At 71.0% G+C, this 115,343-nt stretch carries 100 protein-coding genes (1 of these 100 running past the window's edge); 57 read left to right on the top strand and 43 right to left on the bottom strand.

Translation table 11 applies throughout. The features are described from left to right. From DT019_RS16465 to DT019_RS39590, 7 genes are all read left to right on the top strand, one after another. Positions 1–55, top strand: partial view of a PRC-barrel domain-containing protein gene (locus tag DT019_RS16465; RefSeq protein WP_114037541.1) — the end only. The gene continues 296 nt to the left of window position 1, outside the view; 55 of the gene's 351 nt are visible here — the last part of the coding sequence; the start codon falls outside the window, past its left edge; it ends in the stop codon at positions 53–55. 174 nt (positions 56–229) lie between these two features. Beyond that, the gene (locus tag DT019_RS16460; protein ID WP_114037540.1) at positions 230–700 is read left to right on the top strand and encodes a Dps family protein; all 471 of its coding nucleotides are present in this window, start codon (positions 230–232) and stop codon (positions 698–700) included. A 155-nt stretch (positions 701–855) separates the two neighbouring features. Further along, the gene (locus DT019_RS16455; RefSeq protein ID WP_114037539.1) at positions 856–1,473 is read left to right on the top strand and encodes a 2Fe-2S iron-sulfur cluster-binding protein; all 618 of its coding nucleotides are present in this window, start codon (positions 856–858) and stop codon (positions 1,471–1,473) included. Next, the gene (locus tag DT019_RS16450; protein ID WP_114037538.1) at positions 1,470–2,456 is read left to right on the top strand and encodes an FAD binding domain-containing protein; all 987 of its coding nucleotides are present in this window, start codon (positions 1,470–1,472) and stop codon (positions 2,454–2,456) included. Before DT019_RS16455 ends, DT019_RS16450 begins: the two co-directional genes overlap by 4 nt. Positions 2,457–2,508: 52 nt before the next feature. Next, positions 2,509–4,617, top strand: a complete 2,109-nt coding sequence (locus DT019_RS16445; protein WP_114037537.1) for a xanthine dehydrogenase family protein molybdopterin-binding subunit — start codon at positions 2,509–2,511, stop codon at positions 4,615–4,617. 175 nt (positions 4,618–4,792) lie between these two features. Then, the gene (locus DT019_RS16440) at positions 4,793–6,025 is read left to right on the top strand and encodes an alpha/beta hydrolase family protein (protein ID WP_114037536.1); all 1,233 of its coding nucleotides are present in this window, start codon (positions 4,793–4,795) and stop codon (positions 6,023–6,025) included. 77 nt (positions 6,026–6,102) lie between these two features. Then, on the top strand, positions 6,103–6,243 hold the full coding sequence (locus DT019_RS39590; protein WP_189389636.1) for a hypothetical protein: 141 nt from the start codon (positions 6,103–6,105) through the stop codon (positions 6,241–6,243). 34 nt (positions 6,244–6,277) lie between these two features. Here the strand turns inward: DT019_RS39590 and DT019_RS16435 are convergent, their stop codons facing one another. Next, on the bottom strand, positions 6,278–6,451 hold the full coding sequence (locus tag DT019_RS16435; protein ID WP_114037535.1) for a CsbD family protein: 174 nt from the start codon (positions 6,449–6,451) through the stop codon (positions 6,278–6,280). 106 nt (positions 6,452–6,557) lie between these two features. Continuing rightward, positions 6,558–6,929 carry a winged helix-turn-helix transcriptional regulator gene (locus DT019_RS16430; RefSeq protein ID WP_114037534.1) on the bottom strand — a complete coding sequence of 124 codons (372 nt, stop codon included), beginning with the start codon at positions 6,927–6,929 and terminating at the stop codon, positions 6,558–6,560. An 83-nt stretch (positions 6,930–7,012) separates the two neighbouring features. Between DT019_RS16430 and DT019_RS16425 the strand changes: the two genes are divergently transcribed. Next, complete coding sequence (locus DT019_RS16425; RefSeq protein WP_114037533.1) at positions 7,013–7,918, top strand: NAD(P)-dependent oxidoreductase; 906 nt, start codon at positions 7,013–7,015, stop codon at positions 7,916–7,918. 126 nt (positions 7,919–8,044) lie between these two features. Here the strand turns inward: DT019_RS16425 and DT019_RS16420 are convergent, their stop codons facing one another. Continuing rightward, entirely contained in the window at positions 8,045–8,281 is a 237-nt protein-coding gene (locus DT019_RS16420) for a DUF5133 domain-containing protein (protein ID WP_114037532.1), read from the bottom strand. Between the two features lie 290 nt (positions 8,282–8,571). Here DT019_RS16420 and DT019_RS16415 point away from each other — a divergent pair, with 290 nt between their 5' ends. From DT019_RS16415 to DT019_RS16380, 8 genes are all read left to right on the top strand, one after another. Next, a complete protein-coding gene (locus DT019_RS16415; RefSeq protein ID WP_114037531.1) occupies positions 8,572–9,792 on the top strand; it encodes a PP2C family protein-serine/threonine phosphatase in 1,221 nt (406 codons plus the stop codon). Positions 9,793–9,942: 150 nt separating this feature from the next. Next, complete coding sequence (locus DT019_RS16410; RefSeq protein WP_147267318.1) at positions 9,943–10,188, top strand: hypothetical protein; 246 nt, start codon at positions 9,943–9,945, stop codon at positions 10,186–10,188. 143 nt (positions 10,189–10,331) lie between these two features. After that, complete coding sequence (locus DT019_RS16405; protein WP_114037529.1) at positions 10,332–11,132, top strand: MerR family transcriptional regulator; 801 nt, start codon at positions 10,332–10,334, stop codon at positions 11,130–11,132. Beyond that, positions 11,129–12,343 (top strand): glycosyltransferase, encoded by a 1,215-nt coding sequence (locus DT019_RS16400; RefSeq protein ID WP_114037528.1) that lies wholly within the window; start codon positions 11,129–11,131, stop codon positions 12,341–12,343. Before DT019_RS16405 ends, DT019_RS16400 begins: the two co-directional genes overlap by 4 nt. A gap of 133 nt (positions 12,344–12,476) precedes the next feature. Beyond that, the gene (locus DT019_RS16395) at positions 12,477–13,556 is read left to right on the top strand and encodes a DUF5954 family protein (protein ID WP_114037527.1); all 1,080 of its coding nucleotides are present in this window, start codon (positions 12,477–12,479) and stop codon (positions 13,554–13,556) included. Positions 13,557–13,658: 102 nt separating this feature from the next. After that, the gene (locus DT019_RS16390; protein WP_114037526.1) at positions 13,659–16,103 is read left to right on the top strand and encodes a penicillin acylase family protein; all 2,445 of its coding nucleotides are present in this window, start codon (positions 13,659–13,661) and stop codon (positions 16,101–16,103) included. Between the two features lie 121 nt (positions 16,104–16,224). Then, positions 16,225–17,307, top strand: a complete 1,083-nt coding sequence (locus tag DT019_RS16385; RefSeq protein ID WP_114037525.1) for an alpha/beta hydrolase — start codon at positions 16,225–16,227, stop codon at positions 17,305–17,307. 265 nt (positions 17,308–17,572) lie between these two features. Further along, positions 17,573–18,640 carry a BTAD domain-containing putative transcriptional regulator gene (locus DT019_RS16380; protein ID WP_114037524.1) on the top strand — a complete coding sequence of 356 codons (1,068 nt, stop codon included), beginning with the start codon at positions 17,573–17,575 and terminating at the stop codon, positions 18,638–18,640. Positions 18,641–18,908: 268 nt separating this feature from the next. Here DT019_RS16380 and DT019_RS16375 read toward each other — a convergent pair whose 3' ends face one another. Beyond that, entirely contained in the window at positions 18,909–19,235 is a 327-nt protein-coding gene (locus tag DT019_RS16375) for a hypothetical protein (RefSeq protein ID WP_114037523.1), read from the bottom strand. Between the two features lie 53 nt (positions 19,236–19,288). Between DT019_RS16375 and DT019_RS16370 the strand changes: the two genes are divergently transcribed. Beyond that, entirely contained in the window at positions 19,289–19,738 is a 450-nt protein-coding gene (locus tag DT019_RS16370; protein WP_223279582.1) for a GNAT family N-acetyltransferase, read from the top strand. 392 nt (positions 19,739–20,130) lie between these two features. Here DT019_RS16370 and DT019_RS16360 read toward each other — a convergent pair whose 3' ends face one another. Beyond that, entirely contained in the window at positions 20,131–21,000 is an 870-nt protein-coding gene (locus DT019_RS16360) for an MBL fold metallo-hydrolase (protein WP_114037521.1), read from the bottom strand. Positions 21,001–21,132: 132 nt separating this feature from the next. On the opposite strand from DT019_RS16360, the gene DT019_RS16355 reads away from it, so the two are divergent. The 4 genes from DT019_RS16355 (at position 21,133) to DT019_RS16340 (ending at position 24,542) form a co-directional block, all read left to right on the top strand. Continuing rightward, complete coding sequence (locus DT019_RS16355) at positions 21,133–21,606, top strand: MarR family winged helix-turn-helix transcriptional regulator (protein ID WP_189389633.1); 474 nt, start codon at positions 21,133–21,135, stop codon at positions 21,604–21,606. 152 nt (positions 21,607–21,758) lie between these two features. Continuing rightward, a complete protein-coding gene (locus tag DT019_RS16350) occupies positions 21,759–22,031 on the top strand; it encodes an SCO0607 family lipoprotein (RefSeq protein WP_114037613.1) in 273 nt (90 codons plus the stop codon). A 298-nt stretch (positions 22,032–22,329) separates the two neighbouring features. Beyond that, entirely contained in the window at positions 22,330–23,889 is a 1,560-nt protein-coding gene (gene proP / locus DT019_RS16345) for a glycine betaine/L-proline transporter ProP (protein WP_114037612.1), read from the top strand. Between the two features lie 125 nt (positions 23,890–24,014). Beyond that, positions 24,015–24,542 (top strand): hypothetical protein, encoded by a 528-nt coding sequence (locus DT019_RS16340; protein WP_114037519.1) that lies wholly within the window; start codon positions 24,015–24,017, stop codon positions 24,540–24,542. A 10-nt stretch (positions 24,543–24,552) separates the two neighbouring features. Here the strand turns inward: DT019_RS16340 and DT019_RS16335 are convergent, their stop codons facing one another. The 3 genes from DT019_RS16335 to DT019_RS16325 form a co-directional block, all read right to left on the bottom strand. Further along, on the bottom strand, positions 24,553–24,867 hold the full coding sequence (locus DT019_RS16335; RefSeq protein WP_147267317.1) for a hypothetical protein: 315 nt from the start codon (positions 24,865–24,867) through the stop codon (positions 24,553–24,555). Between the two features lie 178 nt (positions 24,868–25,045). Beyond that, on the bottom strand, positions 25,046–26,314 hold the full coding sequence (locus DT019_RS16330) for a geranylgeranyl reductase family protein (protein WP_223279599.1): 1,269 nt from the start codon (positions 26,312–26,314) through the stop codon (positions 25,046–25,048). A 207-nt stretch (positions 26,315–26,521) separates the two neighbouring features. Beyond that, entirely contained in the window at positions 26,522–27,250 is a 729-nt protein-coding gene (locus DT019_RS16325) for an SDR family NAD(P)-dependent oxidoreductase (RefSeq protein WP_114037517.1), read from the bottom strand. Between the two features lie 696 nt (positions 27,251–27,946). Here DT019_RS16325 and DT019_RS16315 point away from each other — a divergent pair. Further along, on the top strand, positions 27,947–28,150 hold the full coding sequence (locus DT019_RS16315; protein ID WP_114037516.1) for a cold-shock protein: 204 nt from the start codon (positions 27,947–27,949) through the stop codon (positions 28,148–28,150). 189 nt (positions 28,151–28,339) lie between these two features. Here the strand turns inward: DT019_RS16315 and DT019_RS16310 are convergent, their stop codons facing one another. The 3 genes from DT019_RS16310 to DT019_RS16300 all read right to left on the bottom strand — a co-directional run bounded on the left by DT019_RS16310 (position 28,340) and on the right by DT019_RS16300 (position 30,369). Beyond that, positions 28,340–28,501: a DUF5670 family protein gene (locus DT019_RS16310; RefSeq protein WP_114037515.1), complete on the bottom strand. Its 162-nt coding sequence runs from the start codon at positions 28,499–28,501 to the stop codon at positions 28,340–28,342. A gap of 288 nt (positions 28,502–28,789) precedes the next feature. After that, positions 28,790–29,572 (bottom strand): PRC and DUF2382 domain-containing protein, encoded by a 783-nt coding sequence (locus DT019_RS16305; RefSeq protein WP_114037514.1) that lies wholly within the window; start codon positions 29,570–29,572, stop codon positions 28,790–28,792. Positions 29,573–29,994: 422 nt separating this feature from the next. Continuing rightward, positions 29,995–30,369: a hypothetical protein gene (locus tag DT019_RS16300; protein WP_114037513.1), complete on the bottom strand. Its 375-nt coding sequence runs from the start codon at positions 30,367–30,369 to the stop codon at positions 29,995–29,997. Between the two features lie 520 nt (positions 30,370–30,889). On the opposite strand from DT019_RS16300, the gene DT019_RS16295 reads away from it, so the two are divergent. Beyond that, on the top strand, positions 30,890–31,777 hold the full coding sequence (locus DT019_RS16295; protein WP_114037512.1) for an SDR family oxidoreductase: 888 nt from the start codon (positions 30,890–30,892) through the stop codon (positions 31,775–31,777). A gap of 135 nt (positions 31,778–31,912) precedes the next feature. Beyond that, entirely contained in the window at positions 31,913–33,118 is a 1,206-nt protein-coding gene (locus DT019_RS16290; RefSeq protein WP_189389631.1) for an FUSC family protein, read from the top strand. A gap of 21 nt (positions 33,119–33,139) precedes the next feature. On the opposite strand, the gene DT019_RS16285 is transcribed toward DT019_RS16290, so the two are convergent. From DT019_RS16285 to DT019_RS16265, 5 genes are all read right to left on the bottom strand, one after another. Then, a complete protein-coding gene (locus DT019_RS16285; RefSeq protein WP_317617767.1) occupies positions 33,140–34,150 on the bottom strand; it encodes a Ku protein in 1,011 nt (336 codons plus the stop codon). A 246-nt stretch (positions 34,151–34,396) separates the two neighbouring features. Further along, the gene (locus tag DT019_RS16280) at positions 34,397–34,582 is read right to left on the bottom strand and encodes a DUF6381 family protein (RefSeq protein WP_114037510.1); all 186 of its coding nucleotides are present in this window, start codon (positions 34,580–34,582) and stop codon (positions 34,397–34,399) included. A 148-nt stretch (positions 34,583–34,730) separates the two neighbouring features. Continuing rightward, entirely contained in the window at positions 34,731–35,537 is an 807-nt protein-coding gene (locus tag DT019_RS16275) for a SigB/SigF/SigG family RNA polymerase sigma factor (protein ID WP_114037509.1), read from the bottom strand. Positions 35,538–35,823: 286 nt separating this feature from the next. Then, positions 35,824–38,712: an AAA family ATPase gene (locus DT019_RS16270; protein WP_114037508.1), complete on the bottom strand. Its 2,889-nt coding sequence runs from the start codon at positions 38,710–38,712 to the stop codon at positions 35,824–35,826. Between the two features lie 221 nt (positions 38,713–38,933). After that, positions 38,934–41,105, bottom strand: coding sequence for a M4 family metallopeptidase (locus DT019_RS16265; protein WP_114037507.1), 2,172 nt, complete (start codon positions 41,103–41,105; stop codon positions 38,934–38,936). A gap of 454 nt (positions 41,106–41,559) precedes the next feature. On the opposite strand from DT019_RS16265, the gene DT019_RS16260 reads away from it, so the two are divergent. The 8 genes from DT019_RS16260 (at position 41,560) to DT019_RS16230 (ending at position 48,959) form a co-directional block, all read left to right on the top strand. Further along, positions 41,560–42,672, top strand: coding sequence for an ABC transporter substrate-binding protein (locus DT019_RS16260; RefSeq protein WP_114037506.1), 1,113 nt, complete (start codon positions 41,560–41,562; stop codon positions 42,670–42,672). Between the two features lie 128 nt (positions 42,673–42,800). Beyond that, complete coding sequence (locus DT019_RS16255; RefSeq protein ID WP_114037505.1) at positions 42,801–44,333, top strand: ArnT family glycosyltransferase; 1,533 nt, start codon at positions 42,801–42,803, stop codon at positions 44,331–44,333. 232 nt (positions 44,334–44,565) lie between these two features. Continuing rightward, positions 44,566–45,510: a DUF3626 domain-containing protein gene (locus DT019_RS16250; protein ID WP_114037504.1), complete on the top strand. Its 945-nt coding sequence runs from the start codon at positions 44,566–44,568 to the stop codon at positions 45,508–45,510. 66 nt (positions 45,511–45,576) lie between these two features. Then, the gene (locus DT019_RS16245; RefSeq protein WP_114037503.1) at positions 45,577–45,900 is read left to right on the top strand and encodes a hypothetical protein; all 324 of its coding nucleotides are present in this window, start codon (positions 45,577–45,579) and stop codon (positions 45,898–45,900) included. 330 nt (positions 45,901–46,230) lie between these two features. Then, positions 46,231–46,692: a MarR family winged helix-turn-helix transcriptional regulator gene (locus DT019_RS16240; protein WP_189389629.1), complete on the top strand. Its 462-nt coding sequence runs from the start codon at positions 46,231–46,233 to the stop codon at positions 46,690–46,692. A gap of 12 nt (positions 46,693–46,704) precedes the next feature. Continuing rightward, positions 46,705–47,127, top strand: a complete 423-nt coding sequence (locus DT019_RS39585; protein WP_189389626.1) for an SRPBCC family protein — start codon at positions 46,705–46,707, stop codon at positions 47,125–47,127. Next, positions 47,124–47,876: a DNA alkylation repair protein gene (locus DT019_RS39580; protein WP_189389624.1), complete on the top strand. Its 753-nt coding sequence runs from the start codon at positions 47,124–47,126 to the stop codon at positions 47,874–47,876. Before DT019_RS39585 ends, DT019_RS39580 begins: the two co-directional genes overlap by 4 nt. 210 nt (positions 47,877–48,086) lie before the next feature. Further along, the gene (locus DT019_RS16230; RefSeq protein ID WP_114037501.1) at positions 48,087–48,959 is read left to right on the top strand and encodes an ANTAR domain-containing protein; all 873 of its coding nucleotides are present in this window, start codon (positions 48,087–48,089) and stop codon (positions 48,957–48,959) included. A gap of 79 nt (positions 48,960–49,038) precedes the next feature. On the opposite strand, the gene DT019_RS16225 is transcribed toward DT019_RS16230, so the two are convergent. Further along, positions 49,039–49,998: a sensor histidine kinase gene (locus tag DT019_RS16225; protein ID WP_114037500.1), complete on the bottom strand. Its 960-nt coding sequence runs from the start codon at positions 49,996–49,998 to the stop codon at positions 49,039–49,041. Continuing rightward, on the bottom strand, positions 49,995–50,864 hold the full coding sequence (locus DT019_RS16220; RefSeq protein ID WP_223279581.1) for an MEDS domain-containing protein: 870 nt from the start codon (positions 50,862–50,864) through the stop codon (positions 49,995–49,997). Before DT019_RS16220 ends, DT019_RS16225 begins: the two co-directional genes overlap by 4 nt. 256 nt (positions 50,865–51,120) lie before the next feature. On the opposite strand from DT019_RS16220, the gene DT019_RS16215 reads away from it, so the two are divergent. From DT019_RS16215 to DT019_RS16190, 6 genes are all read left to right on the top strand, one after another. Continuing rightward, on the top strand, positions 51,121–55,695 hold the full coding sequence (locus DT019_RS16215; protein WP_114037498.1) for a HAMP domain-containing protein: 4,575 nt from the start codon (positions 51,121–51,123) through the stop codon (positions 55,693–55,695). Positions 55,696–55,740: 45 nt separating this feature from the next. Next, positions 55,741–58,224, top strand: coding sequence for a SpoIIE family protein phosphatase (locus DT019_RS16210; RefSeq protein ID WP_114037497.1), 2,484 nt, complete (start codon positions 55,741–55,743; stop codon positions 58,222–58,224). Positions 58,225–58,661: 437 nt separating this feature from the next. Further along, a complete protein-coding gene (locus DT019_RS16205; protein WP_223279596.1) occupies positions 58,662–60,155 on the top strand; it encodes an SDR family oxidoreductase in 1,494 nt (497 codons plus the stop codon). Between the two features lie 138 nt (positions 60,156–60,293). Beyond that, complete coding sequence (locus DT019_RS16200) at positions 60,294–60,704, top strand: ATP-binding protein (protein WP_114037495.1); 411 nt, start codon at positions 60,294–60,296, stop codon at positions 60,702–60,704. 191 nt (positions 60,705–60,895) lie between these two features. Beyond that, complete coding sequence (locus tag DT019_RS16195; RefSeq protein WP_223279595.1) at positions 60,896–61,747, top strand: SigB/SigF/SigG family RNA polymerase sigma factor; 852 nt, start codon at positions 60,896–60,898, stop codon at positions 61,745–61,747. A 139-nt stretch (positions 61,748–61,886) separates the two neighbouring features. After that, the gene (locus tag DT019_RS16190; RefSeq protein ID WP_147267316.1) at positions 61,887–62,279 is read left to right on the top strand and encodes an SsgA family sporulation/cell division regulator; all 393 of its coding nucleotides are present in this window, start codon (positions 61,887–61,889) and stop codon (positions 62,277–62,279) included. 83 nt (positions 62,280–62,362) lie between these two features. On the opposite strand, the gene DT019_RS16185 is transcribed toward DT019_RS16190, so the two are convergent. Beyond that, a complete protein-coding gene (locus DT019_RS16185; protein WP_114037493.1) occupies positions 62,363–63,268 on the bottom strand; it encodes an antibiotic ABC transporter ATP-binding protein in 906 nt (301 codons plus the stop codon). A 123-nt stretch (positions 63,269–63,391) separates the two neighbouring features. Between DT019_RS16185 and DT019_RS16180 the strand changes: the two genes are divergently transcribed. Beyond that, on the top strand, positions 63,392–64,243 hold the full coding sequence (locus tag DT019_RS16180) for an NAD-dependent epimerase/dehydratase family protein (RefSeq protein ID WP_114037492.1): 852 nt from the start codon (positions 63,392–63,394) through the stop codon (positions 64,241–64,243). Positions 64,244–64,247: 4 nt separating this feature from the next. Here DT019_RS16180 and DT019_RS16175 read toward each other — a convergent pair whose 3' ends face one another. Further along, the gene (locus DT019_RS16175) at positions 64,248–65,195 is read right to left on the bottom strand and encodes an NAD-dependent epimerase/dehydratase family protein (protein WP_189389621.1); all 948 of its coding nucleotides are present in this window, start codon (positions 65,193–65,195) and stop codon (positions 64,248–64,250) included. 32 nt (positions 65,196–65,227) lie between these two features. Here DT019_RS16175 and DT019_RS16170 point away from each other — a divergent pair, with 32 nt between their 5' ends. Next, positions 65,228–69,442 (top strand): caspase family protein, encoded by a 4,215-nt coding sequence (locus DT019_RS16170; protein WP_189389619.1) that lies wholly within the window; start codon positions 65,228–65,230, stop codon positions 69,440–69,442. On the opposite strand, the gene DT019_RS16165 is transcribed toward DT019_RS16170, so the two are convergent. The 3 genes from DT019_RS16165 to DT019_RS16155 form a co-directional block, all read right to left on the bottom strand. Next, entirely contained in the window at positions 69,418–70,911 is a 1,494-nt protein-coding gene (locus DT019_RS16165; RefSeq protein WP_114037489.1) for a trehalose-6-phosphate synthase, read from the bottom strand. The genes DT019_RS16170 and DT019_RS16165 overlap by 25 nt on opposite strands. Beyond that, positions 70,908–71,636, bottom strand: coding sequence for an SIS domain-containing protein (locus DT019_RS16160; protein WP_189389617.1), 729 nt, complete (start codon positions 71,634–71,636; stop codon positions 70,908–70,910). Before DT019_RS16160 ends, DT019_RS16165 begins: the two co-directional genes overlap by 4 nt. A gap of 137 nt (positions 71,637–71,773) precedes the next feature. Then, positions 71,774–72,841: a glucokinase gene (locus tag DT019_RS16155; RefSeq protein WP_189389615.1), complete on the bottom strand. Its 1,068-nt coding sequence runs from the start codon at positions 72,839–72,841 to the stop codon at positions 71,774–71,776. Positions 72,842–73,187: 346 nt separating this feature from the next. On the opposite strand from DT019_RS16155, the gene DT019_RS16150 reads away from it, so the two are divergent. Beyond that, entirely contained in the window at positions 73,188–74,045 is an 858-nt protein-coding gene (locus DT019_RS16150) for a TIGR03560 family F420-dependent LLM class oxidoreductase (RefSeq protein ID WP_114037486.1), read from the top strand. 93 nt (positions 74,046–74,138) lie between these two features. Here the strand turns inward: DT019_RS16150 and DT019_RS16145 are convergent, their stop codons facing one another. Then, complete coding sequence (locus DT019_RS16145) at positions 74,139–74,996, bottom strand: helix-turn-helix domain-containing protein (protein ID WP_114037485.1); 858 nt, start codon at positions 74,994–74,996, stop codon at positions 74,139–74,141. Positions 74,997–75,135: 139 nt separating this feature from the next. On the opposite strand from DT019_RS16145, the gene DT019_RS16140 reads away from it, so the two are divergent. From DT019_RS16140 to DT019_RS16090, 11 genes are all read left to right on the top strand, one after another. After that, entirely contained in the window at positions 75,136–75,915 is a 780-nt protein-coding gene (locus DT019_RS16140) for an NAD(P)H-dependent oxidoreductase (RefSeq protein ID WP_114037484.1), read from the top strand. Positions 75,916–76,586: 671 nt separating this feature from the next. After that, positions 76,587–77,600 (top strand): hypothetical protein, encoded by a 1,014-nt coding sequence (locus DT019_RS16135; RefSeq protein ID WP_114037483.1) that lies wholly within the window; start codon positions 76,587–76,589, stop codon positions 77,598–77,600. Between the two features lie 47 nt (positions 77,601–77,647). After that, entirely contained in the window at positions 77,648–78,550 is a 903-nt protein-coding gene (locus DT019_RS16130; RefSeq protein ID WP_114037482.1) for a fumarylacetoacetate hydrolase family protein, read from the top strand. A 1-nt stretch (position 78,551) separates the two neighbouring features. Beyond that, positions 78,552–80,255 carry a non-ribosomal peptide synthetase gene (locus tag DT019_RS16125; protein WP_114037481.1) on the top strand — a complete coding sequence of 568 codons (1,704 nt, stop codon included), beginning with the start codon at positions 78,552–78,554 and terminating at the stop codon, positions 80,253–80,255. Between the two features lie 4 nt (positions 80,256–80,259). Beyond that, positions 80,260–82,035: an asparagine synthase (glutamine-hydrolyzing) gene (gene asnB / locus DT019_RS16120; RefSeq protein ID WP_114037480.1), complete on the top strand. Its 1,776-nt coding sequence runs from the start codon at positions 80,260–80,262 to the stop codon at positions 82,033–82,035. Then, entirely contained in the window at positions 82,032–83,453 is a 1,422-nt protein-coding gene (locus DT019_RS16115) for an AMP-binding protein (protein ID WP_114037479.1), read from the top strand. The genes asnB and DT019_RS16115 overlap by 4 nt, the downstream gene beginning before the upstream one ends. Continuing rightward, positions 83,450–83,683 (top strand): acyl carrier protein, encoded by a 234-nt coding sequence (locus tag DT019_RS16110; protein ID WP_114037478.1) that lies wholly within the window; start codon positions 83,450–83,452, stop codon positions 83,681–83,683. The genes DT019_RS16115 and DT019_RS16110 overlap by 4 nt, the downstream gene beginning before the upstream one ends. Then, on the top strand, positions 83,670–84,902 hold the full coding sequence (locus DT019_RS16105) for a cytochrome P450 (RefSeq protein WP_114037477.1): 1,233 nt from the start codon (positions 83,670–83,672) through the stop codon (positions 84,900–84,902). The genes DT019_RS16110 and DT019_RS16105 overlap by 14 nt, the downstream gene beginning before the upstream one ends. After that, positions 84,899–85,633: a thioesterase II family protein gene (locus tag DT019_RS16100; RefSeq protein ID WP_189389613.1), complete on the top strand. Its 735-nt coding sequence runs from the start codon at positions 84,899–84,901 to the stop codon at positions 85,631–85,633. Before DT019_RS16105 ends, DT019_RS16100 begins: the two co-directional genes overlap by 4 nt. Further along, positions 85,630–86,922 (top strand): APC family permease, encoded by a 1,293-nt coding sequence (locus tag DT019_RS16095; RefSeq protein ID WP_114037475.1) that lies wholly within the window; start codon positions 85,630–85,632, stop codon positions 86,920–86,922. The genes DT019_RS16100 and DT019_RS16095 overlap by 4 nt, the downstream gene beginning before the upstream one ends. A gap of 66 nt (positions 86,923–86,988) precedes the next feature. Beyond that, on the top strand, positions 86,989–87,675 hold the full coding sequence (locus DT019_RS16090) for a thioesterase II family protein (protein WP_114037474.1): 687 nt from the start codon (positions 86,989–86,991) through the stop codon (positions 87,673–87,675). Between the two features lie 95 nt (positions 87,676–87,770). On the opposite strand, the gene DT019_RS16085 is transcribed toward DT019_RS16090, so the two are convergent. After that, on the bottom strand, positions 87,771–89,060 hold the full coding sequence (locus DT019_RS16085) for an MFS transporter (RefSeq protein ID WP_223279580.1): 1,290 nt from the start codon (positions 89,058–89,060) through the stop codon (positions 87,771–87,773). Beyond that, positions 89,057–89,923 (bottom strand): RimK family alpha-L-glutamate ligase, encoded by an 867-nt coding sequence (locus tag DT019_RS16080; protein ID WP_189389611.1) that lies wholly within the window; start codon positions 89,921–89,923, stop codon positions 89,057–89,059. Before DT019_RS16080 ends, DT019_RS16085 begins: the two co-directional genes overlap by 4 nt. Positions 89,924–90,337: 414 nt before the next feature. On the opposite strand from DT019_RS16080, the gene DT019_RS16075 reads away from it, so the two are divergent. After that, the gene (locus tag DT019_RS16075) at positions 90,338–91,552 is read left to right on the top strand and encodes a phosphodiester glycosidase family protein (RefSeq protein WP_114037472.1); all 1,215 of its coding nucleotides are present in this window, start codon (positions 90,338–90,340) and stop codon (positions 91,550–91,552) included. 36 nt (positions 91,553–91,588) lie between these two features. Here DT019_RS16075 and DT019_RS16070 read toward each other — a convergent pair whose 3' ends face one another. The 3 genes from DT019_RS16070 to DT019_RS16055 all read right to left on the bottom strand — a co-directional run bounded on the left by DT019_RS16070 (position 91,589) and on the right by DT019_RS16055 (position 95,315). Next, positions 91,589–93,283, bottom strand: a complete 1,695-nt coding sequence (locus DT019_RS16070; RefSeq protein WP_189389609.1) for a PQQ-binding-like beta-propeller repeat protein — start codon at positions 93,281–93,283, stop codon at positions 91,589–91,591. 69 nt (positions 93,284–93,352) lie between these two features. Beyond that, positions 93,353–94,108 carry a hypothetical protein gene (locus DT019_RS39150; protein WP_189389607.1) on the bottom strand — a complete coding sequence of 252 codons (756 nt, stop codon included), beginning with the start codon at positions 94,106–94,108 and terminating at the stop codon, positions 93,353–93,355. Between the two features lie 589 nt (positions 94,109–94,697). After that, positions 94,698–95,315, bottom strand: a complete 618-nt coding sequence (locus DT019_RS16055; RefSeq protein ID WP_114037469.1) for a polysaccharide deacetylase — start codon at positions 95,313–95,315, stop codon at positions 94,698–94,700. Between the two features lie 451 nt (positions 95,316–95,766). Between DT019_RS16055 and DT019_RS16050 the strand changes: the two genes are divergently transcribed. Then, on the top strand, positions 95,767–96,498 hold the full coding sequence (locus DT019_RS16050; protein WP_114037468.1) for a S1 family peptidase: 732 nt from the start codon (positions 95,767–95,769) through the stop codon (positions 96,496–96,498). A gap of 80 nt (positions 96,499–96,578) precedes the next feature. Here DT019_RS16050 and DT019_RS16045 read toward each other — a convergent pair whose 3' ends face one another. Genes DT019_RS16045 through DT019_RS16035 form a run of 3 tightly spaced genes read right to left on the bottom strand, consistent with a single transcriptional unit; the run spans position 96,579 to position 101,702 of the window. After that, the gene (locus DT019_RS16045; RefSeq protein WP_114037467.1) at positions 96,579–99,332 is read right to left on the bottom strand and encodes an alkaline phosphatase family protein; all 2,754 of its coding nucleotides are present in this window, start codon (positions 99,330–99,332) and stop codon (positions 96,579–96,581) included. 4 nt (positions 99,333–99,336) lie between these two features. Further along, entirely contained in the window at positions 99,337–100,695 is a 1,359-nt protein-coding gene (locus DT019_RS16040; protein ID WP_114037466.1) for an ABC transporter permease, read from the bottom strand. Further along, the gene (locus DT019_RS16035) at positions 100,692–101,702 is read right to left on the bottom strand and encodes an ABC transporter ATP-binding protein (protein WP_114037465.1); all 1,011 of its coding nucleotides are present in this window, start codon (positions 101,700–101,702) and stop codon (positions 100,692–100,694) included. The genes DT019_RS16040 and DT019_RS16035 overlap by 4 nt, the downstream gene beginning before the upstream one ends. Positions 101,703–102,050: 348 nt before the next feature. Between DT019_RS16035 and DT019_RS16030 the strand changes: the two genes are divergently transcribed. Beyond that, the gene (locus DT019_RS16030) at positions 102,051–103,277 is read left to right on the top strand and encodes an FAD-dependent oxidoreductase (RefSeq protein WP_114037464.1); all 1,227 of its coding nucleotides are present in this window, start codon (positions 102,051–102,053) and stop codon (positions 103,275–103,277) included. Between the two features lie 152 nt (positions 103,278–103,429). Next, positions 103,430–104,386, top strand: coding sequence for a DMT family transporter (locus DT019_RS16025; RefSeq protein WP_223279579.1), 957 nt, complete (start codon positions 103,430–103,432; stop codon positions 104,384–104,386). Between the two features lie 21 nt (positions 104,387–104,407). Here DT019_RS16025 and DT019_RS16020 read toward each other — a convergent pair whose 3' ends face one another. The 4 genes from DT019_RS16020 to DT019_RS16005 all read right to left on the bottom strand — a co-directional run bounded on the left by DT019_RS16020 (position 104,408) and on the right by DT019_RS16005 (position 108,224). Then, complete coding sequence (locus DT019_RS16020) at positions 104,408–106,213, bottom strand: B12-binding domain-containing radical SAM protein (RefSeq protein ID WP_114037463.1); 1,806 nt, start codon at positions 106,211–106,213, stop codon at positions 104,408–104,410. A gap of 321 nt (positions 106,214–106,534) precedes the next feature. Further along, on the bottom strand, positions 106,535–107,320 hold the full coding sequence (locus tag DT019_RS16015; RefSeq protein WP_114037462.1) for a class I SAM-dependent methyltransferase: 786 nt from the start codon (positions 107,318–107,320) through the stop codon (positions 106,535–106,537). Between the two features lie 141 nt (positions 107,321–107,461). Further along, the gene (locus tag DT019_RS16010; protein ID WP_114037461.1) at positions 107,462–107,698 is read right to left on the bottom strand and encodes a hypothetical protein; all 237 of its coding nucleotides are present in this window, start codon (positions 107,696–107,698) and stop codon (positions 107,462–107,464) included. A 106-nt stretch (positions 107,699–107,804) separates the two neighbouring features. After that, on the bottom strand, positions 107,805–108,224 hold the full coding sequence (locus tag DT019_RS16005) for an STAS domain-containing protein (protein ID WP_189389605.1): 420 nt from the start codon (positions 108,222–108,224) through the stop codon (positions 107,805–107,807). Positions 108,225–108,355: 131 nt separating this feature from the next. Between DT019_RS16005 and DT019_RS16000 the strand changes: the two genes are divergently transcribed. Further along, positions 108,356–108,664 (top strand): helix-turn-helix transcriptional regulator, encoded by a 309-nt coding sequence (locus tag DT019_RS16000; protein WP_114037459.1) that lies wholly within the window; start codon positions 108,356–108,358, stop codon positions 108,662–108,664. 72 nt (positions 108,665–108,736) lie between these two features. Here the strand turns inward: DT019_RS16000 and DT019_RS40235 are convergent, their stop codons facing one another. The 7 genes from DT019_RS40235 to DT019_RS15965 all read right to left on the bottom strand — a co-directional run bounded on the left by DT019_RS40235 (position 108,737) and on the right by DT019_RS15965 (position 114,973). Further along, on the bottom strand, positions 108,737–108,976 hold the full coding sequence (locus DT019_RS40235; protein ID WP_223279577.1) for a chaplin: 240 nt from the start codon (positions 108,974–108,976) through the stop codon (positions 108,737–108,739). Positions 108,977–109,149: 173 nt separating this feature from the next. Beyond that, a complete protein-coding gene (locus DT019_RS15990) occupies positions 109,150–110,253 on the bottom strand; it encodes a glutamate--cysteine ligase (RefSeq protein WP_114037605.1) in 1,104 nt (367 codons plus the stop codon). Between the two features lie 237 nt (positions 110,254–110,490). Next, positions 110,491–110,712: a hypothetical protein gene (locus tag DT019_RS15985; protein ID WP_114037457.1), complete on the bottom strand. Its 222-nt coding sequence runs from the start codon at positions 110,710–110,712 to the stop codon at positions 110,491–110,493. A 118-nt stretch (positions 110,713–110,830) separates the two neighbouring features. After that, a complete protein-coding gene (locus DT019_RS15980) occupies positions 110,831–112,375 on the bottom strand; it encodes an FAD-dependent oxidoreductase (RefSeq protein WP_114037456.1) in 1,545 nt (514 codons plus the stop codon). 240 nt (positions 112,376–112,615) lie between these two features. Beyond that, the gene (locus DT019_RS15975) at positions 112,616–112,801 is read right to left on the bottom strand and encodes a hypothetical protein (protein WP_114037455.1); all 186 of its coding nucleotides are present in this window, start codon (positions 112,799–112,801) and stop codon (positions 112,616–112,618) included. A gap of 137 nt (positions 112,802–112,938) precedes the next feature. Further along, complete coding sequence (locus tag DT019_RS15970; RefSeq protein ID WP_114037454.1) at positions 112,939–114,528, bottom strand: phytoene desaturase family protein; 1,590 nt, start codon at positions 114,526–114,528, stop codon at positions 112,939–112,941. After that, positions 114,521–114,973 (bottom strand): SRPBCC family protein, encoded by a 453-nt coding sequence (locus DT019_RS15965; RefSeq protein ID WP_114037453.1) that lies wholly within the window; start codon positions 114,971–114,973, stop codon positions 114,521–114,523. The genes DT019_RS15970 and DT019_RS15965 overlap by 8 nt, the downstream gene beginning before the upstream one ends. Positions 114,974–115,343 lie beyond the last annotated feature (370 nt).

The raw sequence follows: 115,343 nt of genomic DNA, 5'->3' as shown, positions 1-115,343 counted from the left end.
CGATCCCACCTACCGCGACCTGATCGGCCGCTATTACGGCGGCCCGTTCGGCTGAACGCCGACAGCTTCGTTTCTCGGGTGGCCCGCCGGACTTCCGGCGGGCCACCCGTTTTTCTGCCCGCAGTCGGGACCTTCGGCTGTTTCGGATGCGTATTTCGAGGAAGGCGACATAGAGGTACCGATGAACGGTCCAGGCGGATAGCAGCCGAATGCGAAATGGAGTGAAGAAGTGTCTGTCGTGAAGAGTTCGCTGTCCGACAAGGAACTGAAGGTGGTCGGCTCGGCCCTGCAAGGGGCCCTCGTCGATCTGGTCGATCTGTCGCTCGCGGCCAAGCAGGTGCACTGGAACGTGGTCGGCCCGCGCTTCCGCTCCGTGCACCTCCAGCTCGACGAGGTGGTGACCACGGCGCGCCAGCACTCGGACACCGTGGCGGAGCGTGCCGCGGCGCTCGGCGTGAACCCGGATGGCCGTGCCGCGAGTGTGGCCGCCGGCAGCGCGATCGGCACGGTGCCGGAGGGCTGGATCAAGGACTCGGAGGCCGTGGAGGTCATGGTCGTGGCCCTGGGCAGGATCGTGGAGCGGATGCGTGAGCGCATCGCGGCCACCGACGAGCCGGACCCGGTGAGCCAGGACCTGCTCATCGCCGTGACCGCTGACCTGGAGAAGCACGCCTGGATGTTCCGGGCGGAGAACAGCTGAGGACGCGAGTCCACGTGAGCGGGGCGGCCCGGGCGGGCCGCCCCGCTCATGTCGTGGGGCTCGGGCGGATGTCGAGATGCCGGGCGGGCCGAGCTGTATGAGGGTGGGTGTGCGGTCAGCCGCCGCCGACCATCCGGATCGAGGAACAGGCAACGATGGACAGCAGCGAGGAACCCCGCGCCGGCGAATCGACCCGGGCGGTGCGGCACGAGCCCTGGCCCCGCCCCGCGGATGCGCCGCCCGGTCCCACCACGTCCCAGGTGACCCTGCGGGTGAACGCGTCCCCCCACACCGTCGAGGTCGACCACCGCGCCACCCTGCTCGACCTGCTGCGCGAGCGGCTCGTTCTGACCGGGTCGAAGAAGGGCTGCGACCACGGCCAGTGCGGGGCCTGCACGGTGCTGGTGGACGGCCGCCGGGTCAACAGCTGTCTGCTGTTGGCGGTGACGCTCGACGGGGCCGCGATCGTGACCGTGGAGGGGCTCGCCGACCTGGCCGGCGAGGACGGCGACCTCCATCCGTTGCAGCGCGCGTTCCTGGACCGCGACGCGTTCCAGTGCGGGTACTGCACACCCGGCCAGCTGTGTTCGGCCGTCGGCATGCTGGAGGAGGCCAAGGCGGGCGCGCCCTCCCTGGTCACCGACCCGCGGCAGGCGCTGGGTGGCCCGGTGCGACTGACCGGCGAGGAGATCCGCGAACGAATGAGTGGCAACCTGTGCCGGTGCGGCGCCTACCCCCACATCGTCGAGGCAGTGCGGGACGTGATCGCGTGAAGCCGGTGTCGTACGTGCGCGCCCGCAGCGTGGAGGAGGCCACCGCCGCCCACGCCGGCCGGGACGAGGCCCGCTACCTTGCCGGCGGCACCAACCTGGTCGACCTGATGAAGCTCGGGGTGGAGCGCCCCGAGGTCCTGGTCGACATCACCCGCCTCCCGCTGGACCAGGTGGAGGAGCAGCCGGGCGGCGCTCTCCGGCTCGGCGCGACCGTACGCAACAGCGACCTCGCCGCACACCCCTTGCTGCGGGAGCGCTATCCCGTGGTGTCGCAGGCCGTCCTCAGCGGCGCCTCCGGTCAGCTGCGCAACGCCGCGACCACCGGCGGGAACCTGCTGCAGCGCACCCGGTGCGCCTACTTCCAGGACGTGTCCAAGCCCTGCAACAAGCGTGCGCCGGGGAGCGGTTGTGCGGCGCTCGACGGCCTCAACCACGACCATGCCGTGCTCGGTCACTCGCCGCACTGCGTCGCGACCCACCCCTCCGATCTCGCCGTGGCACTCGCGGCGGTCGACGCCGTCGTCGAACTCTCCGGCCCCGGGGGCGGCCGGTCCGTGCCGGTCGCGGACTTCCTGCGCCTGCCGGAGGACGCCCCCGAGCGGGACACCGTGATCAGCCACGGCGAACTCATCACCGCCGTGGTGCTGCCGCCGCTGCCGCCGGGCTCGGTGTCCCACTACCGCAAGGCACGCGAGAGAGCCTCGTACGCCTTCGCGCTCGCCTCCGTGGCCGCCGTCCTCCAACTGGAGGACGGCGTGGTCCGGCACATCGGCCTCGCCTTCGGCGGCCTCGCCCACCGCCCCTGGCGCGCCCGGCAGACCGAGGCCGCCCTCCTGGGCGCGCGGGCGACGCCCGAAGCCGTCGCCCGGGCCCTCGACGCGGAGCTGGCCGAGGCCGTCCCGCTGCGGGACAACGCGTACAAGGTGCCGCTCGCCCGCGATCTCGCCACGCAGGTGATCGGCTCGCTGACCGCTACGGCCTGAACCCCTCCGAGGAGGCACGCCGCGCCCGGTTCGACCCGCTAGGAGACCCGTCATGGCTTCACAAGCGCACAACGCAGTCGGCTCGCCCATCGAGCGCCGTGAGGGCGGGGCGAAGGTGACCGGAGGTGCCCTGTACGCCACGGAGTACACGCCGCCCGGCTGTGTCTACGCCTGGCTGGTGACGGCCACCGTCCCCCGGGGCAGGGTCACCTCCCTGGACACGGCCGCCGCGCTGAAGGTGCCCGGCGTGCTCGCCGTGCTCACCCCCGACTCGGCGCCCCGGCTCGCCGACACGGACGACGCCACCCTCGCCGTGCTCCAGGATTCCCGAGTGCCGCACCACGGGTGGCCGGTCGCTCTGACGGTCGCCGAGACGCTGGAAGCGGCACGCGCCGCGGCCGATGCGGTGGGTGTCGGATACGAGACCGAACCCCACGAGGCCGTCCTGACCGAGGACCCGCCCGGTGCCTACACCCCTGAGGAGGCCAACGGCGGCCACCCCGCCGAACGCCGGAGGGGCGATCCCGAGGGAGAGTTCGCCGCAGCACCGGTGAAGGTCGACGTCCGCTACCGGGTGCCGCCCCTGCACAACCACCCAATGGAGCCGCACGGGGCCACCGCGAGCTGGCAGGACGGCCGCCTCACGGTGTACGACACCTGCCAGGGTGCCGACCCGGTACGCGCCGTCCTGGCCGAGGTGTTCGAGCTGCCCGAGGAACGGGTGACCGTCGTGAGTGAACACGTCGGCGGCGGGTTCGGCTCCAAGGGCACGCCCCGGCCGCATGTGGTGCTCGCCGCGATGGCCTCCCTGCAGGTGGGGCGGCCCGTCAAACTGGCCTTGACCAGGCGGCAGTTGACGGAGCTGGTCGGGCACCGTGCGCCGACCGACCACCGCCTGCGGCTCGGTGCCGAGCCGGACGGCACGCTCACCTCGCTGATCCACGAGGTGACCACGCACACCTCCCGGATCAAGGAGTTCGTCGAGCAGGCGGCGGTGCCCGGGCGCGTGATGTACGCGGGCCCGAACAGTCTCACCGCCCACCGGGTCGCCGCGCTGGACGTGCCCACCCCCTCCTGGATGCGGGCGCCGGGGGAGGCGCCGGGCATGTACGCCCTGGAGTCCGCCATCGACGAACTCGCCTGCGCGCTCGCCATGGACCCCATCGAGCTGCGGGCGCGCAACGAGCCCGGCGAAGAGCCCGACAGCGGCCGTCCGTTCAGCAGCCGGCACGTCGTGGAGTGTCTGCGCGAGGGCGCGAAGCGCTTCGGCTGGGCCGAGCGCGACCCCCGTGCGGGGGTCCGGCGGTCGGGGACGTGGCTGACCGGCACCGGCGTGGCCGCCGCCACCTACCCGGTGCTGGTCTCTCCCAGCTGCGCGACCGTCACAGCCCACCCCGACGGGCTCCACGTGGTACGGATCAACGCCACCGACATCGGCACCGGCGCCCGCACCGTGCTGGCGCAGATCGCGGCCGAAGCGCTCGGCGTCGGAGCCGAAGCGGTCCGTACCGAGATCGGTGCCACCGGACTCCCCACGGCTCCGCTCGCGGGGGGCTCGTCCGGCACCTCGTCCTGGGGCTGGGCCGTGCACGAGGCGTGCCGCTCCCTGGCTCGCCAACTCCAGGAACGCTCCGGCCCGTTGCCCCCCGAGGGGCTGACGGCCTCCGCGGACACCGCGGGCGTGGCCGACGCGGACACGCCGTACGCGCGCCACGCCTTCGGTGCCCACTTCGCCGAGGTGGGCGTCGACACGGTCACGGGGGAGGTGCGGGTGCGCCGCCTGCTCGGGGTGTACGCGGCCGGACGCATCCTCAATCCGCGGACCGCCAGGTCGCAGTTCATCGGCGGCATGGTGATGGGGCTCGGTATGGCGCTGACGGAGGAGGGCCGCGTGGACCCGGCGTCGGGTGCGTTCCTCGGCAGCGACCTCGCGGGCTACCACGTCCCGGCGCACGCAGATGTGCCCGAGGTCGAGGCCCACTGGATCGACGAGGAGGACACCCACCTCAACCCGATGGGAAGCAAGGGCATCGGGGAGATCGGCATCGTGGGAACGGCGGCCGCGATCGGCAACGCGGTGCACCACGCCACCGGCATCCGCTTCAGGGAACTGCCGCTCACACCGGACCGGGTGCACGCCGCCGGGCGAGCGCCGGTCTAGCGCGCCCGCCCCTTGCGGACGCCAGGACGAAGGTGGTGCTCGACGATGCCTGAGAAGGGGCCCCGCGCCGCACGACATCGTTCCCACGGATGACTCCGATACCTCGCGGGGGCTACGAACCACACACATCTGTGGGCTGATTCGATACCCAGCCGCGGAACTTAGCGTCGTCCCCATGAAACGCAATCGCCGTATCAACGCAGTCGCGGTGCTCACTCTCGCCACCCTCGTCACCGGGACCGGCACCGGGTTCGCCGCCACGACCGCACCGTCGGCCATACCGGTGGCCTCGCACGCGTTCGGCACCGCACCGGCCGCGGCCGCCGCGCCGACGCGGTCCTTCCAGGGCGTGCTCCCCGCGCCGACCGGCCCCTACGCCGCCGGCGAGGACATCATCCACCTCACCGACAAGAACCGCCTCGACCCGTGGGTGCCGTCGTCCGGTCCCCGCCAACTGGCCGTCACGATGGTCTACCCGGCCGTCCCCGGGACCGGGACTCCTGCCCCGTACATGACCCTCGGCGAGGCAGCCGGAGTCATCCAGCACCGCAAGCTCCCGCCGAGCTCCGGCATCACCCCGCAGACCCTTGCCGGCGTCACCACGCACGCCTTCGACGGCGCGCGCCCGCAGCACGGCAAGCATCCGCTGGTGGTCCTCTCCGCCGCGGCCGAGAACCCGCGCATGATGCTCACCTCGCTCGCGACCGAACTGGCCAGCCACGGCTACGTCGTCGCGCTCGTCGGCCACACCTACGAGGACACCGGCGAGACGCTGGCGAACGGCGAGACGCCGCCGTGCGCGATCTGCGACCACCCGGAGACGATCGACTTCCCCGCCGAAGTCACCAGCCGCGGGCGGGACGTGTCCTTCGTGATCGACCAGCTGACGCACGGCAACACCGCGTGGCGCCTGGCCCACCTCATCGACAGGCACCAGATCGGCATGGCCGGCCACTCCCTCGGTGGAGCGTCGGCCGCCGCCACGATGATCGCCGACCCGCGCGTCCGGGCCGGAGTGGACATGGACGGCACCTTCTTCCCGGCCCCGAAGCCCGGCCAGATCGACCGGCCGTTCCTCATGCTGGGCAGGGCCGACGGCCACACGTCCGGCGACGGCGGCGACGACGTCGTGTGGAAGCAGGCGTGGGACGCCTTCGGCGGCTACAAGAAGTGGCTGACGGTCGTTGGCGCCGACCACTTCAGCTTCGCCGACGGGGACGTGCTCCAGGAGCAGGCCGGGTTCCCGACGGCTCCCCTCTCCCCGCAACGCGGGGTGGAGATCACCCGTGAGTATGTGAAGGCGTTCTTCGACCGGACGCTGAAGGGGATCGACAGTCCGCTGCTGGACGGCCCCTCGCCGGACAATCCGGAAGTAGTCTTCCAGTCCCCTGGTGCAGCGCCGCGTTGATCCTTTGGCCGCGGCCAGTTCGTAGCAGGAGACGAACCGGCCGCGGCGCAGTGGACGCCGGGGCAGGGTGGAGATCAGTGCGTGATCAGGTGGTGCAGCCGTCGCCGGGGGCGGTCGGGCACGACGGGCCTTACGAGGACGACATCCTGCCCGCGGGCCCGTCCCTCGGAAGCCCCGAAGGCGTCCTCGCCGTCTGCCCCGGCGACCTGGTCAACTGACCAGCGACCCTTGAAGGATCGACGCTGCGCCGCACTAGTCCTTGAAGACGTCCTTGATCTTTTCCTTCGCCTGGCGCGCGTCGCCCTTGGCCTTCTCACCGCGGCCTTCGGCTTCCTTGCTCTCGTTGCCGACCGCGCGTCCGGCCGTCTTCTTCACTTTGCCCTTCGCCTGCTCGACCTTGGACTTGGCCTTCTCATCGCCAGCCATGGGTCAACTCCCTTGATCTGATGGAGAAATGTCCGTCCGGCTGGAGCGGGTCTCCCCGAAACCCGCCGCCAAACCGACCGCCTGGCATCCCGTCGCGCCCGGCGGCTCAGACCTGCGCGGTTCCGGCCACGTCGACGGCTTCGAAGCCTTCCCGGCGGATCCGCTCCACTCCCCACGCGCCCAGCGAACGGAGCGCCTGGTTGAGCGTCTCCCCGTGCTCCGTCAAGGAGTACTCCACCCGCGGCGGGACCTCGGCATAGACCTTCCGGTGCACCAGGGCGTCGGCCTCCATCTCCCGCAGGTGCTGCGTCAGCATCTTCTCGCTCACGCCCGGCAGAGCGCGCCTCAGTTCGGCGAAGCGGCGTACGCCCTGCGTGGCCAACTCCCACAGGATCAGGCCCTTCCACTTGCCGCTGACCACGTCGAGGGCGGCATCGATGCCGCAGATGTACGGGCCGCGTCTCGGCGCCTTGGCCATCGGGGATCCCCTTACGAAAAAGTAAGTACCGCAGAAAACAGTGCGTACTTCCGAGACTAGCTGTGCCCGCCCAGCATGGAGACGTGAACCAACGACACACCACCACCAGCCAGAACAGCCCCGTCACCGTGATCGGCCTCGGCCCGATGGGCCAGGCGATGACCCGCACGCTCCTCACCGCCGGGCATCCGGTCACCGTCTGGAACCGCACCGCGGAGCGGGCCGACGGGGTCGTCGCCGCCGGAGCGGTGCTCGCGGCGACACCCGGCGGGGCGATCGAGGCGAGCGACCTCGTGATCCTCAGCCTCACCGACTACCAGGCCATGTACGACGTCCTCGAAACCGCCGGGCCATCACTGGCGGGCCGCACGCTGGTCAACCTGAGCTCCGACACCCCCGACCGCACCCGTGAGGCCTCGGCATGGGCGGCGAGCCGCGGCGCGGCCTTCCTCACCGGAGGCGTCATGGTCCCCGCGCCGATGGTCGGCACGGCGGCGGCCCACGTCTACTACAGCGGGCCGGCCGAGGAGATGGAGCGGCACCGCGCCACGCTGACCCTGCTCGGTGTGCCCAGGTACCTGGGCACGGACCCGGGCCTGGCCCAGATGATGTACCAAGCCCAACTCGCCGTGTTCCTGACCACGTTGTCCGCCCTGATGCACGCCACCGCGATGCTGGGCGCCGCGGGAATGAAGGCCGCCGACGCGCTGCCGGAACTGCTCGCCTCCGCCGACTCGATCGGCGCCATCCTGAGAGCCGGCGAAAAGAGCCCCGGCGCGGCGCTCGACGCGGGCCGGCACCCCGGCGACCTCAGCACGGTCACCATGATGGGCGCGACGGCCGACCACATCGTCGAGACCAGCACCGCACTCGGTCTCGACCTCGCCCTTCCGCTGGCGGTGCGGGCCCACTACCGACGCGCGATCGGGGACGGCCACGGCGGGGACAACTGGACGCGCATCATCGACGGCATCCGCGCACCGCGCTGACGGGATGCCGGGCCCACGACCGCGCCCGGCTCTGCGGCCCGACACGGGGAGCGGGTCGGGCCGCAGAGCCGGGCGCTGAAGGGTCGCCTCCGCTTTCCGCCGCGAAGGCCCAGCCGCGCCGCCGCCTCAGGGGGCGGCCGCTTCCAGCACGGAGTCGTCGAAGGTGCGGGCCCCGGGCAGTCCGTGCCGGGCCGCGATCACGGCCGCGTCGATGTCCCGGGTCCCGGTGGCCACGCACAGGGTGTACGCCACGTCGTCCAGGCGCTGGCGGGTGGCCTTGCTCCCTTCGCCGGCGTCCAGCGCGCGCAGAACGTCGTACTCGTCGAGGAGTTCGCGAAGTACCGCGGGGTGAGCCATCAGCATGAGTGGGTTTCCTCCAGTCGACACCGGTCCGGCTTGAAGGCTCTGCTGCCCCCGTTCGGCGGTCCTACACGGCGGGAGGGGGCCCTGCGTCCCGACCCCGTATGGCCCAGCCGGGCTCGGCTCGTCCCAGCCGGGCCGGGCGCCGGTGACGCTCCGCCACCCCGCGCTGCCCGGGCGGCGGCCGCACTCCGCCGACCGGGACCGGTCGTGGCACACGGCTGCCAGGGGAGTGTTCACGGGGGCGGGAGGGGGGACGGGGTGTGAGACTGCCTGGTAGGAGGTGGTCGGCCATGGGCAAGGACGCGGACGAGAGCCCCGACTGCGGCGAGCGATTGCTGGAGGACCTGCTGGCCCAGGCACACACCGCGACACCGATGGACCTGCCGGCTCTGGTGAACCGCTGCGCCGAGGCGTTCGGCCTGGGGGAGGTCGTCATCTATCTGGCCGACCTCCAGCAGCGCCGTCTGGTCTCGCTCACCGAGGGGCTGTCGACCCTGGACATCGACACGTCCATCGCGGGCTGGTGCTACCGGACGGTTTCGCTCCGTATGGAGGACGTGGAGACCGGCGTCCTGTGCGTCTGGCTGCCCGTCGTGGACGGTTCCGAGCGGTTGGGCGTACTGGGCGTGCGGACGCGGAGCGTGGACGCCGAGCGGCTGCGCCGCTGCCGCATGCTGACGCAGGTCGTGGCGATGGCCATCACCTCGAAGCGCGCCTACAGCGACAGCTTCGCCCGCAAGGCCAGGGCCGAGCGCATGCAACTGCCCGCGGAGATGCTCCGAGCCTTCCTCCCGCCGCGCACCATCGGCAACACCCATGTCGTGTCCACCGCCGTACTGGAGCCCGCGTACGAGATCGGCGGCGACGCCTTCGACCACTCGCTCACCCAGTCCACGCTGCACGCGGCGATCCTCGACGCCATGGGCCACGACCTCGCCTCGGGCCTGACGACGTCGGTCGCCCTGGCCGGCTGCCGCAACGCCCGGCGGGCCGGGGCGGGGCTGCTCGACCTCGTCGGGACCATCGACCAGGCACTCGCCCAGTGGCTGCCCGACAAGTTCTGCACCGGCATCCTCACCCAGCTCGACCTCGCCACAGGCATGTTCAGCTGGTGCAACTGCGGGCATCCCCCGCCCGTTCTGATCCGGGACGGCCGCGTGGTGGAGGGAGCCCTCGAACGCAGCGCCCAGCCGCCCATGGGGCTGCCCGCGCGGTTCAGCGACGAACCCAGGGCCGTCCACGAGATGACGCTGGAACCCGGCGACCGCGTCCTGCTCTACACGGACGGCGTGACGGAGGCGCGGACCGCCGGGGGCGGCGAGTTCGGCATGGACCGCTTCACGGACTCCATCATCCTCGCCACCGCCGCGGGCGAGCTGGCCGCCGAGACACTGCGCCGTCTCATCCACTCCATCCTCGACAGCGAGGACAGCGACCTGCGTGACGACGCCACCCTGCTGCTCATCGAATGGTGGGCACCCGAGACGAAGCCCGCGCCCCGCAGGGGATGACTCCGACGGTGGCGGGTGTCCTCCGGATGGCCGTGGCGCGAGCCCGGCAGTCGTGTGCTGTGCGATGGCGTACGGGTGATACACGTTTCCTGCGTACAGCGGACCGGGGAGGGCTGATGTGTCCCCCCACCTCTCTCATCGGGAGCGTTCATGCGTATGCGAACCACTCTGGCCGCCGGTCTTCTCGCCGTGGCGGCGGTTCTGGGCGGCGCCGGCTCGGCCCTGGCCCACGACCACTACGACGACCACCGTTCCGAGGGCGACATGAAGGCCTGCGGCACGTTCGCCGGCGCCAACATGGGTCACGCCTTCTACGGCGACGGGTGTGTCCAGGGGCACTGGCAGGGCGACAACCACTGGCAGGGCAACCACCATAACGGCCGCTTCCCGTTCTGATCTGCGGCTGAGCCCAGTCCCGCCGCGCGTACCGGCCCCGCATCGCGGGGCCGGTACGCGCGCGTCCGCCCGGCGGGCGCGTGCGGGTTGACCCTCCCCTTACGTCAGGCTTGAGGCTGTCTGCAGACGAGAGGGCGGGAGCGATGAGTTACTCCGTGGGTCAGGTCGCGGCTTTTGCCGGGGTGACGGTGCGTACGTTGCACCACTACGACAAGGCGGGGCTGCTCGCACCCAGCGGACGCAGTCACGCCGGCTACCGGCTCTACAGCGACGCCGACCTGGCCCGCCTCCAGCAGATCCTGTTCTACCGCGAACTCGGCTTCTCCCTGGAGGAGACCGCGGTGGTGCTGAAGGACCCACAGGTCGACGTGCTGGAACTGCTGCTGGCCCGGCAGCGGCAGCTGAAAGAGGAGATCGCCCGGCTGCAGCGCCTGACCGAGGTGACCCAACAGGCCATCGACGTCCAACAGAACGGGGTGGACCTGACACCCCAGGAACGCTTCGACGTCTTCGGCGAGATCGCCTTCGACCTCAGCTACGCCACCGAGGCGCAGCTGAAGTGGCAGCAGTCGGAAGGACAGCGCGAGTCGATGGCGCGCGCCGCGTCCCACACCAAGGAGGACTGGCGCCGGCTCATGGCGGAGGCCGCCACTTGGCGTGCGCAGCTGATCGCGGCCTTCGACGAGGGGGAGCCCTGCGACGGCGAACGGGCCATGGGCATCGCCGAGGAGCACCGCCGGCACATCGAGCGCTGGTTCACCGGCTGCCCGCCCGACCGGCACCGGCGCATCGCGGACGACTTCGCCGCCGACCCCCGTGCCTTCGCTCTCGTCGTACCCCCGTCAGAGCAACGCCCGGACCTCGCCGCCTACTTGAGCAAGGCGGTCCACGCCAATGCGTCCCGCAAGGAGGGTCCGCCCACCGAGTCCGAGGAAGAACGATGAGAATCCTGATAGCCGCGGCCGGTTCGCGCGGTGACATCGCGCCCTACACCGGCCTGGGCGCCGAACTGGGCCGCGCCGGACACGAGGTCGCCATCGCCGCCACGGACGCCTTCGCACCCCTCATACGCGGGGCGGGACTTGAGTTCCGCAGCCTGCCCGCTGAGACGCGGGGGCGCGGCGCCGTCACGAACAAGCGCGAACTGATGCGCCGCGCGGCGGAGTTCATGACCGACCTGGGACAGGGGTTCGCCGACGCGGCCGCCGACGGCGCGGACCTGCTGCTGCTCTCGGCGACCACGGCCCCGCTGGGCTGGCACATCACCGAAGCGACCGGCACCCCGAGCCTGGGCGTGTACCTCCAGCCCACCGCACCCACGGGCGACTTTCCCCCGGTCGTCACCGGCGCCCGTTCACTGGGCCGGGTCGGCAACCGCGCCGCGGGCCACTTCTCCCTCCGCATGGCCGACCGCATCAGCGAGCAGGCGGTCACCGACCTGCGCCGCCGCCTCCACCTGCCCCCGGCCTCCGCCTCCTCCACCCGCCGGCTTCAGGAGCAGGCCAACTGGCCCATCCTGCACGGCTTCAGTACGGCCCTGGTGCCCCGCCCGGACGACTGGCGCTCCGGCCTGGAGGTCGTGGGCACCTGGTGGCCCCATGTCGATGCCGGCGCACGCCTGCCCGACCTCGTGGAGGACTTCCTCCAGGCCGGGCCCCGGCCCGTCTTCATCGGCTTCGGGAGCATGGCCTCCGGGCACGGAGAACGGCTGAGCGAGATCGCCGTACGGGCGCTGCGCCGGGCGGGGCTGCGCGGCATCCTCCAGTCCGGCAGCGCCGAACTCGCCGCCGACGCCGACGACGTCCTCACCGTGGGGGGCCTGCCCCATTCCCTGCTCTTTCCGCGGATGGCCGCGGTGGTCCACCACGCCGGGGCGGGCACCACGGCGGCGGCGCTGCGTGCCGCGGTGCCCGCCGTCACGGTGCCGGTGACGGCCGACCAGCCCTTCTGGGCGGGCCGCCTCGCGGCGATCGGCGCCGCCGCCGATCCCGTCCCGTTCCGGTCCCTGAGCGCCGAACGCCTCGCCGACGCGCTCGTCCGCGTCATCAAGGAGCCGACGTACGGCCAGGCCGCGGAGGCCGCCGCGAAGCACTTGGCGGCCGAGGACGGAGCGGGCCGGGTCATCGCCGTGGTCGAGCGCATGAGCGGCCAGTGACCCACGAAGGCGGTGTCGGACGGAGGGTTCCGCTCTGGACGTGCCCAGTTGGCCCGAGGCACACGTGGGCCCCGCGCGCAGCGGAATCTCCGAATCAGGACTGAGGCGCCCGCTGCCCGGCGAGGATGGCGTCATGGATTCTGGGGACGCGGGGCTGGGCGGGGCGCGGCGCATTGTGGTGCGGGTACCGGTGGATCCCGTGGAAGCCGCTGTGGAGGCCGATGCCGTTGACGCGGCGGCGCGGACGGGCGGGTTCGTGGTGCGGGGTCCGCTGTTCGGGGTGGCGGCGCAGGATGACCGGGACGGACCCGGGTGGCGGGTCATCGTCGCGGTCACGGCGGGCTGTCCGCAGCATGCCCGCGACAGCCTGAACTCGAAGCTGTGGTTCCGCGCGAAGGACGAAGCCCGCAGCCGGGAGGAGCGGCGGGCGCTCCTGGCGGCCGTCGCCCGACTGGAGACGGAGCGGGTCGACGAACTCGCCGTGGACGGCACCCGCTACCGCGTGGTGCGCGCCGAGGAGTACGCCATGTCCGGCCCCGAAGGGCTGGAAGGGCCGCGCCCCACGGACCCGGAACCCTTGGTGCCCGACTGGTCCCGCGGGGTCCGCGGCCCGGAGGTTGACGACGGCCTTGTCCTGGACGCGGAGGCGCCGGTCACCCCGACCCAGGCGCTTGAGCAACTGGCGTTGCGGGACCTGCGGTACACCGGCGACCGCTACCCCGCCGCGGTGCGCGCCGACTCGCGCCGGGCCGTCGACCTGCATCCGGACGTGGTGCTGCTGCCCCCGACGTTCACGGTCGTGGAGCGGACGACGGGCCCCTGGACGCCGGCCAGTGGGCAGCACGCGACCGTGCACGCCGCCCGCCGGTCGCTGGACTTCTCCCTGACCTGGCTGTGGCCGCGTACCCACGGGCTCATCTCGACCGACGCCGAGATGGACGTCGATGCCCGCAGCGTGAGCGCCGGCGACCGGGACGTACCGCATGCCGCGGTTCTCGCCGAGCACGCGGCGGCCGCCGACAGGCTCCGCGCGGGCCGCGTCAACCGCCTGGAGTTCCGCGACACCGTCTACCAGATCGCCCGCATCCGCCGCCTGATGCGCTGGGGACCTGACGGGCCCGAGGGGCCGCGCCCGTCCGACGTCAACACCCAGGACCCCGTTCGCCTCCACCCGCCGCTCGACGAGGACGGCACCATCGGGCGTGAGCCCTGAGACCCGGTGCCCCGGTCTCCGCGTTCCATCGGGATTTCATCGACCCGATCTACCGTGACCGCGTTCAGACAACGGTCCGGGTGCGAGGGGAAGGACGGCTCGATGGTGCACAGGAGACTGAGAGCGCGGCTGCCGATGGCGGTCATGGCCGCGGTGGCGGTGATGGGCACGATGGTGGCCGCCGGGCCCCCCTCGGAGGGGCAGGTGCCGGACAAGCCGACGATCCGCTACACGGAATACGGGATCCCGCACATCATCGCCTCCGACTGGACGGGGCTCGGCACCGGGTACGGCTACGCCGCGGCCAAGGACAACATCTGCACCCTGGCCGACACGTATCTGATGGTCAACGCCCAGCGGTCCCGCTATCTGGGGCCCGACGGCAAGGCCAGCCCCGGCGAGAACCAGAACACCACCACCAACCTCAACAGCGACTTGTACTTCCAGCGGATCAACGACAACCGGGTCGTGGAGCGGCTCGTCGAGCAGCCCGCCCCCAACGGGCCGGAGCCGGAGGTCAAGGAGGCCATCCGCGGCTATGTCCAGGGCTACAACCGGTATCTGGCCGAGACGGGCGTGAACAACATCTCGGACCCCACCTGCCGCGGCAAGGCCTGGGTGCGCCCCATCACGGAGCTGGACGTCTATCGGCACGCCCACGCCGAAATCATCATGGGCAGCGCCGACGCACTGCTGGACGGTGAGGTCAACGCCACGCCCCCGGGGACGGCGAAGGCCGCGCCGCCCGCGGCCTCACCCGAGGAGACCGCGAAGAAGATACGCGACGCGATGGCGGTCAGCCGTCAGCAGAGCATGGGCAGCAACGCCCTGGCCGCCGGTTCGCAGGGCGTGTCCGGGGGCACCGGCATGCTGCTGGCCAACCCGCACTTTCCCTGGCAGGGCAAGAACCGGATGTGGCAGAGCCAGCTGACGATCCCGGGAAAGGTCAACGTCTCCGGGGCCAGCCTGCTCGGCTTCCCCGCCGTGAACATCGGCCACAACGACGACGTCGCCTGGAGCCACACGGTCGCCACGGTGGCCCCGTTCGGACTGTTCGACGTGCAGGTGGACCCGCTCAACCCGACCAACTACCTGGTGGACGGCGCCTGGCAGAAGATGACCTCGCAGCAGGTCGGCGTCGACGTGCTCAACGCCGACGGCTCCGTCGGCAAGGTCACCCGGACGCTGTGGTCCACCCGGTACGGACCGATCACCACGTCCCTGCAGGGCGTCCCGCTGCCGTGGGTGGTCAGCGCGCACGCGGTACGCGACGTGAACATGGACAATTTGCGGGCGCTGAACACCTGGTTCCACCTGGATCAGTCCAAGGACGTCAACGGCGTCGTGAACACCCTGGAGTCCACGGAAGGCGTGCCCTTCTTCAACACCATCGCCTCCGACCGCAAGGGCAATGCCCTGTACGCGGACATCCAGGCCACGCCCAACATCACCGACGACCACGCGCAGTCGTGTCTCACCCTGACCGGCCAGCAGTTGTTCAACCAGAACCTCAGACTGCCGAACGTGCCACCGATCTCCATCTTCGACGGCAAGCGCAGCGAGTGCGACTGGCCCAACGATCCGAACGCGGTCGCACCGGGCCTCCTCGACCCGCACAAGCAGCCGCGCCTGATCCGCTCTGATTTCGTGGGCAACGCCAACGACAGCGCCTGGCTGGCCAACCCGGAGCAGCCGCTGAGTTTCCCCCGGGTCATGGGTGACGTGGCCCAGCCCCGGTCACTGCGTACGCAGGAGCTGATCCTGACCGCGCAGAACCGGATCAACGGCACCGACGGCCTGCCCGGCAGGGGATTCACACCGGACACCATGCGGCAGTCGCTGTTCGCCGACAACAGCAGGGCCGCCGATCTGGCCCTGGACGCCACGGTCAGGGCCTGCCAGGGCGTTCCCTTCGGACTCGTCCTGGTGGACGGCAATCTGGTCAATGTGAGCGAGGCGTGCCCGATCCTGGCCGCGTGGAAGGACCACAAGTACAGCGCGGGCAGCCGGGGTTCGTGGCTGTTCGAGAACTACTGGGCCTATCTGCAGAACGGTCAGGCGATCGAGAAGCTGCCATGGAAGGTGCCTTTCGACGCCAAGGACCCGGTGCACACGCCGAATTCACTGGATCCGGGGAATTCGGCCGTCCGTGACGCACTGGCCCGCGCGGTGCTGGCGCTGCGCAATGCGGGAATTCCGCTGAACGCACAGCTGTCGGACGTCCAGAAGGTCACGCGGAACGGTGAGCAGATCCCGATCCATGGCTCGATCAGCGAACTGGGCGTGCTGAATGTGGTCACGCCCGGCATGGTCGACGGAAAGCTGGACATCGTCTTCGGGTCGAGCTTCATCCAGCAGGTGCTCTTCACCGCCGACGGCCCGCCCCAGGCATCGTCGGTCCTGACCTACTCCCAGTCGGCCGACCCGAGTTCACCGCACTTCGCCGATCAGACGAAGCTGTTCTCGGCGGGCCAGTGGGTGACCGAGCGGTACACCGAGGACCAGATCGCCGCCTCACCGGAACTGCAGATCAAGGTCCTCTTCTGAGCCTGCCGCACGGGCACGCCGGAGGGCCGACGACGGCCTCCGGTGTGCCCCTTCATCGGGATTTCACCGCCTCTCGATATTTTTCGCGCCGCGCAACGACCGAACTCCCCAGGGGGATGTCATGTTGAGAACGATGAGCAGATGGCGAACAGCGCTGGCCTTGATGGTCGCCGTCGTAGGAATCGTCATGCCGAGCGGTTCGGCACAGGCGGCTGACGCCACCACGCCGCCGCCCATAACGGACGGATTCGGCCTGACCCAGGTCGACCGGGCGACCGGTGGTCCCACCAACTTCTACCTCACCGTGACCACCCCCGAGGTCGCGGGCAGGCATCACATCAAAATCATTCTGCCGAGTGGCTATTACGACGACCCGGCCAAGCGGTATCCCGTGCTGTACTTCCTGCACGGTTCCCCGGACGACCCGATTCAGCAGACCTATCCGGCGCTGACCACGTCCAACTCGATGATCACCGTCATTCCGGACGGCGGCGCACGGGGCTGGTATGCCAACTGGCTCAACCAGAAGACCCCGGCCGGAGCCCAGAACTGGGAGAACTTCCACCTCAAGCAGGTGATCCCCTTCATCGACGCGAACCTGCGCACCATCGCGACCAAGAAGGCCAGGGCCATCGCCGGGGTGTCCATGGGCGGGTTCGGCGCCTTCCACTACGCGCAGGACCATCCCGAGCTGTTCAGCCAGACCGCGTCCCTGTCGGGGGACATCGATCTGTCGGCCGACTCCATGGACCTGCGGCTGGCCGTCGTCGCCTCCCTCATCGACGCGCAGGGCGTCATCTGCGGCTCGTCGTCCGGTGCCTGCGACCCGAACAACGATCCCTACAAGCCCGCCGTGGACAGCGACGCCCTGTTCGGCACGCCCTACCCGGTGTTCAACGCCGACTGGCGGTGGAACGAGGCCGACCCCTCCCAGCACATGGACAAGCTCAAGGCGGGTGGGGTCGGGGTCTCGGTCTACGTGGGCAACGGACGCGGGGTGGCCACCGAGCCGGAATTCTGGCTCGAAGGCGCGTCCAAGCACGTCAAGGACAGGATGGACGCCCTGGGCATGTCCTACACCTACGTCGACTACGGCGACGGCGCCGCCTGGGGCACCCAGTGCAACGGCGGCCACAACGGCGGCTGCTGGGAACAGGACCTGCGGGATCTGATCCCCAGGCTGGAGCGGGTTTTCGCCTCCTGACGGTCCGCGACAGTCAGGGAGGTGTGGCAGGGCCGGGGAAGCAGGCCCTGCCACCCACTGTCGCGCTCCGTCGCGATGCGGGGAATTCGGCCAGGCTGCCAACTCCCCTGGCAGTCAACCTCATTGCATGGACGAAAGGGGTGTCGATCCGGTCCCCGCGGGGTCGATCCCGCTGTCACTCCCGATCGTTCCGGATGTTTCAACCGGCGCTCCCGTCGCTACTTTGTCGGCGGCCTCCGCCAAGACGAACACCCGGGGAGTTGTGATGCCGACGTCCGCCGCCATGTGCCGGCCACCCGCTCCGCTCGGGGACCTGGAGCGCAGGGTGCTCTACGGGGTCGGGTGCGGCCTGCGGGACGAGGAGATCGCGGCCGCCCTCGCCGTGCCCGAGGGCGCGGTGGCCGGCCATCTCGCCCGCATTCTCGCGAAGCTCGGGCTGCGTGACCGGGCCGCCGCCATCGCCCATGCCTTCGACTGCGGCCTGGTCGTGGCCGGCCGCGGCCCTCGCCCGCAGCCCGCGAGCCCGGCCCGCAGGAGCGCCACGGGCCGGGCCGCCGGGCCGCGGGTGCGGATCTCCCTGCTGGGGCCGCCGCAGGCCTGGCGGGACGGGCGGCCCTTGAACCTGGGGCATCTGCGTCAGCAGGCCGTATTGGCGGCGCTGGCGCTGTGCCCGGGACGGACGGTCAGCCGGCAGGAACTCCTGGACGGGGTGTGGGGAATGGAGCCGCCCGCCACGAACGTGGTGCCGGTGTACGTCTACCGCCTGCGCAAGACCCTGCGTATGGGGGACCGGCCGGACTCGGTGATCGAGCACGACCGGGGCGGCTACCGCCTGGCCTCCGACGCGGTCGAAGTGGACGTGGCCCGCATGGAGAAGCTGGCCGCCGACGCCGCGGCAGCCGGCCACGCGAACGAACCGGCCGAGGCGGTACGCCTGTGTGCTCAGGCCCTGGACCTGTTCGGCGGAGAACTTCTGGCCGGTTTGCCCGGACCACTCGCGGAGCTGGAGCGGCTGCGGCTCACCGAGCGCAGAACCGCCCTCGTGCAGCGGAAGGTGGAGTGGCAGCTGCGGCTGGGCCGCCACGCCGAGGCGATGGCGGAACTGTTCGCGCTGTCGACGGCGCACCCCCTGAACGAACCGGTGGCCGGGTCCTTGATGCGCGTGCTGTACCGCAGCGGCAGGCAGGCCGACGCACTGGCCGTGTTCCACCGCGTCCGCCACCGTCTGGCGGAAGACCTGGGCGTCTCTCCGAGTCCGTTGCTGCGGCAGACCTACCAGATGATGCTGCGGGGAGACGAAGCCGGACTCGGCCTCGCAGGAACCTCCCGGTGAAGCGGGACGGGGTCCGCCGAGGACACCGGAGGCCCGCCCAGGGGCCCAATTTTGCGGCAGCCGGAACCCACCACCACCTGTCAGCGGCCGGTCGAGGATCTCCGGAGCGTAGCTGGTGGAGTCCTAGCCCGGGACCTCCTCCCGGCCGCGGTCCGTGCTGCCGTACGTCGAGTGGGCGCGCGGCAGTGCAAGTGGCCCTTGTCTTAGCCGAGTTTGCGGGCCTCACGGCATTCGGGCGTCACGTAGGCCGGGCTGGTCCGGATATGCGTCACGTCTCGTCCGCGCTGCCGAGCGCCGCGGCGCCGGTCTCGATCAGCGTGGCCACGCGGGCCGGGTCGCACAGGTCACCGGGTGCCCGCATGGGGACGGCCCAGTAGCTCGCGTGGGTCCCGTCGGGTTCGCAAGCACCGACGCGCGGGACGCCCACGTAGTGGCCGAGACCGAGGTGTTTCGCGTACGGACCGAGGTCCGAGGCGGGCGAGGAGGGCAGCAGGGCGTAGAACCGGCGGCCGTACGGGTCGTGGATGACGGGTCCGTTCAGCGTGCGCAGGACGGTGATTGCGGTCGTGCCGTCGGCGGTGGCCACGGCGCGCACCAACTCTTCCGTCAGGCGGACAGCTGGCGCTGCCCGGCGGAAGGGGTTAACTCATGACGGTGCTGATAGAGCGGGCCACCGAGACGGACGTTGGCGAGGTCTCGGTCCTGTTGGGCGAGATCGAGGCGTATTACGGGGGCGATAACGTCCCGGGGGACATGGAGCAGATCCGGAGCGCCCTGTTTTCCGGCCAGCCCGCCGCCACGGTGCTTCTGGCGCGGGAAGGGGACGAGGTATTGGGGATGGCTTCCTATTCGCTGTTGTGGCCGGCGGCCGGGGCCGAGACGTCTCTGTACTTGAAGGAGCTGTTCGTGCGTGAGGCGGCTCGTCGGCGCGGCGTAGCCGGGCTGTTCATGGCGCGCTTGCGCGAGGAAGCCGAGGCGGCGGGTTGTACCCGTGTCGAGTGGACAGCTGATCAGAGCAACCCGCCCGCGCTGAAGTTCTACGCGGCATATGGGGCAGAGCCGCGAGGGGACAAGGTGTTCTACCGAATCGGTAAGTAGTTCATCTCTCGGGTGGACTGGAATGCCAACGCCGACGGCACGTCGAGCGGTGCGTACCAGCTCTGCCCGCTACCGAAGCGGCCTCGGCGTTGGATTGGCCAATGGCCAGCGTCCCCCTCGGCCCGCTCCAGAGCCGCGATCGTCCGCTTGCGCCAGCACCCGGACAGCACGACAGCCACCAGCCCCAGCAACAGCATTACGGCTGCACCGAGACAGGCGACCACGAGACCGATCACGGCCACGAGGGCCATGCTTCCCATGACGCACCTCCCCTTGATCAGAAAGGGTAGCGAGGCCCTGGACGGTGACATCAGGCAGGGAGGCGCCCTGGAACACTTGGAGTTGGGACCGGGTGGCGCCATATGGGCCTTGGCGTCAGGGCAGTCGTGATCTCACCACTGAACCGCCGTGAAGTCGATCGGGCGGGGCCGGAGGAGCTGGGTGCGTTCGGTCAGGGCTCGCAGGCGGCGGGACATCTCGTCGGCGGGCAGGTGCCTGCGGTCTCCGTGGCCCGGCAGGACCCACTCGAACCGGAGCCGATCCGCCGTCCGGGCCAGGGAGGCCGCCAACTCCTCGATGGAGTACCAGGTCACGCTCTCCGCGACCTCTAGATCACCGGTGGCGCGTGACCAGTAGAAGCTGTCCCCGGTGAAGCAGTACCGGTCGTCGGCCAGGTAGAGCACGCTGCCCAGGGTGTGGCCGGGGAGGGGCTGGGCGGTGACCCCCTCCGCGATCTCCACGGGATCGACGCCCCGGATCACCTGGTCGGCGTCGGGCGCCGCGTCGAGGTCGCCCTCGTGGATCCACAGTCGTGCGCCGTAGTGGTCCGCGTAGCGGCGGCCGTGCGCCGCGTGGTCCCGGTGCGTCAGGAGGACGTCGGTGACCCGGCCGGATGCCGCGTACCGGTCGGCGAGCGCGGGGCTCCAGCGAGGGGTGTCGATCATCATGGCGTTACCGGAGGGGCGGAGCAACAGGTAGGAGTTGGCTCCGGCGGTGTGCGTTGAGTTGTGCCCGCAGAACAGGACGCCGTCGTCGAGGGCCATCGGGTACGGGTCGAGTGCCTTGTCCGGCTGTCCGGACGCGGGTCGGATGGAGCGGGTCGGGCAGGCGAAGACGGCCGCGTGCAGGCGTCGCGTCTCCGCTTCGTTGTCAGGCTGGCGCAGGATCTGCGACTTCCCGCCTCTTTCGCCGATCAGGTCGGGCGCGAGCTGTCGGGCGACGTCGCAGTTGGTGCAGCGGTCGTCCACGTACCAGTCGTCCATGGGCAGAGCTCCTTCGGGAAGACGGGCCGGAGCAGGGGGCGCGACCTCCCCTCCTCGGCCGCAGAAGCAACGCGTCGGATACATTGGCTTCATAGTCAAGTATCTTGATCGCGAAGGTAAATGGGACTCCGCATGCCCGTCAAACCACAGGACGACCACCCGCAGGAACCGGCCAGCCAGATCATCGCCTCGATGACCGACCTCGCCGGGTCCCTGGGGCGTCTGAACGACCTGATCGCCCAGCAACTCGGCATCGCCCAGACCGACTTGCTCTGCCTGCACGTACTCAACCGCGCCGGGGTCACGACCGCCGGGGAGCTGGGCTCTCAACTGGGGCGCTCCACCGGGGCGGTCACGCACATGATCGATCGTCTGGAGAAGGCCGGATACGTTCGGCGCAAACCCGACCCGAGCGACCGCCGCCGCGTGCTCGTGGAGGCCTCACGGCCGGGACTCGACCGGATCGCTTCTTTCTACGCCGACATCGACGCCCGCACGCGGCGGCTGATGACGACCTTCACCGACGACCAGCTGGCCGCGATCCAGACGTTCCTCCGCGGCAGTTACGACATCACCGCCGAGGAGTGCGACCGCCTGATCCGGTAGTGCGTACCCGAATGGGGTCCGCCTCGGTGAGTGCCGCCGGGTTCTGGGCAGGGTCGGTACAAGCGACTACTCACCAGGAGTTCACCGTGCGCCAGCCTCTTACCGTCCCGTGGGTGGAACACGACGCGCCCGGCGCGGTGCGCCGGGGGCGCCTGCCGGTGTGGGTGCTGGGCTCGGCGGCCGCCCTCTTCGCCGTCGCGGGGTGTTCGACGCACGACGCCGTCTGCGGCGGCGGCGAGTACCCCGTGCTGACCGTGGGAGCGACGGGCAGGGCCTGCGTCGACAACGGGCAGCAGCCGCCCAAGGGCTACAGCCGCTTCCCCGAGGGCAAGGTGCCCCAGCACGTCGACGACCAGTGGGACCGCTACTGGCGGAGTCACACCCTGGACGAGCACGGAAGGATCATCGACGCGTCGCAGAGCTGACCGAAGCGGAACGGGGCCGGGCCGAGCGGAAGCGGGTCTGTCGGTCTGACCAGCGGGGCGACACGCCGCGACGTCGCATGCGCCGCGTCTGCCGGGGCAAGCGGTGGGAAGTTGATGTCAGCACGCCGTGCACCGGACCCGGTACCGGCGTTCGGCAGCACTCCGCGCAGTGCACGAAGCATGATGCGGAATCACCGACGACGACGCGCAGGTACCCATGAAAGCAATCAGGCGGGGGCCCGGACAGCCGGGTCGCCGAGGTCGTGGATTCGGCTCGGGAAGCGTGCGGACCGAACGCATGGTGCGTACGTTGCTGCGCCGACGCAAGAAGACCCTGGGCGCCGGCGACGTCAAGGTGGCCGACAAACCCGCCGTGCGGCGCGCGGTGTCCGCGGCCGCGCTCGGCAACACGATGGAGTGGTTCGACTTCGGCGTCTACGCGTACGTCGCGGCCACCCTGGGCAAGGTGTTCTTCCCGTCGAGTTCGCCCGGGTCCCAGGTCATCTCGACGTTCGCCACCTTCGCGGCGGCCTTCCTCGTCCGGCCGCTCGGCGGGCTCGTGTTCGGGCCGCTCGGCGACCGGGTGGGGCGCCAGAAGGTGCTCGCCGTCACCATGATCATGATGGCGATCAGCACCTTCGCGGTGGGCTTCCTCCCGGGGTACGGCTCGATCGGGATGGCCGCGCCGATCCTGCTTCTGGTGTGCCGGCTGGTGCAGGGCTTCTCCACCGGCGGCGAGTACGCCGGGGCCACCACCTACATCGCCGAGTACTCGCCGGACCGGATGCGCGGCTTTTTGGGCAGCTGGCTCGACTTCGGCACTTTCATCGGCTACTCGCTGGGTTCCGGCCTGGTCACCGTCCTGACCGGGGTCCTGTCCGAGGACCAGATGATCGACTGGGGCTGGAGGATCCCGTTCTACGTCGCCGGGCCGCTCGGGCTCATCGGCCTCTACATGCGGCTCAGGCTGGAGGAGACCCCCGCCTTCCAGGAGGCCGAGGAACGCGGACGCCAGGCAGTGGCCAGGGGTGGCGGCGGTTCCGAGGAGGACGAGCGCCTGGAGCAGGCCCGCATGTCGGGCAAGGGCCGCCTCAAGGAGGTCTTCACCCACCACTGGCAGGCCATGCTGGTCTGTATCGGCCTCGTCCTGCTCTACAACGTCACCAACTACATGGTGACGTCCTATCTGCCGACGTACATGAGCTCCACACTGGGTGAACCCGCGCTCACCGCCCAACTCCTCGTGCTCGGCACGATGGTGCTCGTCGTCCTCACCATCACCGCCGTCGGCCGTTCGTCGGACCGCTACGGCCGACGGCCGCTGTTCCTGTGGGGCGGAGGCGCGATGGTGGTCTTCTCCGTGCCGGTGTTCCTGCTCATCCGCCAGGGCGGCATCGTGCTTCCCGCCATCGGCTGCGCCATCCTCGGTCTGTTCCTGGTGTGCTTCGCCGGGACGAGCGCCGCGACGCTGCCCGCCCTCTTCCCGACCCACTTGCGCTACGGCGGACTTTCACTCGCGTACAACTTCTCCGTGTCGCTGTTCGGCGGCACGACCCCCCTGATCGCCTCGGCCCTCGTGAACACGACGGGCAACGACCTCGTGCCCGCCTACTACCTCATGGTGGCGGGCGTGATCGGGGTCATCGCCGCCCTGTATCTGCGCGAGACGGCGGGCAAGCCCTTGCGGGGCTCTTCGGCCATGGCCGAGTCCGAGGAGGAGGCACGTGAGATGGTGGCGCGCAGCCGAACCCACGCGGGCCGGCGGGCACGTGACATCTGGCTCCAGCTGCGCCAGGGGCACCTGCCGCACGTGACGCACCGCTCCGAGCGGCGCGGCAAGGATGACCGGCACGACTGACGCGGCGGCCCATCGGGTGCGGACGCCGGTCTTCCTCGTCGTGGACCGGCGTCGGCGACCGCACGGCGCCGCCGTATATTTCGGCTCATGACACTTGCCAGGGTCGCCGGTTCGGGGTGCCACTCGTGAGCCGCTGGTGGGGCTACCTGGAGGACCGGACTCGTCGCGAGGTCGACACCAACCTGTTGTGCGGCCGCCGGCTCATGGCGGTCAAGGCCGTGTGGGAGGCACTGCGTCCGCTCGACGTGAGCCTGCACGAGGCGGAGTCGGTGGTCCAGGCCCGCTACGAAGCGCTGGGCGCCCAGGTGCGGCGCGGGCAGGCCGACCCCCTCGACGTGCCCTCACTCGCGGCGTGCGCTGCGGCCCTCCCCGGCCGGGTGGTGGCGATCGAGGCGCTCTGGGACGGCGATACGGTCCACGACTGGTTCGTGCTGCTGGTCGCGGTGCTCGACGGTCCGGTGGGGGAGGGCGAGCTGGCGACCGTGTATCACGGTACGCAGGGCGGTGCGCCCGGCTCCGTCGCGGCCGCGGCGGGCCGGGCGCCGGCCGACCACCTCGCAGTGCCGTTCCACTTCGCCTCGCCGGACGTGCCCGACGACCGGGCACCTCGCTGGCGGGCGCGCCGGATCGACGGGCCGCGCGGCCGCCGCTGAGGGGGCCGGTTCAGCCGAACCGTACGCTGTTGGGCCGGTAGGTGCCCCAGGTCAGCCCCGTGTGCGGGGGCACGTATTCGGTGATGCCGCTGCACGCCAGGCCCGTATAGAGGGTGGCGCCGGTGTCCGTCTGGTTGTCGACACCGACCGCTGTCCGGTTGAAGCCGAAGCAGGGGCCGTCGGGCGGGTTGAAGATCACGCTGGGTACGCCGTCGGTGCCGGTGTAGTCGAACCTTCCGGTGGCGGCCTGGGAGGAAGCGGGCAGGGCCACGGTGAGCAGGAGGACCGTGGCCAGGATGCCCACGGCGGCGGGAAGTCGTCTCATGGTGTGCTCGCTCTCGCGTACTCGACGGGCGGTTCCGGGTCCGACACGAGCATGAACCCCGGTGCGGGCAGAGCGTGATGGCGCACGGGTGTGAGAGCGGGGGCGTGTGAGAGCACCGGCCCCAGGCGCCCGTACGGCGGGCGGGCGCGTGGGGGCGGTGTGTGCGGCGAGCCGTCGATCAGGACGGCGGGGTGCTCCGGGCGGGTGGTCGGGTCCGGGGGACGGCGCGCATCAGCGTGTGCAGTACGGCGTCGAGCGTGTCGCGGGGTGGTTCGTCGGCGACGTGGGTCAGCAGGCGGGCGAGGGCCCGCAGCAGGGGAGGGGAGGCCATGACGCGCGGGTGCAGGACGGGCCGGTAGCCGTAGCGGCCCAGGACGAGATCGCCGGCCAGGTTGCCGAGCCGGTAGTGGCGCCCCCAGCGGCGGTTGATCTCCGCCGGGTACTGCCGCAGGGCGTGTTCCCGCCCGGCCCCGGCAGGCCTGGCCAGCGCCAGGGCGACTGTCTCCGCGGCGACCTCGGCCGCCTCCAGGGCCTGCCCGATGCCCTCTCCGCTCCAGGGGCTGATCATGCCCGCGCTGTCCCCGACCAGCAACAGCCCGCGGTGGTACTGGGGATGCCGGTTGAAGCCCATGGGCAGGGCCGCGCTGCGCAAGGGGGAGGTGGCGTTCGCCTCGGTCACGCCCCACTCCTCGGGCAGGCGTCCCAGCCATCGGTCCATCGTCGTGCGCAGGTCGATCGGACCGTGACGGCGGTGGGGCATGGCGCCGAGGCCGACGTTGATCCGGCCGTCCCCGAGCGGGAAGACCCAGCCGTACCCGGGCAGGTCGCGGCCGGTCCTGCTGCACAACAGGTCGGCCCACAGCTCCAGATAGGGATCCTGGGAGCGGTCCTCGCTCCGGTAGTAGCGGCGGGCGGCGGTCGCGATGACGCGCCGGGGGTCGCGCTCCAGCCCCATCTGCACGGCGGTCCGGGCCGAGGCGCCGTCCGCGGCGACCACCAGCGGAGCGCGGAAGCGGACGGGTCGCTTGTCGGGCCCCGCGAGGGCGGTCACCCCGGTGATCCGTCCCGCCCGGTCGGTCAGCGGGGCGGTGACCCGCGTCCCGGTGCGCAGCCGTGCTCCGGCCGCGACCGCCTGGGCGGCGAGGATGTCGTCGAAGTCCCGGCGGCTGCGCGTGAGCCCGAAGTCGGGGTGGCTGCCGAGGCGGGGCCAGTCGATGTCGACCTGTCGTCCCTCACACACCCACCGCATGCCGCGGTTGCGCATCCACCCGGGTGCGTTGATGTCGATGCCCATGCGCACCAGTTGGTGCACGCCGCGTGGGGTGAGCCCGTCCCCGCACACCTTGTCGCGAGGGAAGCCGCTCTTCTCAAGGAGCACGACCTCGACGCCGGCCCGGGCCAGATGGAGCGCGGCCGCGGAGCCGGCCGGTCCCGCGCCCACCACCAGGACCTGCGCCGCCTCGCCGTCCTGCTGCTCGGCCTGCCGGCCGTCCGGTCCGGCGGGGTCGCCCGTGCCATCGTCTCGTGTGATCACTCTCCCACTATGGGCGATTCCCGGCCACGACACCGGGAACTGACGGATGTCCGTGGGAAGAGGACCTGGCGAGCGGAGAACGGGAAAGAGACAGCACCTTCACAGCGATGTGACCGCGAGTCAGTCCAGTGGGGTGCCTGTCTCCTGTGCCAGAACGCTCAGGAGACGGTCCTGGAACGCCTCGTCGCCCACCGCGTCGTGGGGTTGCTGTCCCTGGTGGTGATACCAGTACCCCGCGCTGGTCAGGGCTTCGGGGTCAGCGCTGGAGGCCAGCCACTCCTGCGTCCGATGGCCGAGTTCGAGGTCGTCCGGTGCGCTCGGTCCGCCCATCTTGGTGGGCACCCACCCCGGATCCACGGCGTTGCTCAACACATCGGGGCGCAGCCGGGCGACCGCGACGGCCAGCGTCGTGACGAACAGCTTGCTGTCGGCGTACGAACCCGCGCTCGCGCCGCGCCAGTCGACACCGGTCAGCGAAGGGCGGCCGTCGAAGTGCGAGCCGCTGCTCAGGTAGACATGGCGGCGGGGTCCGCGCAGCAGGGCCGTGAGCAAGTACGGAGCGATGACGTTGACCGGCATGACCGCCGGTCCGCTCCACACCCCGGCGTTGTGGATGACCGCGTCGAGCGGCTTGGCGTCGTTGAGCTCGGCGGCGATGCGCCGTACGGCGTCGCACTCCGCGAAATCGCCCACGACGATGCCCGCTCCGCGGTCGACCAGCGGTTCAATGTCGGCCGCGCGCTTCTCATTCCGGGCGTGCACCACGACGTCGTGACCGGCGGTCAGCAAGGTGTCCGCCGCGGCCCGCCCCAGTCCGTCGGCGGAACCGGTCACCAGGATCCGGCTCATGATCGCACCGCTTTTCGCATGAAGACTCTCCTTGATTCGGGTCGTGCTCACGGTGACAGACGGAATCAGTCTGTCGTGAAACTGTCGGAGGGAGGGCACCGAGGGCGTCGGCCTGCGCCAGCGCCGGGGCAGCCCGGGCAAGCCCATCCGGCCCGGCGACCGGGTCCTGTCCGAGGCGGAGGAGGAGCACTGGCGCGGCGCTTCACCCCACCGGCTGATGGTCCACCTCGCGATCAACGAAGGCGACGCCGAGCACGATGTCGTGCACTGGCTGACGCCCGTCACCGACGCCGAGTACGCCGCCGCTAGGGGGCCGACTGACACCGCCCACTCCGGGCCGTCGCCGCTGGTGGGCCCGGCAACGCGTCGGCCCGCACGGCCTGCGGGACCGCCGTGCCGGGCACCGCCCTGCTGGACGACTGTTCACCCTGATGCGCGCTGTCCGCTTGTTCACCTCCGCACCCGATGGGCGCGCGTCCCTGCGTACCTCTGGGTGGTGGTGGCGCGTGTTCGACGGGTGGGGACAGGGGGCTCGGTGTAGCGTCGAATTCAGCTGTCATGGTTCCGAAGTATGTGTCGCCCGTGGGTTCAGCTCATGGGCGATTGTGCTGTTCAGATTCTCTGCGGGCCAGGCAATTCACCTTGGGTCCCCGCAGAGTGCGGGCACCGTCTCCAGCCCCTCAATAGGAGGACACAGTGGCCAGTGGAACCGTGAAGTGGTTCAACTCGGAAAAGGGCTTCGGATTCATCGAGCAGGACGGCGGCGGCCCCGACGTCTTCGCTCACTATTCGAGCATCGCGGCCCTGGGCTTTCGCGAGCTCCAGGAGGGCCAGAAGGTCACCTTCGACGTGACGCAGGGACAGAAGGGGCTCCAGGCGGAGAACATCGTCACCGCCTGACCGCCCCTGGATTCTCCCGCGGCCACTGAGGAAGGGCCCACTACGGAGGGATGGGCAACTGCTCTCCGGCTCTCCCGCCCGCTGCGCGGCACTACGCCCCGCCGAACGAATCGGCGGGGCGTAGTGACAGGGGTCGCAACCCGAATTACGTGAGCGTCGTGTGGGTTTTCCTGTGACCGATGTGTCGCGCTACCAGCGATACCATCGGGCGCTCCCGCCGCGCGGGCGGGCGACGAATCCGATGAGCCACAGGACCAGTACCACGATGGCGATCCACCACAGTGCCTTGAGTGCGAATCCGGCACCGAAGAGGATCAGGGCGAGCAGCAGAACGAGAAGCAGGGGAACCATAGTTATCAACCTCCAGACCGCCGTGTGCCCGGGAATGCACGCGCCAATCGCTCGCAGAAAAGTGGTTGGCATTGTTCGCGCGGGGCACTCGTAGCCGATTGCCGGGATGCGGAGACCCCTCGGCTCAAGGGCATGGCCGGGCGTGGACATGCGCGTGGGGCTCGGCCGGATCTCTGGCCGAGCCCCACCGTGTGCCCGGAGGCAGCACTCGCGGGCAGGCGTTTCGTGGGGCAGCAGCTCGCGCCCGCGTCAGCGGCCCCTGCGAAGGCCGGGTGTCGGGACGGCAGTTCAGTGCTGCGGGCCCCGCCGGTCGCCGCGGCCTCGCTCGTTGCCGCGCTGTCCGCCCTTGCCCGTACCGTCGTCGTACTCGATCTGCTCCTTGCGGACCTTCTCGGAGATCTCCTGCTGCTCGGTCACCTTCTCGGTCTCCAGGCGGACGCGTTCGACGGCGACCTTCTCCTTGCCCACGACCGGGCGCTCGGCGTGCAGCGTCACCTCGGTCTCGGCCTCGCCGATGTCGGCGCGGACCGGGTCGCCGTCACGGATCGGCTCGCGCACGACCCGGACCTCCTCGTGGCTGACGGGGACCGTGGTGGCCACGTTCTCCGTCACCACGACCTTCCGCAGGCGCGCCCGGCCGACCTCCTGCTCCTCGGTTCCGACGTGCAAGCGCTCCTCGGAACGCACCAGTTCGTCGTCACCGCGCATGGTGCCGGCCGCCGCGGTGCCCGTCTTGCCGGTGCCGTGGGAGGTTTCCCCGTGGAGACCGTAGTGGCGGTACAGGTCGCGCTCTTCGTCCGCGTCCAGGTGCTGGTCCGCGTCGACGTGAGGGGCGTCGCGGACGACGGACTTGGCATGGATGATCGTGAGGGTGTCGCCGTCGCTGCGGGCACCGGACAGGGGAACGAAGGTCTCCTTCATTCCGAAGAGCCCGGTCTTGACGGTCACCCATTCCGGCCGGCCCGTGCGGTCGTCGAGCCAGACCTGCTCGACGGTGCCGACCTTGTCGCCGTCGGGGTCGCGCACGGTGAGGTCCTTGAGCTGGCCGGTATGGAGAAACGCTGTGGTCATGCTTTCCTCGCTCCTTGACGGCTGCGGCCTGGGGTCTCGGTGCGCCCCATGGAGAAGCCGCGCCCTGTCCCCACTCCCGCCCCTACCGAGCGGTCACGCAAACGCAACCCCCGCCGGGAGGCCGCCCCTGCCGCGTGCGCCGGGCGGCTGGGAGAGGCCCCACCCGTGCCGGTTTCGTACGGGAGTGCTGTGCGGTGCGGTCCTGACTGCCGCGGGCAGCGAGGAGGGGGGAACGTCGACCCTCGTTCGGCCGACGGTGGGAAGGCGGCGGGCGTGGTGCCTGTCATCCCGCAGAGCGCTGGGCCGTTTGGTGTGCTCGCCGGGGCCGGAGGCCCGATGCGGCCGAGAGGATGGCGCGTTCATGCCATATCCCTCTCTTTCGCCGACCGGTTGCTGGTCGAGGGAGGGGCCGGGGCCCGCCGTCACAGTTCCAGGTCGCGCTCGATCTCGTGGAGCCGGGCCCGTGCCACGGCGAGCGGTGCTCTGTGACGGTCCATGACGAGGTAGATGAAGACTCCCTGCTGTCTGCGCTGGGCCAGCGGTTTGATCAGGTGCACCTCGTCCGTGAGGGTCACCAGGATGTCCTCGAGGTCGTCCGGCGAGTAGCCCAGGACCGACAGGGCGTGGAGCTTGGCCCGGATGACGTCGGTGTCCACCTCGCCTGCCTTGCCGAGGTCCGGCGCCGTCTCCGTGCCGATCGTGCCCAGGGTGACGCGGCTGACGTAGTCCACGACGGCGGCTCCGAGCGCCCCTTTGATCTTCATCATCTCGGCGAGAGCCTGCTGTACGTGGTCCATGTTGGCCCGTCCTTCCCATGGCGGTCCGCATTCTGACCGGGAGCACGGAGCGCCCGATCGGCTGCCGTGCCGGTACGCACTGACAACGGCTCGCGCGCCGTGCAGGACATGGCGACCGCTCCCAGTGTGTTGGCTCGGTGGACAACTTCCAAGGCGGCGTGGATCGTCGGCCCGGGTCCGTGCGCGGGTGGTGCACCTGGGGCCGCTGAGCCCCCTCCCGCCGCGACGGGTGGACATCGGTTGCGTACGCCCTGGAACACGCGCGGCCGCATATATGCGCTGATCGGGGTACTCGACCGGTGGTACCGGGAAGAGTCACCTGGTCAGTGGTGCCCCGGATATGACCGGGGCCCGCTGGACGTCGTCCCCGGCGCTAGCCCGTACGCATTCATGGAGCCAGAGCGTTCAGGGACGTCGCTCGGCACCCCGCGGCGGCAGGGCCGAGTTCCCGCGGCAGGTCGCTCCGCGGGTTTGCGGCCGTTCCCGGATCGTGGCTCTCCCCTTAAGGAAAGGCGTTCCCATGACAGACCCGACCCGCCCGCAGCACCCGACCGAGAAGTACCCGCAGCCGGATCTGCCCCAGCAGGACCAGCCGCACCCCGGCTGGACCGGGCCGATGGACCCGCCACCGGATCACGGTGAGCAGACGTACCAGGGCAGTGGGCTCCTCACCGGCCGCAGGGCCGTCCTCACGGGTGGCGACTCCGGCATCGGGCGGGCCGTGACGCTCGCCTACGCCCGCGAAGGCGCCGACGTGCTGTTCACCCACCTGCCGGAGGAGAAGGACGATGCCCGCCAGACCGTGGACCTGGTGGAGGCGGCGGGGCGCCGGGCCATCGCGGTGAGCTGCGACATCCGTGAGGAGCAGCAGTGCCGTGACCTGATCGACCGCGCGGTCGCGGAGTTCGGGCGCATCGACGTACTGGTCAACAACGCGGCGTACCAGATGTCCCAGCCCGACGGCATCGAAGCCATCACCACCGAGCAGTTCGACCGGGTCCTGCGCACCAACCTGTACGGGATGTTCTGGCTGACGAAGATGGCCGTGCCGCACATCCCGGCCGGTGGGTCCGTCATCAACACCACCTCGGTGCAGGCGTACCAGCCCAGTCCCCATCTGTTGGACTACGCGATGACCAAGGGCGCGATCGTCACCTTCACCAAGGGGCTGGCGCAGATGCTGGCCGAACGGGGAATCCGCGTCAACGCCGTCGCGCCGGGTCCGGTGTGGACACCGCTCATCCCGGCGACGCTGCCGGACACCGCCGAGTTCGGCAAGCAGGCCCCGCTGGGGAGGCCCGCGCAGCCCGCCGAGATGGCGCCTGCCTATGTCTTCCTCGCCTCCGAGCGCGCCAGTTTCATCACCGCGGAAGTGCTGAACGCCACCGGTGGCTCGCCGCTTCCGTAGGCCCGGGGAGGCACCGCGGGTGGCCCTCCCCGGCACGGTCCGCCGCGGAGGGCGGGACGACAGGATGGAACGTTGAGAGATCTGAGTCAGGCTGCCGTCCAGTGGAGGCAGTGGGCGATCTGGGAGTGTGCGGCCGTGGCCCGGTCGACACGGCGGGCGCTGCGCGGGCCCGGGCCCGAACGTGACACTGCCGTCCAGGCGTTGAAGGCCGCCGCGGCGGCGCTGATCGCCTGGGCGCTGGCGGGCTGGTGGTGGAAGGCGCCGATGGCGCTCCTCGCGCCCTGGACGGCGATCTTCCTGGTGCAGAGCACGGTCTACCGGTCGCTCAAGACCGCACTGCAACAGTTCGTGGTCGTGGTCATGGGCACGCTGCTTGCGGCCGGTGCCGGTGTGCTCACGCGCGACACCATGCTGGCCATGGTCATCGCGTTGCCGGTGACGATGCTCTTCGGCTCGTACGCCCGGTTCGGCGCCCAGGGTCTCAACGCGCCGACTGCTGCCCTGTTCGTTCTGGTCTATGGCACCTACTCGGGGTTCGACATCCTGCACCGGTTCCTGGAGACGCTGCTGGGAGCGGCCATCGGGCTCGCCGTCAACGCGCTGGTGCTGCCGCCGGTGCACTCCCGCAGCGTGCGCCACCTGCGCGGGCACCTGCCGGAGGAGAGCGCCGCGCTGCTGCACACCATCGCGGACGGGCTCGGCGACGACGGTCCGACCCGTGAGGAGGCGCAGGCCTGGCACGACCGGGCCCGGCGGCTCACCGATCGCGTCACCGACCTGCGCACCGCCCGCAGTTGGTCGGACGAGAGCTACCGCTTCAACCCTGGGCGCAGGCTGCGCCGCTCCGCGCCGGTGCCACCCGCCGCGGACTGGGACTTCACCTGGGACCGGATCACGAGTCATGTCGAAGCGATCACCCGGACGCTGACCGGGGCCGCCGAAGGCAGGTCCGACCATGCCGCCCTTCCGGATCCGGCGCTCGCCATCGTGGCCGAGCTGCTGCGAGCCGCGGGGGACGTGTGCGAGCTGGACGACACACTGGAGCGCTCCACCGCCGACGCGCCGGAGGAGGACGACACGGCGAGCGAGCGCGGCCGCGACCGGCAAAGAGCGCTGCGGACGGCCTATGCCGCTCAGGCCCGGCTCAGCGCGGTCTTCCGTGAGCGCAGCGGGGAGTTGCCGGACGCGCTCGCAGTCATCACCGCCGACACGATCCGGCTGCTCGGCGACCTGTCGGAGATCGCGGGACGTGCGCCCGACGAGAAGGTGGACAGCGAGGGGGGAGCCGAACAGTCCGAGGACCGCTCCGAGCCGGGCCGACCGCGAGGGGACAGCGCCTGAGCGGGGCGGCGCGCTGCGGGTTCAGGCGGCCTGGCGCCGGTCGGCGAGAGCCTGGATCAGTTCGTCACGCGTCATGGTGGAGCGGCCTTCGATTCCGGCCGCCGCAGCCTTCTTGTAGAGCTCGGCCTTGTTCATCGTCTGCGGGTCGGCCCCTTTCTCCGAGGACGGGACGCGCTTCTTTCCGGCCGGCTTCTTCGCCGTCCGCTGGGACCCGCCGCCTCGGGTGGTGGCCTTCTCGCGGCTGTCCTTGGGGCTGCGCGCCCCTTCCACGCTGGCCCGCAGGGCTTCCATCAGGTCGAGGGCGGGCGACGGCTTCGGAGCGGGCTCGGCCTTCTCGACGCTCTCGCCGGACTTCTTCGCCTCGATGAGGGCGCTGACCTTCTCCTGGAACGTGTCGTGGAACTGCCCGGGGTCCCAGCTCATGCTGAGCGCTTCGATGAGCTGCTCGGCCATGCGCAGCTCCTTGCCCGACGTGGAGGTCTTCCCGGGGAGGTCGCCGATCTCTTCCTTCGGGTTCCGGATCTCGTCGGCCCAGTGCAGCGTATGCAGGGTGATGAGCCCGTCCTCGGCCTTCACAGCGACGAGGTATTCGTGCTGGCGCATGACGAAGGTGGCGATTCCCGCCTTCTCCGACCGTCCCAGCGCTTGCTCCAGCAGGCTGTAGATCTTGGCGTATTCCTTGCCGCGCGGAGCGAGATAGTACGTCCGGTCGAAGTAGATCGGCTCTATCTCGTCGAGGCCCACGAACCCGGTGATCTCCAGGGCCTGGGAGCGGCCTGGCGCGATGTCGTCGAGTTCACCGGGCTCGACGATGACGTACTCCTCGCCGGTGTCGTAGCCCTTGACGATGTCCTTCGCGTCGACTTCCTTGCCCGTGCGCTCGTTCACCCGCCGGTTGCGGATCCGGTCCGAGGTGCCGCGCTGGAGCTGGTGGAAGTGGATGGTGTGGGTGTCGGTCGCGGTGTACAGGCCCACCGGGATGCTGACCAGGCCGAAACTGAGGACTCCTGACCACACGGGTCTGGCCACCACGCCACCGCCTTCGTCGTCAGCCCCTTTTCCGTAGGTTCTCAACCCGGCGGTCACCTGTCGCGCCGACGCTGTCCAACGGGTGCTCGTTCCGCGAGCGGTTCCAGGACGTCGGCCTGCACGGCGAAGGGCCTTGCCGACGGGGGAGGCGGCAAGGCCCTTCAATCGTCAACAATACGTCATCCCCGATCGAGGTGTCTGGGGGGCGGGCGGCGCCCGTGCGGTGCCGCCCCCTCTGCTCGCCTGGGATCACCTCGACGGGGCGGGGTCGGCGCTGGGGCGCCGCTCGCCTTCCTCCTGGAGGAAGCGGGCCTTGTCCAGGAGGCGTCGGCGCAGTTCTGGGTCCCGGGCGCGGGCCGCGGCGGCGTTGAGTGCGTCCACCTGGTCCCGCAGCTGTCGGACGCGTAGGTCGCCTGCTTCGTCTGTGGTGCTCATGGTGATTCTCCTAGGTGGTTCGAGAGGCCGGGGTGCGGGTGCACTCTGCGCGCGGTCGCCGCGGTTCCTCCGCACCCGTGACGGCGGGCGCCGACCGTGCCCTCGGCGTGCGAGCAGGGCCCGGCCGAGCCGTGCGGACGAGCTGCGGTCAGGCGGCTTCGTGTTCGGCGAGGGCCTGGTTCCGTACCCGGGTGCAGGTGCGGGCGATGAGGCGCGAGACGTGCATCTGGGAGATGCCGAGTTCGTCGGCGATCTGGTGCTGGGTCATGTCCTGGAAGAACCGCATGTAGAGGATCTTCGACTCGCGCTCGGGCAGCGCCTGGAGAGCGGGCCGGACAGCCTCGCGGTCGATGACGTGGTCGAAGCCGGGCTCGGTGGTCCCGAGCGTGTCGGACAGGGACGGCCCCTCTCCGTCACTGGTGCCGCCGGCGCCGGATTCGGCTTCCAGGGAGAGGCTCCTGAAGGACTGGAAGGCTTCGAGGCCGTCGCGGACCTCGCCCTCCTCCAGTCCGGTGTGGGCGGCGAGCTCGGCGATCGTCGGCTCGCCCGGCTGGGCGGCCTTCAGCTCGCTGTGCGCCACGCGGACCTTGTTGCGCAGCTCCTGGACCCGGCGCGGGACGTGCACGGACCACAGGGCGTCCCTGAAGTGCCGCTTGATCTCACCGTTGATGGTGGGAATGGCATAGGCCTCGAAGGCCCCGCGGGCCGCCTCGTAGCGGTCGACCGCCTTGATCAGGCCCATGGCGGCGACCTGGCGGAGGTCCTCGATGTCGGCCCCCCGGTTGCGGTACTTGCCCGCCAGCCGTTCCGACATGGGCAGCCACTGGGTGACGAGGTCGTCGCGCAGGGCGTCGTGCTCGGGTCCGTCCGCGAGGGAGTTGAGGCGGGTGAACGCGGCCTGGGTGTCGGGTGCGTCGTCGTGGTCGCGGTGCCGCGAGAGAACGGTGGTGGGCATCGGAGGGGCTCCTGCACGTCGGTCAGCTGGGTGACAGCCGCGAAACCTCATGCGTGAAGGGCACCACCGGAGTTGGCGCGCCCAGGACACAGTGGTCCCACGGGCGTGCCTCCGGTCCGAAGCACGAGGGGCGCCTGCCCCCGTTCCCACCGCGCAAACGGGGGCCATGTCCTCCCTTCACACGTTTCACACGATCGGGTCCAGGAGGGGGCCCGCAGGCCTGGTCAGGGCGGGCGGATGGGGGGACAGCCGGACGTCCGCGCAGGTGACGGCGCAGCGGCGACGGCTACGCGGTGGGCTGGGCCATCACCATGCGCGTGATCTCCACCCGTGACTTGGCGCCCAGCTTGCGGTAGGCGCGGGTGAGGGCCGCTTCGACGGTCTTCACGCTGAGCACGAGACCGGACGCGATCTCGCGATTGGTGGCGCCCTGCGCGACGCGGGCGACGACGCTGCGCTCGGTCGACGTGAGGTGGGCCGACCAGCCCCCTTCCGGCAGGCAGGCCGCACTGTCCGGCGCCCGGTCGCGTTCGGCACGGGTCATCGCGGCCCAGGGGCGGGCGTCGGCCTTGGTGAAGATCCGGAGCGCGCCGGCGAAGGCGGCACGTGCGGCAGCCTCTTCGCCGAGCAGGCGCCGCACCCGGCCCAGGGCCACCCGGGTCCGCGCCTCCTCCAGGGGATACCCGGCTGCCTGAAGCCGTGCTGCGGCGCTCTCCAGCCCCGTCGCCGCCCTGGGGAGTTCGCCGCGGGCCGCGTCGACGGCCGCCGCCGCCCGGTCGAGCGTGGCCAGGACACCGGGTCGCCCGAGGCGCACGGCCTGGCGGCGGGCGGGCCGGATGACCGCTTCCGCCTCGTCCGGGGCGTCGGCGGCGGCCAGGGCCTCGGCGAGGTCGGCGTGCCAGCGCCGGGTCGCGGGGTCGCGCTGGCCCTGGGCTGTCTCCAACTCCCCGGTACGCCGGAGGAGTTGGGCCGCCTGCTCGCTCTGGCCGCTGAACAGCCGGATCCTTCCCTCGGCATGCAGAGCCCGGGGCAGGAAGAGCCGGTCGTCGTCGTCCTCGCTGTGGCGTCTGGCCGCCTCCGCCGCGGTGAGCGCCCGACCGAGGGTGCCGCCGGCCGTCTCGGCGAGGGAGACCGCGTACCAGGCGGGCCCCTGGCTCAGCCCTGCCTCTTCGGTCATGCGCAGGCTCTGCCGGGCGATGGACAGGGCCGGGCGGCAGCGGCCGCGCTGGATCTCGACCTGCGCGAGGCCGATGAGGCACTGGCTCAGGCTGTCGGCCGAGCCGCGCTGTCGCAGCCGGTAGACGAGGGTGCGCAGTTCGGCCCGGGCCGCGTCCAGTTCGTCGCGCACCAGGTGAAACCGGTGCTTGAGGTACAAGGGGCCGTTGTGGTGCGTCATGGCGTGCACGTCGTGCGGGGGCGTCAGGGCGGCGGCCAGTGTCGCCTCCGCCTGGGGCAGCCCCAGGAAGAGCTCCAGGGCCGCCTGTTGGGTCAGCGCCATGAGTTCGGTCCGCCGGTCGCCGGCCCCCGCCGCGAGCCCGGCGGCACGGACGGCATGGCCGTGCGCGCGTGCCGCCGATCCGCCCACCATCCACTCCCGCCAGCTCATCCGGTAGTGGAGCTGGGCGAGGAGTCCGGGCTCGCCTGCCGCGTCGCGTACCGCTTCCGGGAAGACGTCCGCGATCTCGGCCATCGCCTGACCACAGGAGTCGATGACCACGTTCCAGGCGCGCACGCGCTCCGCCGGACGCCGGGCGTCACCCAGGACCTCGTGCGCGAGCTGCCGGGCGAAGCCGAGGTCTCCGGCCTCGATGCCGTCCTCGGCGGCGGTGAGCCTGCGGTCGATGTCGACCTGTGCCTGCTCGGCCGGGGTGTACTCGGCGGCCAGGCGGCCGAGTCGCGCGGCGGTCCTGGGGGCGCCCCGGCGGCGGGCCGCCGAAGCGGCGGCGTCGAGCCGCGCCGCCACGAGGGGATCGGGGCCCGCCGCGAGCCGTGCGATGTGGTGGGCGCGCTCGACCGCGTCGTCGCAGGCGTCGGCCAGCGCGCGGTGAGCGTCCAGCAGACGTTCGCAGGACGTTCCGGCCTGGAGCACCATCGGCGTCAGGGGATCCAGGAAGCCGATGGTCGTGTGGTCCGACGCCGCGCTGACGCGGATGATGCCCTGCCTGACGCAGGTGTCCAGATCGGCCGCGGCGTGGCGGCGGCCCGCGCGTCGCAGCAACTCCACCGTGGGGCGCACGGCCGCACTCGCGACGACCAGGGTCTGCCGGGCGCCGGCCGGCAGGGCATCGATCCGGTCGAGGATCGGTCGGCGCAGGGAGCCTGGTACGGGAAGCGGTTCGGAGGGGTCGGGCAGGTCCGCCCCCTCGACCCGGACGCGTTCGTCGAGCGCGGAGCTGAGCTCCAGCGCTGTGCGGGGGTTGCCGCCGCTGGCCTGGTGCAGCCGCGCGACGAGCGAGCGGGGCCAGGCGGGGTGGTCGTGCTGTTCGAGGAGTTCGGCCACTTCGTGGGAGGTCAGGGGTGGGACCGGGATCCGGCGGACCGGCCGGGGGCACAGGCCCAGGGCGCCGTCGTCGGGACGGGGGCCGTGTTCGTCGCCCGTGTCGTCCGTGGCCCCGGTCCGCACGGTGGCGAGCACTCCCAGGCCGGGGTCGGCGCGGCGGGCGAGATAGGTGAGGAGCTCTGCCGTCGGCCGGTCGAGCCACGGTGCGTCATCGATGACCAGCAGGAGGGGACCGGCCTCGCCGAGCAGTGCGAAGACCTTGCGGACGGCGATGCGCAGCACGAGTGCGTCCCGCCCGGTCATCGTGCCCGCGTCGGTCTCCGCGGCGGGCGTGCTGCGCAGCAGGGCCCTTTCGAGGGTGGCTCTTTCGTGGGTGGCCAGAGCGGCCAGGGTGTCCTCGACGACGCCGGTCAGCAGGTCGATGAGTCCGAGGAAGGGGCTGTTCCGTTCGGCGGGGGAGGGCGAACATCGCAGCACCCGGTGGCCGCGGGCGCGCATGTCCGCCACCAACTGGCAGGCCACCGTGGTTCTGCCGATGCCCGACGGCCCGATGAGCACGACACCGCCGCCGCGGTGGAGATGGGTGGCTACGGTGTCGCGGAAGGCGGCGCGTTCGACGGTGGACGGGAGGGCGTTCGCCGGTCCGTCCGGCGCCAGGATGGTCGGCTCGGTCATCGCAAGCCCCTTCGGACACAGCCTTGTTCATGCGTCAGGCAGTGGACACGCGCCTGTCGTTCATTTCGTTGTGCCGCGCCGAATGTAGGACCGCCCTCGGTGAAAGGTCAAGACCAATCGAAGGGCGAGCGGCCGAGTCTTGGGGCATGCGGAACGGGCCGCCGGTCGGATGACCAACGGCCCGTCCACGCAAGGCAGTTGCTGGCTGGAGCCGGGGCGGATCAGCAGGCGCCGCCGTCCTTCCAGACGGCCCAGGAGCCGGGCGCTCCGGGCTCGGCGCCGGTCGAGTACCACTGCGAGGCCCACATGTGGCCCTTGTACGCGACTTGGTCACCCGGCACATAGCTGGTGGAGGCGCTCCACGCCGGGAGGTTGCCGCAGCCTCCCGGCGGGTTGCCACCGCCCGTGATGGTCCACGTGAAGGAGGCCGTGCCGGTGGCGTTGTCCGGGTTCTTCGCGGTCACGGTCACCGACGAGGTCCCGGCGGTGGTGGGGGTGCCAGTGACGAGGCCGGTGGAGGAGTTGATGGTCAGCCCCGCGGGCAGCCCGGTCGCGCTGTAGGTGAGCGTCTTGCCGCCGGGGTCGCTGGCCTGGATCTGCAGGGAGACCGCGGTGCCGACGGTGCCGTTCTGGTTGCCCGGGTTGGTGACCGAGGGGGAGCCCGGCTGCCCGTTGCAACTGCCGGGTACGGGGTCGGCGCCGGTGACGCTGACCGCCGCCCAGGCGGCGTTGATGGTGTTGTACTCCGTGCAGTGCGTGCCGTAGAGGTCGGCGGCGGCCTTCAGTGAGTCGGTGCGCGCCTGGTGGTAGTTCTCGCTGCTGTTGGCGTACGAGGCGAGCGCCTTGTACCAGATCTTGGCGGCCTTGTCGTTGCCGATGCCGGTGACCGTCGAGTTGTCACACGTGGGGCTGTTGCCGTAGCCGTGGTCGCCGCTGCCGACGGCGGCCAGGAAGAACCAGTGGTTCAGCGGGCCCATCGAGTAGTGCGGGTCCAGGTTGCCGTTGCCGCTGTCCCAGCAGTTGGGCGAATGGCCGTCGAGGGAGGGGTTGTACATGTAGCGCAGCGGTCGGCCGTCGCCGTTGATGTTGATGAGTTCGCCCATGGTGTAGTCGGGGGTATCGACCGGGTTGTTGGCGTAGAACTCGACCATGGTGCCGAAGATGTCGCTGGTGCCCTCGTTCATGCCCCCGGTCTCGCCGGTCTCGTCCCAGCCCGTGAGGGCGCCGCTCACGCCGTGGCTCATCTCGTGACCCGCGACGTCGAGTTCGACCAGCGGGCGGGCATTGTTCTGGCCGTCGCCGTAGGTCATCTGGGTGCCGTCCCAGAAAGCGTTCACGTACGCGTTGCCGTAGTGGGTGCGCGACGGCACGCCTCGGCCGTCGCCGAAGATCCCGTTGCGGCCCTGCACGTTCTTGTAGTAGTCGTACGTCTCCGCCGCGCCGTAGTGGGCGTCGGCACCGGCCGACGCGGGATCGCTGGTGGAACCGTTGCCGAAGGTGCCGCTGGAGCTGGTGAAGACCGAACCCGTGCCGCCGGTGGCGTGGTTGAGGTCGGTCGTGTAGCCGTTGCCGTGAGACGGGTCCTGCATCGAGTAGCCGCCGCCGCTCTGGGTGACGTCGAGGGAGACCCTGCCGCTGTAGATGGTCTGCCCCGTGCCGGCGACGGTCGGTGCGGCGGGCCGCGCCGCCGCACCGACCTTCGAGGCGGTGGCGTGCGCGGCCCCCTCGGCCGCGAACGTGCTCACCTCGTCATTGGTCCGTACGACCTTGCCGGTACGGGCGTCCACCAGGACGTGCAGGCGGCTGGGGGTCAGGTCGGGGCGGGTTCCGCTGACGACGGTCTCCCAGACCAGGGTGGCCGCGGTGCCCTCCATCCGCACCGCCAGGTGGCCGGCGGAGACCGAGTCGACGTGGCCCTTGAACGCCGCTGTCGACACCTTCGCCGCGCTGGAGGCGGCCAGTTGGGGCGTCGTGGAGACCGCTGCGGACGTCTGCGCTCCGGTGGCCAGCGACTGGTAGGTGCCGTCCTGCTTCAGACGCACGATGACGTCGCCGCCGTAGGTCGGCAGTCCCTTGTACGTGCGGTCGAAGCGGACGGAGGCGGAGCCGTCCCGGTCGACCACCAGGTTCCGGACCGCGAAGGCGTCCTGGTCGGTGCGGTGGGCCGCCGAGGAATGAGCCGCCAGCGCCTTCTGCGCGGCGTCCACGACGCGGCTGCGCACGGCCGGTGTCGGATCGGCGGTGTAGGGAGCGGCGGCGAAGGCGCCCGGACCCGCGGGGGTGGGATGCGGGTGCGGAGCCGGAGCCGCCAGGGCGGCGGGCAGGGCGATGGCGGACATGGACACACAGGCCAGCGTGACCGTCAGGAGTCTCGCGGCTCTTCGTATCTCCATAGGAGTGGGGGTTCCTTTCGCTTCGGGCAGGTGGCGTCCGCCGCTGCCGCGCGGGGAAGTCGGGGAGGCAGCGGACGCCTGGGGCTGTGCTGACGACGCCGCTCTTGGCAGGAGCCGCACCGACGCACGAGTGTCCGCGACCACGGCGACGGCAGACAGGCACTGGCCGGAGTGAGAGGGGTTTCCCTATTCCGCGGGAGCTTGGCCGGGCCCGCCGAGCGGGCGTCCCAGCGCCCGGCCCCGTACGCACCCCGATCAGGGAGAAGGCCCCGGGCGGGGACCCGGGCCCTGGATCGTGATCCCGGGCGTGGGTAGGCTGCCCGCCGGATGATCTTGACTTGTCGGGGTGAGGAACCCCGTTCCTCACCCCGACGCCCTTCGTCGGCCCACCGGGACGCTCGCGTGGTGGACCGCGCAGGCCGCGAACGAATCGTCGTACGGGAGATGCCGAAGCATGAACACGCCACCATCGCCGCCTGGAGCGGCACCGGTTGACGGGCGATCCGTCCGGATCGGCGCCCTCGTCCCGCTGAGCCCGCCCGGCTGGGTCGAGGCGGGCCGGCACCTGCTGGCCGGACTCGAGCTGGCCGCGCGCGACGTCAACGACGCCGGCGGGATCGGCGGAAGTCCCCTTGAGCTGGTGGTGCGAGACACCGCGGCCGATCCACGGCGGGCCGCGGCAGCCGTGGACGAACTGGCCGGCCTGGGCGTGACTGCCGTGGCGGGGGAGTATCACAGCGTCGTCGCGCGCGCCGCCGCATCCCGGGCCGATGCCCTGGGTCTGCCGTTCCTCTGCTCGTCAGCGGTGCTCGACGCGCTCACCGACCGGCCGACGCGGTGGGTCGCGCGGCTGCCCCCGGCGCAGTCCCACGGCTGGGAGATCTATGCGGACTTCCTGCTCGGCGAGGGCCACCGCCGCATCGCGGTCGCGGCCGAGCCGAGTGTCTACTGGGCGGCCGGAACCCGGATTCTGCGGGACCACCTCGCCCCACGCGGCGCCTGCGTCCTCGAACTCGACGCGCGCGGGCTCACTCCCGCCGCCCTGTGCGACGCACTCGCCGACCGTGGTGCGACGGCCCTTCTTCTGCTGGTCGGCTTCCCGGAGCCGGCGGTGTCGATCGTCAAGTCCGTCCGCGCCGACCGGCGCCTCGCGGACCTCAGGGTCGGCGCTCCGGCAGGTCAGCCGGAGTTCGCCGCGTGGGCAGGGCTGTTGGGCGAGGACGGCACCGCGGTCCCGTTCCTGCGCTACCGTCCCGAACGGCTCACCCCGCTCGGTGCGCGGGTCGAGAAGGCCCTCGGCGAGCGACTGGGCCAAGAGCCGTCCTTCGTGGCCTTCGAGGGCTACGACACGATCACCGTCCTCGCCGATGCGCTCCGTACGCAGGGTGGCGACCGCGTGCGCATCGCCGAATCCTGGCCGAGCATCGCGGTCGAGGGCACCCGCGGGCAGATCCGGTTCTCCCGCACGCCGGACATCAGCGTGTGGCAATGGGCCTGGCCGGCGGTCCAGGTGGTCGAGCGAGACCCGGCGGACCCCGACCGGTTGCGCATCCTTCACACGGGCTGAGGAGCGGGCGCGGCCCAACGGCGCTGATTCCGTGGCGCACTTGAGCCAGCCCGCGCCGATCGGACGCGGCGTCGGCGCTTCACGGCAGCCGCCTATGCCGCGCCGGGTGTCGCTGCCAGACTGCCGCGGTGGACATTCGGGGGGACGGGCGGCTTGGGCCGAGGCCGTTCGCGGGGCGACCGGTCGCGGCGGTGGCGGGCGGTCTCGCTGTGGTGCTGATCGCGTTGTCCGCGCGGTACGGCTTTCACCGCGACGAACTCTATTTCCTGCTCGCGGGCCGGCACCCGGCCCGGGGCTATGTGGATCAACCGCCGCTGACCCCGCTGCTCGCCCGGGCCGGTACCGCGGTCTTCGGTGTGAGCCCGACGGGGCTGCGCGTCATACCCGCGCTGCTGGCCGCCTGGACGGTGGTGCTGACCGCGCTGCTGGCGCGGGAGTTGGGAGCCGGGCGGGGCGGCCAGATCCTCGCGGCGGCGTGCTGCGCGTGCTCGGGTTACGTGCTGGCCATCGGCCACCTGCTGTCCACCAGCACCTTCGATCTGACCGCGCAGCTGGCGGTCCTGCTCGTGACGCTCCGGCTGCTGCGCACCCGAGACGGCCGCTGGTGGCCGGTGCTGGGTGTGCTGGTCGGGGTGACTCTGCTGAACAAGCAGCTCGTCGTGTCCCTGCTCCTCGCCCTGTTCCTCGCGTTCGGCCTGGAGGCGCTGGCGGGCCGCCCCTGGCGCGACCTCGCGCGGCGTCCCCGGCAGGAAAGCGCGCGGAGGCTGCTCGGACCGCTGCTCGCGCTGCTCCTCGCGCTCCTCGTCAGCGCACCCACGCTCTGGTGGCAGGCCGCGAACGGCTGGCCCGAGGTGAAGGTGGCCCGGGTTCTCAGCCACGTCAACGGGGTGTCGGGACGACTGCTCTTCCTGCCGCTCCACCTGCTCCAGTTCTCCCCGATCCTGGTGCCGGTCGCGATCGTGGGACTGCGACGGCTGCTGCGCGACGAAGAACTGCGCTGGGCCCGCCCGCTGGCGCTCGCCTACCCCCTGCTCTGCGTCCTGGTGCTGGCGGGCGGCGGCAAGCCGTACTACCCGCTTCCCTTGCTGCTCGCCGTGACGGCGGCTGGATGCGAACCCGTCGTACGGCGTGCCCGCCGGTCCTGGCGGACGCTCACCCCCTTCCTGCTCCTGGCGGCAGCCACCAGCGCCCTGGCCGCCCTGCCGGTGCTGCCGGTGTCCGCGGTCGCCGTGACCAACGCCATCGACATCGACCAGGGCGAACAGGTCGGCTGGCCCCGCTTCACCCGTACCGTGGCCGCCGCCTGGACCGCGATCCCCCCGGCACAGCGCACCCATGCCGTCCTGCTCACCTCGAACTACGGCGAGGCAGGCGCACTCGCCCGCTACGGGCCCGCCCATGGGCTTCCCATCGCGTACTCCGGTCACATGAGCCTGTACGACTGGGGGCCGCCCCCGGATGGCGACGACGGTCCCGTCCTGCTGGTCGAGCAGGCCGACGGCCGGCACCGTCTGCGACAACCCTTCGCCGACTGCCGCACCGTTGGCCTGATCGACAACGGATACGGCATCGGCAATCAGGAGCAGCACGCGGAGATCGCCCTGTGCGAAGGCCCCCACCAGCCGTGGTCCCGCCTCTGGCCGTCCTTGCGCCAGTACTGACCCTGCGACAGAGTCGCGGACTTCCGCAGCCCGCCGGCCCAACTGGCCGCCCATGGTGGGTCGTTGCGCCAGCCGTCCTGCTGAGCGCCGCGTACGAGCGCCTTTGCGGCTCAGGGCCCGCACACCCGCTCGGCCAGGGTCTGCCAGCTGTCGTTCAGAACTCCGACTCAATCGGCCCGGCCACCGATCAATCCAGGAGCGGCATGCGACCGTGATCGGGGAGACTGCGTGGATGGGGAACGACGGCAGCTGGTCCGCGCAGGAGAGGGCGTTGCGGCATGTCGCTGCCCTGGCCGAGGGAGAGCCGCTCGACGGCGGACTGCGGCTGACGATGAACTTCCATCCCGACCGTCTGGCGGGTGATCGCCCGATCCTGCGCAAGATGGCGGAGGACGGCGTCTACCAGTCTCAGTTCGTGACCAGGACCAGCAACGGCGGCCTGACCGCCCACCCGGGCGGGGACCGCTGGCGCTGGGAGAGCCGACTCTTCGGCGGTGCCTACGACCACGCAGCCCCTGACGAACGTCCCGTCTACGGCGCCCTGAACCACCGGCGCTTGGCGGCGGGTGGGACACCGCGCTTCGGCTCCTGCCACTTCAGGCTCATTCCCGCGACCCTCGCGCGCGCGACCTTCTGCTACCCGGACAGCTCCGCCGAACCCTCGGCCTTCGCGGTCGCGAGCAGCTTCGGCCTCATCGAAAGAGCCGAGGCCGACGGTCTCGACGCCCTGGACGGTCACATCGAAGCCCAGATCCACGGACCGGTCCGGCTGGACAGCCATGTGGAAGCGCTGGTCCTGGATCCCGGTTACCGCGGCACGAGTGTCGAGGAAGCGGCCCGCCGGCTGCCTTGTGCCATCGAATGGCACGACGGTTTCCGGCTCACCGTGGAGCACCTGCGACGCCACCCGGGCTACCGCGGCCAGGAGTACGTCGATCTCGGTGCGGAGATCGCGGTCGACGGCCTGCTCGACCCCAGGATCATCGGCGACGCCGTCCGCACGGGCCGCTACGACTCCCAGGCGCTCAAGAAGGTCTGGCACTGCCTGGCGCGCTTCGGCTCACCGCCCCACGCGAACGCGGACTGCGCCTGCGTGGGGGAGCGAGTCGTGGGAGCGGGCCCGGGTGCGTCGGAACTCTCCCGGTCCCGGAACTCGCCGCATGGGTACGCGCGTTGACTGAGGAGAGTCGAAGTCACCGGGCAGGGGCACGGCCGCCCGCATTCAGCAGAGAGCAGGACACGTATGACGTACGAGCAGCCCTTGCGTGAGCCGGATCCCGAAGCACCCGGGCCCACGGAGGCGGAGCGGGCCGGGCGGGAGGCGGTGCGCCGACTGGCGCAGGGGATGGGGCATCACGAGGCCGCTCAGGCCTTCCGCCTTCTCGCCGCGGCCCCGGACAGCCCCTCGGAGGATGAGCCGGACGGCCCGGCTGCCAGGCATGACGGCGGCCGCCGCTGGGCCGAACTCGCCGAGTGGGAACGCATAGTGGGACAGCTGTCCCTCCACGCGGGTACGTACGACGTCGCCTCGGACCCGTATGTCCAGGGGGAGCGCGCGGCGCACTGACTGCTCGTTCAGGAACGCCTTCCATACGGGGGCACCGGTGGGAATTGCGTCAACAGCCGCAGCCCGCGGCGCTGCCTCCGTTCGGGCCCGTACTTGTTGATCGTTTTCCGGGACACGGCGGAGCACGGCCGAGCCGGTCGGGGGGCGGGACGGCGAGGGAGTCCCCGGGCTGGAGGCGGTCGAGCCCGCCCACGGTTCCTCGCGCATGAGCCGGCGCCGTTCCGGCTGCGCACAGAAGTTCTGATCTTGTTCATCAACTGGTCCATGCCTGAGCGGACGCGAGCTCAGTGTTGTCTTGACAACAGTTGTCCAGTCACTCATGCTGGAGGGGTGACAGCTTCAACCAGCGGCTTGCGTGACCACCTCGGATATTGGCTCCGCCGGCTCTCCGACGAAGTCCACAGCCGGTTCGAAAGAGAACTCGCCAAGCACGGCGTGACCGTCTCCCAGTGGGCCGTGCTGATCACCGTGCACCGTGGCGACGCCATCACCACCCGGGAGGTGGCCCGGTACCTGGACATCGACGCCGGCGCGGTCTCCCGCCTGGTCGACCGGCTGGCTGCCAAGGAGCTGATGACCCGCGAACCGGACCCCGCCTCCCGCCGCACGCTGCGGCTGGCACTCACGGACACCGGCCGCGATCTGGCCCCCCGACTGGCCGAGATCGCAGACCGCAACGACGCTCATTTCTTCGCCGGCCTCGACCCGGTCCAGCGCCGCCAGCTGGAGGACTGGATACGCCGCCTGATTGGCGAGGCCCACCCAGAGCCCCCGGCACCGCCGACCCCCTGAGAGGGCACCACCATGAGCACCACCACCCCCACCGCCGCACGCTCGGTCACCAAGACCGTCACCATCGAGCGCCCCGTCGCCGACGTCGTCGCCTTTCTCGCCGACGCGGCCAACTGGCCGGCCTGGGCGATCGTCAACGTCAAGGCGATCGAGGCCACCGACGACCCGGACTGGTGGCTGATGGCCACCCCGCACGGCCCCGCCAAGCTCCGCATCTGTGGAAACGCCGAATTCGGCATCCTCGATCACGACTACGTCGAGGACCAGGCATCCTGGCAGGTCCCGGCCCGCGTCGTGGCCAACGGCTCCGGCTGCGAGTTCATGATGACCTTCTTCCAGCCGCCGGCCTTCACCGATGCCTACTTCGACCAGCAGGTCGCTCTCGTCGACACCGAGCTCGCCACCCTCAAGCGCCTCATGGAAACCGGCGCGTGAGCCTGTCCCACGCCCGACTCGCCGAGGCGGCCGACCAGCTCACCGAGCAGCTCGCCCGCCTCGGCACTCCTCGGCGCGCCGCCTGGGACCGCGACTATCTCCGCAGCGACCTCGTCCACCTGGGCGTAGCCATCCCGGACCTGCGGCGCGCCGTCAATGCCACCCGCCGCCGCCTGCCACCGCCCACCCGAGCGGACGCCCTGGCCCTGGCCGATCTGCTGTGGACCAGCAGTGTCTACGAACACCGGCAGGCGGCCGTCCACCTCCTCACCCACGACGCGGCCCTCCTCACCCCCGCTGACCTCGTGACGGTGGAAGCGATGGTGCGAGCCGCTCACACCTGGGCCCTGGTGGACACCCTTGCCATCCACGCGGCTGGCGCGATCATGCTCCAGAACGGGGAAGCGGCCGGGGTCGCCCTCGACCGCTGGGCCGTTGACACGGACTTCTGGCTCCGCCGTTCGGCCCTCCTCGCCCTGATTCCCGGCATCCGCGCCGCCGAGCCCGACCTGAAGCGACTGGGCTCGTACGCGGACGCCATGGTGGACGAGACGGAGTTCTTCATTCGAAAAGCCATCGGCTGGGTGCTGCGCGAGACCAGCCGCCGTGACAGTCGCTTCGTGACCGCGTGGGTGGAACCCCGCATCGACCGCATCTCCGGCGTCACTCTGCGCGAAGCGGTCCGCCGCCTCGGGGACGCGGATCGGACCCGCCTGCTGGACGCCTACCGCCGCGCCCACGGCAACTGACGCCGCCAGGCGCCCGGTTCGGGTGTCCCGACAGCCGGATCGGGCACACGAGCTCACAAGTGTCGGCGGGTTTACCGGCGATATGCGCGCTATGAGGTTTGTAAGGGCCGAGGCCGGCCCACCCATGCGCACCGAGTATGTTGTTTCGGCCTGCCTTCTGGATGCGAGGGCCTGCGGACTTGTCGGACGGCGAATGCGGGAGCAAGTGCGATGACCGATGCGCTCGGTAGACCCGAGCCCGACGCGGACGACGCGGCTGCGGAGAGAGAGCGGCTGCGCCAGGAGGTGCGGGAGCTGCGTGCCAAGGTCCGGTCGCGGGCGTTGATCGCCCAGGCGCAGGGAGTGTTGACGGAGCGCTACCGCCTGCGCGGGCCCGAGGCCGCGTTCGCGTTGATGCAGCAGGCCTCGCAGCGCTTCAACATCAAGCTCCGGACCGTGGCCGAGGCCGTGCTCACGTTTCCCCGGCCGGAGCCCGGCCGGGCGCTGTGGTTCCCGGGCCGGACCCGGCGGGGCGCCCCGCCGCTGGACATGCTGGGGCTGGACGGGGCCGGGCGCGCCCACCACAGCGAGGTGCTGAGCGCGGTCCTGACCCAGACGCTGGCGATCACCAACACCCCGATGGGCAACGTCCAGTTGGCCGACCGTGCCGAGCGGGCTCTGCGCATCGAGAAGCACACCGGCCTGAGCGCCGATTTCGTCGACTTCTTCGCCGTGGTCGGCGACCAGGGGACATCCTGCGCGAAGGCGGCCGCGGAGCTCGCGCAGACCACGGTGCACGATGTCGCCACCGACCCGGTCTTCACCTCGGCGGCGCGCCAGGCGATCCTGGAGGCAGGCAGCCGCGCGTGCCACAGTGTGCCACTGGTCACCGCAGAGGGGACCTGCGTCGGCATGGTCTCGGCCCATCTGGAGCGGCCCATCCAGGACCTGCACCCGGCGCAGCTCAAAGCGCTCGAACAGACCGGACAGCAGGCCGGCGCGTGGTTGGCGTGGCACCGGCGCACCATTGTCGCGGACGCGCTGGAACACCTCCACGCGATCGCCCGCGACCCCGCCGCCATACCCGAGACCCGCCGCCCCTGACCCCCGAGCGGCACCGGGTGGTGACGCACGACATGGGGGAGGGAAGAGGCGGAGCCTCGCCCCTTCATGTCCAGGCGCTTCAGGCCGTGGCAGTGGACATGTGCAGGCGCAGGGTGAGGCCGGTGTGGTGGGCGCGGACCTCGACGAGGTCGCAGAGCTGGTGGATCATCCACAGGCCGCGGCCGCCATTGCTCGATGTGAGGGTGGGGCGGCTGCGTCCGGCCAGGGGGTTGGTCAGTCGGCCGCTGTCGCGGAGCTCCGCCACCGCCGTACCGGAGTGGGCCCACCACAGGCGCAGGGTGCCGCTTCCGCCACCGTGGGCAATGGAGTTGGCGGCGGCCTCGCTGATGGCGATGACGAGGTCGTCGCGCCGCCGCTGGTCCAGGGGCGTACGCCGGGCCCACGCGTCGGCCTCTTCCCGCACCTGGCCCAGCTCGCCGGCGGTGTACTCCAGGCGAACCGCGGGCGCGTCCGGTTCCGGCAGCGGCACATCGCAGCCGGCGCACACCACGTCGGCCGAGGTGTAGGCGGAACTGGACCGGGTGTGACCGTCCTCGATCAGGGTGGGGTGCGTGCGTCTGGCGTCGGCGACCACCGCGGGCGGGAGGGCGCTCGTGTCGTACGGGCACAGAATGCTGGCCGTACGGCCGGTGAACGCGGTGTTGATCAGGGCCTCGTGCCGGGTCGCCTCCACGATCTCGGCCGGTGAACGGCCCGCCCAGATGGGCTCCCCTATGATGCGCACCGCCCACCCCGGGTGGGCGTCGGCGAAGCCCTGAAGGGCGGCCAGAATACGGCCGGGGTTGCGGCCCAGTTCGGTCATGTCCGCGAAGTCGACGGCGGCGCCGTCCGCCCCGAGGTCCTGGCGCAGGGCGTCGAGGCGGGGCCCGGGAACGGCGACGAAGACCGGCTCCTCGGCTTCGAGGGCGCCGCGGACGAAGGTGCCCGTCTCCCGCACGTACTCGTCGAGGTCCCTGTAGAAGAGCGCGGGATGGAAGAACGGTTCTTTGCCGGGGCCCGCGGTGATGGCGGTGGTCATGACGGCACCTCCAACGCGGCGCACTCGTCCGGGAACAACTGGGCCACCTTCCGCAGTGAGTATGGCGGCTCGTGGAGCAGCAGGCGCCGCCCCTGACGGCGCAGCCGGTGCGTCGCGTCGACAAGGGCGGCGACCGCCTCGGTGTCGAGGAACGTCGCACGGGACAGGTCGAGTTGGAGTGTCGCGCCGGGGATCCCGGTCAGCGCGGCCAGCGCTTCGGTGAGGGACGACCGGCTGTCGAGGTCGGCGCTGCCGGTGAGGCGGGCGCCCGCGCGGTCGCGCAGCGGGGTGACGGCGAAGGGCAGCGGCTCGAAGAAATCCGAGGCCGGTGCGTGGGCGTGGTGCGCTCCGCTCAGAAGCCCTGTCGTTCCGGCGGGCACGACCCGGCGGTCGAACATGCACAGCCCCGTCACCGGCAGATCCGCGTACACCTCGCGGTCCAGGCGGAGTTCGTACTCCAGAAGCCGCTCGGCTCCAGGGATCTCACGGGCGCACCAGGATTTCTCGCCGATGATCGTCAGCCCGGTGTACCCGTCGGCCAGCGCCTCGGCGCACGCCGTGCGCACCAGGGGGATGACCTGGTCGGGATCGAAGGGAAGGCAGTGGAGGAAGAGCGCGTCCGACGGGACCACGCGCAGCTGTCCGCTCTCCAGCGCGGCGCTCATGTCCATGCCGCTCCGCCCCAGCACGTCGTGCAGCAGATCCGGCGCCGAACCGTCGATGGTGCACAGGACGCGGCGGCCGCTTTCGAGGCCCGTGCGCACGCAGCGCACCACGGTCTCGGCCCGGTCGGTGTCGTCGTCGTACGCGAAGAAGGCATGTTCACCGCGAGTGTCCGGTATGGCGGGGCCGTGGGCTGCGGGCACGGGAACTCCCTTCGCGGCGTTGGGACTGGGGGTGAGCGGTGCCGAGCCTAGCCGGTGCGGAGTGAGGCGCGCTCCGGAGTATGCCTGGTCATGTGCGTTCCGTCCGCCGGGCATGGGGCAGGGACCAGTGGGATAACCTCCTCGGCGGTGCGTGTACACGCGGTGTGGATCTTGTGAGGGACCCGGCGGTGGTGACCGCACCAACCGGGCGAGGATGGCGGGCCATTGGCCTGGCGTACGACGGAGGCGAAGTTCGATGGCTGGCTCACCGAAACCCAGCGTTGCTCAGCAGCGGGCATCGCAGACGGCGGGGCCGGCGCAGGCCGGAGAGTCGGAGCTGCGCCGACTGCTCGCGGGTCTGACCGCGGTGCGGGACGGAGACTTCGGCACCCAACTGCCCGCCGAGACGGACGGGCTGCTCGGCGAGATCGCCACGGTCTTCAACGGGATGGTCGAGCAGCTCTCGCTGTTCACGTCCGAGGTGACCCGGGTGGCCCGGGAGGTCGGCACCGAGGGAAGGCTCGGCGGGCAGGCCGAGGTGCCCGGCGTCTCCGGCACCTGGAAGGACCTGACCGACTCGGTCAACGCCATGGCCGGCAACCTCACCACGCAGGTCCGGGACATCGCTCAGGTGGCCACCGCCGTGGCCCAGGGCGACCTGTCGCAGAAGATCGACGTGGCGGCCCGCGGCGAGATCCTGGAGTTGAAGAACACCGTCAACACGATGGTCGACCAGTTGTCCTCCTTCGCCGACGAAGTGACCCGCGTCGCCCGGGAAGTGGGCAGCGAGGGGCGCCTGGGCGGTCAGGCGCAGGTCCCCGGCGTGGGCGGCACCTGGCGGGACCTGACGGATTCGGTCAACTTCATGGCCGGAAACCTGACGGATCAGGTCCGCAACATCGCCCAGGTGACCACGGCCGTGGCCCGGGGCGACCTGTCGCAGAAGATCACCGTGGATGCGCGGGGCGAGATCCTGGAGTTGAAAAACACCGTCAACACGATGGTGGACCAGTTGTCCGCATTCGCCGACGAGGTGACGCGGATGGCCCGGGAGGTGGGCACCGAGGGGATCCTCGGCGGGCAGGCCGACGTCAAGGGCGTCTCCGGCACCTGGCGGGATCTGACCGACTCCGTCAACTTCATGGCGGGCAACCTCACCGCCCAGGTCCGCTCGATCGCCCAGGTCGCCACCGCCGTGGCGAAGGGCGACCTGTCGCAGAAGATCACGGTCACCGCCCGCGGCGAGGTCCTGGAGCTGAAGGACACCATCAACACGATGGTCGACCAGCTCTCCTCGTTCGCCGAGGAGGTCACCCGGGTCGCCCGGGAGGTCGGCACCGAAGGCCGGCTGGGCGGCCAGGCGGACGTCCGCGACGTCTCCGGCACGTGGCGGGACCTGACCGAGTCGGTCAACGTGATGGCCGACAACCTCACCGCGCAGGTCCGCTCCATCGCCGAGGTGACGACGGCCGTCGCCAAGGGAGACCTGTCGCAGAAGATCAGGGTGGACGCACGGGGCGAGATCCTGGAGCTCAAGGAGACCATCAACACGATGGTCGACCAGCTCGGCGGGTTCGCCGACGAGGTCACCCGCGTGGCCCGGGAGGTCGGCACCGAGGGCAATCTGGGCGGCCAGGCCACGGTGCGAGGTGTGTCGGGTACGTGGAAGGACCTCACCGACAACGTCAACGTGATGGCGTCCAACCTCACGGGTCAGGTCCGTTCGATCGCCCAGGTGGCCACCGCCGTCGCCCGGGGCGACCTCTCGCAGAAGATCAACGTCGAGGCCAAGGGCGAGGTCGCCGCCCTGGCGGGCGTCATCAACACGATGGTCGACACCCTGTCCGCGTTCGCGGACGAGGTCACGCGCGTGGCCCGTGAGGTCGGCACCGAAGGGACCCTCGGCGGCCAGGCCCGGGTGCCGAACGTCGCCGGTACGTGGAAGGACCTCACCGACAACGTCAACTTCATGGCGCACAACCTGACCAGCCAGGTCCGCAACATCGCCCAGGTCACCACGGCCGTCGCGCAGGGCGACCTGACCCGCAAGATCGACGTGGACGCCCGCGGCGAGATCCTGGAACTCAAGACCACCATCAACACGATGGTCGACCAGCTCTCCTCGTTCGCCGCCGAAGTCACCCGCGTCGCCCGCGAGGTCGGCAGCGAAGGACGGCTCGGCGGCCAGGCCGAGGTCGAAGGCGTCTCCGGCACCTGGAAGCGCCTGACCGAGAACGTCAACGAGCTCGCCGGAAACCTCACCCGCCAGGTCCGCGCCATCGCCGAGGTCACCGGCGCCGTCGCCGAGGGCGACCTCACCCGCTCCATCACCGTGGACGCCTCCGGCGAGGTGGCCGACCTCAAGGACAACATCAACTTCATGGTGGAGTCGCTGCGCGAGACCACCCGGGCCAACGAGGAACAGGACTGGCTCAAGTCCAACCTGGCACGGATCTCCGGCCTGATGCAGGGCCGCCGCGACCTCGCCGTCGTCGCCGAGCTCATCATGGACGAGCTCACCCCGCTCGTCTCCGCCCAGTACGGCGCCTTCTACCTGGCCGACGAGACGCCGGACGGGGTCTACCTCAACCTCATCGGCTCGTACGCGTGGCCGGACGGCGCGCCGGGGGCTCGTTTCAAACTCGGTCAGTCCTTCGTGGGGCAGGCCGCCCGCAGCAGGCGGACCATCGCCGTCGACGACCTCCCGCCCGGCTACGTGTCGGTCTCCTCGGGCCTGGGCAGCACCGAACCCGTCTGCCTGCTGGTCCTGCCCATCGTCGTCGAGGAGCAGGTGCTCGGCGTCATCGAACTCGCCACCGTGCACGCCTTCACCCCCATCCACCGCGACTTCCTCGAACAGCTCATGGAAGCCATCGGCGTGAACGTCAACACCATCATCGCCAATGCCCGCACCGACGAGCTGCTCGACGAGTCGCAGCGCCTGACGGCGGAACTGCAGACCCGTTCCCAGGAGTTGCAGGCCCGTCAGGAGGAACTCCAGTCCTCCAACGCAGAGTTGGAGGAGAAGGCGGAACTCCTCGTCGCGCAGAACCGTGACATCGAGACGAAGAACCTGGAGATCGAGCAGGCCCGGCAGGAGCTGGAGGACCGTGCGCACCAGCTCTCGCTGGCCTCCACGTACAAGTCGGAGTTCCTGGCCAACATGAGCCACGAGCTGCGCACCCCGCTCAACAGCCTGCTGATCCTGGCCCAGTTGCTCGCCCAGAACCCGGGCCGCAACCTCACCCCCAAGCAGGTCGAGTACGCCGGCATCATCCACTCGGCCGGCTCCGACCTGCTCCAGCTGATCAACGACATCCTCGACCTGTCCAAGGTCGAGGCGGGCAAGATGGACGTCAACCCCGAGCAGATCTCGCTGCGCAAGCTGCTCGACTACATCGAGGCCACCTTCCGGCCGGTCACCAGCCAGAAGAGCCTGACCTTCACGGTGAAGACCGCCGACACGCTGCCCACCGAACTGCTCACCGACGACTACCGGCTGCGCCAGGTACTGCGCAACCTGCTCTCCAACGCCGTGAAGTTCACCGAGAAGGGCGGAGTCGAGCTGCGGATCGAGCTGCTCTCCGAACAGCTCGCGCCCGAGGCCGCCCGGCGCGGCGGCCCCGTGATCGCCTTCCACGTGGTGGACACCGGCATCGGCATCGCACCGGAGCACCTGGAAACCGTCTTCGGCGCCTTCCAGCAGGCTGACGGCACGATGAGCCGCAAGTACGGCGGCACGGGCCTCGGCCTGTCGATCAGCCGGGAGATCGCCTTCCTGCTCGGCGGTGCGATCACGGCCGAGAGCACTCTGGGCCGGGGCAGCACCTTCACGTTCTACCTGCCGGTCGCCCGGCCGGACTACGCGGAGCTCGACGCGCAGAGCGGCCACCTTCCGGCCGCCGCACCGCAGGAGGAGGCCGCCGCCGAGCCCGATCCGCGCTACCAGGTCGCGCCCGCCCCGGACGTCGTGCAGCCCAAGCGGCTGCTGGTCGTCGAGGAGCGCTCGCGCGGCCTGCTGTCGCTGGTCGCCGAGAGCGCCGTCCGCGATCTGGCCGCCCACCCCGACCTCGGCGATCCCCGCGGACCGGTGGAGATCACCGCGGCCGTCGGGGTCAATGAGGCAGCGGCGGCGCTGGCGTCGACGCCCTGCCACTGCGTGGTCCTGGAGCTGGACCTGCCCGACGACGCGGCGCTGCGGTTCCTGGAGGACATGGCCCATGACGCCGCGCTGCGCGGTGTGCCGGTGCTCGCCCACAACAACCGGCGGCTCGGCTCGGACCAGGAGCTCGCCCTCCAGCAGCGGGCGGCCTCGCAGCCGTTGGAGCTCATCTCCAGCCTCGACGAACTGCGCGAGCGCATCGCGTTGCACCTGAGCGCGGACCAGCCCGGCGACGTGCTCCCGCTGGTGCGGGCCGACGAGCCGACCGTGGTCAGCCCCACCATCGACAAGTCGCTCGCCGGCCACACGGTCCTGGTGGTGGATGACGACGACCGCAACCTGTACGCCATCACCGGGATCCTCGAACTGCACGGCATGGCCGTCCTGCAGGCCGAGAACGGCAGGGTCGCCCTCGACACGCTCGCCGCCCATCCCCGGATCGATCTGATCCTGATGGACGTGATGATGCCGGAGATGGATGGGTACACGGCCACTGCGGCCATCCGTGCCATGCCCGAGCACGCCGAGCTGCCGATCATCGCCGTGACCGCCAAGGCGATGATCGGCGACCGGGACAAGAGTCTGGCCTCCGGCGCCAGCGACTACGTCACCAAGCCAGTGGACGCGCACGAACTGGTCGCACGCATCAAGCGGCAGTTGAGCGCCTGACGGCACCCCGCGTCACCGAACGTCCACCTCCTGAGGAGCGAGCTTGTGTCCAGGTCCCATCGGCCCCGGGGCGAACAGGGCAGTGGCCAGGGCCTCCAGCCGGGTCACCCCATACCGGCGCAGCCGCCGGCCCTGCCCTCCGGCCGTCGGCCCGAGGGCGAGGTGGCGGGCCCGGCCCCCTCGGTGCCCGGCGACGCCGTCGCCGTCGGCCGGCTCGCGGACACGGTGCACCGGCTGCGCCACCAACTCCGGCGCGCACACGCCGAGGCGGAAGGCCGCGCGCTGGTCGAGCTGGCAAGCGGAATCCTGGTCGAGCGCCTGACCTGCAGTCCCACCGAAGCCGCCGCGCAACTCGAGAACCTGGCCGCGCAGGCGGGGCTCTCCACGCTGGAACTGGCCGCCGACCTCGTCAACCAGGCGACCCGCGACAAGATCGCCGACGTCGCCCGCGACTTCGTCGCCGAAGCGCACCTCCCCGCCAAGGCCTCCGTGGGCCTGCGCCTGCGCAGCGTGGAGGCGGGCGCCCTGGCGGCGGGCGACGCGCAGGCCGTGGCCCAGTCGATCCTCCAGCACGCGCTGGCGCCGCTGGGCGCGGTCGCCGTGGCGATCTGGGCGGCCAACGCCGACCAGTCCCTGTCCCTGGCCGGGAGCGCCGGTTTCGCGGACGGGGAGGCGGCCCGCTGGTGCCATGTGCCGCCCGGCGTGCCCACGCCTGCCCGCCGCGCCCTCGACAACCGGGCCGTCACGAGCTACGACACGCTCGCCGAGGCGGCGCTGCCGTCCATCGGCCTGCGGGAACTGGGTGGCGGCCGCATCGCGGTCCCCGCCGGTACTGGCGGGCGCATCATCGGCGTACTCGAAATCTGCTGGCACGACACGCTGCCCGACCAGTCGCAGTCCGTCGAGCGGCAGGTGCAGGTGCTGGCCGAATTGTGCGCGGTGGCACTGGAGACCCATCCGCTGCCCGATCCCGGCCCCCGCACCAGCCCGCCCGCCGATCCCCGGCTGACCGAACTGCTCGACCTCACCGACGGGCTCAACGACCCCTGTCTCGTCCTTGAGCCCCTCCTCGACTCGGCGGACACGCCCGCCGACTTCCTGATCCGGCACGTCAATCCGAGCTTCGTCGACTTCGCCGGCCGACCGCGGAACCTGATCGCGGGCGCCCGGCTCCTGGACGCCTACCCGCTGGCGGCCGAGCCGGGCGGCCTCTTCGACAAGGTGGAGCACGTCCTGGCCACCGGTGAGCCCTTCCGTGCCGAGCGCATGCGGCTCGCCGCCGTCGTCGACACCGTCTCGCTGGCCACGCAGGCGCAGGTCAGCGTCAGCCGCCAGGGAACCCATGTCCTGGTGGTCTGGCGCCTGGACGAGGGGGCCCCGAAGGTCGCCAGCCTGTTGCAGCACGCCCAACGCCTGGGCCGGATCGGCGGGTTCGAGGAGAACCTCCTCACCGGCGAGATCGCCTGGAATGAGACCCTCTTCGACCTGCACGGCCTGGCGCCCACCGCCCAGCCGATCCCCCTGGATCAGCTGGCCGCGCACGTCCACCCCGACGACGCCCACTCCCTCGGCCGGTTCCTGCGCTCGTTGCTGCACCACCAGCGGCCCGCCTCCACCGCCTTCAGGCTCCAGCGCGCCGACAGCGTGCCCCGGCACATCCGGGTGGTCGCCGAACCCGTACTCGACGACAACGCCCGGGTCACCGCGGTGCGCGGCGCCTACCAGGACGTCTCCGCCCAGCACTGGACCGAGGTCGCCCTCGCGGCGACCCGCGACCAACTCGCCCAGAGCCAGCAGGAGACGGCCGAACGCAACCGGCTCGCGCTCCGCCTGCAGCACGCCATCATGCCGCCCAGCCACGGCCCCGTGGACCTGCACAACCTGAGCGTGGCCGTCCGCTACCGGCCCGCCGAGAAGGACCACCTGGTCGGCGGCGACTGGTACGACGCCGTGGCGCTGCCCTCGGGGCAGGTGCTCCTGTGCGTGGGCGACGTGGCCGGGCACGGCATCGAGGCGGCCACCGGCATGGTCGCCCTCCGCAACGCGTTGCGCGGCCTCGCCACCACCGGCGCCGGCCCCGCGCAGCTCCTGGCCTGGCTCAACACCGTCACCCACCACCTCACCGACCACGTGACGGCGACCGCGGTCTGCGGCCTCTACGACCCGGACTCGCGTCAACTGCGCTGGGCCAGGGCCGGACACCTGCCGCCCGTCCTGCTGCGGGACGGTCAGGCCGGCGCCCTGCCCAAGCTCGACGGAATCCTCCTCGGAGCCACCAGCCAGGCCCGGTACGAGGAGGGGCGGACCCAACTGGAGACCGGCGACACCCTGTTGATGTACACGGACGGGCTGATCGAACGGCGTGACCGGTCGGTGCAGGACTCCCTGGAGGGCCTGCTCCAAGTCGCGGGGAATCCCGGCCTGTTGGGCGGGGGCAGCCACCTCGAGGACCGGCTCGACCACCTGCTGCGCTACACCAACGCGGACACGGACGACGACACGTGTCTGATCGGGGTCACCGTGCGGTGACGGGCGCCGTACCCGGCGGACGGCCGGACATGGTGCGGCCCCGCGCATCCGGGAGAGGGGGGTGGATGCCGGGGCCGCGAGCCCGGACCAGGTCGGGGGGCGCCTGGCCCTGAGGGGGCTTGCCAGTCGAGTGCCCCCACCCCGCGATGTCATGCATGTGATCTGCGCAACACCGGTGAAGTCGGCCCGTGCCCAGCCGAAGGGCCGGTCGCGCCGGGACGCCGGGCCGGCCGCCGGCCCGCCCCGGCTCCTCGTCACCGGCCTCAGCGTGGTGTCCGGCCCTGACGGGGGAGCGGATGTCACGGTGTACTCGTCGACAGCGGCGCCCTCGTGCCCGGCGTACGGTCCGGTACCGGCGGCGGGGCGCCCGTACGGAGAGCGGGTGCCCAGAGGACGCAGCGGACGGGACGAGACGGCGACCGGGGCAGTTCGCCTGCCTGGTGACCGGCGCCACGGGGTACGTGGGCGGCCGACTGGTGCCCGAGCTCCTTGAGGCGGGCCATCGCGTGCGCTGCCTGGCACGGTCGCCCGACAAGCTCCGCGACCAGCCGTGGGCCCCACGGGTCGAGGTGGTGCGCGGCGACGTCACCGACCCGGACTCCGTGGCGGACGCGCTGCGCGGCATGGACGTCGCGTACTACCTGGTGCACGCGCTCGGTTCGGGGGCCGATTTCGAGGAGACCGACCGCCGCGCCGCCCACCTCTTCGCCGACGCGGCCGCCGAGGCCGGTGTGCGGCGCATCGTCTACCTCGGCGGGCTCACCCCGCCCGGCGTGCCCGTGCAGGACCTGTCACCCCATCTGCGCTCGCGCGCCGAGGTGGGCGAGATCTTCCTCGCCTCCCCGGTGCCGGCGACCGTGCTGCGCGCGGCCGTCGTCATCGGTTCGGGCTCGGCCTCCTTCGAGATGCTGCGCTATCTGACCGAGCGCCTGCCGGTGATGGTGACCCCCAGCTGGGTCGCGACCCGCATCCAGCCGATCGCCATCCGCGACGTGCTGCGGTACCTGGTGGCCGGTGCCGGGATGCCCCAGGAGTTCAACCGGGCCTTCGGCATCGGGAGCCCCGACGTCATGACGTACCGGGACATGATGGAGCGGTACGCGAAGGTCGCCGGTCTGCGGCACCGGCTGATCCTGCCCGTGCCGATGCTCAGCCCCGGACTGTCCAGCCACTGGATCGGCCTGGTCACCCCGGAGCCGCCGTCGGTCGCCCGGCCACTGGCGGAGTCCTTGCGCTACGAAGTGGTCTGCGGCGAACGCGACATCGTCCAGTACGTGCCCGACGAACCAGGCGCTCCGCTCGGCTTCGACGAGGCCCTCGAACTCGCTCTGCGGCGGGTGCGTGAGGCCCAGGTCGCGACGCGCTGGTCGAACGCCTCCGTGCCCGGCGCCCCCAGCGACCCGTTGCCCAGCGACCCCGACTGGGCAGGTGGCAGCCTCTACACCGACGTCCGCGAGCGTGATGTCGAGGCTCCGGCCGCGGCGCTGTGGCGGGTGGTCGAAGGGATCGGCGGTGAACACGGCTGGTACTCCTTCCCGTTGGCCTGGGCGACGCACGGCTGGCTCGACCGGCTCGCGGGCGGCGTCGGACTTCGGCGCGGACGCCGTGACGCGCGCCGGCTGCGGGTCGGCGACTCGCTGGATTTCTGGCGGGTCGAGGAGCTCGTGCCCGGCCGACTCCTGCGTCTGCGGGCCGAGATGAGGCTGCCCGGTCTCGCCTGGCTGGAAATGGGCATCGAGGAGGACAGACACCGGCGGAGCCGCTACCGGCAGAGGGCGGTGTTCCATCCGCGCGGGCTGCTCGGTCACGCGTACTGGGGGAGCGTCTCCCCGTTCCATGCCGTCGTCTTCGGCGGAATGGCCCGCGACGTGGCAAAAGCCGCCGAAGCGGACAGCGATGGATCTCCCCAGGCATCGGTGCCGGAAGCCTGAACCGCGCCCGGACCGAGGCGGCGAGGGATCAGAACCGGCCGGAATCCGGCCTGGAGCGTACACGTTCGGCCAAGGCGATGCGGGGCAGGAGGCTCGGTACACCTATATCTACGGGCAAATCCCCAGGGGGTTTCGATCATGGCGCGCCCGACTGTCAGCACCAGCCATTCGCCAGGCTCCGCCCAACGGACTACAGGACCGGCCACCCCGGCCGAGGCCCGTGACGCGGCGCGCACCTTCCTCTCCGCGCTGGTGCCCCGGCCATCTCGTGAGAACGCCGAGAACGTGGTGCTCGTCGTGTCCGAACTCGTCACGAACGCGGTGCGGCACGCGGGCGGAGCCATCGCCCTGCGGTTCGCCGCCGACCGCAGCACGCTGCACGTCAGTGTGCGCGACCCCAGCCCCGATCCGCCGCGGGAGCGCCCGCCCGACCTCACCGGGTACGAGGGCGGTTTCGGCTGGCCACTGGTCCGCCATCTCGCGCGCAGCGTGTCCGTCATCCCGTGCGTCGACGGAGGCAAGGACGTCTGCGTGGCACTGCCCCGCTGACGGGCGACGCACTGTCAGGAGCCGGTTCATGCGGTGATGTTCAGCCACTCGGGGGACACGATGCATGATCCGGATCGTCGGGGGCACCCGGTGGCTTCGACAGATGGAGCATGGTGACTAGGGAGGTTGTCCTCATGGCGGCGGCGCGGATGACGGCACGGGAGCAGGCGGACCGGGCAGCGGCCACGACCATGGAGCCCGGGGTGGAGGAGTTGCCCTGGGTGGAGGATGCGGGGAAGGTCGCGCCGAAGGACGCGCGGGAGTTGTCGAAGGTTTTCTTCGAGCGGCTTCAGGTGCTGGAGGAGGGCACGCCCGAGTACCAGTACGCGCGGAATACGCTGATTGAGATGAATCTGTCGTTGGTGCGGTTTGCCGCGGGGCGGTTCCGTAATCGGGGCAGCGGTGAGATGGAGGACGTGGTCCAGGTCGGGACCATTGGTCTGATCAAGGCGATCGACCGGTTCGAGCTGTCGCGTGAGGTGGAGTTCACGTCGTTCGCGGTGCCGTACATCGTGGGGGAGATCAAGCGGTTCTTCCGTGACACCACGTGGGCGGTGCATGTGCCGCGCCGTTTGCAGGAGCTGCGCGTCGACATCGCCAAGGCCAAGGAGAGCCTGGCGCGTGAGCTGGACCGCGATCCGACGGTGCGCGAACTGGCGGCCCACCTGAAGCTGGACGAGGAAGAGGTCGTCGAAGGCCTCGTCGCCGCCAACGGCTACACGGCCGGCTCCCTCGACATGTCCGCCGACGCGGAAGAGACGGGCGGGACTGCGCACAGCCGCAGCCGCACGTTCGTCGATTTCATCGGTGAGGAGGATCCGGGCATGGAGAAGGTGGAGAACCTCTCGGCGCTGGCTCCGTTGATGGGTGAGCTGTCCGAGCGGGAGCGGCGGATCGTGAGCATGCGGTTCGGGCGGGAGCTGACGCAGGCCGAGATCGGTGCGGAGCTCGGTGTCTCGCAGATGCAGGTGTCCCGGCTGCTGTCGCGCATCCTGGCCAAGCTCCGTGCCGGGATGGCCGAGGAACCCCTCACAGACGCCTGACCGCGGCGGCGGCGCGGCGGGGTTCCGAGGTGGGCCGGACCCCGCCGCCGCTTCTGGGTTCCCTCGGGGGACCAGTTTCCGTCGGCCCGGGCCCGAGCGCTGGAGGCGATCTGTGAGTTCGTTGTGCGAGACCGTGTTCATGAATCTGGAAGTCGACGGGACCGAGCGGCTCCCGCTGGTCACCCAGTTGCTGTACGAGGAGCAGGATCCCTACGCGATCCGGGTCTGCTTCGAGTTGCAGGAGGACGTCGCCGTCACCTGGACGATCGAGCGCGACCTGCTCGACCGGGGCCTGACACAGGAGGTCGGCGACGGAGACGTACGGATCGCCCCGCGAGTCGACGCGGACCGGCGTGAGGCCCGCATCGAACTGGCGGGGTGCGGCCTTGACGGCGTGTGGGGCCGCGCGGTCTTCTTCGCCTGGGAACCCGCTTTGCGGGGCTTCCTGGACCGGACCTACGAAGCCGTGCCCCCGGGGGCGGAGGAGGTCGACGTGGACGCCTTCCTCACCGAGGTCCTGACCGCGGGCTGATCCGGCGGGGTGGCGCCAGGAGCAACTCCCCTTCCACCGGGCCCCGTTGAAGTCAGGCATTCACCCCTCCTCCTACGCGGGACTCACGAGGCGAGACCCTCGGCGATGGCCCTGCCGGTGGTGGGTGCCGTCAGGTAGCGCACCATGGAGTGCATCTCGACGCCGTTGTCGATCGCGTGGTCGTTGATCCTCGGGCCGAAGCGGGGGGCGAGTTCCTTGGCGAGGGCGACGATGTCGCACGCGTCGGCGACGTTCGTCCAGCTACGGATTCCGGACGGCCAGACTCCGTGGCCCTGCTGAGGCGCCGGGACCAGTCGGTCGAAGATCAGGCCGCGCAGTCCCAGAGGGGAGCCGAGCGTGACCAGCGTGGAGATCTGCCCTCGGGGATGCGCGGCCTGCAAGGTTTCATTGCACAGCAGTTCGTACGCCGCGACCGTGCCCAGCGAATGCGCCACCAGGACGCGGGTGTCCGGCCCGATGGCCCCGGCCACCGCCTCCTGTACGCGCTCGCGCAGGCCGGGTTCGCTGAAGTAGCGCCGCACCTGCTTGAGCCCGAAGATCATCAGGGGCTCAGCGACGCGTGCGAAGTAGGGAGCATGGGCCAGGGCGTTGAGTGCCCGGCGCACCATGGGGCGCTTCAGCGGGCGGCCGGCCAGGTATCCGGCCGTGCCTCGGGACTTGGCATCGGGGCCGAGCACCTCCGGGTGGACGCGTGCCGCTTCGAGCCACCATTCCAGCAACAGTTCCGACTCGTAGTCGGGTTCGACATCCGTCTCGTCGTAGGCCGGGACCGTCGTCGCACGGGTGCCGGGGCGTACGAAGGCGTCGCCGTAGAAGGCGCACGCGATGTCGTCGTCCCCCAGCTCCGGCCCGGCCGCGCCGACCGCGGCCGTCACCCCGTCGCGCAGGGCGGGCGCGACCTCGGCCTGTAGGGTCTGGGCCCCTTTGAACTGCTGGGCCACTCCGTGCACCACGACGATCCGCGCCATCTGTACTCCCCGGATCCCCCACCGAAGCGGTCACCTTACGAAGCGGTCAGCGCAACGACTATAGTCCCCGCGCCACGCCCTCGTGGTGATCCGTCAGATCAGGTGCCGTGCAAGGGAGTTGGGATGCGGGTAGCAGTGACCGGGGGGCTGGGACGGATCGGCCGGGCGGTGGTGGCGGAGCTCGCCGGGCAGGGTTTCGAGACCGTCCAGGTGGACGTCGCGCCGATGCGCGGGCAGAGTCCCGGCTACCGGCGGGCCGATCTGCGCGAGCTGTGGCAGGCCGTGGACGCTCTCGACGGGGTGAACGCGGTGGTTCACCTCGCCGCGACGGGCGTCCCCGACTCGCACACGCTGCACCCGGAACTGGCTGAGGGGGCGACGTACGCGGCGAATTCCACCTCCACGTACAACGTGTTCCAGGCGGCGGCCGTGCACGGGGTGCGGCGCGTCGTCTGGGCCTCCAGCGAGACCGTGCTCGGCCCGCCCTTCCGGGTCGGCGGGCCCGCCCAGCTGCCCCTGGACGAGTCCCACCCTGTCCGTCCCGAGACCTCCTACGCCCTGTCGAAGGCGACGGGCGAGGCGATCGCCGACCATTTCGCTCACCGCTGTGCGATGACGTCGGTGGCTCTGCGCTTTTCGGTGGTCATGGACCAGGCGGAGTACGCGGCTCTGCCGGCGTACTGGGCCGAGCCCGAACGCGGTCGATGGAACCTGTGGAGCTATGTGGATCTCGCGGATGTGGCGGTGAGTTGCAGGCTGGCGCTGACCGCCGATCTCGTCGGTGCGACGGCGCTGACCGTCGCGGCTCCTGACACCCTGTCGGACCGGCCCACGGCGGAATTGCTCGACACGTATTTCCGGGGAGTGAGAGTGACCCGGCCCCTGGGGGACTTCGAAGCGCTCCAGTGTTCCGCGAAAGCCGAGGAGTTGCTCGGCAGGCGCCCGTCCCACTCCTGGCGGGACAGTGCCCGGTGAGCCTTCAGTCCGTTGTGCCGTTCTTTTTCACGCCGGAGGGATGGTGGCCGTGCGGCAGATCGGTGAAGAGTTCCCTGAAGGCCGGCGAGAGCCGCATGAAGTCATAGGCGGGTTCATAATCGAGCAGCTCACGGGTCTCCGTGATGTCCAGGCGCTTGAACCAGTTGTTGCTGACGCCGTGGAAAATGCCGAAGCCGATTCCCTGGATCCGGATGGCCCGTTCCAGGAGACGGTACAGATCCTGGTCCGCCACGAATGTGCCGATCATCCAGTCGGAATCCGGGGCCATGGCCGCCTCGGGTTTCTGGAAGGCACCGATGCGGACCGCCATGACCGTGAGTCCCTCGCGCTCGGCCATGTAGCGCCCCAGCGCCTCGCCGAAGCACTTCGTGACGCCGTAGAGGTTTCCCGGGTTCACCGGGGCGTCCGCCATGATCTGGCGACCGGGCGCATAGCCCGAGACGGCGTGCACCGATGAGGCGAAGACGACCCGCGGGCAGTCGGCCGACCTGCTCGCGGCGAACACGTGATAGGTGCCCACGATGTTGGCGGCGAGCAGACTGTCCCATTCCGCGGCGGTGTTCGAGTCCGCGGCGAGATGCAGTACGCAGTCAGCGCCCCGGAAGAGTTCCGTGAGGCGGGGCAGGTCCGCCACGTCGCAGTGCTCGGTGCGCCCGTAGGCGTCGAGTCCTGTGAGATCGACCCCGGGGCGGTCGAGCAGGAGCAGTTCGAACCGCTCCGCCGCGAATTTCGCGAATCCACTGCCGATGCGTCCGGCCGCACCGGTAACGATCACTTTGAGACGGCCCTCCATGAATGGCAAGGGTGTTTGAATGGTGACCGCATCGCCCATTTCTGTCCCAGCTGTTGTGCCGACCTTGCGATCAGTGTGTTCCTGTGCGCGGCGAAATGCTACCGAGTCGAACGCGGTGGGCGTATCGTGCGGGCTCAAGACGTGGGTTCCGAGGGGGCGGAAGCAGTCGAATGATCTCGCATGAGTCAACGGGGGCCGACTGCGGGGAGCCCCGCAGATATGTGATCGCCGCGGGGACGGGCCGTTATACGCAGCCCAGCATCGACGACCTTCCCGGTGTCGAGGGCGATGTCGAACTCATGGCAGGTCTGTTCGCCTCCCTCGGCTATGAACGGGTCCTGCGGGACCGGAGCAGGAATCCGACCGCCCGGGAGCTGATCTCGGGCCTGGAGGAGTGGCTCGGCTCCACGGACCGCCGCCCCGACGACATCGTGGTGCTCTACTACGCCGGCCACGGCGTGCGCGCCAGCGGCGGGCGCCACTACCTGCTGTGCACCGACAGCGCCGAGAACCGCCTGGTGTCGACCGCCATCAGGACGGACGATCTGGCCCTGATGTTCGCGGACGACACGGTGCACGCCCGGGTGCTGATCGTCCTCGACACCTGTTACGCGGGGGCGGGAACGACCGACATCGCCATGGTGGCCAACCAGTTGGCGGCCGGGCGGACGACGGTGGCCGGGAACCTGTGGCTACTCGCGGGCGCCCGGGCCCGGGACGAGGCGGGCGAGGGCGTGCTGACCGGAGCGCTGACCAGCACGCTCGCCGCGCCCAGGGCGGGTGCCCACCAGCAGTACATCGACCTGTCGGAGATCACCGAGCGGATCAACGAGCACTTCCGCACGAGCCACCCCTACCAGCACGCCAGTTGCACCTCCGTGGACACGGCCGGGGTGCCGCCGTTCTTCCCCAACCGCAACTTCGTGCCCGGTCTGTTCGGCGGGGAGCTTGATGTCGAGACGCTGACCAGGATGCGGCGGGAGCGCTCCGCGCACTTCGATCCGCGCGCACGCGGGGTGGAGTACGTCGGGGAGGTCGGCTCGTACTTCACCGGCCGGGTCGCCGCCCTCGCGGAGCTGGCCCGCTGGCTGTCCAACCCCTCCCACGACCGGCGCGCGCGGGTCGTCACCGGCGGGCCGGGCTCGGGCAAGTCGGCCCTGCTGGGGCGGCTCCTGTATCTCGCGGACACGCCGGAGGCCGACGACCGGACTCCCCCCGAGACCGTTCCGCCGACCGGATGCGTCACCACCCACCTGCACCTGCGCCGCCGCACCCTGGACGACGTCGTCGCCGAACTGGGCCGCGCCGCGGGCTGCGTGGCCACCACGCCGGATGATCTGCTGGGCTTCCTGCGGGACCGCTCCGCCCGCTTCACGGTGCTCCTCGACGCCCTGGACGAGGCCGGCATCGTCGGCGACCAAGCCGAAGCGACCCTGATCGCACGGGCGTTGCTGCGGCCGATGTCGACGATGGCGCAGGTGCGGCTCATCGTCGGCACCCGGCGCGACCCGATCGACGCCCTGGGCACCGCCGTCGAGCTCATCGACCTGGACCAGCCCGCGTACGCGGGCGTCGAGGATGTGGCCGACTATGTGAGGGCTCTGCTGCTGGCGGAGGACGATCCCGACAGCCTCTCGCCGTACCGGGGCCACTCGACGCTCGCCGCCGCGGTGGCCGGCGGGGTCGCGGCCCGCGCCGGACAGTCCTTCCTCGTCGCCAACATGACGGCACGCTCGCTGATCAACCGCCAGGTCCAGGTGGACCCGACGCAGGCCGGCTGGCACCGCCAACTGCCCAACGAGGTCAAGGACGTCTTCGCCGCCTACCTGTCCCGCTTCGGAGCCAACGAGTGGCGGGTGCGCCGTCTGCTCACCCCGCTCGCCTACGCGGAAGGGCAGGGCCTTCCCTGGGACAACCTGTGGGCTGCGCTGGCTTCGGTGCTGGCCGGGCTGCGCTGCTCCGACGAGGACATCGACTGGCTGCTGGGAAACGCCGGAGCCTACATCGTCGAGGTGCGCGTGGGGGACCGGTCGGTGTTCCGGCTCTACCACGAGACGCTCGCGGAGTTCCTCCGGGACTCGCGCCGCGACAAGGAGGTCCACCGCCGGATCACCACGACCCTGCTCGACCAGGTGCCCCTCTCCGGTACGCGCCGTTCCTGGGGCGACGCCCACCTCTACATACGCAGCCACCTGGCCAGCCACGCGGCGATCGCCGGCACCCTGGACGACCTGCTGGCCGACCCGGAGTTCCTGGTGCATGCCGACCCCGGGGTCCTGGCTCCCGCGCTGCGCTGGGTCAGCGGCGAGCAGGCACGTATGGTGCGCTCGATCTACCGGGCCTCGCTCACCCTGCATCGCCAGTCCGCTCCCATGGTCCGCCGCCAGATCCTGGCGTTCGACGCCGCCAGCCACCAAGTGCGCGCACTGGCCAGAGAGTTGAGTGCCAACCTGACTTGGCGAGTGCGCTGGGCGACCGGCTCCCAGGTCAATCCCGCGCTGCAGATGTCCTTCGTGGACCATTCCCACGGAGTGAAGAGCGCCGACTGCTTCGAGCTCGACCAGCAGCCCTACGCCGTCACCGCGAACACGGACGGCATGCTGCGGCTGTGGGACCTGGGCAACGGCAACCTGCACGGGATGCTGCGCGGCCACATGGCCGAAGTGAACTCGGTGCACCATCTCCGGTTCCGGGGCGAGCCGCTCGGCTTCAGCGCGAGCAGTGACGGCACGGCCCGGGTGTGGAACCTGCGGGACGAGAGCGAACACGCCGTGTTCAGCGGGCATGTGGGTCGGGTGGGTGTGGCGGCCGGGCTGGTGGTCGCGGATCGTCTGATGCTGGTGAGCGGCGGGGACGATCGCACCATCCGGCTCTGGGACGTGGCCTCCGGGCAGGAGGAACAGCGCCTGGTCGGTCACGCGGGCGCCGTGCGGGCGCTGGCGTGCGGGGAGATGGACGGCAGCCCGCTGGTCGCCAGCGGCGGGAGTGACGGCAGCGTACGGCTGTGGGAGCCGCGCGAAGCCACATCTCCCCAGGCCGAGGCCGGGCGGGCCGCGTGCCGCTGGGGGCAGAAGGCGGTGCTGACCGGGCATTCCGGGGAGGTCAACACGGTGGCCTTCGCCGAACTGGACGGCTCGCCCGTGGTGATCAGCGGCGGGGACGACCGCACCGTCCGCGTCTGGGATGTCCGGAGCCAGGAACAGAAGTGCCTGTTCTCCGGTGACATGGGCTGGGTCCGGGCGGTGGCGTGCATGACGCTCGACGGCCGCAGCGTGGTGGTGTGCGGCACCGACAGCGGTCACGCCCACATCTGGGATCTGCACCGCGAGATCGAACTGAGCGTGCTGATCGGGCACACGCACTGGGTGCGAGCCGTGGCGGGCGTGAGGATCGAGGGGCGCACCGCGGTGGTCACCGGCGCCAGCGACGGCACCATGTGCGTGTGGGACCCCAGTGTCGAGGGCAGGTCGAAGGACGTGGTGGGGCACGCGGGCGGCGTGAACGCGGTCAGTGCCCTGAGCGTGCAGGGCCGCGCCGTCGCCGTCAGCGGCGGCGATGACCGCACCGTGCGCGCCTGGGACATCGAGTCCGGCCGTCAGCGCGGCGTCATCAAGGGGCACACCGGGTTCGTGCGGGCGGTGGCCTGTGCGCAGCTCGACGATGCGCCCGTGGTCGTCAGCGGGGCCAGCGACGGAACCGTCCGGGTGTGGGACCTGATGAGCCAGCGCCAGCGCGCGGTCCTGACCGGACACACCGACTGGGTCAGCTCGGTGGCGTGCACGCACATACGGGGCAGAACCGTGGCCGTCAGTGCCAGCGACGACTGCACCTTGCGGGTGTGGGACCTGCACAACAACACCGAGCGCGACATCCTCTCCGGACACACCGGCGGGATCAACACGGTGGCGTGCACCACGCTGGACGGCCGGTCGGTCGCCCTGAGCGGGGCGTTCGACGGATCGATCCGGCTGTGGGACCTGGAGACGGGGCGCGCCTGTGCGGTGTTCACCGGCCACACGGGCTGGGTGCGGGCCCTGGACTGCGCCACCCTCGACGGGCGCCCGGTGGTGGTCAGTGTGGACGACGACGGCGGCGTGTTCGTGTGGGACCTGAAGGACCGCAGGAGGTGCCTGCGCCTGAGCGACGCGGGGGCCGGTACCAACGCCATCGCCTGCATGCGCCTGCGGAACCGGACGGTCGTGGTGACGGCCGGGGACGACCGGATCGTACGGTTCTGGGACCTGCACACCCGTGAGCGCCAGGAGGGGTTCGTGCTCCCCGCCCCGGGCTGGTCCCTTGCCGCGGCGCCCGACGACCGGCTGGTGGTGGGAACGGGGCGTGAGGTGTGCGTGTTCGACCACTACGGCGAGGGCGCACCGGGCTGAGGTGGGCACACGAGCCGCTCCAGGTCCTGGAGTTGCTGGGCGAGCCAGCGCACCGGATCACCCCCGGCCACCGCGGCACGCAGCCCCGCCGCGCGTCGCCGGCGCTCGCCGGGGGGCAGCGCGAGGGCGCTGCGCAGCGCCCTCGCGGTGAGGTGGACGTCGCGCGGGTCGTGTACGAGCTCGGCTTGGTGACCGAGCAGGTCGCTGCTGCCCGCTCCGCGGGACAGCACCAGTGCTCCGTGGCGGGTGTTCAGCTGGGGCCCCTCCTGCGACACGAGGTTCATGCCGTCGCGTACGGGATTCACCAGCAGCACGTCGTAGGACTTGAGCGCCGCCACACACCGGGGCACGTCGTGCCCCAGGTGCACGCGCAGACACCCGGGGAAGCGGTGGTTCAGGTGCTCGGTCAGGTGTCGCAGGCGCTCGGCGTGGGCGCGGTACTCGGGGACGCGTTCCCTGGAGGGTGTCAGGCAGGCGGTCATGACCATGCGGCCGCGCAGTTCGGGCGAGTGCTCCAGGAGGAGCTCGAACGCCTCGAGGCCGCGCAGGATGTTCTTCGACGGGTCGACCCGGTCCACCCTGACGATGTGCCGGACCCCTGGATCAAGAACGAGTTCGCGCTCCCAGGCTCGGGTCTCCGGGCTGCGGGCGTTCGCGGCGAGCAGGGCCGAGTCGGCGCGCACGGGATAGCAGCGGATGGCGGTGGTGCGGGCGGCGCCGGTCGCTCCGGGACGCTTGCTCTCCACCACCCCGAGCACGTCGTCCTCCGGTCCGCCATGCCGTACCCGGTGGCCCCAACTCTCGCAACAGGCGAGGAAGTTGGCTGCCCACCGGGGGGACTGGAAGCCGATCAGGTTCGCGGCGAGCATGCCGTCCAGGACGGCCGCGGAGACGCGGCGGGGGAGCCGGGCCAGTTCTTCCGGAGCGCTGAACGGTGTGTGCAGGAAGAGCCCGATGGGCTGGTGGGGTCGCGCGGTGCGAACGAAGCCGGGCGTGGTGGCCAGTTGGTAGTCCTGGACGAGCACGGGGGTCCGGGGTGTGGTCTGCCGCACGAGCTGTTCCGCCACACTCCGGTTCACCAGCTGGTAGGAGCGCGTGAAGGTGTCCGCTCCGGGCGGCGGGGCGTCCGTGCCCGCGACATCCGGCCACAGCCCGTGCAGGGCCAGCCAGAGCATGCGCACCCCCACGTCGTCGTAGTACTCGCGGTAGGGGCGCTCGTCGACCGGCACCGGGATGTAGCGGTAACCGAGGCGGCGGGTGATGGCCGTCTGCGCGGCGGGACCGAGGGCCTCGCGGTCGGCTTCGGCATCGGAGGGTGCGACCCACAGGGTGGGCCGGGAGAGTCCGCGGGCGGCGGTGTTGAGCAGGGAGGTGACGCTTCCGGGGCGGCGTTCCATCCGCAGCCGCGGCCCCGCGCCGAGGAAGGCGACGGGGCCGCGGTCGGAGGCGATCGCGAGGTCCAGCGTCACGGCGGAGTGCCCATGGCGAGGTCGACCGCTTCCGCGGCGACCGTCCGCGGCGCCGTCAGCGGATGGCCGCGCAGGGCGTTCGCCAGGGCGTGCACCAGGCCGAGGTGGACGGTTTCGACCACGCCGTAATCCCAACTCGGCACGTGCAGCGCCACATCGACCCGGTGCAGGGCGCGGCCGCCGTCGGAGCCGAGCAGTCCGATCGTGGCCGCGCCGAGTTCCCGCGCCGTGTCGAGCCCCGCCAGGACGTTGTCCGAATTGCCGCTGACGCTGACGGCGATCACCACGTCCTGCGGGTCGAGCAGGGTGTCCAGCTGGCCGGAGAACCCCTGGGCGCTGCCATGGTCATTGGTCCATGCGGTGAGCAGTGAGGTGTTGTCGGCGAGCGCGATGGCGCGCAACCGCTCGTGCCGGGTGCGGCCGATCCCCTTGGCCAGGTCACAGGCCATGTGGCTGGCGGTTGCCGCGCTGCCTCCGTTTCCCATCACGTAGACCCGCGCGCGGCGCCGCCTGGCCGTCGCGAGCAGGGTCACCGCCCGGTTCACGGCGCCCGCGTCGACCGCGTCGAATCCGTTGGCGGCGTCATGGAGGAACCGCTCGTAGACGTGGCGGACGGGCGGCGTGTGACGGCTGGACGGTGGCGGGTTGTTTCGTGCTTGACCGCTGGGGAGAACTGTCGGGTCATCCGACACGTTCGGCAGACCCTGTTCGGAGATGACGGCCACAGGTTGCGCATGAGTGTCGGAGGACCCGGGACATAGGCGGTGGACTCCTAGCAAGCGACGACGTTGACGTGCGAACGTGCTTTGCGTGCCAAGGATGTTAGCTCAGAGGTCACTCCTTCGCAGGAGTGTTGTCGGCTTTAGTGGAGCGCGGCGGATTCCTGCTCGGCGGACCGGCGGGTGAGCGCGAACGCGCCACGCACCGCCACCTGACGGTCCGTCACGGCATAGAGGGGGATCTCCCGCATGAGTTCCGCGTGTTCCGCGCCCATCGCGACGAAGCGCTCCAGGAAGGCGGTGTCCGAGATGAGGAGGTCGCAGACCCCGGGCGCCTGCAAAACCCCGCTCGTCAGCCAGACGGAACCTCCCTCGCTCATGCAGGTCAGCACGATGTTGCGGAGGAACTGCCCCAGGATGGCGCCGAACAGCCGCATGATCTCGCGGCAGCAGGCGTCGCCGCCGACGGCCGCCGCGGTGATCACCGGCCCGATGCCCCGGTGTTCGCGCCGGAACCGGTCGACGTGTTCCTGGATGTAGGGCCCCGGCTTCTTCCGCGTGGTCATGAAGTCGTACATGTGGTCGATGCCGCGCAGTCCGCCGATGGACAGCTCGACCGAGATCGGGATGCCCGGCCGGAGCCGCTGCAACGAGCGGAGGTAGTCCTCCTCCAGGACGGTCACGGGCTGCCAGGCCACGTGGCCCGACTCGGCGGGGCGGGCCTGGCCCGCCCTGTCCACCGAGGCGCTGCCGACGCCGGTGCCGACCGACACGGCCAGCAGGGCGGGGCCGGGATGGGTCGGCACCTGCGGGGTCAGCGCGACCCAGTCGGTCTTGTCGAGGTCGGCGACCCCGGCCGTCGTGGCCACCATGTCGTTGATCGTGACCAGCTCCATCCCCAGATCCGCCGCGAAGGCGCGACGCCGGAAGGTCGGCCACTGGGGGTGGTTGGTGATCCTGACGTCACCGTCGCGCCCGGGCCGCCCGGCCACGCCCGCGACCAGGGAGCGCGGCAGACAGCCCGCCATGTCGAAGCACCCGTAGAAGAGGTGCTCCAGAGAGTCGTAGTCGGCGGACCGCGCCTGGACGTGCCTGATCTCTCCGGTGTCCGGATCCAGGAAGCGCATGTGTGTCTTGGTGCCACCGGCGTCGATCCCGGCGATCTCGGTGCGTGGAAGGCCGATGATCCGCTCTCGGGAAATATGCGGCATTGCATTCCTCATATGTAGGTGGCCGAATGCATCCGGCCACAGGCGTCGGGCAGTTGGCGGAAAGCTACTCGGCGCGACCGCCGCCCGGCGCCGAAGTGCCGGTGGCCTCAGCGGCGTTCTCGCTCGCGCCAGGGGGTGCAGAGGATCGTCAGGAGGCCCGCATCAGGGAAGCAGGTTCAGGCCGCGGTCAGGGATTCCTTCCCCATGGCCAGGGTAGGGTCCGGGCGTCTCCCTTAGAATCCCTCTAATTGGCGAACTTCCGTACGGTCAGGGCCTTTACGCATCCCCTTGTTCGTCCGCGCGCGGGCGGCCATCCATCCCTGGGACTCCGGAGGGACAACGAACGATGCGTTTCGCCTTCGAGACACCGCAGGAGCACACCACGTGGGCCGACCTGCTGGCCCTGTGGCGGCAGGCGGACGCACTCGACGTGTTCGAGTCCGGCTGGCTCTACGACCATCTGGTCCCGATACTCGGCGACGCCTCGGGCCCGTGCCTGGAGGGATGGACGGCGCTCGCCGCCTTGGCGCAGGCCACCGTCCGGCTGCGGCTCGGCGTCCTGGTCACCGGCACCCACTTCCGCCACCCCTCGGTTCTCGCCAAGATGGCCACGACCCTCGACATCGTCTCCGGCGGGCGGCTGGAACTCGGGCTGGGCGCCGGCTGGAACCACGAGGAAGCGGACACGCACGGCATCCGGCTCGGCGCGCCCCGGGAACGCAGTGAACGGCTGGAGGAAACCTGCGCGGTGCTGACCGGACTCATGTCCCAGGAAACGTTCTCCTTCACCGGTACCCACTACCGCCTGACCGAGGCCCGCCACGAACCCAAGGGACCCCAGCGCCCGCATCCACCCCTCTGCATCGGCGGGGGAGGCGAGCGCCGAACCCTGCGCACCGTCGCGCGCTACGCGCAGCACTGGAACTTCGGCGAGGACGACCCGGCCGAGTTCGCCCGCAAACGCGACGTGCTCTTCGGGCACTGCCGCGCCCTGGGGCGCGACCCGGCGGACATCACGCTGTCCGCCCATGTCCGTCTGGGGCCCGGCTACCGCCCGGGCAGCACAGGCCGCCCCGACGCGCTGAGGAACCGCCTGCGGGCGCTGGCGGACGAGGGCCTGGACCTGGCCGTCATCCAGCTCCTGCCGCCGTACCGACCGGAGGCCGTGAGTGCGCTGGCCGATGCCCTGACGGACCTGCCATGAAGCCCAACCGCGTTCGCACGCACGGAGCTTGATGTCACGTCAGGAAGTGCCGCCGGCCGCGGCCGTCAGGAGGGCGGGTTCGTCACCGCCGGGTCACCCGGTGCCTCGCGGCTGGGGGCGCGGACCCGTGGGGGAGGGGGCTTCGGGTGCGCCCAGGCTGGCCAGGAGGCGCAGGTTGTCGTGGGCGGTGGTGCCGGGGGCGGCTGACTGCACGATCAGTTCCGTGCCGGTGGTGTCCGGGAGAGCGAAGTTCTCCTGATGCAGTTCCAGGCGGCCGACCGCGGCGTGGTTGTACGCCTTGGCGCCGTGGGTGCGGGTCCGGACATCGGCGCGCGCCCACAGGCGGCGGAAGCGTTCGCTGCGCATGGCCAGTTCGCCGATGAGGGAGGCCAGTTCGGGGTCGTCGGGATGGCGGCCGGCGGACAGGCGCAGATGGCCGACGGTGTCGAGGGTGCAGGCCTCCCAGTCGGCGAACAGGGCGTGCCCCTCCTCGGTCAGGAAGATGTGCCGGGCGAGGTTCAGCCCCTCGGCGCGACGCCCGTAGAGCAGGTCCGTGAGCCGGTTCGCGCCCAGCACCGTCAGCCGGTGGTCGATGAGGAAGGCGGGGGCGTCGGCCACGAGGTCGAGGACTCGCAGGAGTTCGGGGCGCAGCCTGGCCGTGGACGGCCGGCGCGGCGCCTGGGCGGGCCGGTGGGCGAGCCGGTGCAGATGTCCGCGCTCCACTTCGTCCAGACCGAGCGCCCGCGCGAGGGCGTCAAGGACCTGGGCCGAAGGCTGGCGCGCCCGCCCCTGTTCCAGGCGTACGTAGTAGTCGACGCTCACTCCTGCCAGGTGCGCCACCTCCTCGCGCCGCAACCCGCTCACGCGGCGGCGCGAATCGGCCGGGATGCCGACGGTCTCGGGCAGGACGCGGGACCGCCGGGTGCGCAGAAAGTCAGCAAGATCGTCCATTGCTCCAGTATCCGCACCAAGCCCGTGCGGATGGGTGGCCCTGCCAGTACCAGGAAGGCCGGGCCTACGGAGAAGGCGCCCCTGAATCGCGCCGCTGGATCCGGCGAGGATCGCACCCACATCGACGTGAGGAGCACAGATGAAGGTCTTCATCGTCCACGCCCACCCCGAGCGGCGGTCGCTGAACGGCGCGCTCACCGACTTGGCTGTGGACACGCTGACAGAAGCTGGGCACGAGGTGCGGGTCAGCGATCTGTACGCGATGCGCTGGAAGGCGACCGTCGATGCCGACGACTTCGGCGCCGCCGCCTCCGACCCGCTTCATACGGTCACCGATTCCGGGCGTGCCCATGAGAGCGGTGCGCTCTCCGCGGACATCCGAGCCGAGCAGGACAAACTGCGGTGGGCCGACACCGTGATCCTCCAGTTTCCGCTGTGGTGGTACACGATGCCCGCGATCCTCAAGGGCTGGGTGGACCGCGTGTTCACCCACGGCTTCGGCTACGGCGTGGGTGAACACAGCGCCACCCGGTACGGGGACCGCTTCGGTGAGGGGACGCTCCAGGGCAAGCGCGCCATGGTGTCGGTGACCGTCGGCGGCCCCGAGGCGCACTACTCCGACCGCGGCATCAACGGGCCCATCGACGACCTGCTGTACCCGATCCAGCACGGCATCCTCTACTACCCCGGTCTGGAGGTGCTGCCTCCGTTCGTCCTGTATCGCGCGGATCGGATGTCGCCCGAGGTCTTCGCGGACGCGAGCGAGGTATGGAAGAAGAGGCTGCTGACCCTCGAAGACACCGCCCCCGTCCCGTACCGCAGCCAGAACGGCGGTGACTACGACATGCCCGCGGCACGCCTGCGCGAGGGACTGGAGGGGCCCGGCCGCAGTGGATTCGGCCTGCACGTGCGCGCCTGATCGACCCGGATTGCCGCGGTCCGGCAGCCACCCGCCCCTCACCGGCACGGTGCGAGGGGCGGGTGGCCGACGCACACCCGAAGGTGGCGCGCCTCCTCAGAAAGGCTGCACGAAGGGCCGTCACCGCCCTCGGAACCGGCGCGGTGGGTGAGTATCCCGATGGCAGATGCGTCAAGAGGGGCCCGGGGGTCTGGCGTCACCTCGACCTGAACTGACCACCTGACACCGGGAGTTGTCCACATCGTGGATCCGGCGATGCCGTCCGCCGGGTCGCTGGCCGATGCCGTGGCGGAGCCACCACCAGTCCGGACACGCCGTGAGCCCACCACTTCTTCTGCGTCCTTCCATAGGAAGGGCGCGGGTTTGTCGTCGATCGTCGGCGTCCGATCCAGCCAAAGAGCGTGGCGGTGTATACGGCTCCTACGGCTGGGAACGCGTACCTCTACATACGAGTCGGCCGATGATCCGAGCCGGCCTCCACACCGATTGCGCGACAGGTCCGACAGAACCTGGGAGCGGTCAGTGGGGAATGCCTGATGTGCAGGCCAGGGGTCAGGGCGATGCTCGCCCTCCCCGTATTCCTCGACCCACTGAAGCGTTCGTTCAAGCCCCGGGATTTCTCATGCCGTTTCCGGGCGTCATACCTACTGCCATCAACGAGGAGCAACTTCATGTCCTTATTGGACGATCGGCTCAAGGAAGCGCCGACGATCAACCTGCTCGACTGCACGCTGCGCGACGGTTCGTACGCCGTCGACTTCCAGCTCGACGAGCAGTTCGTAACGCATCTGCTGACCCGCTTGAACGACATTCCCGTGGCCAAGGTGGAAGTGGGCCACGGCATCGGCCTGGAGGCCGAACGCAAGGGCATCAAGGCGTGCAACATCGACCACTACCAGTGGGCCGAGATAGCCCGGACGACCCTGCCCGACAAGCCCTGGGGAATGTTCGCACAGCCCGAGTTCACCCGCCTGGAGACCGTCGCGGAACTGAGTGACCGCGGGATGTCCTTCATCCGGGTGGGCATGGAGCCGGACCGGGTCTCCGAGAACCTCGACTACCTGCGGAGCGCCACCGAACTGTGCGGACAGGTCTATCTGAACCTCATGAAGTCGAGCGCGACGCCGGTCCGGGAGCTCGTCCGGCTTCTCGACGGGGTGACCCCCGACGTGGCGGGCGTCTATGTCGTCGACTCCTACGGCGCCATGCTCCCCGCCGACGTGCAGGCATACGTGAGTGCGGTGGGCCAGTTCTTCCCGGTCGTCGGCTTCCACGGGCACGACAACCTCGGCATGGCCAACATCAACAGCATCACGGCCCTCCAGGCGGGGGCCACCATCGTGGACGCCACGCTCGACGGCATCGGCCGCGGGTCGGGCAACGCGGCCATCGAGTCGCTGGCCGGCGTCGTCAAGATGCTCGGGTCCGACCTCTTCGACTACGAGGAGCTGGCGAAGCTCGCCGCGTACTGCCGGGACAACATGGACGCCATCCCCGAGGACCGCACCATGCAGGTACTCGGCGCCGTGATCGGCATCCACTCGGGGTTCTTCCCGCTGGTGGAGGAGCTGGCCGAGGAGTATCAGGCCGATCCGGCCCGGCTGATGGAGACGGCGGTCGAGATCGCCGACCACAGCCCGCGCAAGGACGACTTCCGCACCGCCGCCACCAAGATCACGACCTGATCGGCGGGCCGGCCCGGCGCCGGTCCGCCCCGACCCGGGAGAGCAGCATGAGATTCACCAAGTCCCACCCGTCCGCCGCCGGCAACGGCATCGCCGTGGGGCATCAGGGCCAGTGGTACGCCCTGTCCGACCTCCAGGGCCAGGGGAGCGCCACCCGGATCAGCGAGCTGGTGGGGGAGGCGCACCTGCGGGAGCTGGGAGAAGCCGTGGACCGGCAGGCGGCCGATCTCACGCCCGTGCGCCCCGCGCTCGACCGTGCGCCCACGGTGCTGGACCCCGGAGCCGACATCTGGGGCGCCGGACTCAACTACCGTCGCCACTCCGAGGACCTGGAATCCGAGCAGCCCCGATCCGGGCCCGGCTCCTACCTGCGCCCCGCCAACTGCCTCATCGGCAACGGCGACGCCATCGAACTGCCGTGGCAGTCCGGGCGCGTCACAGCGGAGGCGGAGCTCGGGCTGGTCATCAAAACTCCCTGCAAGAACGTCGAACGGACCCAGTGGCGATCCGTGGTGGCGGGGGTCACCGCCGTCCTCGACATGACGGCCGAGGACGTCATCCGGGAAAACCCGCGCCACATTCCGTGGGCCAAGGGATTCGACACGTTCTGCAGTGTCGGCCCCGTCCTGGTGACCCTGGACGAATTCAGCGACGACGAACTCGCCGCTCTCCGCATCGCCACCGTGCGCAATGGAGAGACCGTGGCGGCGGCCACCCCGGCCGACATGAAATTCGGGCTCGACCGCCTCGTGGAGTACTTCAGCGCCGGACGGACCCTCGAACCCGGCACGGTGATCTGCACCGGAACTCCCGGGGCCGCGCCGATCAGCGACGGTGACACGGTGCGGGCGGTCGTGGAAGGAGTGGGCACCCTGACGCACCCGGTCCGCCAGCACCCCACACACCCCCAGGAAATACGGCGCTCCACAGTCCACAGCGAAGGAGGGTGACATGCCGAAAGAAAGCGAATCCGTGGTCGACGCCGTAGATCGCGCCGTCCGGGAATTCCCGGACCACGACGCGCTGCGCACCGCGGACACGAGCATGACCTACCAGGAGTTCGGCGCACGCAGCGACGAATTCGCGCGCCGATTACAGGAATCCACCGCACCGGGCGAGTTCATCGCCCTGGAGAGCAGCCGGGGACCGGCAGCGGTCATCGGCATGATCGGCGCACTGAAGGCCGAACGGCCCTTCGTCTTCGTGGACCGGCGCGACAGTGACCGCTCCAACGCCGACAAGACCGGACTCCTGGGCGCGCGGCTGATGGCCCGGGGCGCGCACGGGGACAGTCCGCCGGAGTTCATCCCGGTCCCGGCCGACTGGCGCACCCTCGACGGCCCACCGACGCCGCCCCCTCAACTCCCTTTCGAACAGGGAGAGATCGCCTACGCGATCCACACCTCGGGCTCGACCGGCACCCCCAAGTGCGTCCTGGCCCGGACGGCCCCGCTCGCCCCGGTGATCCGTGACCACGTCAACCGGCTGCACGTCGGCCCGGACAGCAGGACCCTCCAGTTCGCACGGCTGACCTTCGACGGCTGCATCACCGAGATCCTCTGGACGCTCACCGCGGGCGGCTGCCTGGTGGTGCTGGACGAGGCGCATCTGGCCCCTGGCGCCGTGCTGGCGGACACCCTGGAACGGTTCGCCGTCACCCATCTCAAGACGACCCCGTTCGCCCTGACGGTGACCGAACCCAGCGACGCGATGCGGCTGGAGCACGTCGTCAACGGAGGCGGCCCCTGCCGGCCCGCGGTGATCCGCACCTGGTCGAAGGTGGCGAGTTTCCACAACGCGTACGGCCTCACCGAGACCACGGTGTGCAATCTGCTCAGCGACCCACTCGACCCGGACGACTGCCGCGACGGCGTGCCCCTCGGGGACCTGGTCGGCGACTGCGGATACGTGATCAGGGATCCGGCCACCGGCGCCACCGGTGCCCAACGCGGCGAACTCGTCGTCACCGGCCCCAGCGTCACGGCGGGATATCTCACGCAGGGCGGCGTACGCCCCTTCCTCGGGCCGGACGGCGCGGACGCCTATGCCACCGGAGATCTCGTCGAACTCCGCGACGGGCGGCTCCACTTCCTGGAACGGCTCGACCGGCAGGTGAAGGTCCGCGGCTACCGGCTCGATCCCGGCGAGATCGAGGCAGCGGTGTGCCGGCATCCCGACGTGCGGGACGCGGTGGTGGTGGCCGAGGCGCACGACGACGGCGACCCCTTCGACCTCGACACCCTGGTCTGCTACTACCAGGGCGACCTGGGCCCCCGCGCCGTGCGGCAGCATCTGGAGGGCTTCCTCGACCCGTACAAGATCCCCTCGGTGCTCGACCGCGTCGACTCCTTCCCCCACACCGTGAACGGCAAGGTCGACCGGGACGCCCTGCGGGCGAGCCGACGGGCACAGACCGCCGGGGGCGCCTCCGGCTCGCCGAACGAGCAGGTGCTGCGCCTGGTACGCGGCCTCACCGGCGTCCAGGACGTACAGCTGGACGACAACTTCTTCGACGTGGGCGGCGATTCGGCCTCGGCCGTGGTCCTGGTGACCGGCCTGAAGAAGCTCGGCTGGGCCGACGCCGGGGTCCGCGACGTGCTGCGGGCGGAGAACCTGCGGGGCCTCGCCGACCGCCTACGGGAACGGAGCGTGTGACGCGATGTGTGGCCTGTGCGGGACCTACGCCCCGGACAAGACCCTGGACCGGGCCGTCGTCGCCGCGATGCACGCCCGGCTGGTCCACCGCGGACCGGACGAGACCTACTCGCTCAGCACTCCCACCCTCTCCGTGAAGCTCGGCCGGCTCGGCATGACCGCGCTGAAGGACGGGTGGCAGCCGGCCGAGGACGCCAGTGGCCGGTATGTGGCCATGACCAATGGCGAGATCTACAACGGCGCCGAGCTGCGCACCCTGCTGGGCGGCGCACGGCCCGACAACCGGGTCGACGTGGCGGTGCTGCCGGAGCTGTTCGCCCGCTACGGGCCCGCCGGGCTCGAACGGGTCGACGGGCAGTTCGCCACCGCCATCCACGACCGGGCCGAGAACACCCTCTACCTGGGCAGGGACCGCTTCGGCATCTGCCCGCTGTTCTACGCCGTCGTCGGAGGCCACGTGCACTTCTGCTCCGAGCTGAAGCCGCTCGTGCGGAGCGTGCCGCGCGCCTGGCGGCTCGACATCGGCGCCGTCGACCAGTACCTCGCCCTCGGCAACATCGTCGCCCCCCGGACCCTGGTGGCGGAGGTCCGCGCCGTACCGCCCGGATGTGTGGTCCGCTTCGGCACCAGCGCACCGGAGACCGTACGGTACTGGCGCTACGGAGAGTTCGAGGCGGCGGACCGCCCCGTCGCCGCGGCGGAGATCCGCGACGCGGTCCAGGGGGCCGTGGCGGACCGGCTGCGGGCGGACGTGGAGATCGGCGCCTATCTGAGCGGCGGATTCGACTCGACCGCACTGGTCCTGGAGGCAGCCCGCCTGCGGCAGGAGGCCACCCGCACGTTCTCCGTGCTCTTCGACGACGTCGCCCTGGACGAGGGACGGTTCCAGCGCGAGGTCGCCGACAGCGTGGGCAGCGAACACCACCAGATCCGCTGCACCCCGGCCCATGTCGCGGACCGCTTCGAGGAGATGGTGCGCCACTGCTGCTACCCGCAGCGCGAGACGTACAACGTGGCGGCCCTGATGCTGGCCAGCGAGGCCCGCCGCACCGGGCTCAAGGGGGTGATCTCGGGCGAGGGGGCCGACGAGCTGTTCTACGGCTACGACTCCTACGCGTTCGACGGCGCCCGCAGAACCCCGGTGACCGGCCACGGCGAGAACGAACAGGCCTGGGGCAGGGCGGACTTCTCCTGGGAGGTCGACCGGGCCAGGGCGCTGCGCCGGCGGGACATGTGCCTGACCCCGCGGGCGAGGGAGGCACTGACCGGCCAGGAGTACTGGCGGGACCGGTTGATCCCCTTCGACGAACAGGAAGCCGCCGAGCTGTCCCCGATGCAGCTGCGCTCCATCGCCGACGTCTACGTGCAGCTGAGTGGCCATCTGCTCGGCGACCACGGCGACATGATGCTGATGGCGAACTCGGTGGAGGGCCGCTACCCCTTCCTCGGAAACTCCGTGGTGGCCCTGGGCCTGCGCGTCCCGGACGACCAGAAGGTCGCGGACTTCGAAGGCAAGGCGTGCCTGAAGAAGGCCTACGCCGGGATCGTCCCGCGCACCGTGCTCGACCGCGCCAAGCAGGGCTTCACGGCGTACGGGCTGGCGGAGACGGCGGACGAGAGGACGCTGTCGCGATGGCGTGACCTCGTCGCGGCCGGCGGCGTGTTCCGGCCGGACGCCCTGGACGCCCTCGGCGCCGACCCCACGCCCGACAAGTGGGACGTCCGGCTGAGCCTGATCAGCATCAGCGCCGTGATCGACGAGTTGGGACTGACGTCATGACCGACGCATGGCACGACCTGATCCACGGCGACCAGTGGGCCTCGCCGTCGACCCTGTGGGTCGAGGGCGGCACCGAACACAGCTGGGCCCAGGTCGCGGAGCTGGCCTCCCGGATCGAGGAGGCCGTCCGCGCCCACGGCCCCGCCCGTGTCGTGAGCGTCCGCTCCGGCGACAAACTCGGCTGCTTCGCCGGGCAGTTGGGCAGCTGGCGGGCCGGCTGCGTGGCCGTGGCCGACGACCACACCCTCACCGGGCGCGACTTCGAAAGGGTACGGCCCGACCTCACCCTGACGGTCCGCGCCGGAGCCTCCCCCTCCGTCGGCCTTGAGCCGGCGCCGGGGCCGCGGCTGCCCCCCGAGCGCATCCCCGAGGAGGTCGTGGCCGTCAACTTCACCTCCGGCAGCACCGGCCGGCGCAAGGCCGTCGCGGTGACCCGCGGCAATCTCCTCGCGCTCTTCGACTGCCGGGACCTGGACGTGCCCGCGGCCGGCCGCCTCACGGCGGGCAGCTTCGCCACGCCCACCTACGACGGCTGGTGGTTCGACACCTGGCACACGGTGGCGGCGGGCGGACGGGTGGTGGCGCTGCCGCACATCAACGACGACATCTTCGCGTGGCCCGACCTCGTGGAGACCTACGGCATCGGCCGCCTCCTGCTGCCGGCCGCGGTCATCACGACCGTCGTCGACGTCGCACCCGAGTGCGTCGCCGCCATTCCGTGGCTGTTCAGCGGTGGCGAGCAGTTCCGCAGGTCGACCTTTGAGCGGGCCCGGCGGGCAGGACTGCGGGGGCGTTTCGTCAACCTGTACGGGCCGACCGAGGCGACCTTCGCCACCCACCACTACCGGCTGCCCGAGGACTTCTGCGCGCCGACCATTCCCATCGGCCGTCCGCTCGACGGGTGCCGCCAGACGCTGCGCGCGACGGCGGACGGGCCGGCGGACGCCCAGGAACTGGTCGTGCACGGCCCGCTCGTGTGCCTGGGCTACCTCGACGATGGCACGATGACCCACCGGTTCCACCCCGCGTCCGAGCAGCCCTCGTACCGTACCGGGGACCTGGTGCGCACGGACGACAACGGCGACCTCGTCTTCGCCGGGCGGCTGGACGGCGAGGTCAAGGTGAACGGGATGCGCGTCGACACCGCCGCGCTGGAACAGCGGGTGGCCACCCTGCCCCGGGTACTCGACTGCAGGGTCGCGCAGGACGAGCGGCACACCGTGGCCTTCGTCCGCACCGACCCCACCGCGCTGTCGGACCCCCGCGCCCGTGACCGGATCGAGTCGGTGGTGCAGGACTTCTCTCCCGCGATCGGGGTGCGCCTGGTGGGCCGCTACCCGGTCAAGGCCGGCGGCAAGGTCGACTTCCCCACCCTCATGGACCGATACCGACTGACAGACAAGGCCGAGGAATCATGACCGACATATCACCGACCGCCATCACCGACTGCCTGCGCGAGGTCCTCGACCGCGACATCGCGGCCGACGCCGACATCTTCACCGCCGGGGTCGACTCCCTGGCCGTGCTGCACTGCCGCGCCCTGCTGAAGGAGCGGACCGGGGTCCGGGTGCCGGGCCACGTCTTCTTCGAAGGCAGGACCCCGGCACGCATCGCCGAACTGATCGGAGCCGAGCATGCTGGTCGTTGAGGACAGCCCGCTGTACTCACCCGAGTTCTTCGCCGACGACGACCCGTGGGCGTACCTGGCCGAACTGCGCAAGAACGACCCGGTCTCGGTCCATCGCAGGGCCGACGGCTACGAGTTCTACGCGCTGACCCGACACGCCGACGTGTACGCGGCCTATGTGGACCACCGCAGGCTCAGCTCCTCGTACGGCACCATGGTCGACGGCTCCTACCTCCCGCAGAAGGACTCCGCCTCCGGCCGCATGCTCATCGTCTCCGACCAGCCGGCCCACACCGCGCTCCGCAAACCGATCAAGACCAGCGGGTTCAGCCGGGACATGCTCGACCGCGTCGGTCGCACGGTGCGCCGCAACATCCGCGACGCCCTGGGCAGGCTTTCGGTGGGCGACCGGCTCGACTTCAGCAAGGAGATCGCGCCGGAACTGCCCAAGGGCGTACTGGAAGTGCTCTTCGGCATCGGCCCCAAGGAAGCCGGAGGCCTGCTGGAGGCCACCCGCACGATGATCGGCTACCGCGACGAGGCATACGCCGGGGCCCGGCCGCTCGACGCGCTCGTCGACGCGCAGCTCGACGTCCTGGAGTTCATCGACGAGCTGATCGGACGGCGGTCGCCCACCGGTCCGGCCGACGACATGATCGGTTTCCTCGCGCAGTGCGTCGCGGACGGCACCATGCCCCGGGACGTCGCCGTGCTCAACGGCCTGAACGTCGCCGTCGGCGGGAACGAGACCACCCCGCACACGGCGAGTCTGACCGTCCACACCATCGACCAGGAGCGTGACCAGTGGCGGAAGGTGGCCGACGGCGACGTCGGCTGTGAAGTGGCCACCCAGGAGTTCCTGCGCTGGACCTCGACCAACAGCTATGTGCAGCGCCTGACGCTCGAGGACGTCGAGATCGGTGGACAGCTCATCCCGGCCAACAGCTTCGTCACCCTGTGGAACATGTCGGCCAACCGGGACGCGGAGGTCTTCGAGCGCCCCGACTCCTTCGTGATCGACCGGGCGGAGAACAAGCAGATCGCCTTCGGGGCCGGCGTCCACCGCTGCGTGGGCGCCCCCGTGGCCAGTCTGGAGATCCAGACGTTCATCGAGGAACTGGCCGCGTGGGACAAGGCGTTCACGGTCCTCGCCCCGCCTCGGCGCCTGCGCTCCAACTTCATGCTCGGGCTGACCGAGCTGCAGGTGGAGGTGGTCGACGCGAAGGAAGCCGGCACGTGAGCGAGCACCCCGCGGCGGGTGTCCTCGTCTGCTTCCCGGCCGCGGGCGGAGGCGGCACGACCCTCGCGCAGCTGAGGGACGCCGCCGTCCGCCGCGGCCTGACGCCGCTGGCCCTGTCGAACGCGGACTCCGTGGACGACTTCGACTCCGGCCGCTGGCGGGAGCGCACGGTCTCGGAGATCGGGCGGGCAGTGGATCGCACGCCGGGCGGCCGGATCGTCCTGGCGGGGCACTCCATGGGCGGGCTGTCCGCCGTCTGCCTGCACTCCGGCCCTGGCGCGCGCATCGGAACGCCGAGCGGGGTACTGGTCATCAACACCCCGTGCCCCGACTCATCAGGACGCATACCGACGATGTCACACCTTCCCGACCGCGAGATCGCACAGGTTCTCGCCCACGACGGCTTCCCCAAGGAGTTACTCGACGACGAGGACATGCTGGCGGAGATCGCCCACGGACTGCGCGCGGACGCGGTCGTGGCCGACCGCCTCGCCGAGTGGATCGCCTCCCACGGCCCCCGTCCCGACCGGCTCCACGTCCTCTCCGGGCGCGACGACCGCTTCATCCCGACCGCACGGTGCGCCGCCTGGCGCGACCGCGTGAGCGGCGATTTCCAGCTGACCCTCGCGCCCGGCGGCCACAGCCTGGACGGCACCGGGGCCGCCGTACTGGAGCGCGTCCTCGACGGCCTCCTGACCACCACCACCCCGTCCGAGGAGGGTCAGGCGTGAGCGGACTGCAGAAGTCACTGGGCGGCGCCGTCGGCACGTTCCTGGCGCTCTCCACCATCCTGGGCAGCGGCATGATGATCCTGCCCGGCACGAGCTACCACCAACTGGGCCGCTCGGCCTGGATGCCCTGGGCCGTCGCGGCGGTCTCCGTCATCCCGCTGCTGTACTGCTACGCCTGGCTCGGCCGGCGCTACCCCTCCGCGTCCGGGGTCGCCCACTACTCCGAGGTCGCCTTCGGGCGGCCCGCGGGGCGGTCCGCCGGGTTGCTGGCCACGCTCGCCCTGGTCGCCGGCATCCCGGCGACCGCCATCACCGGCGGGCGCTACGTGGCGGAGTTCTCCGGCATTCCGAGCCTGGCCTGGGTGTTCCCGGTCGCCGTTCTCGCGGCGGCCACCCTGATCGGGTGCCTGGGCACGAACATCTCGGGCAAGGTCCAAGTGGGCCTGGTACTGGCCCTGTTCACCCTGGTCACGTGCACCGCGCTGCTCGCGCTCGGCGTCCACGGCGTGCGGGCACCGAGCACCGCGGTGCCCCCGCTGGGCGAGTTGGGCAGCGTGCTCACGGCCGTCTACGTCGCCTTCACCGGCTGGGAGACCGTGGCCTTCACCTTCGAGGAGCACAAGCGCCCGGACGCCATCCCGCGCATCTTCGCGGCCTCGTACGCGATCGTCGTCGCCCTGTACGGGCTCGTGCTGCTCGGCCTGTTCAGTGCGGTGGACCCCGGGGACGGGGCACTGGACCAGGCGCCCCTGCTGAGGCTGGCGGAGCGTTCGCTCGGCGACCTCGGCCGGCCGGTCACCCTGGCCCTGGTCGTCGCCGCCATCACCGCGAACGTGTGCGCCTCCGTCCTGGCCCTGTCCCGGCTGGTGTTCGGCATGGCTCGCAGCGGCTATCTGCCCGCGGCACTGACCCGTGTGCGGGAACGCGACGGCAATCCGGTCACGGCCGTGCTGGCGGCCGGAGGCGTCCTGACGCTGATCGCGGTGCTCGGGTCGACCGGCGTCATGTCCTTCCAGCTGCTCTTCGTCCTGTCCGGCGGGATCTACTTCGTGCTGTACGGCCTGGGCGCGGCCTCGTACACGAAGCTGGCCGGGCAGGGGCCGCCCCGCGCCGTCGCGGCGCTGTGCGCGGTCACCGTGGTCGCGGTCACCGTGCTCGCGGGGCCGCCCATGTGGACGTGCTGGGCCCTGTTCGCCGTCGTCCTGGCGGTGACGGCGGTCCTGGCCCGGCGGCAGCCGACGGCGGCGCCGGAGCGCGAACGCGTGCGGACGGACGAACCCACGAGGTGAGCTGCCCGCGTGCATCCCGCCTGAGGCAGAGGCCAGTTGGGCCGCCGAAGATTTAGGGAGGACGTCATGACCGACAGCGTGTTCTTTCCCGGAGCGGGCTCCTTCGGTGGCGAGTTCCGCCCGCTCACCCAGGCGCTGGGACCGGCGTCGTGGATGGTGGGCTATCCGGGCCGGCACGGCCGGGGCTTCGGCGTGCCGGCTGCCTCGTTCGACGCGGTGGTCGGGGCCTGCGCCGACCAGATCGTCCAGCGTGCCGCCGGGCCGCCGCTGCTGTTCGGGCACAGTTACGGCGCCTACGTGGCGTGCGCCACCGCGGCGCACCTCGGGGAGACCGGGGTGGAAGTCGCGTCGCTGGTGGTCGTCGGCGCCGCTGCTCCCGACCGGCTGGAGCTGCCGGACCGGGCGGCGAGCAGCCCGGCGGAGGCGGCCGCGTATCTCACCCGGATCGATCCCGGCATGCTCGCCGAGGCGCCTTCGGAGGAGTGGCGTGACCTCGTGGCGGAGACGACGGCGCAGGACCTGTCCCTGCTCGGCGGGTTCGACCCTGCCGAGGTGGCTGTCTTGCGCTGCCCGGTTCTGGCCGCCCGCGGTGCCGAGGACCCCCTGACCTCGGACGCCACCATCGCCGAGTGGCAGCACGTCACCACCGGCCCGTTCGCCCAACGCACGTTCCCGGGCGGCCACTCGGACCTCCTGCGCTCGCCGGACTGCGCGAAGTGGCTCAGAGACTCGTGGCAGGCCGTCAGCACGTGACGGCGCACGGTGGGTCGTCTCGAACGTGTTGGGTGTGGACCCGTCCGGTCTGGTGAAGCCGGGGCTTTGGCCGTGCCCTGCCCGCACCGGCAGGGTCAGTGCCCGGGGGCGGTGACGGTGGTGCGTCCGGTCGGCAGGGCGGACGGCCGTCGGTGCAGCAGGCTGACGGTGACGGCCGCGGCCGCCGACACCGTTCCGCCCAGCACCAGTGCGGCCTGAGGACCCGCGGTGTGGACGAGCAGGCCGATGCAGGGGGCGACCAGGGGCGTGGTGCCCAGAGAGGCCAGCATGTAGAGGCTCATCACCCGACCCCGCATACCGTCGCTGACTCCGAGCTGGAGGCGGGCCTTGGCGACGGTGAGGAACACGAGCAGCGCGGTGCCCGTGGGAACCAGCATCAACAGGAACGCGAGGTGACTGGGCATCAGGCTGCTGATCGCTTCCAGAATGCCGAAGACGGTGGCCGCGGCCGCCATCTGGTCGCCGCTGGGCCGCTGGTAGCGCACGGCGAGCAGGGAGCCGACCACGGACCCGGCGGCGAGTGCCGCGTTGCCGATGCCGAACGCGGCGGCCGGGGCCCGGTAGACCTGGGTGGTCATGAGGGCCGTCGTGATCTGGAAGTTCATGCCGAACGCGGCGACTACCGCGACCAGCACGAGGGTCCGCGCGAGGTCGGGGTGCTCGTTCACATACCGCAGTCCCGCCCGTACCTGACCGGCCGCGCGCGCCGCGGGCGGGGCCGGGTTCAGGGAGCGGGGATCTATGAGCAGCAGGCACACGATCACCGCGAGGTAGGATGCGGCATTGGCCAGGAACGCGGGCGTGGGGCCGAACACCACGATGAGGGGCCCTGCCAGCGTGGGACCGGCCATGCGCGCCAGGTTGAGGACCGCGCTGTTGAAGGCCAGCGCGCTGACCAGCTGGCCGGGGGCGACGGACTCGGCGATGAAGGCCTGCAGGGCGGGCTTCTCCACGACCATCGTCAGCCCGAACGCCAGGGCCAGTCCGTACAGGGCTCCGAGACTGACCGTGCCTGTCACCATGAAGACCGCCGGGACCAGCGCGACCGCACCCATCACGGCCTGGGTCGCCATCAAGGTCCGCCGTCTGGAATACCGGTCCACCAGGACGCCGCCGTACGGGCCCAGGATCAACAGGGGCAGGAACTGCAGGGCCGTGGTGATGCCGAGGACGGTGGCGTCACCGTGCGACAACTCCAGTGCCAGCCAGTCCTGGGCCACCTTCTGTATCCACGTGCCGGTGTTGGAGGCTGTCTGGCCGAGGGCGAAGAGGCGGAAGTTGGGGCTCTTGAGCAGGGGCCAGCGGCGCGACGGGCGGGTCCGCGCCAGCAGGGGCCATCTCCTGGCCGACGACGGGGTGCTCACCAGGCGGCGGCCGCAATCGGGGCTGTAGCGCGCAGGCGGGCCCGGCAGGCCTCAACGACCGCAGGGGTGACGGTCGGCATGGCGGTGCGCCAGCCGACGTTGGCGTTGACCTCGCACAGGGTGAAGCCGCCGCCCGGCGTGAACAGCAGATCGACGCCGGCCACGCCCAGCCCCAGCACCTCCGCCGCCCGCACGGCGAGAGCCTCGCCCTCCGGATAGCGGCCCGTGCACACCCGGGCGGTCCCGCCCAGCGCCAGGTTGGAGCGGAACTCCCCGTCCGGAGCGGTGCGGACCTGCGCCGCCACCGCGCGACCGTCGACCACGACCACCCGCAGGTCGCGCCCGTGCGAATACTCCAGGTACTCCTGGAACAGGAAGGGGCTGTCCTGGCAGAGGCTGCCCTGAATGCCGTGCAGCATCGCCGCGTCGGGAGCCAGGAACACCTGCTCGCCGCGGTGCCCGCGCACGGCCTTCACGACACACGGCTGCGGAACCCCGGCCCGGATCGCCCCGGTCAGCGGAGCGTCGGCGTACGTCCAGGTGTCGGGCACCGGGAGGCCCGCGCGTGCGAGCTGCTGCAGATGCCAGAACTTGTTCAGACACGCCAGCATCGCGTCCACCGGATTCACCAGGGTGGTTCCCATCGCCTCCAGGTGTCGCAGCAGGGTGATCTCACGGTCGGTGCCCACCGTGGGCGTCCACACCCGGGCGTACGCGACCTGCGGGGCAGCCAGTTCACCTCCGTCCAGGTCGTACAGCGCGAGACGGCCACCGCGCACGCCCATCAGGAGCTCCTCGCTGCACACCACCGCGCAGCGGTCGCCGAACTCCGCGGAGAACGCCGCCGCGATCTGGCGCGTCATGGGCCGCTCTTTGAGCCCCGCTCCCAGTACGAACCAGAAATCGGTAGCATGGCCCCCCTCACGCCCACCGATTCCGCCGACATCCACCACACGCAACTCCCGTCGCCCACCATGCGCGCGGACCATCCGCCACACCCGTACGACGTCTGCCCCACCGCGGCGACAACTGCGCCGAACACGGCGGCCTCCACCTGATCGGCCCACAACCGGAGCGGCAGGCCGGGCGAATCGACGGATGGGCCCCCGCGCCATCGAACCGGCGCGGGCGCGAGGTTCCGGCCGGGGGAGCCGCCCAGAGCCTCAAGGGGTGGCTCCTTCCGGGGCGTTGTCGGTGGATGGCCGGAAGTGCCGCAGTGGGGAAAGCGTGGCGTGGGGCATGGTGGCGGGGTGCAGAGGTTCAAGCGTGCTGTAGCCGTGCTTGGGTTCGTCGTCGCGACGGTCGTGCCGTCGTGGACGACGGCCTCTGCTTCGGCCTCCGCCGGAGCCGCGGCCGTCGGCCGGGCGGGCGTCGAGAAGCCTTCGGAGGTGGTCGCGCCCGGGGTCGGATACCGGGCATTCACCGTACGTACGTCGCACGGAAGCGCCCGGGTGCATCTGGTGACGGTGGATCTGGGCCGGCGCGGAGCGCGGGCCGGACTGTTGTATCCGGGCGGTGTGGCCGTGCGCGAGAAGGTGTCCGTGATGGCAGCGGAACAGGGTGCCGTGGCGGCGATCAACGGAGACTTCTTCGACATCGAGGAGTCGCAGCACCCCGGTGTGCAGTCGACCGGCGCGACCTCCGGTCCCGCCGTACTGGCCGGGAGGCCGCTGAAGGGCGCGGTCCCCGATGGGCAGCGCTTCGGCTGGCCGCTGCCCGCCGGGGGCTCCACCCAGGACGTGGTCGGCATCGGAACCGATGGGCTCGCTCGCACCGCCCGCCTGGCACTTCAGGGCCGCATCCGCACCGCTCACGCCGTGCTGCCGTTGCGCGGCCTCAATCAGTACGCCCTGCCCGTCGGTTCGATCGGGGCCTTCACCCCCAACTGGGGCGAGGCCTCCCGCGCCCGCGCCGCCTGCGGCACCGACGACGACCGCGCCGCGCCCTGCACCCCGAACACCTACGAGGTCACGGTCCGGAACGGCATCGTCCGCTCGGTCGCGCGAGCCCCCGGATCGGGGCGCATCCCGGCCGGGACGGTCGTCCTGCTGGGGCGCGAGGCCGGTGCGGACGCCCTGCGCGCGCTCACCCCGGGCACGGCGGTGCGGCTGGACTACCACTTCTCCTCCACCAGCCGCGTTCCGCTGGCCTCCGCGCTGGGCTCCCATCCCATCGTCCAGCACCGCAGAGCCCTGCCCGGCCTGGACAAGGCGGTCGCGGAGCCCCGTTCAGCCGTCGGGATCGCGGCGGGAGGACGGATCATGCGGCTGCTGTCCACGGACGGCAGGGAGGGAACCTCCAGCGGCCTGACCGTGAGCGAACTCGCCAACCTTCTCGCTGCCCTCGGATGCGACGAAGGCGCCTATCTGGACGGGGGCGCCTCGGCCACGCTGGCCACCCGGGACCACACGGGCCGCATCGTCGTGCGCAACGCCCTCGACCACGGTGCGGAACGCCCTGTCCCCAACGGCCTTGCCATCTACTCCCGTTGAGGAAACGCGGGCGGCCGCCAGCTCCGGCGGCGCCGTTCACTTGCCGAAGGAGAGGAGTGCGTGGTCCTTCCCCTTGTCGGACGGGCTCTGCACCCGACCGCTGAGCATGAAGAACCGTCCGCCTGACCAGAGCATGTGCGGATTGAGGTAGAAGGCGCGTTCGCCGCCGATCGCCGCTTCCGGACTCTGCAGCACCGCCTGGGGGGCTCCGCCCGTCGGGGCGAAGGCGACCATGGCGGCCGCGTCCTGGACCCTGCCGGGGTGCACGTACGCCAGGAGCTTTCCGCCCTCGACGGCCTGGGGCCGCATGGCCCGGCCCTTGGGGTCCTTGGCGCGCCACTTCTCCTTGCCGTTGGTGAGGTCGATCGCGACGACCTCGTTGGTCTCCGGGTAGCCGCTGATGGCTCCACCCGAGCCCTCGGTTCCCAGATACAGCGTGCTGGAGTCGGCTGCCACGGCCGTACACCCGTCAAGGCCTCGACTGTCATGGCCGTCGCACCCGCTCATGGCCTTGAAGGTCGGCTCCACCTGCCAGCGGACCTTGCCGTCCGGCGCGAACGCGGTGAGGTTCCAGGTCTTCTTGTCCGTGTCGCGGGCGGCCACGACCACCGGGTCCGACGAGAGGACCGCGCCCACGCTCCAGTTCTGCGGGTACTTGTAGTTCCACTTGGACTTGCCCGTCGCCGGATCGATCTCCTCGACCATGCTCTGGGTCTTGGTGACGTCATCGCCGGTGCACAGGCCCACGCTGATCAACTTGGCGCCGCCGCCGATGTCGCTGGGGCTGCAGCCCGCGGTCTTCCACGACCCGAACCGCTTGCTGCCATCGGTGAGGGAGAAGCCGCTCGCGTAGGCGCCGTGGCTGACGACGATGGTGTCACCGGAGAAGGCGATGGCGAATTCGTTGGTGGTGTCGTACGTCGACTCTTGCGGAACCGTCACCTTCCAGCCGACCGTGCCCGTGGCGAGGTCGACCTGCTGGAGGTACGTGCAGTGGGCGCCCTTGGTGTTGTTCTCCTGCGTCGCGATGATGGCCTTGCCGCTGCTGGAGGCGAGGTGCGCCGCGCCGCAGACCGGCGTCTCGAAGGGGGTGCTCCACTTCTGGGCACCGTCGGCCACCGCGTAGCCGGTGATGTCCTTGTACATCGCTTTGGCGACGATGTCACCGGCCCGCCACGGGCCGTACTGCAGCGCGCCCTCCTTGGGCAGCCGGGTGTCGTTCTCGCGCACCCAGACACGCGCCTCGCCCGGCTTCATGTCGGCGTTGAAGTCGTACGTGTCGTTGCCGCCCCCGGGGCCCTTTCCGTCGCCCTTGTCGACGGAGGGGGATGAGGAGGGCCCGGAAGCCGTGCTCTTCGCGCTCGGCTTCTCGCCGCCGGTTTTCCCGGCCCATACGTACACGCCGCCTCCCACCAGGAGCAGGACCGCGGTCAATGCGCAGAGCAGTACGGCACGGCGGCCTCGAAGGGGGCTCCGGCCGCCGCCGGGCGGGAACGGCGGAGGCGCCGCATGGGGTTGTCCCGCCCCGCCGTAGCCGCCCGGATAGGGAGGCAGGACCGGATAGGAGGGGCCGCCGGAAGGCGGAGGCTGCCGCGGGTAGCCGTAACCGGCCCCGGACGATGCGCCGTCCGGTCGGGCGTGGCCGCCGTCGGGCTGGGCGTACGGGTTGCCCGGTACCGGCTTCGGCGGGGGCTGATCACCGCGTGGCTGGGGATCGGGTGGCTGCGTCACAGCGGTGTTCCCTCCGGATGTGCTGAGTGCCTGCTCTTCGCCATCGATCGCTGTCCGTTCGACGCCACGTCACAACTGGGGTTGCTCGGTGGGGGCTCCGGACAGCCGGACGGTGCTGAGGACCCGCATGATGACGTCATCGCCGATGGCGCCGGGCACGCCCGTCCTGCCGTAGAAGTCCCAGGCGACGAAGTCACCCTTGGAGTTCTTGAAGCCGAAGACAATCGCCTGGCCGTCGCCGGCGCACTTGTTGGGCCTTTTGGCACCTTCGGAGTGCGCCCTGACGTAACTGCCCTCCACGCCCGCCTTGGTCGTGTACTTCACGGGCTTGTCCCATTTGACGACGGACTTGTCCGGTTGCGTGTAAGCGGCGTACACCCAGGTCGGTGCGGAGTTCTCGGCGACCTCGTCGGTGCTCTTGGCGCCGTCAGCGCCTTTGGTGCCGGTCGAGGCCAGGGCGAAGTCGTCGGTCTTTCCGTCGCCGTCCGCGTCGATGCGGCACCACTGGGACTTGTAGAAGGCAGGAGCCGTGTGCCCGATGAGAGCCTTGTCCGGATTCCCTCGCTCCGAGTAGCCGCTGAAGACGGTGGGTGCCTCCACCTCCCACTCCGGCGGGACGTCGAAGGCCGTGCCGTGAGCGGGATTCACCACCACCTTCCAGCCCGCGATCGTCGGCTTCACCGCGCCCGGCCCGGAGGAGCCGGAAGGCGAGGCCGAGGGGGCGGGGGAGGAGGGAGTGGGCTTCGCGTCGGCTCTGTCGCCGCCGTTCCTGTCGTGCCGGAGGACCAGCACGCCCGTGACCACCGCGGCGATCAGCACGGCCATCGCGGCGCATATCGCGACGATGACGGTACGTCTCTTCTCGGGGTCCGGCGGCCCGGGGGTTCCGAACGGGCTCCCGCTCGCCGGATACTGCGGCACGGTCGGTTGACCGGGGGGCCCGAAGGCTCCCCCCGGTGCTTGCGGATACGTGCCTGAAGGAGGCGGCCCGTAGCCGGGAGTCGGGGGAAAGCCGTAGCCCGGCTGAGCCGGGAGCGGCTGCGACGGTCCGCCTCCCACGCCGTCCCGCGGCGGCTGGTCACTGGAGGGCTGGGACACGGCAGAGCTCCTTCCGGCAGCCACCCCTGGCGGCGCTCGATGTGGTACGCGATGCGTCCTGGGCCGCGCCGCGGACGGCACGGTCGAGGTGAACGTCCCTCTACTCTCCACCACTTGTGGCCCCTGTGGCGAGGGTGGCATCTCACCACACGACGGTCGTTGTGGCTCAAGCCCCCCCTTGACCAGGTGTCGTGACGGGGTCCGCGTCGGCCTGGCGGCTTCACGGACCGCGAGGAGTGCGACAGGGGGTGGTGCCCGCCGATCGACGGGCACCACCGCCTTCAGGCGCCAGGCACCCGAGGCCATCCGCCGTGCGTCACACCCAGACGCGTACCGCCTCCATGCGCCGTGACTGTCCCGTGGTTCCCACGTAGACCGGGTTGCCGCTGACCGAGCCCAGCCAGCCGTAACCCTCCACATGGGCCTGCGCCCCCACGCTGCCCGTGCCGACCTGGACGCCCAGCGCTTCCATGCGCCGCGACTGCCCGGTGGTGCCGACCGTCACGACGTCGCCGTCGCGGCCGCAGGCCCAGCCCTGCCAGCCGATGTCGGCCAGGTGGGCGTCGGCGCAGACACCGCCGACCCCGCTGGTCGAGATCGCCAGGGCCTCCATCCGGCGGCTCTGGCCGGTCGTCCCGGCCACGCTGCCGTCACAGACCGCCGACTGCCAGCCGATGTCCTGGACGTGCGCGGCGTAACAGATCACCCGCGCGCTCGGCGCGAGCGAGGCGCGTGCTCGGGTGGTCGCGGCCTTCAGCTCCGCGACGACTGAGGCCGGTGCCTCGACGGTCGAACCGCCCGCGCCCGCCCTGTCGACGGCAGGGGCCGCGACCGACGGCTGAGCCTGCGCCTCGGCCACCCCCGCGGCCCCCAGGGTGCCCGCCAGCGCGAGCCCCACGATGACACCAGCTGCCTTCCTCATGGTCTTCTTCATGACTTTCCCCTCCTTGTACCGACTGGTCGCGCATATCTGTACCGGCGTCCCCTGGAGGGGAACAACCGTTTGGCGCGGCTGCGACCGAGAGCAGCCCCGGCATGGCGCGCTCCGGGAGCTTGTGCGAACACCGGCAGGTGTGCGTTGACCCGGGAGATGTCAACCGCGTTGCAAGTCAGGGGAGTTGACGATGAGATGCGGGGCGGCGCTGCACGGAGTCCGGCCGCACGGCAGAAGGTCGGCGCCACCCGGAAGCTCGTACGGGGCGGCTCCGGCACGCAGCCCGGCGACGGCCTCCGTTGCGAGCGTTCCGGGTTTGCGTGGACCCGGCGTTCAGGAGCCTGGCCGTGCTGGGCGTCGCGGCTCTGCGGGCAGGTGTGGACTGTTGGTGTCCGTGCGGGGTATCTGTCCGCCCGTGCGCTCATTGTCCCGGGGTGAGGAGCTTCTGCCGATGCCGCGCCGTGTTCATGTGGTGCTGATGACCGTTCTGTTGGTGGTGGCGGGCTCGCTGGGGGCGTCCGCGCCCGCCTCCGCCGTCATCGGCGGGGCGCGGAGTGCCTATGCGCCCTGGGCGGTGCGGATGCTGGTCGATGGCCGGCCGACGTGTACGGGGACGGTGATCGCGCCGCGGTGGGTCATCAGCGCCTCGCACTGCTTCTTCGAGCAGGGGCAGCCGGTGGCCGACCGGCGGATCACGTTCCGGGTCGGCAGTCTCGACATGCGTCGAGGGACCGCGGTCCGCCCGGTGCCGGGCGGACGGGCGGGCGCTGCGCACGCCGACATGATGCTCATCGAGGTGCCGCCGATGAAGGTCCGCGCGGCGCGGTTGGCCACGGCCGGTGTCCAGGCCGGTCAGCGGGTGACGCAGTACGGCTGGGGCGCCACCTGTTCCGGGGACGAGAACACCTGCCAGTCACCGGTGTTGAAGCAGTCGGACTTGAGGGTCGTCAGAGTGGACGATCCACGGTGTGAGGGATACACGGTGCCGGGCGGCTCGGACTTCTGTATGGAGAAGGTGTCCGGCATTCCGGCCGGCGGCGACTCCGGCGGCCCCGTGATGAGCATCGGCCCGCACGGCGCCGAGACCCTTCTTGGTGTCTTCGACGGCTCCGACCGGGAAACGATCGCCGAGGCGGGCGAGGTCTCCCAGCAGCTCGCCTGGATTCGCTCCGTCATCCGGTGACCGGCCGGGCTCGGGCGACCACGGCCAAGGGCCCCGGCCGCGGGTGATACCGGTCGGGGCCCTCGGTGCGGGTAGGTGCGTCAGCCGTCGTTCTCGGCCGAGGGGATGTACGCGCCGGGTACGTCCTTGGGTGCGTAGATCTTGTCCTCGCCGGGGTACGGCTTGGTCCAGTCGTGGGTCTCGTACCAGGTGAAGTGGTTCATCTGGGCGGGGTTGGCGAAGTCGGGCTTGGCGTCGGGGCCGGTGAGCCTCTGCTGCGCCTTCCAGGTGTCCCACTGCGCGGCGAGCGCCTGCTTGTCCGCCGGTACCTTCGGCGCCGGCACGGCCGCCGCCCGCGGGTTCTGGGGCGCGGGGGAGTCCACGCCGCAGGGCGGCGGGGTCTTGAGGCCGTCGGTCAGCGGGATCCGGTTGGGCAGCGCGCTGAACGGCGTGAGGTCCGGCTTCCCGGTGAACGCGGCGGCCATCGGGCTGGCCGCGCTGTCCTTCTGGTTCATCGGGTGGATCCCGAGGATCTGCTCAATGGTGCGGATCATCGTGATCTGCGAGTAGTAGTGGCTGTCGACGACGCCGTGCTTGGCCCAGGGGCTGATGATCTGGATCGGGGCCCGGTGGCCGTCGACGTGGTCGAGACCGGCCTGGGAGTCGTCCTCCACCACGAAGATCGCGGAGTCCTTCCAGTACTTGCTGTGCGAGATCGTGTCGATGATCCGGCCAGTCGCGAGGTCGTTGTCCGCGACCTGGGCGGGCGCGTTGGCCGGGCCGCCGGTGTGGTCGCTGGAGAGCCAGAACATGTTCAGGCTCGACGGGCCGTTCCTGGCGAAGTCACGCTTCCAGATCTCGGCCCGGTAGATGTCCGGGACGCTGGTGTCGAACTTCGGGAAGCCGTGCACGGAAACGTCGTTGAGCGACGGGATCGGCGAGGACGAGACCAGCGGGTACGCGGTGTCCTGCCCGGTGGACGCCATGTTCTTGGAGTCGCAGTACAGGTTCTGCCAGCTCGCGGCCGCGGGCTTGGTCAGGAACTGCTGGAACTCGCCGAAGTCGCGTACGGACCTGCCCGCCGCCTGGGCCCCGGTCCACAGGAAACCGGAGCGCTGGTGGCCGAGCGCGTCGTCCTCGGTGTCGTAACTGCGCTCGTACTCACCGGCCGAGGACTCGGTGTACTCCGGATCATCGGCCTGCATCAGCCAGTTGTGGCCCTCGGCCGAGTTCGTACCGATGTCATAGGTGTTGTCGTACAGGCCGAACTGCTGGGCCAGCGCGTGCTGGTTCGGCGTCACGTTCTCGCCGAACTCGGCCTGCGACGGGTCGCCGTTGCCCTTCCGGACATCACCGTAGACCTGGTCGTAGGTCCGGTTCTCCTTCACGATGAGGAACACGTGCTTGATCGTCGACGGGTCGCCGAGCCGCACCGGCACGGGCACCGGCTTCGCGTGGCTCGCGCCGTTGGCCTTGTCGACGGCGCCGCGGGTCCAGCCGTTCTGCTGGAAGACCTTCGCGGTCTGGGACTTGATGACCCGGTCGCTCGGCAGGGTGAACCGCTGCAGGCTCGACGTGGTGTCGTGCGTGCCGTGTCCGGCGGGGTTCACGGGACGGCGGGCGTCGATGCCGCGGGTGTTGGAGACGACCACCTGGTTGCCGACGGTGGCGATCTCGGCGGGGAAGTAGTCCGTGGGGACCAGGCCGACGTAGCTGACCGGCTCCTGCGCAGTCGTGTACCGGTAGACGGCGACGGCGTTGGCGCGGCCGAGCGTCACCAGGAGGTGGCCGTCGCGGGTGAGCGTCACGGCGTCCGGCTCGTAGCCGACCGACGCCTCGGGCCACGGCTTGGTGGAGATGGTCTGGACGACCTTGTTCTTCGTGGTGTCGATGACCGACACGTCGTTGGTCGCGGTGTTGGTGACGAACAGCGCCCGGTCCTTGGCGTACAGCGCGGTGGGATGCAGCCCGACGTCGATGCTCCCGACGGCCGCGGCCGGGTGGCCCAGGTCGATGACGCTGACGGTGCCGGTGGTGGTCGCCGCCGTCACCGGGTCGGCCGGTACCGGGGTGTTGTACGAGTTGATCGTGGTGTCGCCGGGCTTCGCCGGGCGGCCGCCCTCGTTGCTGACGTACAGCTTGGAGCCGATCCGGACCATGTCACGCGGCGCGTTGCCGACGGCCCAGCTCTGCTGCACGGCGCCGGTCGCGGCGTTGATGGCGACCACCCGGTTCTGGCCGTTGACCGCGGCGTACACGGTCGAGCCGTCGGGGGCGAACACCGCCTCGCCGACCAGGGCGTGCTTGGGGCCGTCCGCCGGGATCTTCACCGTCGTGGGCGAGGCCAGGGTGCCGTCCGGATTGACGGTGAACCTGGTGTAGCCGTCGATCTGGCCCAGCCACAGCTGCTTGCCGTCGGGGGAGTACGTCGGGCCCTCCTGGCCCACGTCGTTGCTCTTGATGCGCAGGTTTGCCGAGGCACTGTTCCCGACGAGCTGCTGCACCTTCCAGCTCTTGAGGTTCACGATGGCCATCGCAAGCCCGCCGTCGGTGACCGAGGCGGCGAGGTGGCTGCCGTCCGGGCTCACCGACGACGACATGATCTTGCCGTTGTTGAGCACGAGACGGTCGCCGTACGGGGCGATGTACTGGTCGCTGGAGATGACCTGCCCGTGCGGGGTGACCTGGCCGACGTGGTCGGTTCCGAACTGGGTGGTCTGGGCGAAGGCCGTGCCCGCGAGGGCCAGGGCGAGACCGACGGCGCCCGCCGTGGCCAGAGGTCTCCGGCGGCCGAGGCGCCGAAGCGGCGGGCCGGAGCGCACCTCGTCCCGCCTGCGGCGACGTGTTACCTGCATGGGGTCATCCCTTCGGGGTGGCGGAGAGCAGCTCGACGTTGCCGTCGAACTGCCAGAGCGGGTTCGGCGCGTCCCCACGGGGGGTTCGCACCAGGAAGTAGCCGTTCACTTCTTTCGGCCCGTCGCCGTCGGCGACGTACCGCCCGTCCGAGGCGACGTCGAGCTGGTAGATGGCCTGCCCGATGGCCTCGACGCCGGGGAGGTGCCAGGAGACGACGCAGCGCCAGTCGTTGCCCGGCCCGTGGGCGTCGGTTCCGCCGCCGCCCTTGGTGCAGGCCGCGGTGGCCTTGAGCTGCGCCTCGGTGACGCGCGGGCGGTTGAGCTGCTCGGTCTGGGCGCGGTAGAGGTGGGCGAAGGCGGTGGCGACCGAGCGCTGCACCTTCTCCTGGTCAATGCCGGAGCCGGAGGCCGGAGTCGCTGCGGCGAGGACCGTCACCGTCACGGCGAGGAGACCCGCGAGAGGCAGGGCGCCGACGGTGAGCGCCCGGCGCCCCGGCCCGTCGTGGGCCGGGTTGGTGAAGTCGCGCCGTACGAACAGGAGATGGGCCAGCGTGGTCGCGGCTGCGGCCCACACCAGGCTGACCGCGACGGCGATGAGGAGCGGGCCGGTCTGGGCCGGGCTGGTGAAGAGGCCGTTCCACGCGATGAAGGCGTAGCCGGGCAGGGCCACGCGCACCGCGGTGGGCAGCGGCAGCATCTGGGCGAACTGCATCGCGAGCGTCACCAGCGCGGGCAGCAGCAGTCCCATGGGGGAGCGTCCGAGGGCGACGGATCCGAGCAGTCCGATCGCGGCGAGGGCCAGGGTCGGGGCGAGCACGCAGAGCCAGGCGAGCAGCACCTTGCCGGCCGCGTCCGACGAGGACAGTGCGTGCCCGTCGAGTCCGACCAGCGGGTGGCTGCCGACGGTGGCGAGCCCACCGGCGGTACTGGAACAGACCAGACCCGCCACGAGCAGCAGGATCACCGTGAGGCTGGCCAGCGCTTTCGCCACGAAGATCCGCCGCGGTGACCGTACCGCCACGAGGAGGTGGCGCCAGGTTCCGAGCCGGTCCTCCGAGGCGAAGACGTCTCCGGCGACCACGGACGTGAGCAAGGGGAGCGCCCAGGTGCCCGCGAAACCGAGCACCACCAGAGGGCCCGCCCAGCCGGTGGCGAGCATCCAGCGACCGAAGAGGGTGTCGGAGGGGAGCGTGCTCTGCTGGCTCACCGCGGCGACGAAGACCGCCGGCACGGTCCAACAGGCCAGGACCAGCAGGCGGATGCGCCACTGCGCCACCAGCTTGACCAGCTCGAAGCGGTAGGCGCGCGCCACGGACACGCGGGGGGTGCCGGGAGCGGGCCGGGTGGTGACGGTGGCCCTCATCGTTCTGTCCCCTGGGGTTCGGTGCGCCGTCCCGGGCGCGGCGATGGCCGCTCGGGGGCCGACCGGTCCGGTTGGCCCCCCGACTGCCCGGTGAGGGAGAGGAAGGCTGCTTCGAGCGGCGACACGACGGGCGCGAGCTCGCGCAGCGCGATGCCCCCGTGCACGAGGCGGCGTACGAGTTCGTCCAGGGCGGGCCCGAGGGCGCGGACGACCAGGACGCCGGGGTCGTGGCGCCCCGGAACGGTGTCGGTGACCGTGACCCCGGTGGTCTCGGTGGCCAGCCGTCCGGCGGCCTGGGGATCGGAGGTGAGCAACCGGTAGTCGAGGGCGTCGTTCTCGGCGGCGAGCTTGCCCAGCGGCCCGGAGAAGACGACGCGTCCGGCGGCGAGGATGGTGACTTCGGAGCACAGGGCTTCGAGATCGTCCATGCGGTGGCTGGAGAGCACGACGCTGGTCCCGTCCGCGGCGAGCTCGGTGAGAACACCGTGGACGTGTCTCTTCGCGGCCGGATCAAGCCCGTTGGACGGTTCGTCGAGCACGAGCAGCCGGGGCTTGGTGAGCAGGGCCGCGGCCAGACCGAGCCGCTGGCGCATGCCGAGGGAGAATCCGCGGGCCCGTTCGTCGGCGACCTCGCTCAGCCCGACCTGCGCGAGGACGTCGTCGACGCCCGCCGTCCGGGCGTCCTGCCCGTGCAGCGCGGCCAGCGCGGCGAGGTTCTGCCGGGCGGTGAGCGCGGGGTAGAGGCCGGGCCCGTCCACGAAGCCGGAGACACCGTCAGGAGCGGCCGGGGTCCGCCCCACGGGGGTGCCCAGGATGTCGAGGCGACCGCTGTCGGGGACGGCCAGTCCGAGCAGGATACCGAGCAGCGTGGTCTTGCCCGCGCCGTTGGGCCCGGCCAGGCCGTGGATCTGGCCCCGCGTCACCTCCAGATCGACGCCGTCGAGCGCGACGACGTCCCCGAAGCACTTGGTGATCTCGCGTGCCTGGAGTGCCGGCTGTGTGTCCATGAGCCCCTTCTTTCGAAGAACCCCACGGACCATAGGGAAGGGTGCGCCACGCCTGCAGGGACGCGAGGCTGAACGCTGCGGGAACGGAAGGCAAAGCGGCGCCCCACCCGACCAATGTCGCCTCATCCTTCACACCTCGAAACGTGGCGCTGCCCTCAACTCGCGTGCCATGGACGGGAAATGAGGATCCGCGGACTTGCCTGACTGCCGTGGCCTTCGGTTCACCGGCGCATGCGGGACTGTCCGATCAGGTCTGTCGGTGGGCTGTCGGTGCCGGACCGCGCGTGTCGGTGTTCTGTCGGTGCCGCGTCCGAGTATGGACCCATCGAACCAATTAGGGAGGTCACCATGACGAACAGCATCCGGCCGCCTCACTCTCGCGACACCTCGGTCCTGGTGTCCGGCGCCGGCATAGCCGGAACGGCCCTGGCGTACTGGCTGGCGCGCTACGGCTTCCGCGTCACCGTCGTCGAACGCTCAAAGGACCTGCGGGGTGGAGGGCAGGCGGTGGACGTGCGCGGCAGCGCCCTCCAAGTGGTCGAGCGCATGGGGCTGTTGGAGGAAGTGCGGGCCCGCAGGACTGGTCTGCTCGGCATGTCGTACGTGGACGCGGAGGGTCAGGAGCTGCGCCGCACCACCGGATGGACGGCCAGCGGCGGCCCTTCGGACGGCCCCGACGTGGAGATCCTCCGTGATGAACTGGCCGCGCTGCTCGCGCAGGCGGCGGGGACGGGCGTGGAGTACCTGTTCAGCGACTCGATCGGCACCCTGGTGCAGGACGACGAGGGCGTGCGGGTCCACTTCACGAGCGGCACCGAGCGGCGGTTCGACCTGGTGATCGGCGCCGACGGCCTCCACTCGGCCACCCGCCGCCTGGTCTTCGGGCCCGAGGCCGACTACCTGCACCCGATCGGTACGTACATCGCGTCCTGGAGTGCCCCCAATCACCTCGGCCTCGACCGCTGGGAGGTCTTCCACCGGCCCGGCCTCGACGACGTGTGGGGCTGCATGGCCATGACGGTGCGGGACAACACCGAACTGCGCGTCTTCGTGGGCTTCACCTCCGACGAGCCGTACGAACGGCTGCTGCCGCGCGACCCCGTGGCCCAGAAGCGGCTGGTGGCCGAGCGGTGCGCGTCCCTGCGCTGGGAGGTGCCCCGCTTCCTGAAGGCCATGTGGGAGACGGACGCCTTCCACTACGACGTGGTGGCCCAGATCCGGATGGACGAATGGTCGCGCGGACGCGTCGCGCTCCTGGGCGACGCCGGGTACTGCTGTTCGCCGCTCACCGGGCAGGGCACCAGCGTGGCGCTGACCGCGGCCTACGTGCTCGCGGGGGAACTGCACGCGGCCGACGGCGACCACCGGAGCGCCTTCCGCGCCTACGAGGAGCGGTTGCGGCCCCACGTGACGGCCAATCAGGCGCTGCTCGCCCTGGGCCAGGAGATGCTGGCCGCCGACGCGGAGGTGCCGGGGCCGCCGGGCAGTGAGGAGGCGGCGGTCGTTGACGGGCCCGGCCGGGAGAACCTGGCGGTGTTCCAGGCCGCTGTCGCCTTCGATCTCCCGAACTACTGATGGGCCGTCAAAGCGCGGCGCATGCGTGGAGGAGAGAACCGTAGGTGCGCGCCAAACGGCCTTGCTCCGGAGGCTGTCCGGAAAGCGCAGGGGTGTGTGCCGGGCCTCAATACGATGCCCCGGTAGGCAACGGGACGGCGGACGGGGGCCCCATGGACGCGCAGGCCGAAGTCGTCGCGCCGGGCAATGAGCCCGGCGGCACGACGCACCCGGGGCGCCGGCTCAGGGCCACCGGGATCGGCGCCCTGGCCGTGCTGCTGTGGGCGTCGCTCGCGCTGTTCACCACGCTGACCGGCCGGATTCCGCCGTTCCAGCTCACCGCGATGGCGTTCGCGGTGGGCGGGGTCATCGGGCTGCCCCGGGCTGTGCGCGGAGGTGCGGGGCTCGCCCGTGGGCTGCCCGGCGGAGCCTGGCTGCTCGGTATCGGCGGTCTGTTCGGCTATCACTTCTTCTACTTCCTGGCGCTGCGCAACGCGCCCGCCGTCGACGCCGGCCTCATCGCCTACCTGTGGCCGCTGCTGATCGTCGTGTTCTCCGCGCTGTTGCCCGGCGAGAAGCTGCGCTGGTGGCACATGAGCGGCGCGGTCCTCGGCCTGGGGGGCACCTTCCTGCTGGTCACCGGCGGTCAAGGGGTGCAGCTGCGCGGCGAGTTCCTGCTCGGCTACGTGGCGGCCGTGGTGTGCGCCCTGGTGTGGTCGGCGTACTCGGTGGCCAATCGCCGGTATCCGCAGGTGCCCACGGACATGGTCGCGTTCTTCTGCCTGGCCACGGCGGTGCTTGCGATGGTGTGCCACCTGCTGTTCGAGACCACCGTGCGGCCCGACGGCTGGCAGTGGCTCGCCGTGCTCGCCCTCGGGCTCGGCCCGGTCGGCGGTGCCTTCTACGTCTGGGACCACGGCACCAAGCACGGTGACATCCGGCTCCTGGGCACCCTGTCGTACTTCGCCCCGCTGCTGTCCACGACCCTGCTGATCGCGACCGGGCGCGCCGACGCGAGCTGGCCCGTCGCCGTCGCCTGCGTCCTGGTCGCGGGCGGCGCCATGCTGGCATCGGCGGACACGCTGCGGTCGGCGCGCCGTCGGCGCCGGGCCGGGCCCCGCCCCTCCTGAGGGGAGTGCGGCCCGGTGAGGTCAGGCGTCCACCGGCCAGGTGCCCCGCCGGACCATTTCGGTCACCTTGTCGGCGCCGTTGGCCCGCACGAGGAGCTCCAGGCGCATCCGCTCGATGTCCTCGGCGGTCCACTGATCGGTGGCCATGGTGGCCTTCTCGTGCGACCAGCCGTTGTCGTAGTGGCGTACGACGTAGTCCTTCTGGAAGTCCCACATCTTCGTGCCCGGCAGCGGGGTGACGATGAACGGGTTCGCGTACGCCATGCCGTGGCCCATGAGCGTGACCGCGTAGTCGATGGTCCGCTCTATCTGATCGAGGGACTCGATGTACGGCGCGGTCCCGGGCCGCTCGGGCGGGTTGACGAAGCCCAGCATGAAACCGCCGGTGACCTGGATGCCATACTCGGTGAACATCTCCACGATCTCGCCGGTGGCCTGCTGGATGGCGTTGAGCCGGGACTTGCCCGAATGCTCCAGACTCTCTTCGTTGGCGCTCTCCACCGCGAGGTAGACGCTGTAGCAGCCGCCGTCGGCCATCGCCTTGATCAGGTCCCGGCAGGTGAGCCCGGCGCGCATGGCGGCGAGCACATTGCGGAAGTTCGGATCGCGCCGGTCGGCCTCGTCCATGCCGTCCGCGAACTCGGCGCCGAGGTGCAGCAGGACGAGGTTGAACAGACTCAGCCCACCCTCCTCGACCCACGGCAGGTCGTGCTTGCGCAGCAGCTCGAAGACCCGTATCGCGTACAGCGGGTCGTGCAGCAGGTGGTCGTCCTCGATGAGGACCTCGGTCACCCCCTGCTTGGTGATCTCGGCGAGGTGCAGGTCGAACCAGTCGGTGCCGAGCGCCCGCCACGGGCCGTTCACCATCGGTATGTAGCAGAAGTCGCAGCCGATGTTGCAGCCGATCGTCGAGAAGATCTGCGCCCAGGAGCCGTGGTCGCGCACCCGCTTGCCGGAGGAGTGGTACGCCTGCTCGTACTGGCCCATGTCCAGCATGGCGAAGTCGGGCAGCGGCATCATGCCCAGCCGCTGGTCGAGCCCCTGCCGCTTGGGCAGGATGCGCATGTACGGCGACATGGCGGTCGTGCGGACCACCGCTCCGTCTTCGCGCCGGTAGGCGATGCCGGGCACGGCGTCGATGTCACCGCCCTCCTCCGTCAGCGCCCGCAGGAGCGCCGTGAAGGTCTGGTCCGCCTCGTTGATGACCACGTGGTCGAAGGGTGAGTCGGGCACCGCGTACTGCCAGTCGCCACTGGGGTGGGCACCGCCGGTGACGGTCACGATCTCCGGATCGATGTCCTTGACCAGGTCGGCGAGAGCGCGCGCGTTGCCCCACTGGACGGTGTAGATGCACTGCACGCCGACCACGTCCGGGTCGAACTCCTCGATGATGGCGCGGAGTTGGGCGTCGTCGAGGCCGTAGCGCACCAGGGTGCTGTCGTTTCCGAGATCTACGTGACGGCGCTCCTGCTCCCAGCCGGCGAAGGGCGAGTCGACGATGCGGAGTTCGAAGCCCGCGAGACGGGCGTTGGCGGCTATGCGCAGCAGGCCGATCGGGGTGCCCGCCCGCTTCATGACCTCGAACGTGTCCAGGCCGAGCGCCCGAAAGCTGCTCCCTTGCGGAGACGGTTCGACGACCCGGGTGTACGACGGCACAAGGAGCAGGACCCGGGGCGCCTCCCCGCGGGCGCGCCGCCGGCTGCCGGACACCGAGGTGCGCAGGGAGGGCGTGCCGAGGTGGCGCAGCGGTGCGCGCTGCGGGGCGCTGGAGAACTTGACCGAGGGACTTTCGATGAGCACGGGCGAGTGGGAACCGATGCGCGACATGAATACCCCGTTGTCCGGTCCGATGTGAAGGAAGACCTTTGTTCGAGTGTGGCCTCGCGGGCTCCGCGAGAGGGGGCCTCGAGGCCAAGTGGCGCGAATCAGCGCGCGCGCCATGCGGGTTGGGCTCCAACACGACCGAAATGCACGCGCCACGCGTCATGGCCCCGGCCCATGCCCCGAACGTCGATCCGTCAAGTGGCCTACAAATCAAGAAAGTTGACCATCAGGCCATTCTCCCGAGCGGACGGGAGCCCGCCTCGAAGATCCCTTCTCCGCTGCGTTGCCCACTCGCTCGCGCAGGGGACCTGGTGATCCCCGGGTTCACAGCCGACGGGTACGCAGGACGCCGGTCAGCATGGGCAGGGTGAATTCGCCGTGGGCGGTCTCCGGCGTGCTGGCGAGGAAGGCGCGGATCCGGGCCAGCCTGGCCTCTCGTTCGTGCTCCGGCATGACCAGCATGCCGGCGCGCGTCGCCAGGGTCGCGACGAGAGACTCGGCGGTGCGGCGCTGCCCGTGCGCGAACTCGGCCCGCTCCGGCGAACCGAACCGGGCCACCGCGTCGGTCTCCGCTTTCGGCAGGTGCACGCCGGCCGTCTCCGTGCGCCACGCGGCGGGGGTGTCACGCGGGCCGATGGCCGCGCTCCCGCCGACTTGGGCGAGCCCGGCGACCCACTCGACGCGGTCGTCCAGGAGGTTCCACAGGCCGGACAGGACGCCGCCCGGCGCCAGCACCCGGGCGATCTCGGGGCCCGCGAGGGCCATGTCGAACCAGTGCAGGGCGTTGCCTGCCAGCACGGCGTCCACGGAACCGTCCGGCAGCGGGACGGCCTCGGCGCTGCCGGACAGCGCGCGGGTATCCGGCAGCGAGCGGCGCAGCTCGGCCAGCATCCCCGGGTCGGGCTCGACCGCGACGACCTCGGCGCCCAGCGCCTCCAGTGTCGAGGTCAGTTTGCCGGTCCCCGCGCCGAGGTCGAGCACACGCGGGCCCGGCGCGTGCTCGATCGCCCAGCGCACCGCCGCCTGTGCGTAGTCGGGACGGTGCTCGGCGTACGAGGCCGCCGCGGCGCCGAACGACGAGGCGTGCAGGGCCAGTTCATCGTGATCCATCCGGTCATCGTAGCCCTGCGGACGGTGGCGGATGAGGGGGAAGGCGCGTCCCACGGGAACCGTGGGCCGCAGCGGGCTCGGCCATGCGACACGATGACGTGAGGGGCGCGCAGGTCCGGTGTGTCGGGGCCGAGGTCGAGGTCACCTTTCGTTCGGCGCAGAGGCTCGGACAACCGGTTTGCCGAGGGGGTCCGTGGGTCTGGTGCGGAACGCGGCGAGGGCTGCGGCCGGTTGCTCCTGGAGCGGCTGGGGCAGGGGGTCGCCGCTGATGGAGTCGAGCACATTCTCGGCCGCCAGGCGCACCTTGCTGTTGGGGCGCTGGGAGACGGTGACCAGTACGTTCCAGGCGTGCCGACTGCTGAGGTTGAAGGAGGGCATCAGCGCGCCGCGGTGAGGTCGATGAGAGGCCGGGTTTCCAGAGCCCGGCGCAGCTGCTCGACTTCGCGGTGCAGTGCGTCGCTGTCTTCGGCGGGGGAGTGCTCGGTCACGCCGAAGGCCTCAAGTGCGCGGGGGAGGGGCGGCGGTCCTCCGGGCAGGCGTACGCGTGGCTCGTGTCGCCGAACAGGTGGGTGGTGTTGGTGAGTCCGAGGAGCCTCTGCACCTGAGGGCTGGCGCCTCGGATGCTGATCGTCTTGCCCTGCGCCAGAGCCCGGTGGCGCAGGCGGAGCAGCACGTTGAGGCCGGAGCAGTCGCAGAAGCCGACTTCCCTCAGGTCGAGGGTGATGCCCTCCAGCGAGCGGTCGAGCCTGTCGCGCAGGCCGTGGTGAAGGGTCTGCGTGCTGTCGAGGTCGAGGTCGCCTGCGACCAGGACCAGGTCGGTCCTGTCGGCGGCGCGCACCAGCAGATCCGCTGAGCGGGCGGTCAGGGCGCCCGTGATCTGCGGGAACAGCTCTGGGTCATTCACGGCAGGCTCCCCACGAGGACTCCCGGCTAGGTCCCTTTCAATCTCCCCCAGAAACCCCTCACCCGTCAAGACTTACCGGAAATTGATTTCGTCCTTTTGAGTGCACGAATCGTACGTCCTATGCTGGGCGCATGGGCGGAGTACCTGAGGCGCACACCGGCTGGACCTTCCTCACCAACCATGCCCGTGTGTTGGCGACCATCGCGGGGGATTGCACGGTGCGCATACGTGACATCGCGGCGCACTGCCGACTGACGGAACGGTCCGTGCAGAACATCATTTCCGACCTGGAGCACGGCGGTTACCTCACGCACACCCGGGAGGGCCGCTCCAACATCTACCGGGTCGCCCCCGACAACCCGTTGCGTCACCCGGCCGACAAGGCCACCGTCGCCGACCTCCTCTCCGTGCTCGCCCAGCACGACAGCATGCGGCCCTGAAAGGGCGCGACGTGCGGGAACGCGCGCGTCCCCGGCGCCGGGCGTGCGGCCGGGTGCCGGGGACGGAACGGGTCAGGAGTTGGTGCAGGTGTTGCCCGACGAGGGGTTGAGCAGGCCGACGAGGTCGATCGTGTCGCCGCACACGTTGATCGGCACGTGCAGCGGCACCTGGATGACGTTGCCGGAGATGAGGCCGGGGGAGTTGCTCGCGACTCCGACGGGCCCGTCGTCGGCCGCGGCGATCCCGGCACCCGCGACGACGGCGCCGCAGGCGGCGGTGACGGCGATGGCCAGCTTGACCTTTGAGAACACGTCAGTCTCCTTGGGGAGGGGAAGGGGGTTGTGTTCCCACTGTGTGGTGCCGCTCGTCGCCGCGCACCCAGGGCCGAGCCGTACGGGGCCCCTCCGGCCGCGCGGCTGGAGGCATGGCCGGTTGGACCGGCACACCGCGGGCCCACGCCTCAGGCGCCCGGACGGGCGGGTTCTCAGTCCGCGAGGGTGGTGATGCGGGCGCATTCACGCACCACCGCTCGCATGCTCTGATGCCGTCGATACAGGTCGCGCTGACGCTGGGCGCCGGTGCCCTGCGCCGTCAGCCGGGCGAGGGTGCTCCGCACCCTGTCCAGGTCACCGCTGTCACTCAACGCGTCCTGGACATGGGAGACGAGGGCCGCCACGACGGCCTCGGCGGGCTCCGCCCGCATCGTGCGGGGATCGACCAGTGAGCCGGACAGGCCTGACCGGGCGGCGCGCCAGGCCGCGAGGCGCAGCAGCCCCGCGCTGACCGGGGCCGGGGGCCGGCCCGCACGCCACGACGCGGCGGCGGTCTCCACCAGGGCGCGGACGAGGGCGGCGATCAGGACCGTGGTGCTCGGCTGGAGGCAGACGTCGGAGACGCGGACCTCCACCGTGGGGTAGCGGGCGGAGAGCCGGGCGTCGAAGTAGATCATGCCGTCGTCCCGCAGAGCACCAGTGCCGATCATCGACTCGACGTGGCGGTGGTAGCGGTCGGCCGAGCCGAACACCTCCGTCGGCCCGGCGGAGGGCCACCTGTTCCAGACCCGGCTGCGGTAGCTGCTGTAACCGCTGTCCTCTCCCTGCCAGAAGGGCGAGTTTCCGCTGATCGCGGTCAGCACCGACAGCCAGGGCCGGATCCGGTCGAGCACGGCGACGCCCTCGTCGTCGGACTCGACCGCCACGTGTACATGGCAGCCGCACGTCAGCTGCTCGCGGGCGGTCAGCCCGAAGTTCTCGGCCATCCAGGCATGGCGTTCCCCGAGGTCCAGTGAGGGTTCCACCGGCACGGGCGAGGTGGCCAGGGCCGCCACCGTGGCGTCCGCCTGTTCGGCGCGGCGGGCTGCCTCCCGGCGCAGCCGCACGATCTCCTCTTCGACCTCGCTCATCGCCGTCAGCGGGCTGGTCGCGAACTCCACCTGCTCCTTCTGGAGCTCCTTCTCGAACTCCTCCTCCTGCGGATCGTCCGCTCCTCGGGAGGCAGAGGGTGACACCACGACCGTGGAGAGCGCCAGCACCTCTCCGGTCAGCGCACTCACCATGAGCAGCTCTTCTTCCACTCCGACGGTGCGCATGTCCACTCTCCGATCCGTTCCGGATGCCCAGCCCAGTCCGTGTGCCCCCTCGGCGCGGAGCCATACGGAAGGGGCGAGAGGGAGATGGGGCAGGGGACGGCGAAGCCCCGGGCGCGATGCCCGAAGCGCTGAACGCCCGGCGGCCACCGGCGCGGGTGGCGGCAGGCTCGGCCTCCCGTCCGCGCGCGGGGGCGGCACTTGAGGCGATCGCGTACTGCCGGGCCGGGCCCTGTCCCGTCAGTACGTCCCGTATTCGTGGGCCGGGGCGCCCTGCCAGGCGATCTCGGGCGAGTCACCGTCGACCATCGCCTCGGCGTCGGTCGCGTCGATGCCGCTCTGGCGCAGGAACTCGATCAGGTGCCGGTCCGAGTACGCGATACCGGTGTCCTGGCCGAGGACGTAGACACGGCGGCCTCCGCGGGCCAGGGGCCGGTGTACGACGATGGGCGGCTCGGTCATGCCTCCACCGTGGCCCGCCCGACCGGGCTCCGCATGCTGAGCCCGGCCTGGCCGTCCGGCAGGAAGGGCGATCTGCCCGGCAGGGTGGCGCGGGTGTCCCGCGGACGCGGCCGCAGGGTCACAGGTCTGCGGGGTCGCGCGGTTCCAGCGGCTTCAGCGCGGGGCCCTGGAGGATCTCGCCGTCGATGCCGAAACGGGAGCCGTGGCAGGGGCACTCCCAGGTGCGTTCGGCGTTGTTGAAGGCGACGAGGCAGCCCATGTGGGTGCAGACGGCGGAGACGGCGTGCAGGTTTCCCGCGTCGTCGCGGTGGACGGCGCAGGGTTTTCCGTCGGCGCGCACGACGGTGCCCTCGCCCGGCCGGAGCTCGCCGACCGGTCCGTTGGTGCCGTCGCCGAGGGTGGCCAGGCGGTCCTTGACGAAATGCTTGCCCGTGTCCCACTGGGCCTTGAGGGCGGCGGGCGCCGTGCGGACGAGGGGGCCGATCCGCCGGGGGTCGTAGAGCTCGGCCCACGGCTGCTCGCCACCCGTGATGAGAGAGGCGATGAGCTGCGCGGCCACGACACCGCCCGTCAGGCCCCAGCCCGCGAAACCAGTGGCCACGTAGACGTTCTCGCCCGCGGTGGGCAGCCTGCCGATGAGCGGGAGGGTGTCGGTGGAGCTGTTGTCCTGCGCCGCCCACCGATGGGTGACCGCCAGGCCGGGGAAATGCTGTTCGGCCCAGGCCTGCAGATGGGTGTACCCGGCCTTCGTGTCGTGGCCGTCGCCCGGGGTGAAGGCCTCCCCGGTGACGATCAGAAGCCGGTGCCCGCCGGGCAGCGGGGCCGTGCGCACGGACCGCTTGCCGCCTTCCTCGGTGATGTACATGCCGTCGAGGTCCTGGCCCGCGGGCAGTTGTCCCGCGATGACCAGGTCGCGGTGCTGGGTGAGCCGGGCGGCCAGCAGGGCGTCGTCGAACAGCGGGTGGTGGGTGGCCACCACGACGTGACGCGCCTGGACGGTGAGGCCCGATGCCGTGGTCACCCGGCACCGATCGCCGCCTTCCACGTCGGTGACCCGGGTGTTCTCGTACAACCGGCCGCCGCGCGCGACGAGGTCGTCGGTGAGCCCCCGCAGATAGGAGAGGGGGTGGAACTGTGCCTGGTCCTCGACCCGGACGGCGCCCGCCACCCGGTAGGGAAGGCCGGTCTCGGTCACGAAGGAGGCGTCGAGCCCGGCCGCCCGGGCCGCCGCCGCCTCGGCACGCAGCGCTTCGACCCCGTCCGGCTGCTCGCAGTAGGTGAGGGCGGGCCGGCGTTCGAGTGAGCAGTCGATGCCGAGATCCTCGGCCACCTCGATGACATGGTGGAGCGCGGTGCTCTGCGAGGCGGCGTAGAGGCGGGCGGCGTCCTCGCCGTGCCGGGTGCGGAGCGTGTCGTAGATGGCCGTGTGCAGCGCGGTGAGTTTGCCGGTGGTGTGGCCGGTGACGCCTTCCGCGAGCCGGTCGGCCTTCAGCACGATGACGCTCAGTCCGGCGCGGGAGAGTTCCCAGGCGGTGCTGAGCCCGGCGATGCCGCCGCCGATGACCACCGCGTCGGCCTCCTCGGCAACCGCGGCCGGACCGAAGGTGGGGAGGTCGGCCGTCTGCGTCCAGTAGGACGGGCCGGGGGTGGGAAGTGGCTTCATGTCCGCCGACTGCCCGCGAATCCCCGACCCGACGCGCGGAAGGGGTGCCGGTCACACGGGTGGCTCTGAACCAGTCCTTTGCGGGCGCCGGTGTGGGGCGACTGGTCGAGGGGTCTCGTCCTCGCGCCGCGGGGCCGGGGCGTACGGCCGGTGACGTCGCACGGTGGCGCCGGGTACCGCGGCGGTCTGGGGCCCGGGGCCCGTCCGTACCGGCAGGCCGGAGCGTCACCGGACCGCCGGTCACCTCTCGTTCTCCATGCGCAGAGCCCGGGCCGCGAGGGCGTCGCGGAGCGCGAACAGGGCGGTGCGGTCCGCCTCGCGTGCGAAGCGTTCGAGGAGCTCGGACGCCGCGGCGTCGCGCTCGCCGTGCATCGCCTCGACGAGCGCGCTGATGCTCCAGGAAGAGCGGGAATGGTCATCGTCCACGGGGTGTCCGGTTCTGTCGCAGAGCAAGGCCGGTGTCGCCCCAGCCACCTAGTCATATCAGGACGAGCCCACCCAAAGTGGTCGACCGCGTCCCGAGCCGCCACGCGAACCGGTGTTCTCGGTCTCCGCCGAGAGCGTCAGACGCGCTGGGCGCGGTGGAAAAGGGTGTGCAGACCGTGGGGTCGCAGCGCCGCGCGGGCGGCGTTCGCGCCGGGTGCGCCGTGGACGCCTCCGCCCGGATGGGCGGCCGCAGAGGCCAGGTAGAGCCTTTTGATCGGCGTCTCGGGCCGTCCGGTGCCGGGTACGGGGCGGAAGATGGCCTGTTGGTGCAGCGCGGCGGTGCCGTTGTTGATGGCGCCGCAGTGCAGGTTCTCGTCCATGGCCTGGAGCGTGAGCGGGGACAGGACGCGGCGGGCGCGGATCAGGGCGCGGAAACCGGGCGCGAACCGCTCGACCTGCGCTTCGACACGGTCGGCCATGGCCTGTTCCTCCCGCTCGTCCCACCGGCCGGTGAGGGCGTCGGGCCCGGCGTCGGACGTGATGCGCTGGGGCATATGGGTGTAGGCCCACGCCGATTCCGTGCCCGCGGGCGAGCGGCTGGGGTCCGCCGTCGTCATCTGGCCGAGCAGGATGAACGGTTTGCCGGGTACCTGCCCCATGGCGATCTCGGAGGCGAACCGGGTGAGCCCGTCGAGGCCGTCGGCGAGGTGGACCGTCCCCGCCCCGTCCGCCTGCGGCGCGGTCCAGGGGATGTGTCCCGCCAGGGCCCAGTCGACCTTGAAGGTCGCGAAGTCCCACTGGAAGCGCTTGAGGTCGGCGACCAGGCGTCCGGGAAGGTGCTCCTCCCCGACGAGGTCCCGGTACAGAGCGGGCGCCGACACATCGGCGAGCACGGCCCGGCGGGCCCGGATCGTCTCGCCGTTGGCGCAGGTGACACCGACCGCCGTGCCCTCGCGTACGACGACGGACGTGACCCGCTCACCGCACCGCACCGTGGCGCCCCGCTTCTCCAGTCGGCTCACCAGTGCCCCGGTCAGGGCGCCCGCGCCGCCGACGGGGACAGGGAAGCCATGGCTCTGGCCGAGCATCGACATCAGCCAGCCGAAGCCGCCGCTGGCCGAGGACTCCGGGCCCAGATCCGCGTGCAGAGCGCAGCCGGCCAGCAGGATCCGGCCCCCTTCGCCGGTGAACTCCTCCTCGCCCAGGCGCCGCACGGGCAGCGTCAGGTTCCGGGCCAGCCTGAGCCCCGCGGGGGTGCGGAGCTGCGCGGCCAGGCGGAGCCCGGCGCGTACCGGTGGGAAGGGCGTGAACAGGGCCTGGATCAGATCGGGCGCCACCGTGCGCCACATGCCGTACATGTCCTGCCAGGAGTCGCCGTCGCCCGCACCGAACCCGGCCAACCCGGCCGCGGTGTCCCGCACGTGGCGCTCCAGGACGGCGCACCGGCCGTCCGGCAGGGGGTGGGCCAGGACCCGAGGGGCATGGCTCCATCGCAGGCCTTCGGCCGCGAGGTCCAGGCGGGCGAGGACGGGGGAGGCGGCCGCCAGCGGATAGAAGGCGCTGAAGAGGTCCGAGACGTAGTCGGGGTGGACGCCGCGGTCGCTGCGCACCGCGCCGCCGGGCTCCTCCTGCGCCTCCAGCACTTCCACGCTCCACCCGGCGTCCGCGAGGAGGTTCGCGGCCACGAGACCGTTGGGGCCGGCTCCGATCACCACGGCGTCAGGCATGACGGGCCCCGGCGGCGTCGCGCTCGACGACCTTGGCCAGGCGGGCCAGCATGCCCCGGTGGCGCAGCTGGAGCAGTGCTTCGCTCACGGGGTTGTGCAGGGTGCCGCCCACGCCGCGCAGCGGATGTTCGTCGCAGATGACCAGGGTGCCCTCGCCCCAGGGCCGGAGCTGGAGGTAGATCCGGGCACTGCCGAGGGCTTTGAAACCCGCCTCCAGTTCGAGTTCCTCGCACGCCTCGCTGTGCCGGACCGTCGTCGTGCCCTGGCCCGCCCACGGCCCGACGCGCAGGGTGAAACGGAGCCGCGAACCGGTCCGCGGCCAGGCCTGGTCGAGGGGCTCGGACTTGTCCGGCCCCACCACCCAGTCCCCGTACTGCTCGGGGTCGGCGAGGACCGCCCACACCTCGGCGGGGGAGCGCTGGATCAGCTGGTGGCGGATGGCCATGAAGAGTCCTCCTCGCCGGTCTACGGCTGTGACGGGCCCGCGGGGCCTGGCGCGCTCGGCGGAAGAGCCGCCCGGGCCATGCCCGGCAGACAGCGGGAGCGCCGTGCCGCGATGCTCTTGGACGACTGCCTGGCGGGGGGCGGAACACCCCTGCTTCCTTGCTCGCACGAGCCCTGTGACGTGGCCTACGGGGCGAACGTCGGAGACGGCAACCTCGGGCCATGACCCGGCCCTCGCTTCATCGGCGCCGTCCAGCCCATGGTGCGCGCCCCGGGGCACGCTCGCATCCGCCCGTGCCGTCACCCCTTCCGCGCCCACCCGCCGCGCGCGGCGGGTGGGCGGGTCCCCCGCACAGGCCACGGGGGGACGG

It is taken from the genome of Streptomyces sp. SDr-06 (assembly GCF_003324565.1).
GTDB lineage: Bacteria > Actinomycetota > Actinomycetes > Streptomycetales > Streptomycetaceae > Streptomyces.
This window is presented reverse-complemented; position numbering and strand designations above follow the sequence as displayed.

Excerpts from the sequence above, each read along its gene's own strand:
- DT019_RS16455 (WP_114037539.1), top strand. The coding sequence starts at position 856 with ATGGACAGCAGCGAGGAACCCCGCGCCGGCGAATCGACCCGGGCGGTG.
- DT019_RS16245 (WP_114037503.1), top strand. The coding sequence starts at position 45,577 with ATGACGTACGAGCAGCCCTTGCGTGAGCCGGATCCCGAAGCACCCGGG.
- DT019_RS16045 (WP_114037467.1), bottom strand. The coding sequence starts at position 99,332 with ATGCAGGTAACACGTCGCCGCAGGCGGGACGAGGTGCGCTCCGGCCCG.
- DT019_RS16155 (WP_189389615.1), bottom strand. The coding sequence starts at position 72,841 with ATGCCGCATATTTCCCGAGAGCGGATCATCGGCCTTCCACGCACCGAG.
- DT019_RS16275 (WP_114037509.1), bottom strand. The coding sequence starts at position 35,537 with ATGCCCACCACCGTTCTCTCGCGGCACCGCGACCACGACGACGCACCC.
- DT019_RS15985 (WP_114037457.1), bottom strand. The coding sequence starts at position 110,712 with ATGACCGAGCCGCCCATCGTCGTACACCGGCCCCTGGCCCGCGGAGGC.
- DT019_RS16190 (WP_147267316.1), top strand. The coding sequence starts at position 61,887 with ATGAATCTGGAAGTCGACGGGACCGAGCGGCTCCCGCTGGTCACCCAG.
- DT019_RS16105 (WP_114037477.1), top strand. The coding sequence starts at position 83,670 with ATGCTGGTCGTTGAGGACAGCCCGCTGTACTCACCCGAGTTCTTCGCC.
- DT019_RS16200 (WP_114037495.1), top strand. The coding sequence starts at position 60,294 with ATGGCGCGCCCGACTGTCAGCACCAGCCATTCGCCAGGCTCCGCCCAA.
- proP (WP_114037612.1), top strand. The coding sequence starts at position 22,330 with ATGGTGCGTACGTTGCTGCGCCGACGCAAGAAGACCCTGGGCGCCGGC.
- DT019_RS16430 (WP_114037534.1), bottom strand. The coding sequence starts at position 6,929 with ATGGCCAAGGCGCCGAGACGCGGCCCGTACATCTGCGGCATCGATGCC.
- DT019_RS16090 (WP_114037474.1), top strand. The coding sequence starts at position 86,989 with ATGACCGACAGCGTGTTCTTTCCCGGAGCGGGCTCCTTCGGTGGCGAG.
- DT019_RS16265 (WP_114037507.1), bottom strand. The coding sequence starts at position 41,105 with ATGGAGATACGAAGAGCCGCGAGACTCCTGACGGTCACGCTGGCCTGT.
- DT019_RS16270 (WP_114037508.1), bottom strand. The coding sequence starts at position 38,712 with ATGACCGAGCCGACCATCCTGGCGCCGGACGGACCGGCGAACGCCCTC.
- DT019_RS16335 (WP_147267317.1), bottom strand. The coding sequence starts at position 24,867 with ATGAGACGACTTCCCGCCGCCGTGGGCATCCTGGCCACGGTCCTCCTG.
- DT019_RS16180 (WP_114037492.1), top strand. The coding sequence starts at position 63,392 with ATGCGGGTAGCAGTGACCGGGGGGCTGGGACGGATCGGCCGGGCGGTG.
- DT019_RS16195 (WP_223279595.1), top strand. The coding sequence starts at position 60,896 with ATGGAGCCCGGGGTGGAGGAGTTGCCCTGGGTGGAGGATGCGGGGAAG.
- DT019_RS16130 (WP_114037482.1), top strand. The coding sequence starts at position 77,648 with ATGAGATTCACCAAGTCCCACCCGTCCGCCGCCGGCAACGGCATCGCC.
- DT019_RS16390 (WP_114037526.1), top strand. The coding sequence starts at position 13,659 with ATGGTGCACAGGAGACTGAGAGCGCGGCTGCCGATGGCGGTCATGGCC.
- DT019_RS16015 (WP_114037462.1), bottom strand. The coding sequence starts at position 107,320 with ATGGATCACGATGAACTGGCCCTGCACGCCTCGTCGTTCGGCGCCGCG.
- DT019_RS16380 (WP_114037524.1), top strand. The coding sequence starts at position 17,573 with ATGCCGACGTCCGCCGCCATGTGCCGGCCACCCGCTCCGCTCGGGGAC.
- DT019_RS16295 (WP_114037512.1), top strand. The coding sequence starts at position 30,890 with ATGACAGACCCGACCCGCCCGCAGCACCCGACCGAGAAGTACCCGCAG.
- DT019_RS15990 (WP_114037605.1), bottom strand. The coding sequence starts at position 110,253 with ATGCGCACCGTCGGAGTGGAAGAAGAGCTGCTCATGGTGAGTGCGCTG.
- DT019_RS16010 (WP_114037461.1), bottom strand. The coding sequence starts at position 107,698 with ATGCCCTCCTTCAACCTCAGCAGTCGGCACGCCTGGAACGTACTGGTC.
- DT019_RS16215 (WP_114037498.1), top strand. The coding sequence starts at position 51,121 with ATGGCTGGCTCACCGAAACCCAGCGTTGCTCAGCAGCGGGCATCGCAG.
- DT019_RS16110 (WP_114037478.1), top strand. The coding sequence starts at position 83,450 with ATGACCGACATATCACCGACCGCCATCACCGACTGCCTGCGCGAGGTC.
- DT019_RS16225 (WP_114037500.1), bottom strand. The coding sequence starts at position 49,998 with ATGACCACCGCCATCACCGCGGGCCCCGGCAAAGAACCGTTCTTCCAT.
- DT019_RS16115 (WP_114037479.1), top strand. The coding sequence starts at position 82,032 with ATGACCGACGCATGGCACGACCTGATCCACGGCGACCAGTGGGCCTCG.
- DT019_RS15965 (WP_114037453.1), bottom strand. The coding sequence starts at position 114,973 with ATGGCCATCCGCCACCAGCTGATCCAGCGCTCCCCCGCCGAGGTGTGG.
- DT019_RS16080 (WP_189389611.1), bottom strand. The coding sequence starts at position 89,923 with ATGACGCGCCAGATCGCGGCGGCGTTCTCCGCGGAGTTCGGCGACCGC.
- DT019_RS16310 (WP_114037515.1), bottom strand. The coding sequence starts at position 28,501 with ATGGTTCCCCTGCTTCTCGTTCTGCTGCTCGCCCTGATCCTCTTCGGT.
- DT019_RS16230 (WP_114037501.1), top strand. The coding sequence starts at position 48,087 with ATGACCGATGCGCTCGGTAGACCCGAGCCCGACGCGGACGACGCGGCT.
- DT019_RS16050 (WP_114037468.1), top strand. The coding sequence starts at position 95,767 with ATGCCGCGCCGTGTTCATGTGGTGCTGATGACCGTTCTGTTGGTGGTG.
- DT019_RS16300 (WP_114037513.1), bottom strand. The coding sequence starts at position 30,369 with ATGGACCACGTACAGCAGGCTCTCGCCGAGATGATGAAGATCAAAGGG.
- DT019_RS16140 (WP_114037484.1), top strand. The coding sequence starts at position 75,136 with ATGAAGGTCTTCATCGTCCACGCCCACCCCGAGCGGCGGTCGCTGAAC.
- DT019_RS16125 (WP_114037481.1), top strand. The coding sequence starts at position 78,552 with ATGCCGAAAGAAAGCGAATCCGTGGTCGACGCCGTAGATCGCGCCGTC.
- DT019_RS16370 (WP_223279582.1), top strand. The coding sequence starts at position 19,289 with ATGACGGTGCTGATAGAGCGGGCCACCGAGACGGACGTTGGCGAGGTC.
- DT019_RS16420 (WP_114037532.1), bottom strand. The coding sequence starts at position 8,281 with ATGCTGATGGCTCACCCCGCGGTACTTCGCGAACTCCTCGACGAGTAC.
- DT019_RS16415 (WP_114037531.1), top strand. The coding sequence starts at position 8,572 with ATGGGCAAGGACGCGGACGAGAGCCCCGACTGCGGCGAGCGATTGCTG.
- DT019_RS16030 (WP_114037464.1), top strand. The coding sequence starts at position 102,051 with ATGACGAACAGCATCCGGCCGCCTCACTCTCGCGACACCTCGGTCCTG.
- DT019_RS16400 (WP_114037528.1), top strand. The coding sequence starts at position 11,129 with ATGAGAATCCTGATAGCCGCGGCCGGTTCGCGCGGTGACATCGCGCCC.
- DT019_RS16385 (WP_114037525.1), top strand. The coding sequence starts at position 16,225 with ATGTTGAGAACGATGAGCAGATGGCGAACAGCGCTGGCCTTGATGGTC.
- DT019_RS16250 (WP_114037504.1), top strand. The coding sequence starts at position 44,566 with ATGGGGAACGACGGCAGCTGGTCCGCGCAGGAGAGGGCGTTGCGGCAT.
- DT019_RS16405 (WP_114037529.1), top strand. The coding sequence starts at position 10,332 with ATGAGTTACTCCGTGGGTCAGGTCGCGGCTTTTGCCGGGGTGACGGTG.
- DT019_RS16055 (WP_114037469.1), bottom strand. The coding sequence starts at position 95,315 with ATGAAGAAGACCATGAGGAAGGCAGCTGGTGTCATCGTGGGGCTCGCG.
- DT019_RS16170 (WP_189389619.1), top strand. The coding sequence starts at position 65,228 with ATGATCTCGCATGAGTCAACGGGGGCCGACTGCGGGGAGCCCCGCAGA.
- DT019_RS16360 (WP_114037521.1), bottom strand. The coding sequence starts at position 21,000 with ATGGACGACTGGTACGTGGACGACCGCTGCACCAACTGCGACGTCGCC.
- DT019_RS16260 (WP_114037506.1), top strand. The coding sequence starts at position 41,560 with ATGAACACGCCACCATCGCCGCCTGGAGCGGCACCGGTTGACGGGCGA.
- DT019_RS16325 (WP_114037517.1), bottom strand. The coding sequence starts at position 27,250 with ATGAGCCGGATCCTGGTGACCGGTTCCGCCGACGGACTGGGGCGGGCC.
- DT019_RS16395 (WP_114037527.1), top strand. The coding sequence starts at position 12,477 with ATGGATTCTGGGGACGCGGGGCTGGGCGGGGCGCGGCGCATTGTGGTG.
- DT019_RS16000 (WP_114037459.1), top strand. The coding sequence starts at position 108,356 with ATGGGCGGAGTACCTGAGGCGCACACCGGCTGGACCTTCCTCACCAAC.
- DT019_RS16445 (WP_114037537.1), top strand. The coding sequence starts at position 2,509 with ATGGCTTCACAAGCGCACAACGCAGTCGGCTCGCCCATCGAGCGCCGT.
- DT019_RS16410 (WP_147267318.1), top strand. The coding sequence starts at position 9,943 with ATGCGTATGCGAACCACTCTGGCCGCCGGTCTTCTCGCCGTGGCGGCG.
- DT019_RS16040 (WP_114037466.1), bottom strand. The coding sequence starts at position 100,695 with ATGAGGGCCACCGTCACCACCCGGCCCGCTCCCGGCACCCCCCGCGTG.
- DT019_RS16145 (WP_114037485.1), bottom strand. The coding sequence starts at position 74,996 with ATGGACGATCTTGCTGACTTTCTGCGCACCCGGCGGTCCCGCGTCCTG.
- asnB (WP_114037480.1), top strand. The coding sequence starts at position 80,260 with ATGTGTGGCCTGTGCGGGACCTACGCCCCGGACAAGACCCTGGACCGG.
- DT019_RS39150 (WP_189389607.1), bottom strand. The coding sequence starts at position 94,108 with ATGGCCGTGCTGATCGCCGCGGTGGTCACGGGCGTGCTGGTCCTCCGG.
- DT019_RS16135 (WP_114037483.1), top strand. The coding sequence starts at position 76,587 with ATGTCCTTATTGGACGATCGGCTCAAGGAAGCGCCGACGATCAACCTG.
- DT019_RS16440 (WP_114037536.1), top strand. The coding sequence starts at position 4,793 with ATGAAACGCAATCGCCGTATCAACGCAGTCGCGGTGCTCACTCTCGCC.
- DT019_RS16305 (WP_114037514.1), bottom strand. The coding sequence starts at position 29,572 with ATGACCACAGCGTTTCTCCATACCGGCCAGCTCAAGGACCTCACCGTG.
- DT019_RS39585 (WP_189389626.1), top strand. The coding sequence starts at position 46,705 with ATGAGCACCACCACCCCCACCGCCGCACGCTCGGTCACCAAGACCGTC.
- DT019_RS16020 (WP_114037463.1), bottom strand. The coding sequence starts at position 106,213 with ATGTCGCGCATCGGTTCCCACTCGCCCGTGCTCATCGAAAGTCCCTCG.
- DT019_RS16035 (WP_114037465.1), bottom strand. The coding sequence starts at position 101,702 with ATGGACACACAGCCGGCACTCCAGGCACGCGAGATCACCAAGTGCTTC.
- DT019_RS16185 (WP_114037493.1), bottom strand. The coding sequence starts at position 63,268 with ATGGCGCGGATCGTCGTGGTGCACGGAGTGGCCCAGCAGTTCAAAGGG.
- DT019_RS16280 (WP_114037510.1), bottom strand. The coding sequence starts at position 34,582 with ATGAGCACCACAGACGAAGCAGGCGACCTACGCGTCCGACAGCTGCGG.
- DT019_RS15980 (WP_114037456.1), bottom strand. The coding sequence starts at position 112,375 with ATGAAGCCACTTCCCACCCCCGGCCCGTCCTACTGGACGCAGACGGCC.
- DT019_RS15970 (WP_114037454.1), bottom strand. The coding sequence starts at position 114,528 with ATGCCTGACGCCGTGGTGATCGGAGCCGGCCCCAACGGTCTCGTGGCC.
- DT019_RS16435 (WP_114037535.1), bottom strand. The coding sequence starts at position 6,451 with ATGGCTGGCGATGAGAAGGCCAAGTCCAAGGTCGAGCAGGCGAAGGGC.
- DT019_RS16025 (WP_223279579.1), top strand. The coding sequence starts at position 103,430 with ATGGACGCGCAGGCCGAAGTCGTCGCGCCGGGCAATGAGCCCGGCGGC.
- DT019_RS16355 (WP_189389633.1), top strand. The coding sequence starts at position 21,133 with ATGCCCGTCAAACCACAGGACGACCACCCGCAGGAACCGGCCAGCCAG.
- DT019_RS16150 (WP_114037486.1), top strand. The coding sequence starts at position 73,188 with ATGCGTTTCGCCTTCGAGACACCGCAGGAGCACACCACGTGGGCCGAC.